The following is a 114594-nucleotide window of genomic DNA, read 5'->3' as shown; positions in this document are numbered from 1 at the left end:
AACTGCGCAGTATCAGCTGGTGGGCTTCGATACTTTTCGGCGTTCTTATTGGCACCACCTTGACCTGGATCCGCACCCAACGCAATTTCTTCTTCATTGGCGCCGCGATTCTGGCCGTCGTCATTGTCACCATTGGCGTGCGGACGATTCGCCGACGGGCACGCTTCCCGGTGATGGCGCAGGCACGCACCTCGTGGGCGTATGTGCTGTGGACCGGTGTCCTGCTGGTCCTGGCCGGACCGATCCAGCTGGTGTACGTAGCTGATGACCTTTCCGAACTGACGATCAAATCGCTGGTCATGTCCGCAGGCTTCTGCCTGGGCATTCACGAGGTCGACCGCGCGCTGGTGAAAGCCAGCAAGAAGCGCTCCGGCGAGGCCTAGCCTCCTGATTTGGGCAAAATAGCCTGAAATGTAGTCAAAACATCCAATACCCTTTGGCGCGATTTTGCATAGTGTGATCCTGATCAACTTTCCAGAAGGGGTTGCCATGTCAGGAAAAACCGCGAAGAACCACACCGCAGAACCAGGCCTCAAGAAGGTCCTCGGCCGCTGGGATGCCTTGGCCATAGGCGTTGGCGCGATGATCGGTTTTGGCTGGGTCGTGCTCACCGGCGACTGGATTACCACCGCCGGTCCGCTGGGAGCCATGCTGGCCATGCTGGTTGGCGGTGGCATCATGGCGGTAGTCGGCCTGACCTATGCCGAACTCGTTGCGGCCATGCCGAAAGCAGGCGGTGAGCACAACTACTTGCTGCGCGCCATGGGCGCCCGCTGGTCTTTTGCCGGTTCGTGGGCCATCGTCGGCGGCTACATTGCGATCGTGGCCTTTGAAGCAGTGGCACTGCCCGAATCCGTGCTCTATCTCTTCCCGGAGCTTTCGCAGATCAGATTATGGGAGATCGCTGGCTCAGAGGTCTACTTGACTTGGGCGCTGGTCGGTGTCGCCGGTGCGATAGCGATCACCTGGATTAACATCCGGGGCATCAAGACCGCCGGTGTAGTGCAGACCTTCGTGGTGCTCTTCCTCTTCGTCATCGGCGCAATGCTGCTTGCTGGCGCATTCACCGGAGGCGAGAGCAGGAATATGGAACCATTCTTCGAAAACGGGGTGGCCGGCTTCTTCGGCGTGATGATCGTGGTGCCGTTCATGTTCGTCGGCTTCGACGTGATCCCGCAGTCCGCCGAGGAATGCGACATCGCCCCGCGAAAAATTGGCAAGTACGTGGTGATTTCGGTGCTGATCGCCACCGCCTGGTATGTGGGGATCATCCTGGCCACCGCCTCGGGAATGGGCGCTTCGGCGCTCGCCGGATCCGAACTTGCCACTGCCGACGCGATGGGGGCACTGTTCAATTCCGAAATCATGTCAAAGGTGCTGATCGCCGGCGGCATTGCCGGTATCCTCACCTCGTGGAATTCGTTGCTGATGGGTGCTTCGCGGCTGATGTACGCGATGGCCAGTTCCGGGATGCTGCCACGCTGGTTTGCCTACCTGCATCCGAAGCACCGCACACCGAGCCATGCACTGCTGTTCATTGGCGGCCTCTCCATTCTGGCTCCATTCTTCGGCACCGCCATGCTCGGATGGTTGGTGGATTCCGGTTCGCCGTCGATCGTGATCGCCTACCTGCTGGTGGGCGTGGCGTTCTTGATTCTGCGCCAGCGCGAACCGCAGATGCAACGCCCGCTGCGCGTGGGCGGTGCGGGAAACGGCGGCAAGGTCATCGGCGTACTGTCGGTGGTCTTCTGCGCCGGCCTGATTTCGCTATATCTTCCGGGAATGCCGGCGGCCATCGGGTGGCAGCCGTGGCTGCTCTTCGCCGCTTGGTGGATCCTGGGCATGGCCTTCTTGCTGCGGGTGCCACGCGGGATTGCGCCGGGCGAATTCGCGGAAGAGGAATTGCTGCAGAAGCTGAGCATCCGCCAGCAAGCCAAGCTCGGTGCCACCGGCCCGGACGCCGCAGCAACGCGACGCGCCAGTGCGCCGCACGATAGCCGGACTCGGCTCAAGGGCTGACGGCTGTACCTAGGGCACGCCGCGGGATCTGGCTATTGCAGAGACTGCGGCGTGCCTATTTCTGTGCCCGGCGCAGGGCCAGCCAGAGCGAGGCGGCGGCATCCGGATCATCGAGATTGGCGCCAAGCAATTCCTGGGCCATTGTGATGCGGTGGCGCAAGGAATTTCGGTGGATGCCCAATTCGCGGGAGGCTTCTTCCCAATGGCCGCGATGGCGCAGGTAGGAGGTGACCGCGGAGAGCAGATCGGCGCGCGCGTACGCTGCGAGGGCCTTGACCCAGGTCTCTGCGCTGGCATCGAAGCCCGGGGCGCCGCAGGCCATGGTCCCGAACGGGACAGCGTCCAGCGTTTGGCGCAGGGCAGGCAAATTGGCAGGGATCTCGGCCAAGTTCAATGGTTGGGAGAGTACGGCGTGGACTTCGGGTGCGGGGGAATCAAATCGCCCGCACGCCATCGGGCCCGTTGCGGTTGCAGCCTGCGGTGCCACTGCCTCGCCATTGCCGGAACTGTCTGCGGGTTCGGGAAGTATCAAATAATGTTCGGCGCCGTCCTCATAGTGAAGCTGGCACTCGCGTACCGCTGCGGCGACATCGGGCAAGGCGGCGGGGCGCGCCAGCGAGGGCAGCGCATGAAGTGCGGTTGCTGCATCGGTATCGGCACCTGCCCGGTACAGCAGGATTCGCACACGAACAGGTATTCTGCCCAATCCGGCTTCTTCCCCGACCAGGCGTGCCGCCTCGGGCTGGCCATGCAGCAACAATTTTGCGGTGGCCGAGCTGAGCGCGTTATTCGTGCTGGCAGCGAATTCCCGTTGCCTGGCGCGCAAGGAGAGCAACGTGCAGGCCGTCATGATGATCTGCCGGTCGGCCTTGGTCGGCCTGCGCCCGGCGGCAACTCCGAGATATCCGTGGATCGTGGTTCCGGACAGGATGGGATAGAGCGCTACTTCGTGGCCCTGGACCTCGAAGGTGGACGCCGAGGGCATGCCATTGCGCCGAAAGCGCATGGACTCGTGGCGGAGTTCGCCCAGGAACGCTTCGGCGGATGCCGGGTAGCAGGCCGCCGGCCGGGAACCGACGGAAAGATAGGCGGCCCAGCCGTTCACTGCCTCAGCCAAGCCCCGCACGACTGCATTGATGGCATCCGGGCGTACGGCGGCACGCGCCAAGGCAGTCTGCGTGCCCAAGGAACCCATCAGGTTCGAAGCCTGATCACGTGAGGCCAGGCGCCAGTATGCCCGTGAAATGTTCTGGAAGGGCACTTGGTCCGGGACGATCCCCAGCTCTATGCCGGCAGCGTCGCAGGCGGCGATGACGTGCTCAGGCACCGTGCGAAGCCATGGACCCAGGCCCAGTCCCAGGGCGCAGACCTTTTTGTCCTGCAGCCGGCGCATGTATGCGCGGGAAGCTTCCTCGCTCGCGGCGAATGGCATGCCGGTGGTCAGCAGCAGCTCGCCGCCATCCAGATAGGTGGTGGGATCTTCCAGCTCAGAGACGTGCACCCCGCTGACCGGCTGGGCACGGAAGGTTCCGGTACTGGCAGGGAAGAACTCGGTGCCCAACTCCGCGCCCAGCTGCAAAAGCGTAATCATTGGGTAAATTATCCAAGAAAGATGCTGGACTTGGATGCAATGACCAATGACGCGTGTCACGGGGATTTCTAGGCTTGAGCCATGACTGAAACCCTTGCTTCCACCGACGCCCCAACCTTGTCCCAGACCAGGCACCTTGCCACCAGCATCCCCGGCCCGCGCTCTGCGGCCCTCCATGAGCAGCGGGTGCAACAGGTCAGTAGCGGTTTTGGCGTCACCTTGCCGGTCTTCGTCAGCCGCGCCGATGGCGGGATTATCGAAGACGTCGACGGAAATCGCCTGATCGACTTCGCCTCGGGGATTGCCGTGACTTCACTGGGTGCCGCGAACCGCCGCGTGGCCGAACGCGTGGCCAAGCAGCTGGCGGACTTCACCCATACCTGCTTCATGGTCACCGAGTACGAATCCTTCACCCAGGTGTGCAGCTGGTTGAACCAGCACACCCCCGGCGAGTTCGAGAAGCGCACAGCGCTGTTCTCCACCGGGGCCGAGGCCGTGGAGAACGCGGTCAAGATCGCCCGTGCTGCCACGGGACGCGCTAACGTGCTGGTCTTCGACGAGGCCTACCACGGCCGTTCGCTGCTGACCATGGGCATGACTGCCAAGATCAATCCGTACAAGATGAATTTCGGCCCGATGCCCGAGCATATCGTGCGCGCCGCCTCGGCCAACCCGTTGCGGCCCTCTGGGGGAGCGGCCACCGTCGAAGCGGTCCTGGCGTCCGTCGAGCAGACCTTGATGGACTACGGCCCCCAGACTTTCGCCGCGATGGTGATCGAGCCGATTCAGGGCGAAGGAGGTTTCGTTGTCCCGATGGCCGGGTTCATCCCGGGACTGCGCAAGCTGGCCGACAAGCACGGTATTGTGCTGGTCATCGACGAGATCCAGGCCGGCATGGGGCGCACCGGAAAGCTATTCGCTTCGGAGCACGAGGGCGTGGCAGGTGACCTGATCCTCACGGCCAAGGCCCTGGCCAACGGAGTTCCGCTGTCCGCGGTGACTGGGCGCGCCGAGCTGATGAATGCCCCGCACGCTGGCGGCCTGGGCGGCACCTACGCTGGCAACCCGCTGGCTTGCGAAGCGGCGCTGGCTGTATTCGAGCAGTTCGAGGATGGGACGCTTCTGGATAATGCCCAGCTCATCGAGCGGGTGTCCCGCGAGGTTCTTGAACCACTGATGCAGCAGAGCCCGGTGGTTGCCGAGGTCCGCGGCCGCGGAGCCATGGTGGCTATCGAGTTCGCCGACCGGGGCAGCTTGGCGCCGCGCGCCGATGCGGCCGCCGCGGTTTCCAAGGCCTGCCATCGAGCCGGGGTGCTGACCCTGACCTGCGGTACGCACGGCAATGTGCTGCGCCTGCTGCCGCCGCTGGTGATCGGCGAAGCGCTGCTGCGCGATGGATTAGAGGTGCTTGCCCAGCAGATTCGCAGCGTCGCCAGCTGAGCGCCCTGCTGCAGTTTCGGCCCATGCCGCAGCCCGTTCGCGGGCTGCGGCATGGGCTATTTCTGCCTGGAGTGCCGGGCTGTGCGATAACTGAATCTTGACGTGACCCAGCAGACAAAATAGCATAATGGAAAACTGAAGTTTCATATTAGACAACTTGGACTTTCGTTCTTGGATGTCTGGGGGAGGAAGTTGCGATGAAGGAAATCCGCATCGAGGAAAACGGGCATCTGGGACCCATTAATGCCGCGGTGATTCCACGCTATGCAGGCGGCGGCACCTATGCCCGGCTGCCGCGACTGGATCAGGTGGAGAAGGCCGACATCAAGATTGTTGGCGTGCCTTTCGACACCGGTGTCTCCTACCGGCCCGGCGCCCGCTTCGGCGCCAACCACGTGCGCGAATCCTCGCGCCTGATCCGCCCCTACAACCCCGCCACCGACACCTCGCCGTTTGCGCAGAGCCAGGTGGCCGACGCGGGGGACATGGCGGTCAACCCGTTCAACATCAACGAGGCTATCGAGACCATCGAGCACAACGCACTGGAACTGACCAGTGACGGCTCCACCCTGGTCACCGTGGGCGGAGACCATACCATCGCGCTGCCGTTGCTGCGTGCCGCCTCGCAACGAGCCGGTGCTCCGGTAGCGATGCTGCACTTCGACGCGCACCTGGACACCTGGGACACCTACTTCGGTGCCGAATACACCCACGGCACCCCGTTCCGCCGTGCGGTCGAGGAGGGAATCCTGGATACCGAGGCGATCTGCCACGTCGGCACCCGCGGTCCGCTCTATGGCAAGAAGGACCTGGAAGACGACCAGCGCTTCGGCTTCGGCATCGTCACCAGCTCGGATGTCTACTACCAGGGCGTCCGCGAAATCGTGCACAAGCTGCGCGACCGCATCGGCAACCGCCCGCTGTACATCTCGGTGGACATCGACGTGCTGGACCCAGCCCACGCCCCGGGTACCGGAACCCCGGAGGCCGGCGGCATCACCAGCCGTGAACTGCTTGAAATCCTGCGCGGTTTGCGCGGGTTGAACATCATCGGCGCGGATATTGTCGAAGTCGCCCCCGCCTACGACCATGCGGAGCTGACCGGCGTGGCCGCCTCGCATGTCACCTATGATTTGATCAGCCTGATCAGCGACTTCCGCGCCAGCAAGGGGATGAATAGCTAATGAACGAGCAACCGCAACGCAACGGCGGCGATCTGGTCATCGAGACCCTCACCGCGCTCGGTGCCAAGACCGTATTCGGGATCCCCGGGCAGCACGCCCTGGGACTCTTCGACGCCCTCTCGCGCTCAAGCTTGGAGTTCATCTCCTCACGCGTGGAGAACAACTCCGCCTTCGCCGCCGATGGCTACTCCCGCGCTACCGGGGAAGTGGGCGTGCTGTTCCTCTCCACCGGCCCGGGCGCGCTGACCTCGCTAGCAGGTCTGCAGGAGGCCTACGCCACCGGCGTGCCCATGGTCGTGGTGGCCAGCCAGATTCCGCTGGACGGCCTGGGAGCCCGCCGCAAGGGCATGCTGCATCAGCTCGATGACCAGAAGGCCTCGGCCGCCAACGTCACCAAGTTCCAGCAGACCGTGCATCATGCATCGGGCATCCCCTCGGCGATCCAGGACGCGTGGGCCCGGGCCATTACCGTGCCGATGGGGCCGGTGTGGGTTGAGGTGCCGCAGGATGTCCTGCTCGCCCCGGTGATGGTGCCACCGGTACAGGATGCCCTGGCCGAAGCCTACGAGCATCCCCCGCGCGAAGAGCTGATTCGCGAAGCCATGCGCTGGCTGGCCGACGCCAAGCGCCCGGCCATCATCGCCGGCGGCGGTGTGCGCCGGGCCGGGGCGCAGGCTGAATTGCTGGCCGTGGCCGAAAAACTGCAGGCCCCGGTGCTGTGCAGCCCCGGCGGCAACGGAGCCTTTGGCTGGAACCATGAGCTGTCCTTGCAGTCGTGGGCGGAAGACCGCTATGTCTCGGACGTCATGGAAGATGCCGACGTGCTGGTGGTGATCGGTTCGGCCCTGGGCGAGGTCACCAGCAACTACTTCACGCTCGAACCCCGCGGCAAGATGATCCAGATTGATGCCGAGCCGCGCGTGCTCGAGTCCAACACCCCGGCCCTGGGTATCCGCGCCGATGCTCGTGAAGCCTTGAAATTCCTGGACGAAGAAATGCGCGAGACAGGCTTCAAGGCCCAGGCATCATGGCACGGAAGCACCCCGCAACAGGTGGTGGCCCAGACCCTGGCAAAGGTGCAGGCGCGCCTGGATGCCCAGGACCTTGGCAAGGAACGGAAGTTCATGGCGGATATCCGCGCCGCAGTCCCGGCAGGCATGCAGACCTTCTGGGATATGACCATCGCTGCCTACTGGGGCTGGAGCTGCTGGGACGCCAAGGATGGCGAATTCCATTCCGCGCAGGGTGCAGGCGGCCTCGGCTTCGGCTTCCCCGCCGCGATCGGTGGCGCCATCGGCTCTAAGCAGCGCGTGCTGGCAGTCAGCGGCGACGGTTCATCGATGTACTCCATTGCCGAACTGGCCACCGCCAAGCAGCATCATGCACCGGTCACCTGGTTGATCGTCGACGACGGGGGATATGGCATCCTGCGCGAGTACATGGAGGGAGCCTTCGGAAAAGCCACCGCCACCGAACTGGCCCGGCCGGACTTCGTGGCCCTTGCGCATTCCTTTGGCATCCCCGCCCAAGCGGTCGATCCCGAGGGCATCGGTTCGGCGCTCGCCGACGCCTTGGAAGCAGATGGCCCCAATGTCATTGTGGTCCGCACCCTGCTGAAGATGTTTGCGCCTACCCACCTGTAAAGCACCCGAACCCACGGACGGCCTCGGACCTGTTGCGCCCACGAGCGATGGATCCGGGGCCGTTGCGATTAGTGGATGAGGAAAAGTGCGGGTCAGTGGGTGAAATGGAACACCACACCGAAAAGCACTGTCGAGATGCCCAAGCTAATGCCGATGAGCAGTGGCTCCCAATCCAGGGATTGAGCTGCCAACATCACTGCGAAGGAAGCGAAAAGCAGAATTGCTCCGATTCCTCCCAGGATCACACCTCCGCCTCCATGGTGCCGCGCGGCGGAGTGCGCGGTCCGTTGAAATCGTGGTTCCATGCCGCCATCGTACGTCCGAAAGCGACCAAAGCCGAGGGGCAGGGCCAACTACTTCGATATTGTCAGATTTGTTGGCTCAGCGGCCCGTGCGCAGCTGATGGATCCGCTCGGCAGCGGTTGCCAGGGAAGGATAATCGGCGCCGGGCCCTTGCGCGATGAAACCGGGGCAGTAGTGGTCGGCGAGTCCTGCCTGTCCGTAGGACAAGCCGCGGAACGTGCCCTGGGCCATGCGCACCACATGCGCTCCGGCAGCCACATCCCACACCTTGGTATCGAACCCGATGGTGGCGTCGCACCAGCCTGCGGCAACATGGGCCAGGGCCAGCGCCGCGCAGACCTTGCGGCGTACCGTGGCGAAGTCCTGGATCCACTGGCCAAAGAGTTCCAAGGACAGATCCCCGTCCTTGAGCATGGATTCTGCTCCCGGGTAATCCGTCATCAGGTTGGCGCGGGACTGCTCGGGACGGGCACCGGGCTCAAGAACCTGCCCGTTGAGGAACGCGGCAGTCGAATTGGCGCTGAATTCGTCACCAGAAACCGGATCGAGGATTGCGGCGGCCACCAGTTCTCCATCGATGGCTGCGGCAATCGAGATGCAGAAGAATGCCACGCCGTGGACGAAGTTGCTGGTGCCGTCAATCGGATCGACAATCCACTGCACCTTCCCGGCGGCCTGCCGTCCTTGATCGCCAGAGACCTGCTCTTCGCCGAGAACCCAGGAATCCGGGTGGGCCGATAGCAGTGAGGCAGTGATGAGCCGCTGGCTCTGCCGGTCGATGTCGGTGACCAGGTCATGGGTGTTGGTTTTATGCTCGGCTACCACGTTGCCGCGGAAGGAAGCGCGCAGCAGCTCGGCGGACTGGCGAGCTGCCTTCAGCGCGGAAAGACGTAGTTCTTCGGCGTATTGCGTGCTGGCTTGGACTCGCTGATCATTCACAACACCAGCTTACCGCCGTGGCAACAGGCAAAAACGTTGACTGGAGCAACGATTCGAACTTACATTGGTGGAAACACAATAGATAGGCAGCCGATAGATCGTGGACAAGTCTCCAGATAGCCCTTCGGATTCTGAACTCAAAATCCTGCTCGACGAGTTGGCCCGCAGTTCCAGGATCCTTCGCGTGTTTTCGCATATGGATCAGACTGACCCCGAGGTATCAAACGCCTCCCATCACGTGCTCAAGACGTTGAAAACCCGTGAACCCACGCATGCTGCCGACCTTGCGCAGTCCTTGGGGATCGGCACCGCGGCGATGAGCCGGCATTTGGCGGAACTGGAGCAAATGGGCCTGGTAGCCAAGCAGCCCAGCAAGATCGACGCCCGTCGCCACGTGCTCTGGGTGACCGAGGCGGGTTGCGAGCGGCTTGAATTCCGCGACCGCTTGCGCCTGGAGCGAATGCGGGATGTCCTTCCGGACTGGGATGCCGAGCGCTTGGCCAGCGTCGCGCACGCGCTGAGCGAATTGAACGCGACGATGATCCGCGGCATCCAATCCCAACGGACCGAGCAGTTCGGCAACGTGGAGAATTCCGACCTTGGATAAGAGCATGCCGGAAAAGGAACGTCCCACTGACCTCACCGAGACAGCGGCAGACCAGCCGCAGATGAATCAACGCGAGGTGCTCAAATCCATCGCTGGCGTCCTGGCATCCTTCTTCGCTGCCATGCTGGCGGCGACCATTGTGTCTATTGCGCTGCCGACCATCATGGATGTCCTGGGCGGCTCGCAAACCGACTTCAACTGGGTTTTGAGCACCACGCTGCTGGCTAATGCCGCCACCACTCCCATCTGGGGGAAAATGGCGGATCTCTTCGACAAGAAGAAGCTGCTGCAAGCCGGAATTCTGGTGTTCGTGCTCGGCTCGTTGCTGGCCGGACTCGCCTGGTCCATACCCGTTCTGCTGTTCGCCCGGGTCATCCAGGGCATCGGCATGGGCGGGCTGACCGCCATGGGCATGGCAGTCATCGGCACGGTCATCCCGCCACGGGAACGTGGACGCTATTCGGGATATTTCGGTGCCGTCATGGCTGTATCTACCGCAGCAGGACCGCTGCTCGGCGGATTCATCGTGGACTCGCCCCTGGGCTGGCGCTGGTGCTTCTTCTTCGGCATCCCGATCAGCCTGCTCTCCATGCTCTTGATCCACCGGACCCTGCACCTGAAGCACCTCAAGCGTCCGGTGCATATCGATTGGGTCGGCGCGGTCCTGTTGACCACCGCCGTCTCGATCCTGCTGATCTGGGTCTCCTATGTAGGCAAAGCCGACTATTTCGGCTGGAATTCGTGGCAGACCTACACGATGGTCTCGATGTTCCTATTGCTGGTTGCCGCGTTGCTGCTTGTTGAATCACGGGTTCGTGAACCGATCATTCCGCTGAAGATCATTTGCACCCGAACAACCTCGCTGGCGATTCTCGCCTCGATCTCGATTGGCGTGGGGATGTTCGGCACCGGCGCATTCATCGGCCAGTACTTCCAGATCGCCCGCGAAGCGACACCGACCATGGCCGGCCTCATGACCTTGCCAATGATCGCGGGCAACTACTTCGGGTCCGTCTTCTCCGGGCAGATGATTACCCGCTTCGGCCGTTGGAAGATCTACCTGCTCATCGGTTCGGTCCTGAACATCGCCGGACTCGGCCTGCTCGGGCTGATGCGCCAGGATACCGAATACTGGCTCTTGGCCTGCGGCATGTTCCTCAACGGCGTGGGCATGGGATTCATGCTGCAGAACTTGGTGCTCTCGGTGCAGAACACGGTGAAAGTTACCGATATCGGGGCGGCAAGTTCTTCGGTGGCGTTTTTCCGTTCTGTAGGCGGCTCAGCAGGTGTGGCGGTGCTCGGCGCGCTGCTTTCGCGCAATGTGGCAGATCTTATTACCGAATCATTAGCGGCCAAGGGGCAGCTGTCCTCAGCCCCGGCCACCGGGGATTCCTTGAATCTTTCCGGGATGCCAGATGCGTTACGGCAGGTGGTGGAATCGGCGTATGGCGAGGCGACAGGGATCGTCTTCATCGTCTCGGCGGCCGTAGCCGTGGTTGCCTTCTTCTGCGTATTGCTCATCAAGGAAGTGCCATTGCGCAAGACGATCTAGTACCTGGCCTTGCCGCCGGGTCGAATCAGGATAAGCTTCAGACCATGAGTAGCATGCAACCGATTAAGCCGAAGGTATCTCTTACCGAGCAGGTGACCACGATGATCCGTGCCGCCATCGTTGCCGGTGAGATGGCTCCGGGGGAGCACTACTCGGCCATTGGCATCTCGGAAAAGCTCGGCGTCTCGCGAACTCCGGTGCGCGAGGCCTTGCAGCTGCTGGAAAAAGAGGGAATCGTTACCGTGGCGAAAAACCGCGGGGTGCGCGTCAACCAGATTTCATTGGAGGACATTGTCGAAGTCTTCCAGCTGCGTTTGGCTATCGAGCCTCCAGCTGCCGCACGTGGCGTGCGGAACGCGACCGAGGCTGATATCAACCAGCTGAAGTCGTTGCACCAGCGAATGCTCGCAATCGGCGAAACCGGTGATGGCCGGGCGACGCTGGAAGCGGACAAGGAGTTCCACCTGTGCCTTCTGGGGCTGGCCGGAAATGCGAAACTCGACAGCGTGGTGGGGGAGCTGCGCAACCTTGTCCTGGCCCACGGGCAGACCACCGTGCCCTTCGCCCGCTCCAGCCAGGACCTGGCCGGGGACCGCGAGGAGATCATGGAGGCGATTCTGGCTAAAGACCCCGACGCCGCCGCGCTGGCCGTTCGGGGCCACGTCATGCGCACCGCGCAGATGCTGATCCGCTCGGTGTGTTCGCGGACCCCGGGACTGGACGCAGAACCGTTCCTGGAGCGGCTGGACGCCTTGATTTCCTAGGGCATTCCGCGCCCCCTGCAGACCCAAGAAGCGAAACATCCTGAAAATCCTTGCCAAGGGTGATCCGGGCAACATAGAGTTGCATGCAACATGTAACTAAGCAAATCTGTGCGGATTGAAGGTGTGGAAGCAAATGAGCCAACCGCTTGAAGGGGTCAAGGTCATCGACCTCTCGCGCATCTTGGCCGGGCCGCTGTGCTCCATGACCCTGGCCGACTTCGGGGCCGAAGTTCTCAAGGTGGAGAACGCTGCTGGAGATGAGACCCGCAGCTGGAAGCCTCCGGTCAATGCCCAAGGCATCAGCACCTACTACTGGTCGGTGAACCGCAACAAGCAGGCAGTAGTCGCCGACTTCGCGGACGCAACCCAGTTGCAGGCCCTGCGCGGATTGATCCGCGACGCTGACGTGCTGGTGGAGAATTTCCGCCCCGGCGTCCTGGCCAAATTCGGGCTGGACTACGAGAGCCTGCGCGAGCTGAACCCGGCACTGGTCTATTGCTCCATCTCGGGCTTCGGCGAAAAGCAGGGGGCAACCTTGCCCGGCTTCGACCTGCTGGTGCAGGCAGTGGGCGGACTGATGAGCATCACTGGAGAACCAGACGGGCCTCCGAGCAAGGCCGGCGTTGCCCTGGTGGACGTATTGGCGGCGCAGAATGCGGTTGCCGGCATCCTGCTGGCCATGCGCGAACGCGATGCCAGCGGTATCGGCCAGCGGGTGACCGTCAACTTGCTCGGCTCGCTGCTGGCCGGACTGACCAACCAGTCCAGCAGCACGCTGGCTACCGGAAAATCCCCGGCACGCATGGGCAACGCGCACCCGAGCATTGCCCCCTATGAAACCTTCGCGGCCAACGACGGCGTGGTGGCCATCGCCGTGGGCAATGACCGCCAGTTCGCTGCCTTGGCCAAGCATCTTGGCCAGCCGGACCTAGCCCAGGATCCGCGCTTCAGCAGCAATAGCGCACGGGTGGCCCACCGCGAAGAACTCAAGGCAATCATCGAAGCGGCCACCGCCTCAGCCACTGCCGCGCACTGGGCGAATGCGCTGATGTCCGCGGGAGTGCCCGCCGGAAAAGTCAACTCCATCGCCGAGGCCATCGACTTCGCCAAGGAACTTGGCCTGGATCCCGTCGCGCTGATCACCGATCCGGACACCGGGGAAGCGACCGAGCAGATCGCCAGCCCCATCGGGCTCTCGCGCACCGGTGCCCAATACCGCACCATCCCGCCGGCCCACGGGGAGCACCAAGCGCTTCTGGGCACCCTGGCAAATAGCTAATCGCAAGAACTTTCAAGGAGACTTAATATGAGCACCGCAGAACGCCTTCTGGATCCGGCCGACCTGATCAATTTCGATTCGCTGCTCTCGGCGGAGGAACTGGCCCTGCGCGATACCGTGCGCGGTTTCGTCAACGAGAACATCAAGCCGAATATCGCCAAGTGGTACAACGACGCAGTCTTCCCGCTGGAGATCGTTCCGGAGATGGCCAAGCTGGGCCTGCTGGGCATGCACCTTGAAGGCTACGGCTGCGCCGGCCGCTCGGCCGTGGAATACGGCATTGCCGGCGCCGAACTGGAAGCCGGCGATTCGGGGCTGCGCACCTTCGTTTCGGTCCAGGGATCGTTGGCCATGAGCGCCATCTACAAGCACGGCTCCGAGGAGCAGAAGCAGCAATGGCTGCCCAAGATGGCCGCCGGCGAAGCCATTGGCTGCTTTGGCCTGACCGAACCAACGGCAGGTTCCGACCCGTCGAGCATGAAGACCTTCGCCCGCCGCGACGGCGATGACTGGGTGATCAACGGTTCCAAGCGCTGGATCGGGCTGGCCAATGTGGCGCAAGTGGCGGTGATCTGGGCACAGACCGATGAGGGCATCCGCGGCTTCGCCGTGCCGACCAGCACCCCGGGCTTCACCGCCACCCCGATCGAGCAGAAGCTGTCCATGCGCGCCTCCATCCAGTGCGAAATCGATCTGGTCGATGTGCGCCTGCCCGGTTCGGCGGTATTGCCGAATGCCAAGGGCCTGAAGGGGCCGTTCTCCTGCCTGAACGAAGCCCGCTACGGCATCCTGTGGGGTTCCATGGGGGCCGCCCGCGATTCATTCGAAGCGGCATTGGCCTACTCGCAGGAGCGCCTGCAGTTCGACAAGCCGCTGGCCGGATACCAGATGACCCAGCAGAAGCTGGTGGACATGGCCCTGGAAATCAACAAGGGCTTCCTGCTGGCCCTGCACATCGGCCGGTTGAAGGATGCCGGGAATTTGGACCTGCACATGATCTCGGCAGGGAAGCTGAACAACTGCCGTGAAGCCATCGCGATCTGCCGCGAAGCACGCACCATCCTGGGAGGCAACGGCATCACGCTGGATTACTCGCCATTGCGCCACGCCAACAACCTGGAATCGGTGCGCACCTACGAGGGCACCGATGAGGTGCACACGCTGATCCTGGGCAACAAGCTCACCGGCGTGCCGGCCTTCCGCTAAGCCGCGAAGCCAAGGAAGACGGGAGAACCAAGCAAATGAACCTTTCCACAACACTTGCCACCCTGGAGCACTGCATCAATGGCGCATGGGTGCCTGGCGAAGGCCGCCGCATCGATTCGAAGGCGGCCGCCGACGAATCCATCGTGCTCGCGGAGGGCACCGCGGCCAGCGTGGACCAGGTGGACGCCGCTTTCGGCGCCGCCCACCGGGCCAAGAAATCCTGGGCGTCCACTCCGATGGCCGCCCGCGGGGCGATTCTGGCCAAGGCCGCCGGATACCTGAAGGAGCATGCGGAGGACTTCGGAGCGGAACTGGCCGCCGAAGAGGGCAAGACCAGAGCCGAGGGAATCGGCGAGGTGCTGCGGGCCGCACAGATCCTGGCCTACTATTCCGGCGAAGCGGAGCGCGCTGCCGGCACCGTCTTCCAATCCCCGCGTGCCGGGGAACAGATTCTGGTTACCCACAAGCCGCTGGGGGTGATCGGGGTGATCACCCCGTTCAACTTCCCGATCGGGATTCCGGCTTGGAAGATCGCCCCGGCGCTGGTTTTCGGCAATACCGTGGTGTTCAAGCCGGCCAGCCTGGTGCCGTTGCTGGCCATGCGCTTTGTGCAGGCCCTGGAGCACGGAGGGCTGCCCGCTGGTGTACTGAACCTGGTCATCGGCCCGGGCGCGCTGGGTGATGCCTTCATCGCCAATGAGCATTTGGACGGGCTGACTTTCACCGGTTCCACCGGAGTCGGGCGCAAACTCTGCGCGGCAGGTGCGGCCCGGGGGATTCCGGTGCAGGCCGAAATGGGCGGCAAGAATGCTTCGGTAGTGCTGGCCGACGCAAACCTGGACCTGGCCAGCGAGCAGGTGCTTTTCGGGGCCTTCCGCTCCACCGGCCAGAAGTGCACGGCCACCAGCCGGCTGATCCTCGACGAGTCCATCGCCGACGCATTCTTGGCCAAGCTCGCCGAAAGGCTGGAGCAGTGGGTGACCGGGGACCCGCTGGACCCGTCAGTGCATATGGGCCCGCTGGTGGATGCCAAAGCGGCGAACTCGGCGGCACAGGGGATCGACCGGTCGCTGGCACAGGGCGCAACACTGCGCTATCGCGGGCTGGCCCCGGAAACCGGCAGCTTCCTGGCACCAACCATTCTGGAACTTCCGGAGGGGGAAGCCGGGCGAGCCAACTGCGCCTGGCAGGAAGAATTCTTCGCGCCCATCGTGTCCGTCCGCCGAGTCAACGGGTGGAAGGAAGCTTTCGAGGCTGCAGAAGACTCGGAATACGGTTTGAGCCTGGCATTGTTCACCTCGAATCTTGCGCTGGCCCTGGAGGCGCAACAAACTCTCGACGTGGGTATTCTGCATGTAAATTCGGAGTCAGCCGGAGCTGACCCGCACGTGCCTTTCGGCGGTGCGAAAGCTTCGGGCTACGGACCGAAGGAACAGGGAGCAGCAGCTCGCGAGTTCTACACGCACACCACGACGACCTACCTGCGCGGCTAAAAGGCGCAGGCCAGGACTCCAGAGAAAGAATGGTCAATGAAGATTGAACGTATTTTGGTGATCGGTGCCGGCACCATGGGCCGCCAGATCGCGATGAGCTGCGCGCTGGGCGGCTACGCCACCGTGCTGCAGGATATCTCTGCCGACGCGTTGGGCGCAGCACGCACCGAGCTGGAGTCCTGGGCTGCCGGCCGCGTGGCCAAAGGCAAACTCGACCAGCCCACGGCAGCTGCGGCGCTGGGGCGCTTGAGCCAGAACACCGACTTGAACCAGGCTGCTTCCACAGCCGACTTGGTGATCGAGGCTGCTGTGGAGCGCCTGGACATCAAGGAGCAGATCTTCGCCCAACTGGGCGAGCATGCACCGGCCCACGCCATCCTGGCGACGAACTCCTCGACGCTGCCCTCCTCGAAGCTGGCCCAGGCCAGCGGCCGTCCAGCGCAGGTGTGCAATATGCACTTCTTCAACCCTGCATTGGTCATGAAGTGCGTTGAAATCGTCCGCCATGGGCAGACCAGCGATGCCACGATTCAGGCTGTTACCGAGGTAGCCAACCAGCTGGGGAAGAACCCGGTGCTGGTGAACAAGGAGATTCCGGGTTTCATTGCCAACCGCATGATGGGTGCGATCAACGCCGAGGCGCTGAACCTGGCTCACCAGGGAATCGCCAGCATCGAGGATATCGATACCACTGCGAAGACCGCTTTGGGCCACCCCATGGGTCCGTTCGAGCTGATGGACATGGTGGGCCTTGATGTTATCGATTTCATCGCCCAGGCGACGTACGCCGAGACCGGTGACGAGGCCGACCAGCCGCACCCGATGATCACCGAAAAGGTGGCTGCGGGCAAGCTCGGACGCAAGAGCGGAGAAGGGTTCTACCCTTATTCCCAGGCATCGGCTTAAAGCTGGAAACGCCGCTGCCCGCCCGATGGCCATTGGGCGGGCGGCGGCGTTTGCCGTGCAGATCGCAGAGAACTATTCAGCTACCTCTGGTTGCTCGCCGAGCTCGAAGTGGCGCCCGGAGACCGAATCAATGTTGACCCGAATCCAGAAATCCTTCTGGGTGGGGATCCAGGGAGTGACGCCGCTTTCGCGGGCCTCCTTGATATCGGCCTCATGCTCCAATACTTCGGCGCTGCCGTGCACGACAACGGACCAAGCTTCATCGGAAAGGATGCCGTCGACCTCGAAAGCGATCTTTTCATTGATCGCCATGGCCGCAAGCTTATTACCGGGCGAGGTGCGCAAGAACAGCTTCCCGTTGTGCACCGCGTAGTTCACCGGAACAATATCGATCAACCCTGCAACCGAAGTTGCTACGCGTCCGTGGGAGCTGTGCGAGAGCAGCTGCCACGATTGGTCCTCATCCAATACCAGGACCGGACTATTGAGCTCGTGTTCGAATTTCATAGCACCAGCTTTCTACTCTTTGTAGAAAAAGGCAAGGGCTCGAGACACAAGTTGTCGTTTTCCCGTGCTTGGCGGTCGACATGAAAGACTGGGGCTATGAGTCATATTTCGGCTGATGGCGATGCCCGGCATGTAGCTTCGCGAATGGAAGACGGAGTGCATCGTTGGCGTGCACGGCGCGCCCTGGCCATCGGCCACCAAGCGGTAATCCTTCCCTATGTGGGATATGGCTCTACCGGACCGAGCGGCGGCTGGATTCGCGTCTTCGCCCGCGTTGTGCTGGCCAAGCCCGGCGCCTTTGAAGACGGGCAGCACCAAGCCCAGGTCATTGCCGATGGCATTCGCGGTTTCCGCAATTTCATTTCCCCGATCCTTCCCGGCGGCAAGGTCAGCATTGACGTTGGCGACCAGCGCTTCGAGGTCCAGGCTGACCGTGGCGGCGTCATTGATGTGAAGCTGGTAGTCGACCTGCCCGCGGGCTGGAATGAGATCCGGCTTCATGCCCACAACGGCGATGCCGCGCAGGCGAAGATTCTCGTTATCGACCAGGCGCAGAAGTTCGGGGTGATCAGCGACGTGGATGACACCGTCGTGGTCACCGCGCTGCCGCGCCCCATGCTGGCGGCGTGGAACTCCTTTGTGCTCTCCGAGCATGCCCGCGTGGCGACCCCCGGGATGGCGGTGATGCTCCAGAAGGTGCTGCTTGAGCATCCGGGAGCTCCGACCATCTACCTTTCCACCGGCGCATGGAATGTCGCGCAGACCCTGCAGCGCTTCATCTCGCGCAACCTGTACCCGAAGGGGCCCTTGCTGCTCACCGACTGGGGGCCAACAGACCGTTCCTGGTTCCGCAGCGGAATGCAGCACAAGGTTGACCAGCTGCGCCGCCTGGCCGAAGAGTTCCCGCACATTTCGTGGGTGCTCATCGGCGATGACGGTCAGCATGATCCGGCCATTTATGCCGAGTTCGCGCGCCGCTATCCCGAATTGGTCCGGGCTATTGTGATCCGCCAGCTGACCCCTTCGGAAGCGGTGCTAGCCGGCGGACGTTCGCATGAGCTGCGCCGAACCACCCCCGGGGTGCGTTGGGTCTACGAGCCGGACGGAGCCCGGATCCTTCGGGAGCTGGCCAAGTTGGGGATCGTGGGCAATGACGGCGCAAACCTGCTGAAGGAAGATTAGCCATGGAAGAAAGCATCCTGCGGGTGCAGGTCCCTATGCGCTGGGGCGACATGGATGCTTACGGCCATGTCAACAATGTCAATCTGATCCGGTTAATGGAGGAAGCGCGAATCGCCGGCTTTGGCGTGCCCGGTGGCACCGGCGCGCCAGGCTCGCAGCCGCAGGCCGATATCTTCTCTGCAGTGCCTGCCGGAACCCAGATCCTCGTTGTCGAGCATCGGGTGCGGTATTCCCGCCCGTTGGAATACCGCAACGTGCCGGTCAATGTCGATCTCTGGGTTGCCAATGTCAAGCCTGCCAGCTTTGATATCTGCTACGAGTTCCGTGACCCGGTGGAGGACTATTTGTGCGTCAAGGCCTCCACTACGTTGGCTTATTTCGACCCGGTGTCCTCGCGGGTGCAGCGTTTGAGCCCCGGAGAACGCGCGGCGCTCAGTGCATATGAAGGTCCTCCGACCTTCCCGAAGTAACCACTTGCGCTCCCGTCAATTAGGATTGATCTATCTACCCTTATTAAGACAGGAAGTGATTTTGTGTCCCAGCCGGCTGGTGATCGCCCGCAAACTGGAGGCCGACCTGCGCGCCCCCAGGTCCTCCTGCAGGTCCTCAAGCGCGAGAATATCGCACCTCATCTGGTGCGGCTCACCCTTGGCGGTCCAGGCATCTGCGATTTCGCAGACAAGCCGGTGACCGACCGCTACGTTAAGTTCCTGTTCGCGAAGCCGGAACTGGGCCTTGAATTGCCTTATGACATGGAAGCGCTGCGTGAGCGGCTGGCTCCCGAGGATCTGCCGGTTCGCCGTACCTATACCGTGCGCCGCAGCGATATGCAGGCGGGAACCATCGAGGTCGATTTCGTGGTCCATGGCGATGAGGGCCTAGCAGGCCCTTGGGCGCGTGACGCGCAGATCGGCTCATCGATCTGCTTCTCGGGCCCGGGCGGAATGTTTGTCCCCAAGGATGAATTCGATTTCCACTTCTTTGCCGGAGATGAAACTGCCATTCCCGCCATTGCGGCCTCCTTGGAGTCCATGGCCCCGCAGATGCGGGGCCTGGTGGTCATCGAAGTTGCCGACGAGGCTGACGAAATGCAATTGCAGGCGCCGGCTGGCGTGGAAATTCGCTGGATTCACCGCGGTGCCGAATTCTCCCCTGAAACCACGATCCTGGAGTCCGTGGTCCGGGGGATTCCATGGCCCGAGGGCCGGGTGCAGGTCTTTGCCCACGGTGAGCGCGAAGTCATGAAGAAGCTGCGCGCATACTTCTATGACGAGCATGGCGTGGACCGCCGCGACATGTCGCTCTCTGCCTACTGGGCCTTTGGCCGTGCAGAAGATGCATTCCAGGCCGAGAAGCGTACGGAAGTTGGCAAGATCTTCGCCGACTAGTCTTTTGGCGCGGACAAAATCGAGCAAGTTAGAGCGACCTAAGGAATAAATTGAAAAATTACGCAAACAGGGCTTGACGTTATTACTGGTTCTTAGGATATGCTTATTCCAGAGCTTCTCCCGTGTGTGGTCGGGAGAAGCGTCAAGCTTGACCGATATTTATCGGCTAGTTCGCTGCTTGCCGGGGCTGCTCACCTCGAAGCAGCGAGCGGCGTAGCCGGCTTGAATAAGGGGAATGGAGAATCGGCTGACTTGCTCAGTCGGCCGATTCGTCGAAAAGGGAGCTTATCAGGATTGCACACCTTGATAAGCTCCCTTTCTCGTTGCTACAGCTTGGCGGCGTCGAAGGACCACAGCAGCAACGTGGCCAGGTAGCCCGCACCCTTCGGTGGAGGCGCCACAGCGACACCGCGATCATGAAGCTTGCTCATGGCTCGGCGAACTACCAGATCCGACTCCAGGAAGATCTCTGGATCCCGCAAACCCCGCAGGGCAAGGTAATTGCGCGTCCATGGCCCCACGCCGCGCAGCCCTTGGAGCTGCTCCAGGAATGCCGGCACGTCTCCGAGCAGGAACTTTCCACTGTGCTCGAACCATTCGGCTACCGCGTGCAGCGCCGTTGCCCGCGGCAACGGGCAGCGAATGATTGCGCGCAATTCCCCAGGCGTGCAGGCGGCCGTTGAGGCCGCTGTGGGGAAAGCCCGAAGGCCCGAGCCATGCTGCTGGCCCAATGCGCCGACGTAGCGCCCGCCGAGGGTCCGTGCCGCCGCCAAGGACACCTGCTGTCCAATGATCGTGGTGGCCAGGGCCTCGAAAGTATCCGGGTAGCTGATGAGCCGCAAGGAGGGGTAAGCCATCGCGAGCGGCTGGTAGCAAGGAAGGGCCTGGAGCGCTTCATAAGCAGCTGTGGTGTCTTGCTGCAGTCCAAGCCAATGGTTGATGATCTCCGTGAGGCGCGCAATGGATTCAGCCGGGGCGTCGTGGGTGAGCGATACGCCTGCAGGATCCAGGCTCAATGAAACTTCAACCAGGTTCCCGTCCAGCTGCAGGACGCGGTGCACCTGGGCCGCAGCGGCATCCAGCCGCTCCTGGGCAGGCAGTGAATGCAATTCCAGGACTGCCAGTGCGTGGCCGACGTCCAGAATTCCCGTTGCCGGTAGGCGCAGTTCCATGACCTCAGGCCCAAATGCCGGAAGTGCCGCGGCGGTGCGATCCGACCAGATGGGTATCGACCATGCCGATGGCTTCCATCAACGCGTACATGGTGGTCGGGCCCACGAACTTAAAACCCCGCTTCTTCAGCGCCTTGGCCAGTTCCTTGGACTCGGGGCTTTGCGTGGGTACTTCAGTGAAATTACGCGGAGCCGGGGTCTGTTCCGGCTTGAAGGACCACACGAAATCCGAGAGGCCGCCCTCTTCGCGCAGCATCAGGGTCGCTTCTGCGTTGGCGATCGTTGCGCGGATCTTGAGCCTATTGCGCACGATCCCGGCGTCTTCCATCAGGCGATTGAAATCGTCCTCGGTAAATAATGCGACCTTCTCGGGATTGAAGTGCTCGAAAGCGCGGCGGAACGACTCACGCTTGGAAAGGATGATGGCCCAGGACAGGCCTGACTGGAAGCACTCAAGGCTCAGCCGCTCGAAAAGTCCCTCTTCGGAGGTGATCGGCATGCCCCATTCGGCGTCGTAGTACGTGCGGAGCATGTCATTCGAGGCGGCCCAGCGAGGGCGCGCCAAACCGTCTTCGCCAACGATGAGATCTTCAGTCATATTTTCATCTTGCCATCCATCGCGATGCGCAGTTGGCCATGCAACGTTCCGTTTCGCGGCAAAGTCACCTATCATCGTTATATGGCGATAATAGAGTCAGATATCGATGCATCGGAAATCCGCAGCGGCAAGCTCCAGTTCGCTGCGCTCTTCCACGCGCTCGCTGACCCGGCGCGGCTGCTGATTCTGGACCATCTGCGCACCGGGGAGCATAAGGTCAGGGAACTGACCGAGCATTTGGGCCTTGCCCAAAGCACGGTCAGCGCGCATCTGTCCTGCCTGAAGGACACCGGCCTGGTGCACGTCCGAAGCCAGGGCCGGGCCAGCATCTACTCGCTGGGCCAGAGCGAAGCACTTGACGCATTGACCGCTGCCGCCTCGGCGCTTCTGCCGCAAGAGGCATCCCATCACCATTGGGAAGAAGCGCACAGCATGGATCCGAAGAAAGGCTGAACTTGGGACACGATCACTCTCACGGGCACTCCCATGATCATTCCGGAGCAAACCGAACCCGCCTGGCCTGGGCCTTCGCCATCACCGCTACAATCCTCGTCGCCGAGGTTGTTGGCGCTATCGTCACCAACTCGCTGGCCTTGCTGGTCGACGCAGCGCATATGCTGACCGATACCCTGGGGCTATTGCTGGCTCTGACCGCTGCCAACCTGATCATGCGCAAGCCAACGACCAAGCGCACCTGGGGATTCCGCCGCGCAGAAGTCCTCTCCGCCACCTTCCAATCGGCGTTGCTGCTGGCTGTGGGCATCTATGCGGCCATCGACGCCGTGCGGCGGCTCTTCACCCCTGCAGAGGTCCAACCGGAGGGACTGCTGGCCTTCGGCATCATCGGCCTATTGGGCAACGTCATCTCCATGTGGATCATTTCCGCCGGACGCAATAGCAACCTCAATATGCGTGCGGCTTTCCTGGAAGTAGTCAACGACGCGCTGGGCTCGGTTGCCGTTATCATCGCCGCGCTGGTTATCACCTACACCGGATGGATGCGCGCCGACTCCGTGGCAGCCCTGGTGATCAGCGCCCTGATCGTTCCCCGGGCCATGAAACTGCTGGGGGAAACCACCCACATCCTGCTCGAATCCACGCCTAGGGGCCTGGACCTGCTCGGGGTCAAAGCGCATTTGGAGGCATTGCCCGGGGTGATTGCGGTGCACGATCTGCACGCCAGCCAGATTGCCTCCAACCTTCCGGTGCTCACCGCCCATGTGGTGGTCGAGGACTCGATGTTCTCCGCTGGGGTAGCCGGTGGGCTGCTGCGGGATTTGCAGCAGTGCGTGGCAGATCATTTCACCGTGAGCGTTGAGCACTCGACCTTCCAGATTGAGCCGGCATCGCACCAGAAAACCGAACGCGAACATGGCTGCTAATCGGTAACCTGCGGGGGCAGAGCGTCCGCGAATTTGCTCATACCTTGGTATGACGCACCCACGGGAAACTAGGTCCTGATGGTGGATGCGGGTTTGGCTAGGCGCTTTGTAGTATTTCTAATATGACTTCTGAGACTCTGCCAAAAACCGAAAATGCGGTCGCTGCCCGCGGCTTGACCAAGACCTACGGGCATGACAGCACCCGGGTTGAGGCCCTTCGCGACGTAAACGTTTCCTTCGAACGATCCCGCTTCACCGCCATCATGGGCCCATCGGGCTCCGGAAAATCCACGCTGATGCACTGCCTGGCTGGACTTGATACCGCCGACTCCGGCGAAATCATCATCGGCGGCAAGAACCTGCTGGAGCTGAGCGATGACCAGCTGACCGAGATGCGCCGCGAGCAGATCGGCTTTGTCTTCCAGTCTTTCAACCTCGTGCCAACCATCACCGCCAAGGACAACATCCTGCTGCCATTGTCGCTGGCCGGCAAGAAGCACGATCGCGACTGGTTCAACACCGTCATCCAGGCGCTCGGCCTGGGCGACCGCCTGAACCACAAACCGCATGAACTTTCCGGCGGCCAGCAGCAACGTGTCGCGGTAGCCCGAGCACTGCTCACCCGGCCGGAAGTGGTCTTCGGCGACGAGCCGACCGGCAACCTCGACTCGCGTACCGGCGCCGAAGTGCTGTCCTTGATGCGCACGTCCACCCGTGAAATGGGCCAGACCATCATCATGGTCACCCACGACCCGGTGGCCGCGTCCTATGCAGACAATGTCTTGCTGATGAAGGACGGCACGATTGTCGGATCCATCCAGGAGCCAACCGTGGCTACCGTAACCGAGGCCCTGGCCTCCTTGGCGGAGTAAGCAATGCTGCACGTAGCACTTTCGAATATCAAGACCTATGCACGGCGATATATCGCCGTCATCCTGGCTGTGGCCATCGGCACCGCCTTTCTTGCCGCAACGCTTTCGGTGAACTCATCCACCCAGGCGACACTGAAGAATTCGCTCGGAGACGCCTACAAGAACGCCGATCTGGTCGCCTACCCCGATTGGGACCTGGTTCCCGGCGCCGAGGAGTTGACCGAGCTGAGCCTCAAGGACATCGCAGATGTCCGGAACCTGCCTGAAGTTTCCACCGCCTATGGCCTGGCCTACGCCGATGGCCTGCTGCGCACGGCGGACAACAGCTACGGCGTGTCCGCACAGCCAGTAAATCCCGACCAGGGGCTGGGCGGCATGGAATTAATTGAGGGCCGGGCGCCCCAAGGTTCCAACGAAATCATCATCGATGCTTCCCATGCCAAGGAAATGGGCGTGTCCATCGGGGACGTCGTGGCTCTGGAAAATGGCGCGATCTCGCCGGCGAACTACAACATCGTGGGCATCCAGCGCTCGACCACCAACCCGCGGACCTCGGCCTACGCCTTGGCCGGCATGAGCGAGAAAGCGTGGCAGCACTTTTCCGGCGGCCAAGCGCTGATCACCGAAATCGTGGTCAATGGCGACGGCTCCGACGAGTCATTGAAGGCAGAGCTGGAGAAGCTGTTTACCGGCAAGAAGATGGCTGACATGGCGGTGGTGACCGCCGATGAGAAGGTCTTGAACGAAGTCGCCCAGTTCACCGGAGGCACCGACCAACTCAGCGTGATCCTGCTGGTCTTCGCACTGATTGCACTGGTGGTCACCGGGCTGGTTGTGGTCAATACCTTTGCCGTAGTCATTGCCCAGCGCACCCGCGAACTGGCACTGCTGCGCATCCTGGGCGCCAAGCGCAAGCAGATTCGAAGCTCGGTGCTCATCGAAGCACTGCTCATTGGCATTCTTGCCTCGATTCTCGGTGTCTTGCTAGCCGTCGCACTGATGGCGGGCCTGATCCAGCTGCTGCACGTGATGGTGCCGGAGATGTCCTATGCGGCGTTGGCCCTGACCCCGCAGGGATTGGCCATCCCAATTCTCGTCGGCGTGCTGATGACTGTGTTCGCAGCGAGCCTGCCGGCTCGACGGGCGATGAAACTCGCACCGCTGGCGGCCTTGCGCCCCTTCGACGCTGCCAGCGTGAAGAACCGTGCCGGCAAAGCCCGGATCATCTTCGGATCGCTGTTCGTCGTGGCCGGCGCCAGCTTGCTGGCCTACGGCGCGATCCAGGGGGATCTGGTAGTCGCCTTCCTGGGCGGCCTGGTTTCCTTCCCGGGGATCCTGATGCTGGCTTCGCTGTTCGTGCCGAGCAGCGTTTCCGGGATCGGCAAGGCCGTGGCTGGCAAATCGACGGCGGGAAAGCTCGCGGCCCTGAACGCCGTGCGCAACCCGGGCCGAACCACCGCGACGGCAACGGCACTGCTGATCGGGGTGACCTTGGTGTCCATGATCATGGTCGGCGGCCAGACCGCCAAGGCCAGCTTGAACAACGCTGTGGCCGCAGAATTCCCGGTCGACATGATGGTCTCCTTCTATGACCGCCAAGTTTCAGGCGCCGAGACCAAGAACATGCTTGAGCAAATCAATGGCGTGGACGGGATTACCGCCAGCTCCAGCTTCACCTCCGGATATGCGGATGTGGACATGGGGACCGATGAAATGTTCAACGCCGAGATCATGTCCGTTGATCCCACGAGCTTCGCTGACGTTGCACTGGACCCGAATATCGTGCCGGCAGATGGCGAAATCGTCTATGTGCTGGGTAGTCCCGAAAATCCGACGATGGAAGTTGGCGGGCAAACGCTGGCAGTGAAGAATTCCGAGGCCATGCTCTCAGGAAATATCGTCACCGAGCAGACTTTCAGCAAGCTGGAAATCGATGAAGCCAATCAGTACTCGGGGATCCTGATCAAGGTGGATTCCGACGTCAACGCAGCGAGCGTCAACGAACTGGTCACCAAGGTTTCTGCCATCACCGGCGTTGAATCATCAATGATCAATGGCGGTGTGGTGATGAAGTCGATGTTCTCCCAGATCATTGACGTGCTGCTGATGATTGTCTCTGCCTTGCTGGCAGTGGCCGTGCTGATCGCCCTGATCGGCGTAGCCAACACGCTCAGCCTCTCGATCCTGGAACGCACCCGGGAGAATTCCCTGCTTCGTGCCCTGGGCCTGAAGAAGAAGCAGCTGCGCGGCATGCTGGCAACCGAAGCGGTACTGATTGGCGGCGTTGCAGCCCTGCTCGGCTTGGTGCTGGGCGTGGCCTATGGCCTGCTTGGAGCCCGCTCGGCACTCGCGTCCATGGGAACGATGACCTACGAGATCCCATGGTGGCAGCTCGCACTGGTCCTGCTGATCAGCATCGTGGCAGCGCTCTTGGCATCGGTGACTCCGGGCCGCCGCGCCGCAAAGTTGTCGCCGGTTGAAGGATTGGCCGTCGAATAGCCGGTAGCCAGCCAAAGACAGTGGTCCTGAAAGCCAAGGCTTTCAGGACCACTGTCTTTTCCGCAGGTGCGGCTCAAGCCCATAGGCTGTAGACATGAAAATTGAACTCACTCGATTCCGAGTTCTGCCAGGCAAATCAGCGCTAGCTGATGAATGGCTGGAATTCCTGAACAGCAATATGCCCGCGGTGCTTGAAACCCTGGAAGGCGAAAAGATATACGTGGAGACGATCTTCAGCGAAACCCTGGATGGCGTCGACTACCTCTACTGGTACAGCATCCAAGGCGAGGGCGGTGCCGCGGTGCAGGACTCTGCACATGAAATCGACAAGGTGCACCTCAGGTATTGGAAGCAGTGCATCGATCCAGGCTTCGCACCCCAAGAGCTGTCCCCGCGGGTGGTCATGATCCCTGAACGCGTGCAGCGCAGCATGGTCTAGAGGCGAAGCACCAAAGCACGAAGTCCAGAACTCGCTATGGCGAATTCTGGACCTCGTGCCTTGTTCTGGATGTTCAGCTGCGCAGGGTAATCGTTGTGGCCATGGCCGGGGAACGGCCGGTGGTCACGAAGCCTGAGATATTGGAGCCAGGGTGCTTGATGATATCCGTGATGGATCCCAGATGGCGGCTCAAATCGATCTTGTCCTCGGGGGCCGCGAGCACCAGATGGAAACCGAACTCCTGCAACGCGCGTATGCCTGCCGCTGCATATTCGGAGTTGGCTTGAATGAACGCCTCGTCGATCATTACCGTGCCGTAGGAAGTGAACCCGGCTGAAGCGAAGCCCAGCTGGTAGGCCAGGGCAGCACCCATGATGAAGGATGTGAAGCGCTGGCCTTCGCCGCCGGAGAGCGTCCCGGGTTCCAAGCCGGTCTCAATCTCCCCATTGGGCTTGTGCTCATTGCAGCTGATCATCACATGCTGGCGGACATCGAGCACGGTCGAACGCCATGAAGCCATCGCCGGGTCGCTGAGTGCGGTAACCAGTGCCTCCAGCGCTTGGTAGGAGCTGGCCAAGGTGGATTCGTCCTTGGTGGTGTAAGCCTCCTGCAATGCGTCCTTCAGGTCCTTGCGGAAGGTACCGGCCTCAACTGGAATCGCATTTACTGCTTCCAAGCGAAGGACCGACCCATGCTCGAAAGTCACCTCTGCCAGAATCTGGTTCAGCGGCTTGATGCGTTCGGAGATCATCCGGCGCTCTTCATCCAGCAACTGCAAGAGGTCGCTGAAGCGTTCATAGGAACGGTTCGCGAAGTATTCGCGGAACTGCGCCTCATGGTGCGGCAGGCCGTCGGCCACGATCTGGTCGTGCAGCTGCGCGTAGTGCTCAGCTGCTTCAGCGGTGGTGCCATGGGTCTGCGCGTGCGAGGTGCCGAATTCTCGGGCAAAACGACGGAAGGTTTCGCTCAGCGCGCCACCGATTTCCTGGCGCTGCGACTGCAAGGAGTTGACCTGGCTGCCCAACTGGAGCTTGACCTCGGCAAAGGCTTCGCTGATTTGTTCACTGGCAGGGCAGTTCCCTGCAATCACTTGCTGGAGAACCGGGCCAAGCAGCTGATGCTGGCGCAGCGCGGACGGGATGCTCTGCTCCCATCCGGTCCCCAAGTCATCGCTGGTGGACAGGATCTGCTGCGCACGCTGCACCTGCAAGCCAAGATCTGCAATGCGTGAACGAACCAGTGCGAGGTCCCCGACCAGGGTTTCTGCCTCGGCCTTCGCCGTTTCGATTTGCTGGCGAACCCGGGAGGAATCCCCGGACAATGCCAAGGCATCGCCGAGCTTCTGCTCGCTGCGGCGCAACGCTTCCAGTGCCTCGGACGCGTCGAACTGGCCAAAAGTCCGCTCATCGGCAATGAGGGCCTGCAAGAGCTGGGTTTTGGCCACGATCTTGTTCTTCGCCGCACTGCGTTCATCGGCAGCCTGGTGGGCCTGGACGATTTTCTCATCCAGCCGTGCCGCCTTGGACTGCAACTCGGCAATCTTCGACTCGTTGGTGAAGCCCAGCAGGTACTCGGAAGCAGGCAACGTGCGGGTATCGCGCTCGAAGCTTCCGGTTCCTGATTTGATGGTGCCGGCCGGGGTTATCGCCTTGGGGTGCACATGCATGGCTGCATCGTTCTCAACACAGGCCAATGGGTAGTCGGCGGTGATCTTCGCCTTCAGCCAGGCCCCGGCTTCGCCGGGCGCGAAGTCCAGCTTGGCCACCAGGTCTGCCGGGCCGGCTTCAGCGGTGCGCGGCGGCTGGGAAATGTCGCTCCACCGCACGCGGCCCAAGCCGTCGAGTTGATCAATGGCGTGGGTGACTTGGGTGAGCAGCTCCCCGGGAACCAGCAGGGTGCGGGCCAAGGAGTGCAAGGCCTTTTCAGCGGCCAAACGCCAGGTACCGGCATCGGCCGAGACATCCATGAGCTCGCCAGCGAACGGAAGCTGTTCTTCCTTGAGCGAGCAGGCCGAAGCGATGGCTCGGCGGGCGGCTATCGAACGGTCATCGATATTGCTGGCCCGGCGCTGGTAGGAGCGGATCTGGTCAGCCAACGTTTCTGCGCGCTTGCGCAGGTTGACCAAGGTGGCCATGGCCTCGTACTCAACGGTCTGGGCATCATGCGTAATCGAGCTGAGCTGCTGCAAGGTACGTGCCGCGTTGGCCCGCAGCTCATCCAGGCCGGTGGCTGAGAATTCGAAGGCCAAGCCAGCATCCGAGGCCTGCTGCTGCAGGGTCCGGATGACGTTCTCCTTCTCGCTCAACGCCTTGCGAGCCACATCGGCCTCGCGCTCCAGCAGCATCAGGGAAGCAGAGCCTGCAGAGTCGTGGGCAGCCTCCAGCGACGCCAGCTGGTCATCGAGCTTTTCCTTGCGCTGCCGCAGCTCGGCCTCTTCGGCCTTGAGCTTGGCTAGCTCCGATTCGTGGGAGTTCAGGTCATTGCGCAGCACCAGCTGGCGGACCTGGGTTTCCAGGGTGTGCACGTCGCTTTCCAGCAATTGCCGGGCGGTGGCGATCTGTCCAGCCAAGGAACGGTAGGCCTGATCCTGCTCCGGCACCTGCGCGAGCACGTCACGCTGGGCGCGGGCGGTATCCAGCTGGCGGTAGATGCCACGCAAATGGGCAAAGTCTTCCACTGCTGCGGACGCGGCCTTCAACGTGGCTGGTTCTTCCAGCACTTCGTGGCGGAAGAACTGGTTGACGCCCTTGGCCAGGCCCTTGCCATTTTGCAAGGTGCGCAACAGGGCAAAGGCCTTATCGCTTTCGACGCCTAAACGGCGGCGCAATCGCTCAATGAACGCCTTGTGGGTATCGAATGCCTCGCTCGGTGCCAGGGCCTTGGACAGCGAGGACACGGTGAAGCGGCGCGGGCCGTGGTTTTCCAGCTCCGCAATATTGACCTTGCCTTCGCACAACAGATAGTGCTTGGAGACCTGTCCTTCCAGGCCGGCATCGGGCAGATCGAAGACCGCGCCGGCTGTAACGGTGTTGCCCATGCCATCGTCGTAGCTGAGCACGATGGCGCTCCACGTCGCGCCGGGGCGCTGGTAGACAGTGCCGGCGCTGGTTTTGAACTTGCGCCCGCGCATGTAGGAGAACGTGGTGCGGCGGTCCTCGCGGGTGGCCGCGTCATTGGCCGATTCGTTCAGGCGGGGCGTTGCGAAGAAGACGTGGCCCATCGCATCGAACAAGGTGGATTTGCCCACGCCCGGATGGCCGGTGACCAAGGTGCCGGCGCGGTCCACGGCCAGATCATGCAAGCCGTGGAAGGTTCCCCAGTTAACTATTTGTACCCGGCTCAGACGATGCTGGCCTGGGTTGAGTGCCCCGCCCAGCGGGAGAGTCATTTCAATGCTCATCGGTTACTCCTGCACCAACTCGGGGGTCTGCTCTGCGAGGTCATCAGCTTCTTCGGCTCCCAGGCTGAAAGCTGGATCATTAGCGTCGATTGCCGCGATGTAGCGTGGTATGTCCTGGATATTGGTGATCGGCAGCGACATCGCCAGGGCCGGGGAAATGCGGAACTCGTTCTCCAGCTCGGTGCCGGTCAGCAGGCGCAGAGCCTGCAGGCGGGTGACCGCAGCATCGCAGGATTCGGCAAAGCGCTTGTCATCGCGGTCTGAGGTCTGGCGGTGCTCGGCCAGGATCTCGTGCATGCCCGCACGCGAAATCACGGCATCGCTGCCGCTGCCCGAATGCTGTTCGAGCAACAGCCGCAGCCGCAGTGCGAGCAGGGTTTCATCACGCTTCAGCGGACGGCGCGGAGCGATAGGGGAAGTGTGGACCTGTTCAATCTGGACGGGGGCAAGCATGGCGATCTTGCGGTCCATGTCCAGCTGCAGTGCCAAGAAGATCTCGGAGAAGTAATCGCTGATGCTCTGCTGCTGGTCCAGCAGCAGCTGCCAAGCCGAGGCATCGATGGACCCATCAAGGTACGGGCCGCGCAACAACCGGACCAGCAGCTGGCGCAGCGGCAGCGGGAACTTCCCGGTATCGCCCTCGAACAAGGGTTCGGTGATCGGTGCGGCGTATGAATCGCTCTTGGTCATAGCGGCTCCTTCGTAAAGCTTAACGCGGGCAGGATTGCGGTTCGCATCGAACCATCGAGTTGCTGGAAATGGATGCTGAGCAGATCGCTCTCGTTCAGCGATTCGCCATTGGTGCGCCCGATTTCCACGAGGGCACGAATGGAATTCAAGTGCCGCTGCTCGGCATCCAAGGATTCGAAGACTTCATCCAACCGAATCGAACCGGAACTGGACTGGCCCAGATGCCGGGTGATCGATGCACGCAGCAATTGCATGTCCGCCTGGGGCGTCGAGGGATTTCGTACAATGTCGGCTTCGCTGAATTCTGGCGCTTGAGCCAGCGGAGGCGGAGCCACATGCTCGGATGGGTCGTAGATTCCAAGACCGGAAAGGGTGACGAACTGCGGAGCGAAGAGCTCCATCGGGGCCAAGCCGCTGCGGGGTTTCAGGCTCGTGGACTTGCTGATCGCCAGTTCAGCTTCGCGGACCGCTTGGCGCAATAGCTCGGCCTGCTTGTAGTCCTCGGACTGCACGAATGCGTGCAGGGATTCAGAGAGCTTGCCATAGGAGGCATGGACTTCAGCTGCCTGGCGGCGCAATTCACGCAACAGGTTAGTGAGGATCTGGCGTTCGGGCGTTTCCAGGTCATCTACGAAGTCGCGGTCCAGGACTTCGGCCAATGCGGCGCGGAAACGCTGCTGCGCTTCCGGGGAGTTCAGGAATTCAGTGAATCCGCTGAAGGTTTCGCCTTCGGCAGTGGAACGCAACTGACGGTCAGCTTCAAGAACCTGGCCCACAGCTACGCCCTTGGCTGTGGAGGCATCCAGAATGCCTTCACGCAATGAATGGAGCATATCCTGGACGCCGTCGCGCATGCGTCGGAAATCTGCTGGCAAACTCGATGCCAGATCGAGTACGGAACGTGTTGCCGACAAGGCGGTCGTGCGAGAAAGCACCGCCGGGTCATCCCCGCTGCGCAGCTGGTCGATTTGGGCTTGGCGCAGCGCGATCTGGGATTCGAGGGCACGGATACGTGCTTCGGGATCCGGATCGGTTTCGTGGGCCAGCGATTCCAGGGAAGAAAGCAACGTGTTCAGGCGAGACGAGTTCAAATGCGAATCGTCGGTGGAAAAATCCGCCAGGTAGCGCAGGGTGCGCAGGGTCTGCGCACTGGGTTCATACACGAAGCGCCCATCAATCAGCGGACGAGCCAGAATTCCCTGTTTGACCCATGTTTCGGCGAAATCCTGGGCCGAATACGAGGCGGGAATCTGGTCATCGCTTTTGCGCGCTTGCTTCAGGAAGGAATCCAAGGAGGCATGGAAAAGTTCCAATGCGATCCGTGAACGGTCTGCGGTGAACTCTGCGCGGATGAAGGCCACAGCCCACGGCTGGGCGGTCAGAAGCCGATACGCTGCCGAGCTTTTGAACTGCTGGGACTGAAGCCACAAACTATTCGCGCGGTGCGAGGGCTGCATGTACTTCCTTGATCTTTGGGACGCCTAACCAATCAATTCTAAATCATTGGACTCCTTCCAAAATGTGAGCTCCCTAAAAGCTGAATGTTAGACATCGCTCAAGTTCGGTAATTCATCCTGAAAGGGTGTTGCCTCCAGCGCTACCTGTGTAGGGTCGAAATAACCAGATGACAACTCGTTTTCTTCCGGCCTGGCGGGCACGGTGGAGGTCACGGAGGTCGCAGCCATTGAAGAACCCACGATTGGTGATTTCGCTCGGGTTGGCGCTGGGCCTTGCCGGGTGCAGTGCTGCACAGGAGCCGCCAACGCCGGCCCCGGATCCTGCTGCCGTTGAAAGGGCTGAGCAGGAAGAAGCACGAGTGGACGGCGTGAGAGCCGAGATCAACCGGCTAGCTGACGGATACGACTATGACGCGGCGATTAAACTTGCCAAGAAAGACAGCGCCGAACAACTGAACCAGATGGCCAGCGGCCTAGAGGAAGAGAAAGGGCAGGTTTCAGCTTGGGAAGAGCCGAACAACATACCTCACCTGTTCTTCCATTCGCTGATTGTCGATCCCGGCAGGGCCTTTGACGAAGGCAGCAGTTCTCAGGGGTACGCCGACTACATGGTGACCCAGAAGGAATTTGCAGCCATCCTCGACGAGCTGTATGCGCGTGATTATGTCCTGGTCAACCCGGAAGATTTCGCCTCGCTCGACGAACAGGGGCAGATGGAGTATCGGGATATCATGCTGCCCCAGGGCAAGAAGCCAGTGGTGCTGTCCATCGATGACCTGAGCTATTACGAATACATGGAAGGTGATGGCTTCGCCAGCAAGCTGGTGCTGGATAAGGACGGCAAGGTCCGCAACGAATACGTCGATGCGGAGGGAAAAACGCAGGTTGGCGCTTTTGACGTGACCACGATGGTCGATGACTTCGTAGCGGCACATCCCGATTTCACGTATCGGGACGCTCGCGGCCTGATCGCAATGACCGGATACAACGGCGCATTCGGCTACCGCACCTCTGCCAGCCAGTATCCCCAGAGCAAGACTTTGGAAGCTGACCAGAAGAAGGCTGCGGAGATCGCAGAAGCGATGAAGAACAGCGGTTGGGTTTTCGCGTCCCATTCGTGGGGGCACATTGCCACTGGGACGGTCAGCATGGATCGGATCAAGCGGGACACCAAACTGTGGAAAGCCGAAGTTGAACCGATCGTGGGAAAAACCGGGCACTACATCTATCCTTTTGGATCGGATATTGCCCGGACCCAGCGCTACGCGGGGGAACGGTACCAGTTCTTCAAGGACCAGGGGTTCGATTACTTCTACGGCGTTGACGGTACGACTCGCACATGGATGCAGCAGGGTGATGAGTACCAGCGGCAGATGCGCATCAATGTGGATGGGTTGCAGTTCGCCAAGGAACTGCGCGGTGACCGGCCAGTCCTGGGAAGTTTCTTCAAAGTCGAGGATGTGATTGACCCGGCGCGCGAATGACCGGGCCAATCCAACATCAAGCTACAAAGCCATGAATGCACCGAGCTGCGAGAGCGCCGATGGGTTGGAAGGCAGATAATCGGTGAGCCTTTCGCTGCGCACGATGATGGCCTTCCATTGGCCGCGGGAAATCGCAACGTTGATGCGATTGCGGTTAAGCAGGAATTCGATGCCACGCGATGCATCGGTGGCGCTGGAACATGCCATGGTCATCAGCACAACTGGTGCTTCCTGTCCCTGGAACTTGTCAACCGTTCCCACCTTGACCGCCGATAGGCCTTCAGCTTCGAGGACATCGCGCACCAGATTTACCTGGGCATTGTAGGCAGCAACTACCAGGATGTCAGCGGCGCCCAATGGACGGGCAGGCATGCCTGCCCCCGGACTCCACATCATCCCCAGATGCTCGCGGACCAATCGGACAATAGCCCCGGCTTCTTCGGCGCTGCTGACCGTGTTGCCTCGATGTTCAACGAACACCGTCTCGACCCCGGCCGGTGTGCCTTCGAGCTGCCGCAACCCGGCGGCGTCTGCCGAGAACAGCTGGTGGTCATAGCTCAATGCCGAAACCTTGGCGCAAAGCGCTGGATGCATTCGCCATGAAGCTGCCAGGAAGTACCCTAATTCGGCTGGCAGCACGGGTTCGCCGCCGGAAAGCCAGCCGAGCGCCGATTCGTCCACCGGCTGCGGATGAGTGCCCTGGGTGACCTGGGGCAACTGCTGGGGATCACCGAGCAGCAGCAAATTGCGGGCTGCTCGTGAAACCGCCAAGGTATTGGCCAGTGAGAACTGCCCGGCCTCATCGATCACCAGCAAATCCAGGCTATCCGCGGGGACTTTCGAACCGGTCAGCGTCCAGGCAGTACCGCCAATGAGCCCGCCGCCCGATGCGTGAAGAACTTCAGTCAAGGAATCCTTGGACGTGCCAGCCCAGGGGACCGGATCATCGTGCTTGACTTCCTTAGCTACTGCCTCGGGATCGACCCCGGCCTCCACCGCTTTTCGCAGGACGTTTTCGACCACTGCATGGGACTGGGCAACCACACCAATCTTCCATCCGTAATCAACGAGTTCACGGATCACATGCGAAGCGACGAAGGTCTTGCCGGTCCCCGGAGGGCCTTGTACCGCAAGATAGGAATTATCAAGATCCTTCAACGTCTCGACCACGGCAGGATAGATCTGCGCCTGTCCATCAACCAGGGCTGGATCCACCGGTGCCGCAAGGGTTTTCAGGCGTGGCGGAATCCGCCGCAGGATGTCGATGCCCGGCCGTTCCGGAAGCACCGGTACGGTGGAGCCCACCCGCTGGGCGATCTCCTTGAGCGCTGCATCGATGCTCATCGTCGCCAACGGCTTATCCGGAGCCAATGCGCATGGATGGGCACCGTAGGCAGGGATCTTGCCGCTGGTTTTCTCCGCAATGGTAATCCAGCCCGGACCGAGCTCGACTACGGTGGCGTTGAATGCGCCGCCGCGCACGGAGTCGTCAACGGCCATGCCTTCAGGCAACGGAGCATCAAACATGGCGAACACTGATGAGCCGGGGGAGAGCAGGGATCCTTCCGCCAAGGTTCCCTGCAATCTCGTCACGCGCGTAGAGGTGCGCGCCCGAGGGGTGGCCTTATGCCAATCCTCGAGTACTTCCGCAGTGTCCACAATGAACACTCCCCGGGCGTCGCTCCAATCATCCATTGGCGCGGACAAGCGGTCGTAGTGTTCCCACCAGAATTGCTTCTTTTCACGACGGTTGTAACCGGTCGCAGCGGCGACCATCGCGATCGCGCGGTCATCGTTGCTCAGCGCGTGGGCGTGGGGAAGCTGCGCAAGGTAGTTTTGCAGCCTAAGCTCTTCGGCGGTGGGCTCGTATTCGTCTGCGGCCGGGCCTGGCTCAGGCATATCCGGCAGGGTGCCAGGCGCCTCATCGCTGAGCGAAAGCAGCCAATCCCGCAAGCGCAAAGTGGAAAGGCAGTCGTACTCGTTGTAATCGGCAATCGACTCGAGGATCGCTTCAGCGGCCCCGTCGTTCTTCGAATCCCGCGCCTGCATGTACTGGGCATAGGCGACCACCGATGCTCCGGCATCGGTGACATCCCCGGAGCGAAGGTGCTCTCCCATGTACAACGGTTCAAGCTTCTTGATGGAGTATGAGCGGGTGGAAACCACCAGGGCGTTACGCACGGTCTCGTAGAGATCGACAAGCAGGTTCTCACGCAGCCACTGGTCGACTTCGTCCTCACCGGCAATATGCACCTGCGAGAGCTTGCGCAGGGCAGTTTTCTCATAGGGCGCATAGTGGTAGACCTTCATGCGCGGGAACCGCTGGCGGCGTTCTTCGACATAGGCAATGAAGTCCAGGAAGGCTTGGCGTTCTTCGGCGCGGCTATGCGCCCAAAAGGGTTTGAACACCGGCACCCCGGTGTCATATTCGATGACGCCGAAGAGGTATTCCAGGCCCCAGGAGCCGTCGGAAGGTTCCTGGTAGAGCGGGTCGCCCTCGAAATCGAAGAAGATGTCGCCTTGATCAGGCCGCGGCAGCGAAGAGATCGGGCCTTCGTTCTTCACCCGGTAGGAGACGCCGTGGACCATGCCATCGCTCTGGGCCAGCCCCAGCTGCATTCTGGCCTGCTCCGCGGCACGGTGCAGCGAGGTGCCTGGTTCAGCTTCTAGCTCGGCGAGCTGGTCAATTGTGGAAATGCCGCGGGCGCGAAGTTTTTCTCGCTGCACCATGGACATGCCAGCGACCAATAGCAGGTCGCGGGTTTCCTGGGCCTGCTCTTCGCAATAATCGCAACGGCCGCATAAGCGCAGTTCATCGGAGTTCCACCGAACTGGCTGGTTGGCCGCACGGTGTTCCTGCACCATCGTCACGAATCGTTCACGCTGGGCCCGGAAGACTGGCAGCACTTCATCAACCCGATGCACCGAATGCGTCCCGTCGCCGAGGACCAGCGTTGCCGAGGTGGACACGGGGAGCCCCTCTGCCAGCATCTGATCCGCGTAGGCTGCGATCTGGAGCAGTGCACTGACCCTCGCATGGCGGGCGAGCTTGGTATCCCATACGGCCCAGGTTCCGTCCTCCTGGCGGACCAGGAAGTCGGCAAAGCCAATGAAAGCCCCATCGAAGAAGGTTGCCTGGAAAATGACATCGGCGCCGTTGCGAAGCACGTGCATGGTCGCCTCGTGGGCTGCCCGAAGACCGGCCGCAGACATCTGCGGGCGATCAGTGAATTGCTTGACGCCTGTTCCCGTCGCCGGGTCGTATTCGCCATAGGCAGCTATCAGGTCTTTGAGGACGTTCTGCTCATGGGCGTCGCCGAGCACCGCTGTTCGTTCCAGCATCTCGTCTCGTGCCTTGCCAGGCTTGGGACGCAGGCCGAGTTTCACGTCCAGCAGGTACAGGGACTGGTAATTGCAGTCAACGGAGACTGACAGGTCACTCGCTGAGAAGATGAACGCATCATCTAGAAAGAACACGGGGCCTGGGCCTTTCGTTGACTTGTTTCCTACCTAGTCAACGTAGCACCAGACCCCGACAGATTCGCTGATGCCGCTTAGGACAGCTCGTCCTTGTTCTTCTTGGAGCCGCCAAGAACGAGCGAGAGAATGGCAACGCCGGCAGTCACCGAGTTCACCGCTGGCCACGCACCGATTTTCTTGGCCAGCGGATGCGAAGCGCCGAAGCCTCCGAGATAGGCGCTGATCAAGGCAATGGCTTTAGCCGTTCCAGCATCTTTCTTCCAAAGCAGGAAGGCGCCGGCACCTGCAGCACCGAGCACAACGGCAGCCAGCGGGCGCTTCTTGGTGGCACGACCGGTAGCGTAACCGCCCACTAAACCGGTGGTGGCCAAGGCGGTTGAAACGATGCGAGACATGAGACTCCTCCAGATATACGGCACAGTGTTCCGCTTTGCAGACTATGCCCGTCACCTGTGATGTTTCCCAGAAAGTCGGGAAATGCACTCGCCGGTCACTTTGTGGCCGGTGGGGCTTGCAAGAATGAGTAATACCGAACGCCGATGAGGAGCAGGAATGAATCTAGATATTGCCCAGGCCTGGGAGCGGCTCTCGCAGCCGGTGAACGTGGCCCTGAACCAGTGGCAGTGGCTGATCGTTGCGTTCTTGATCCTGCTATTGGTGGTCCCTCGTCCGGTCTGGCGGATCACCGGCTTGTACTCCACGCTGATTCATGAGCTCGGCCATATCATCGCGGCCTTATTCACGGGCAGATACGTGGCTGGCTTGCGGCTGGGCTGGGATCATTCCGGAGAAGTGCGGAGCATTGGACGGGGCAAGATTTCTGTCATCATCTCCGGGATTTTCGGGTACCCCGCACCGATATGGGTTTCAGCTTTGATGCTGTGGGGCATATCCACGGACTATTCCGGGCGGGCGCTCGGCATCTACGCGTTGCTGTTCCTGCTGGCGCTGATCTTTGTCCGAAATTGGCCGGCCTTTATTGTGTGCACTATTAGTGCACTCGTGGCATTGGCAGTAGTCTTCTTTGCGCCGGTCGAAGCGTACCTGTACCTGGCTTGGCTTATCGCCGGGTTCTTGCTGCTGGCTGGCCTAAAAGACTTCGTCAAGCTTCTTTCGGTACATGTTTGGAGACGCCACGATATCGCCCAGTCCGATGCGTACCTGATCGCCGAGGCTACCCGGACCTTCGCCTCATTGTGGGTTGTGGTGATTCTTGTTCTGGGTTCCGGCGGCCTGTGGTGGGCACTGCAGAGCTTATCGGGACTATTCTGAGCCCCTGCGCAGATCGCGTTTGGTTTTCATGCGGCTAGCGGTCCAGGCCGCCACGGCAACCAGCCCCATGGGGAGCAGCTTCGTCTTGCGCTTCGGCTTCGTGGATGGATCCCTCTCCATATCTTGCAGCGGGTCGCCACCGTGCTTGATACGGATTTCCTGGGCCTGGACGAGATCCTTGTATGTTGCCAATTCCTGCTTGGCTACCAAAGTGTCATCACGCAGTGGAAGAAGTACGTCATCTATGGCAGGAATGCCCGTGCGAAGCTGGCGGAGGCGGATGAATTCGATGTCCACCAAGGCTCCGAGGAGCAAAGCGATGTTGCTGATCCAGCAAGCAAGAATCAAGATGATCACGCCGCCAATGGTTCCGTAGGTGGCGGAGTAGCTGGCGAACTGCGAAACATAAATACTGAAACCGAATACCGACAGTCCCAGGATCACCAGAGCTGTCAGTGTGCCGGGCGAGAACCAGCGGAATTTCGTTGGCTTGACGTTGGGGGTGAAGTAGTAAAGCAAGGCTAGAACCAGGAGCAGCATAATGAGCATCAATGGCGGCTTGGCGATATTCAGCACGAGTACAAAGCTGTCGCCCATGCCAATAATATTGCCGATTCCGCGGGCGACGGAGCCAGAAGCGAGCAGCAGCACCAGGGTCACGACGGCAACCAGCATGATCAGCACCGTAATCAGGAACATCTGAGGACGGCGCTTCCACTGGGGGCGGCCTTCCGGTGCCCCGTACAGCCGGTTCAACGCGCGGCTGAATGCCGTGACATATCCAGAAGTACTCCACAGTGCGCCGAGTGAACCGGCCAGGATTGCCCAGAACGTTCCGCTAGCTTGGGATGCCAAGCCAGCGAGCAACTGTTCGGCCGTGTCGAGTAATTGCTGGGAGTCGCTACTTGCAGATTGTCCGTTCGGGGCGAGGCTCTGCTCTAGCAGCTCCATGATCCATTTGGTGCCGCTTTCGCTGGCGCCGGCCAAAGACAGGAGCGAGATCAATGCCAGTAATCCGGGGAACATGGCAAGAACCATGAAATAGGACAGGGAAGCTGCAACGTCTAGTCCATCGTTGCGAAAGAATTCCCGCAGGGCTCGGGGGTAGCAGGTCAAGGATTCCATGAATCGGTCTTTGCTTGTGCTGCCTTGTACTGGCATTGAGTTCCCCTGTCTGACTGATGAAATCAAACCTACAGCGCTGGCTTCTTGAAACAAATTACCTCAGGGCAATTCAGCTGTCCTGTCGCTTGAACGTCGCGGTGTGTCCATCGCCCGGGAGGCCTTGCAGGTGGCAGCGAGGAAAAGGCCGTCTGCCGGAGAAATATTGCCCCTTCGGATTGCCCGACGCCTTGGGTTTAGGATGCAGCTATTCCAGCTTTGGCGAAAACGGAATGCAACCTTGAAGGGAGCTGGGCACGACCCAGAAGCGAATTGCAAGCTATATCACAGCGAGCTGGATAATCTCCACTTTTGGAAAGTAACATTTTCGTTGCTTGATATGGGGATCATGGTGATTTTCCGACCCGATTCAAATTTTTTTTCTGACCAATTGACCTGTATTTACGGGGTTTCTGACCGTTTCCTGAGTTGCGAGGGTGGTGGGTTGGTGCGTTATGGTCATTCATAACGTTTCGATAACACTCGCAGTGTTATGGGGAAACAGGTACTGCCGGGACTTCCAAACCACTCACCAGGGCAGTATTTAATCAAAGTCGAAATGCGACGCTGAGTGGTGCACGAGGATGGTCTAGGAAGACCTGAGCGCGGGAAGAGCAACTGGAGAATCATGATCCAGCAGAAGACCAAGAACTTGATCCGCCGCGGTGGAGCCTCGCTGGCCGCCGTTGCAGTTGCCGGCACCGCAATCGTTGCAGCTTCCGCACCAGCTAATGCCGCAGGCACCTGGGACAAGCTGGCTCAGTGCGAGTCCGGTGGCAACTGGTCCATCAACACCGGCAATGGCTACTACGGTGGCCTGCAGTTCTCGCTGTCCACTTGGAAGGCCTTTGGCGGTTCGGGCATGCCTCACCAGGCTTCGAAGGCCGAGCAGATTCGCGTTGCAACCAAGGTCCAGGCATCCCAGGGTTGGGGCGCATGGCCAGCATGTACCGCAAAGCTGGGCATTAGCGGTTCCCCTTCGGGTTCCGCGACTCCGCAGAAGCAGGCTCCTCAGCAGCAGGCAGCACCAAAGCAGCAGGCCGCTCCTAAGCAGCAGGCAGCACCTAAGCAGCAGGCAGCTCCGGTCCAGAAGCAGGCTCCCAAGCAGCAGGCAGCTCCGGTCCAGAAGCAGGCTCCCAAGCAGCAGGCAGCTCCAAAGCACGCTGCTCCAGCTCCAAAGGCACCAGTGTTCAACATTGACGTGACCGATTCGGGCAAGGACTACACCGTCAAGTCCGGCGACACCTTGGCTAAGGTTGCCGACCAGCTTGGCGTCAAGGACTGGCGTGGCCTGTTCGTCTTGAATGACGACCAGTTGAGCAACCCAGACCTGATCATGGTCGGGCAGACCCTGAACGTTCCAGCGAACTAATTCCGCAGAGCTTCAGATAACCCGCGTCGTGTATTTTTACGCGACGCGGGTTTTCCGTTTACCGACTGCCTGGATCGAAGTGGTGATTTTCCGCGTATAGGCTGAGGTTCATGCTGCATTCCGAAGATGAGCGCGTGGCCGAGGGCCATATCCTGGGTTCGGGGTTTACCGCGCACCGATTGCTCGAGACGGCAGGTGATTGCCCTGTTACTGGGCCCGCGGTTTGGTGGACAGGTCTTTTGAACGCGGAGAAGCTCGCAGCTCGATCCGTTGGCTTGGTGTGCTCCGCCCTTGATGATCTTGCCGCTGCCTCACCATGGCTCGCCACGGCGACGCCGGATATCGCAGCGGCCTTCGCGTCCTCTGCCCACTTGCGCATCGCGGGGCAGAAACCACAAGGTTTTGCTCGATATTCGGGATTCTACCGAACGGCCGACGGCTGGATCAGAACCCACGCGAATTACCCTCACCATGAACGCGCGCTCCACTCTGCATTGGGAACATCTTCGGGGATTGACATCGCCGACGCAGTGGCAAGCCTTTGTGCCCACGATGCCCAAGAACGCATCGTCGCCGCTGGTGGAATAGCCGCGCAGGTGCGATCCCGTCAACAGTGGCTCAGCTCGGCAGAGGGCCAAGCGGCCGGCAGCGGGCACTGGGCTCAATTCCGCATGCGCCCAACAGGTTCGGCTCCGGTCTGGAAATTTGACCCGCGTGCAGCAATGCCCCTTCGAGGGTTGAAGGTTCTGGATCTCACACGGGTTATCGCTGGCCCCACCGCAACCAGGACGCTGGCAGCCCTTGGCGCACAGGTCTTGCGCGTGGATGGGCCGCTGCTCCCCGAATTGCCTTGGCAATATGTTGATACCGGATTCGGCAAGCGCAGCACGCTGCTGGATTTGAAAAACGCAGCAGGGCAGGCGCGGATCCACGAACTGCTGCAGGATGCTGATGCCGTCCTCTTGGGCTATCGCCCCGGGGCTTTGGCCAAGGCAGGGCTTGGCGGGGATGAATTAGCCCAGCGGTACCCGCAGCTCGTTGTTGCTGAATTAGGTGCGTGGGGCTTCGAAGGACCCTGGGCCCAACGGCGCGGGTTCGACAGTATCGTGCAAGCTGCCACCGGCATCTCGGAGGCTTACCGTGGTAACGGGCAATCACCGGGCGCATTGCCGGTGCAGGCTTTGGACCACGCCACTGGCTACGGGCTCGCTGCTGCCGTCATCGCTTTGGTTCGGGCGCGCAGTGTCCAAGGGCGTACCGGGTCGGTGCGATTCTCCTTGGCTCGGACCGCTCATGCGCTGTTCGCCTTCGACGCCCCGCAACGCCCCGCTCAATTCGACGGTGGCGTGCGGCTGAAGCGGGTGGAAAGTACTTTCGGCACCCTTGAGTACCACGCTGCCATCCCAATCTCGGTGGCAAGGGACCTACCGTCGGCGTTCCTATTTGCTTCCATTGTCCTGGCGAGGTGGCTCCGAGCTGGACGGGTGCAGTGTGTCTTTATCCTCCTGGACTACCAGGAACCCTTGTTCATCCAGTGGGCTTTTCACTACTTGATCCCTTGTAGCTGCATCTCATGGGAGGAGACATGCCATCACGGTGTTGGCCAGGTGATTTTCCGGCAGTACTTCCCCAGGTGTCCAAAATTTTTTTGTCCAACCCGCAACGGGGGGCTTGCACTCACCGTCTATACAATCCTGATTCTACGCTTGCAGATGGAAATCATTGTCTGACAGAGCACTTATGCAAAGAGAATGTTCTGAAGTGAATCATCTGTACATCTACTGGGTCCTTTGTGGCCGATTATGAAGAGAAGCAGCACAAATCAAAATTTCACACTCTGGTTATTTGCTTCCACCATTTGAAATTTAATGTTGTGATGGTGGAGACCCCTACTAGGGGCATCATCAAACTTCATTCCAGGAGACTCACACTATGGCACTAAAGCTGCCTGCGGGGCATACCCCTAGATACGAAAATTTTGAAATCGCCGGAGTTTCGGATGAAACGATCCGTGAGGGCCTTGAACGAGCCCTCTTCGGCGCAACTGATGAGCGAAAACTACAGCTCGTCGAAGCCTTGTCGGATGCTGGTATCCGCGACATCGACATGGGCTCAGGCATCCAGGAACCAAAGTTCCTGCTGCGCTGCCTAGACGCACAGCAGTACTTTGGCCGCATCCATCCGGACACGAAATTTGTTTTCAACCTGACACTGAAGTCTTGGGAACCAATTTCTCACCTTCTGGCCAAGCTTCCCACGGATTACCTCTCGCAGATCCAAGTTTCATTGGGAATGGTCGAGTTCCACGAAGAAGAAGACCTCCTCACCAAAGTCCACGGCCGCTTGAGCGAAATCGGAGTAGGATCATTCCGATCGAGCATTTTGAACGCCTTCTCGACTCACATCGAAGAAGAACGGTACGAGTTCATCAGCCGCCAAATCCGACGAGTCAGCGAACTCGGTATTGATCTCGTCCGTGTGAATGATTCCATCGGTTCCTTGATTCCCGACGCAACCGCCATTCTGGCAGCAAATCTGACCCGTGATTTCCCTGCCACCAACTTCTACCTTCACTCTCATGATGATCGCGGTCTGGGGCTAGCAAATTCTCTGGCATCAATTTTCAACGGTTTCCAGATTGTCGAAGGCGGTGTCGCAGGCTTCGGTAACCGTGCTGGACTGGCAAACCTCGAAGTTTTGAGCAAGATCTTCGAAGAACGCGGCATCACAGTCAAGGGAACTCCCCTCGATACCCAGAAACTAATTAAGGTCGCTTCCCTGGCAGAAGAAACTTTCTTGGTTGCGCCATCGGTTTACCGCCCTGTGAGCGGCATTTTGACTGAGGAAGAAAACGCGGGAATTGTCAATGTGCCCGACTTCTTGGACATCGAACGCTCGGTTCGTTACTTCCTCAATCCAGTCGGTCTATTCCCCGACACGATCGAACAGATCCTCATTAATGCCGGGTTCCCACAGGAACAACTTACTGATCCTGGATTCGTTCAAGCCATCATTGATCGCCTGAACGATAAACTGCAGAACCACCTCTACCCCCAGAAAGAGGCGCAGTACGCGAAGGTCATGCAGACTATCCATGACCTACATAGCGATGTTGTCCGCCTCGACGAGGTCCAGAGCGTGGCAATGGAACTGCTTCAGGAACGAGTTGAGGTCAAAGCATGAAAATCGGTGTTGTAGGAGCCGGGGGCGTCGGCGCATACTTTGCAGCAGTGCTGACGCGCGCCGGGCATGAGGTACATATTGTCGCCACTGAACGCCACATCGAACCTGTTCGTCTCAAGGGTTTGCAGGTAACGACAGGGGACGGCATTTCGGGGTTTACTGTGCAACCAGCAAGCATCACCACAGACGCTGCTCAGATTGGTGAATGCGATGCTGTGATCATGGCTAGCAAAGCGGGGCAAGTAAAAGATGTCCTGAGCACAGCATCGGCACTTATCGGTCAAGACACTGCTGTATTACCCCTTCAGAATGGTGTGACTGCCTCCCAGCAAATCACGGAGGCAGTAGGTGAAGGTCATGCTTTGGGCGGTGTTTGCATGATCATCTCGTACCTAGTCGAGCCAGGTATCGTGCACCATGTCGGAGGTCAACCAGCGATTACTCTCGGAGAATTGGACGGCAGCGTAACCAACCGAGTGCGCGACCTTGAAATTGCCCTGATCGAAGCACACGTTCAAGCCATAATTTCGACGGATATCGTGACAGACATGTGGCGAAAATTCATGCTGATCACATCATATGGCGGCGTTGGCGCGCTGTCACGTGAACCAGTCGGCCGCACCCGAACCAACGAGCTTAGCCGAAGCCTTGTCCAGGATGCGATGAGGGAGGTCGCCCGGCTTTCAACTGTTGCCGGCGCCACACTTGACGAATCAGATGTAGCCAAGATGATGGATCAGTACGATGCTTTCAAGCCGGATAGCACTGCCTCGATGCAGCGTGACTTGGCCGCGGGCCGACCTTCAGAAATCGAAGAGCAAAGCGGCGCTGTAGTCCGTATCGCAGCTGCGCACGCAGTAGAGGTGCCAATACACAACACCATCTATCGTGCATTGAAACTACTTGATGGAGCTAACGAACTCATCTCATGCTAGTTAATGTTCTTCTCAGTGTTCTGCCGCTGTTCCTTATTATGCTCATTGGCTTCTTCGCTAGTCGTTCAGCAAAGTTCGGGACAGGGGCAGAACCTGCCATCAGCGCCTTTGTTTTCTATATCGCGCTTCCTGCACTACTTTTCAAAGTCGTCGCTGAAGCACCACTGGACGATGGCATCCCACCGGCATTTCCAATAATTGTCATTGTTTCCTGCACGATATTCGCTGTCTTCAACATCTTGATCAGCAGGTTATTACTACGGCAAAACAAGCCCAAAGCGCTTCAGTATGCGCTGAGTTCCGGTTACGGAAACGTCGCCTACCTAGGTGTGCCAGTTGTTATCGGACTCGTGGGATCACAAGCGGGACTGGCCGCCGGAATCGGCCAATTGACCCACAACCTATACTTCATGCTGCTCTACCCGGTGCTGTTCCCACTGCTAGCCGGGCGACAATCCCGCGGATCCAATGGCGCAAAAATAAAAGCAGCAGTCGATAAAGCGATTCTCAAGAATCCTGTGGTTTGGGGAATTGTTGCTGGCCTACTAGTAGCTTTGGCGAAAATCGAACTTCCAGCTCCGGTTGTGCAGACAACTGACTTACTCGCCGGGGCAGCAGCGCCAGGTGCACTCTTTGCCATCGGTCTCACGCTGAGTCGAACTGTTAAATCGTTGAATGAAGGACGAATTTCAGTCCTACCGCTGATCACGGGCACGGCCAGTAAACTGTTAGCACTTCCGCTCATCACGGTCGCTATCGCAGCGCTTCTTCCCCCAATGTCAGGAGATTGGTATCAGGCTCTGATTTTGATGGCCGCCATGCCGACCTCCGCCACCGCCTTCATATTGGCGCAAGCAGAGGATGAGAACTCGGAAGCTACGGCCACGACTATAGTTCTTACTTCAGGATTAGCGATCATTACTATCCCGGTGATTTCAATGCTTTTCTTGGCGTAGTTCGAACGGTAGCTGCTGGTAGATGATGACCACCTATGCAGGCAAGTTTCGGTGTTATGGAAGCACCACAAGTTGTTGTTCAGGCTGTATCAATATGTGGTGTCCGTTATTTGCCGCCTGATGGGGACATACCGTGTGCTGTGCCTGAAGCCGGCCGGTAGCTGCTGCGTGCTGTTTGGGTTTCTGGCGGGATAAGAATCAGGGGTGCGGAAATTGTCACGCGCGTCTATCTGGCCAAGGCTGATAACGGTTGATCTGTTTTTATGTATTTCATGCTCGAGGATTGCTTAGCGTTGAACATACTATGACGTTTACAAGTTCCTTAAATGCGGGCACTGGCAGGCCATAGGCTGGACTCAAGGCACCTTGAACGTACTCTCACGAGCATTAACGAAAGGGGTAATCACCTTGTCAGCCAGTAGCCATCAGATCCTTGTTTCGGTTCATCGCACTGGGTATGCCCCGGACTTCCTGGGAACTAGCGTAGCGTTGCCGCTCTTGGACACTGAGGCTTCACAAGACGCGGTGCTGTGGGACGGGTCAAACGTCATTCCTTATACCCACTTTTCCCTGTCACTGAGCAAGTCCCGCCGGTTGGCGCGCTGGGTTGCCTGGAACATCGACGGTGCTTCAACCAAACGATTGAGCCGTTCGGGCATTGATTTCGCCAAGGGCCCTAGGCTGCCTGAAGGGTTTCAATCAGGCAATGAGCTGTATCAAGGCAATCGGCTGGATCGTGGACATATTGCTCGTCGTGCGGATCTGGTGTGGGGTGAGGTCACGGATGCGCAGCAAGCTAATGAGGATTCCTTTTTCTACACGAACATCGCGCCGCAAATGGATGACTTCAACCAGAGCAGCCAAGAGGGGATTTGGGGTCAGCTAGAAAATGCGCTCTACGAGCAAGTTGATGTTGAAGAGCTCAAGGTGAGTGTCTTTGGCGGGCCGGTCTTCCAGCATGGCGACCAGGTGTATCGCGGCGTTGGTCTGCCTTCGGAGTACTGGAAACTCATTGCTTTCAAGGAGGGCGGCGTGCTGAAAGCACGAGCTTTTCTCTTAACCCAAGATCTTGATCAGTTGCGGGCTGCACTTGCCTTTGATGAGTTCAGGGTCTATCAGGTCTCGGTGGGGGAGTTAGAGCGGCACACACGGTTGGCATTCGCAGAGACGCTGCATCTTACTGATAATCGTGTTGTTGTGCGGGCCGAGGAAATGGTTCCGCTGAACTCGACCGTCGATATTACTTGGTGATGGTAATTCTGAAGTTTGATGAGAGGTTCAGGTTGACCATCTAAATCTACATAGGTAGCACGAGGGTATGGAACGTTTGACGAGGCGCACCCCTGCAACAGCTGCTGTTGTTGGTGCGCTCATGGAATCACCTGAGGCGATCTGGGGTCTTCAGATTGTGAAGATGACCGGGTTGAAGACGGGAACGGTTTACCCGATTCTGGAACGCTTGGAGGATGCTGGCTGGATTACGAGCGAGTGGGATACGGATCTGTCTCGCAAGGGGCCCCGCCGGCGGTACTTTAAGTTGGAAGCGGAGGCTGTTGCGTATGCCCAGGAGTACGTCTCTACCCAGAGGCCGAAGCCCGTTGTGGGTGCTGGTTTTCAATCCAGGAAACTCGCATGAGTCAGACGTTGCTAGTACGAGCGCTTTTTCGACTGTCGCTTTTCGTGACCCCTGCGCATCTGCGGCAGGCGCGTTCTGAGCAATGGAGGGCGGATCTTCGGGATTGCAGCGAGTTGGATATCCCGTCGGCTGACGTCGTCACCGGAGCTCTTGTGGCCGGCACTCGTTTGAGAATTGCGCATGGATTCGCTTCACTGTCCGTCCCCACCCCACTCAAAGAGGAAAAGCAATGAAAATTCTGTTACCGACTGCCCTTGTTGCTGCCGTACTGGTACTCGGAGGAGTTGCGGGAGCTTCAGCAATCTCGAATCACGAGGTTACGCAGATCACTGTCCCCGCCGGAATGATTCAAGAGAATGCTCGAACCACCCCATCTGATCCGATGATTATTGATGGCGTAGAGGTTTTAGGAGGGGGCGAAGTAGCGCCTACGTACCAGGGCGAATAATTGACTTGGCAACAACTTGCCTCACACCTTAAATCTACATAGCATGAGATCGACGTATGTTGTATGCGTTGACCTCTCGCTATTTTCAAAGACCTTTCATGAAACGAGCCACATTAGCTGCGAAGGCCGATCGAGGAGCATTCAAGGGTCAAGCGTACAGCGAACTGGACAAGCTCATGATGCTGATCGGTGCACTGACCCGACGCGCGGTACTCGTCTCCAACGTAGAAATAATGGACTTCAACGGCGACGGAACCGACGCAGTAGCCTACTCAGAGGTTGAAGCGGAACCGCTCACCCTCGAAGGTCGGCTAAACGGCAAGAACCCGTGGCGCGCCAAGGACATTGAGCACTGCGAAGAATCCAGCATCGAAGTGCAGAGCATCGCGGTCTGGTGGTCAGGCGTCGCAATTGCGACACCTGACCGCCAGTGAAGTAAATTTCTGCGCGTTCCATATTGATCATTCAATATCCGAAGAAACAGCTCTACTGTAAACATGCTTGCTCGATGTCTTCGGAAATTTCTGCGAAGACGCATCGACGGTGCGTCATGCTGATCTTCGGGAAGAAACAGCACCCTCAACAAGAACCAAGATGCGTTCGTCAGAGTCGGCCATTTCGATAGCCTCTTCAATGTGAACTGAGAACAACCTCCATCGCCCGTCATCCTCAGAATCAGCTCTTGGATCCCATAGTGGAGGGTGGGCAAAAGCTGAGACGTGTCTAATAATTGCAGACGGACTGTCCGCAAATTCAAAGCTCCGACTGCCATTATCAACTGTGATGAGCACATGTGGCTTGTCTGATCGGTTAGTGCTAGATACAACCGCATAGCCCTCTAGTACCTGAGCCAACCTTTCAAGTACAACTACGAGACTGTCAGTCATCACAATCTCACTTTGTACTCTTAGGGATGACGGTAATTACACGACCATCGCGCGCGTCAGCGGCAATATCTGGATAATTGGTGTAGATAGTTTTGCCATCGTATTTCTTAAGCTGAACGATTCCACGAATATTGATAGTTCCGTTGGAAGGTCTCGGCGAGACACGGTAAGGGTTTTTTACCGTAGTTTCCATGGTGAAATCTACGAAATCTCTCCAGTTCGCTCCTACCATTGCAGCTAGAGGGGCCCATCGCTTCTGCTGATCCGCACCCAGCATGTGTCGGTATCCCCAGCCGCTCGTGCCACATCTCAGGACAACATTGTTCCGAATCGGTGTAGTAGGAACAAACACCCGAACCGTCTTTTGGACGTCTTTAGACCAGTTGGAGTGGCAGGCCGCCCAGGTTTTAGCCTGGTAGCCTCTTGCCGCAGTATTGAACTGATACGGTTCAACCTTCTCACCGTTCACCCAGAGACTCAAAGAGCCTTTTTCGACTTCTTCATGGAGTACTTCGGCTTGTTTGATCGTGAGATCGCCCTCTTTGGAAACCGCTTGAAGAATTTCAGAATTCTTCGAAGTAGCTGAGTCCTCTAACGACGTCACCGCTTGAGCCGGCAACGCCGAAAATAGCAGCACACCGGTGGTGGCAATCGCGATGTTTGCCCGTGTTTTCCAGCTCTTCTTCATTGTCCTCCATCGAAGGTAACCAATCGAGTTTGCCGACGAAAATACGGTATTACATAAATTGATCAAAGACTACCCATTCGAGAAATAAAAATATCTTCTGTCAACTCAAATGAACAAGCCAACTGTCGTTCCATTCCTTCATCTCGGCCAGGCTGGTTCTGCGTGAAAGGACGCGCCACAGGCACGATCCCCTTTGATGACCCACGGGTCGTGGATGGGTTCGGGAAACTCGCCCGCTGCAGCTTCAGATGTTTTTCCACGCGTTTTCCATCTCACCGCAAGCGTAAGCAACGCGGGTTGGGAAACTGACCCCTGTTCAGTTCGAGGCTAGAATGATCGAGCCTGTCGCTCTGGCAGCATAAACCTTGGTGTCAACTAAACCTTCAGCAGACCCCTTCCCTATCGATTCGGTACGCATTCCGGGTGGCTTGAGGCGGCTTTGGATACCGGTGCTGCTGTCGTTGTTCCCGACTGCGGGTAGTACATGGGCCAGCATCCGTCGGTAACCCCATACTGATGGGATGGCGACGACATTGACTAGACGTCGCTGGAAAACGCGGTGAAGGACCAATTAGCGTTGTCCTGCGTACCAGGAATGAACTCAGGGGAGCGCAAGGGACAGCGAATGGCCTTGGCGGAAGCGCATCAGCGAATCTACTCGAATTTGCTAGCGAGATAACAACCTGCTCCCTAGCCCAACGACTACCGTTCTGGTGCCTAATGGGGGTAGATGCTATGTTTTCGGCAAGCAATTCGGTGCTTAACCAGAATTGCTCAAAGGGAGTCCTTGTCGTCGATGCTCCTTCATCCCTCTGCGTCTTTACCGCGGAATCTGGCTCGGGTTTGGGTCTCGGCGCTATTTGGGAAGATCAGAATAAGTCCCTAACGTTCAGGATGTGTTCATACCTGAGCGTGCACTCTCGTGCGCATAGGTATTTTTATGTCAATACAAGTACACTTTCGTGTAATAGTGCAAAAGAGTATTTTATGCCGACGAAGGAGGCCTCTATGCGGTTGCAGAACCCGTTCTCCGCCTTGAGCTCAACGGGAATGGACTCTCAAGTCCTCACGGTCCTGGCTCGGAGCGAGCAATACCTGACGATTCCCGCTATCCATCGATTGCTACCCGAGGAGGGTTCCTCAACAGGGGTGCGCAAGGCCCTCTCCCGATTGGTGGAACAGGGGGTCATTCTCGAGCAGGTGACGGGCAGGACCCACGCATATGCACTGAATCGGGAGCACCTACTGGCAGATGTCATCTTGAAAATCGCCAATTCCAGAAGGGAGCTGACCTCACGAATCCAAGATGCCATCAAGCGTTGGCCGGTCAAACCTGTAACAGCGAAGATCTTCGGTTCGGCAGCCCGAGGAGAGATGCGGTCGGGCAGCGACATCGACATTCTTATTGTGATGCCCGATGAAACACCAGACGGTCTGGATGACGAGTTGGCCGGAACCCTGGCTGGTCAAGTCACACGTTGGACGGGCAATGACGTGCGGCCGTTGCTCTATCGCGCCGCCGAGGTGAAGGCAGCCCCGATATTTGACTCCATTATCAAGGAAGGCGTGGATATTGCGGGGGACCCGGGGTGGCTGCGGCGGGCGGCGCGTAGGCATAAAATTTCTTCATGACTCCTAAGCGCGACAGCATTAAGACAGTGGATGCCGGGAAAGCTGAGAGGCAGGGCCGACTGAACAAGGCTCAGCAATTCCTTCAGTCTGCGGATGACCTACGTGGGTTTTACGAGGACGACTCGGTCGTGGCTGACACCGCAGTGACCTTGTACGTGCATGCGGGGATTGCAAGCCGTCGCCCAAGCCCTGGCAACGCTACAGGTCGCGATCAACGCGACCTGCTGGATGGAAACCCTACCCGAAGCCGAATCAACCGCGACGAAACCAGGGCATCGCGGTTAAGCCTCCTGCCCACCTGTGCACAGCAAAAGCCAAATCGCTGCGCTGCTTTTCCTGCACCCACGTGGACAGCAGGAACCAAACGACCTCCCGCACACAAGCCACAAGCTGCGGTACCTGAGTTCTCCTTCGACGGCGGATCGTGGCCCGTGCATGGCCTCTGATAAGCGAATATCACTTGCCAGGCCACGAGGAACACCTATCATGGGCACATCATCTTAAAGGAGTAAGACCACGTGGAGGTATCAGAGTTAACCCTTGGCGCTGCTGGGGTTCGTATGATGCTAACTGTGAGAAAGCTCTAACAATGACAGTTCGTGGCGAAAAAAGATCCTTGGGTCCATCGCAATCGTAACCTGTCGGAATTCATTATCAGAGATCTTCGCTACCGTAACTAGATTGTTTGCTTGGAGGACTTAGGATTATTCTATGGAGACATTTAAGCGTCAAAGGTATGTTGATTACCTAGTGAACGAACGTGGGTATGAAGCTCGCCTAACTCCGTGGGGAATCTATATCGAATATCCCAATTTTGACGATAATGGCACGGCGGTCGTCAAATGGAGGGTTACGGAAAATGAACTTGCCGGTTTGAACGGGATTAGAATGCCGCGAGGCTTTACCGGCGGCGAACAGTATGCGTTCTCGGAGTTGATAGCAGCTCTTCATACTTTCACTGGTTCACGGGGAACCATGTACGGGGCAAGTATGAGAATAGAAGCAGAAGACTGAGAAGGGCTATGGCGCACATGCGCCATAGCCCTTCTTGTTAGAACTTACCAGCGAAGCTTGATTATTTACCGCAAGCTCGGTTCACACTGTCGGGATGAGATGTGATGAGACGGGAATTTGTGGCTGAAACTGATGCCGTGACGCCGACTTTTTTTATGATCCGCCCACGGGAATCTCGAAGTTCATAAACCCCACCGTACCGAATAGTTTTATTGCCGCTTTGGTATTTCTTTAGGCATGACCATTTTAAGGCTTCGTTTGTTGCCCAATCCGCGAAGTCCCTCCAGTTCGCACCTAAGGATTCCGCCTGGTTGTTCCAGTCGTTCATGTGGCCAGCTTTGATATGCCGATAGCCCCAACCGATATTTTTACCTTTGACGACTTTGTTTGTGCCACAACGTAGATAGGCTGTACGTCCCGAGACCCCTTTAACCGTTTGCCTACTGAAAGTTCTGACGAGCTTTTCGTTCTTATCGAAAACGCCACAGGGTGACCAGTATGCTGCGGGTTGCGCGACCCCTAACTTCTGTTCAATGTTGTCAAAGTAGAACCGTTCTCCACTTTCCCCGACAGCATAGGCTGGGACTGCCTGTGTTTCTACGAAATTTTCTGGCTCCATCTGGGCTGCATTAGCTGGCGCGCTCAGCAACGAGCTACCTAGCAGAAGAGCGCCGAGAGCAATTAAAGTGATTTTTTTCAAAAGTTTCACCCATCGATCTGTTAGTTGCCTTAGTCAATCATATTGATCAGCTTATACTGAGCTTTAACATTTAATCCGTATTTGACGAGGTATTGAGCGCAATTAAAAAATTTTGAACAGTCGATGCTTTGAGTAGTGTAGATGATTCAAAAACGACCGTTTTTGGCGTCCGTTTAAGGCCCCTTCACCGGGCATTTTCTCGGGCGGGGTATATGGGAATCTGAAATCGTTGAAAACTCGGAGTTTCGAAAAATTAACAAGTCAACGGATCGAGTGTCCCGTATGGCGACCGGCTTGCGGGACGTCCCCGTGGAGCTTCCCTCTGCGGAGCGGCAAGGCGTGAGCGCTAGGCTTGTGGGATGGAAGAGGTTCACCTGGCTGGAGGCAACGCCACCGATGGCGTGGTGCGCGTCGGCTCCACGGTACGTAAACCGTGGTCGGCAGCCACTCAGAGTGTGCTCGCATATATGAGGGCTGTGCGCAACGCAGGCGTCGATGTGCCCGCGGTATATGGGCAAGACGCCCAGGGACGACAAGTGACAGAGTTTGTCCCCGGTTGCCTTGCCATGGACTCGGGGCCATTATCGCTCTCAGAGCTTTCCCGGGTAGGTCGCCTGGTGCGCACTATCCATGATGCCAGTGCGGCCTATGAGCCGGACTTCGGATCAACTTGGATCACACACATTCCGGCGCCCGGGGCCGACCTGATCTGCCACAACGATCTGGCCCCGTGGAATCTCCTCATCGGAGACCGATGGGTGTTCATCGATTGGGACGCGGCCGCACCTAGTACACGCCTATGGGATCTCGCATACGCCGCGCAGTCCTTCACGCTAAACGACGCATCGGCCGACCCTCATATGGCCGCACAAGCACTGGCAGCCTTCATTGACGGCTACGACGCCGACGAAGAGCTCCGGGCAGCGCTGCCCTCTACGATGTGGCAACGGACAACAGCTATGCACGAACTGCTCAAAAATTCCCATGCCAGGGGAATCGAACCGTGGGGGACGATGTTCACGACTGGCCACGGTGACCACTGGAACACCGTGACCCAGTTCGTGAGGAACAACGAGTCCCTTTGGCTCGAAGCGATCCGGACTGTTCGATAGACCTTCGTCTTATGGGAATGGAACAGCAGTTCCCGAAGGAAATCTAGTGGGTGGCGCTAAGGTGATCACATGATGACAGTTATTTCAGCCCCCGGTGATCTCGTTGTCGCAACCAATGATGGCGTGGGCGTACGGTTTGCCGGCATCGAGTCGATTGCAGATGTTCCGATCGTTTCCGCCGAATGACTGGGAAGAGAGGGCCTAAGGATCTACTTTCAAGGGATTCGCAGCCATGAGACGTGGCAACGCGACGTTCGCTACGAAGAACAACTGGTGCAATGGGCAGACCTGAGGAATCGTGATGGGGCGGAAGCTGCGGGAGACGCGCCTTCAATGCCCGGCCAGCTCGTTCTTGGACCGGTTGGAGCGGTCATCTCGGACGACGTGGGAACCACATATCGATTGAGTGCCGGACAGGTCGCCGGTAGCGCGACGGGGTGGGAGTCCACCTGGGTATATCTTCCCGAGCCTCCGAAGGCGGCGCAGATCCTCACCCTTGAATTCACCCTCGATGATGAACTAACCGGCAAGACATGCCAAGTACGACTGGACTGACTCCGAAATTGCCCGTTTAGGGTTCCTCAACGGGCGGTTCAGAGTGCGCGATCTCGCCTTGCCGCAGGGCCGAGAGGACAAATAGAAGCGCTTATTTTTGAAGATACTCTCCATCAACATCCGAAGCTCCGATAGGTTTGTGGCATGAATAACCTTTCGATTCGCATAGCCACCCTTGATGATGTTCGGGCTATCCGGTCTATTGGGATTCTTACATGGCCAGCAACATACCTTAGTTTCACGAGCCCGGATTTCGTCATGGATAATCTCAATACATGGTGGTCACACGACTCGGTCAGTGCTTCAATCACTGATGATACGACGTACGTTGCTCTGCAGAATGGCGAAGCCGTTGGCACTCTAACGGTCGGGCAGTTTGAGGGCGAACCTGTTATATGGAAAATTTATGTGTTGCCGGAATCCCATGGCCACGGCATCGGCACCAAACTGATGAACACAGCATTGGATGCTTTCGGCCGCACGCACGATCTAAGGATCGAGTTCGTGAAAGGCAACTCGCCGGCTCAGGCATTCTATGAACGGCGTGGCTTCAGATTCGATTTCGAAGAAAAAATGGCGGAGGGGGTGGCTACAGTCTGGCTTCGGCGACCAACTGGCCGGGTCATCTGAGGACTTGAAACGTTCCCACAGAGGGTTTCTCTTACGAGATCTCTCGCGGGGCATTCGATTTACGTCTATGAATTCACTTTACAAGATGTAAACTGTCTTTATGGCCGATCCAACAAATGCAACTAATTCACTCGACGCAGCCGACAGTGCACAGCAACGCGCCCTTGCCGACGTAAGTTGGTTCCCATGGGCATGTCTTCTCTTGGGGTTGGTAGTTATTCCCGGTGGAATCGTCGTTCCGTGGGGTCTGCCTGCTCGGCTCTACGTCGTCGGTTTTTCTTTGGCCTTGATACTCGGCTTTACTTGGTTTATCGGAAGAATGCGGGCCACGCCACGTGGCGGCAGGAACGCCCTGAACATATCGGTCGGTTGCTGGTTCGTTCTCAATGCGGTTATCGGTGCACTCGGTAGCACCGTTCAAAGCTTCTGGCTAGGCATGGCGCTTTCTGTTGTTGCCTCGACACCATTCTTCATGGCAGCGGCGAAGTTCCGCTCAGGCGCAAAGGCCACCTGATGACCCATGCGAGATTTGAGTTGGATGTTCTCATCCACTCACCCGTTCGTTTTTCTATCATGGGTTATCTGCGGTCCGTCGATGAATGTGAGTTCAACATCCTGCGTGATGCCGTGGATCTCTCCGACTCCAGTCTTTCCCAGAACCTCACACGTCTTGCAGATGCGGGTTTCATAACTATTGACAAACGCCAATCAGGCCGCAGGGTTAAGACTTGGATTGCCAGCACAGACGAAGGCGATCAAGCACTCAAACACAACTTGGAAGTGCTCCGAAACATAGCGGGCGCTGCACACAAGAAACGCACAAACACATAATCCCCGCTACAAAAAGTGGACGTGCCCCAACGTCCACCATCGATTGATGCCCCTGACCCGTTTAGGGTTCCGTATATGAGAGCCAATTGGGTTCGCTACCGTTGTCGATTAAATCCTTCGCTTTCATAGAGAATGAAGTATGAAAGATGGATTCTATTTCGATCTCGTGGATTACTCTGACGTCACAAATGACTCCGCAGGGATATATGCAGTTGTTTGCCACCTGTGGGAGATCACGGACAGCATGCCGGAGGTGAGAGAGCCCAATATTCTCGATGAAGCAACAACACGCGTGCAAGCGTTGGGAATGATACCAACTGTTATCGGTCTCCCAGGGTGGCAGGGAAGATTAGATAATCCAGCAACGTCTCTCGCCTGGTTTTTCAACAGCGGGTTTTACGTATTCGAACTAGATAACGGCGTGATGCAGTCTTGACGGTTGGCCGTTCTTTTTTCCTTGCTGCGATGCAAGTGTCCCAGTCAAGGTTCGTCTTAAGGGACAGGTCGAGAATTCCTGCATGATTACCCTCGAACGGGATAGATTGTGAGCATGAGTGAAGAAAAAATCAAGGCAACTCTCGTGGATCCTCGATACGTCAGTCAGGAAAATACAGATCCCGTGTATCGGGTAGATTTCTGGGACGAAAATTGCGCCAGCTATGAGAACCGCATTGAAAATGCAGAAAGCATCGTCGATGTCCTCGCATGGGCAGAAGCAAACCGCCACGGCCGCTATGCCGTGGTCTGGGTCGAATACATCTATGAAGGTGGAACTGGCATGGTTCGGCTTCACGGGTGGGAACCAACAGGGCCGGGCTCGCCTTCTGCCAGTGACCCTTATTTTCGGCAGTAATCAGGCACGGACTGCAGAATGTGGCGGACAAAACGCATTCCATGCCATTAAGATGGCCGCTAAGCATTCCTCTGCTGGAAGCGCACGTAGCGTTTTTTAGCGCTGCGATCCGAACGTCAATTGTTCATAGCCCTCGCAGGTTTAACCGGCATTGGGGTTGCTTCCAAGGAGACGTACAAGAGATGCTTTTCGCGGAGCACCGAACGGCTTCTCGGGCTCGGAGTCCATTTCTGCGAACAGTTCGAAGGACCGCCCATTTGCGTGTTCCTCCACCCAACCGAGCGCCTCAGATACGTCCTGCACCTCAACCAGTACAAAAGCATCTAAGTTCCAGCCGTACCCAGGACGAGGTTGTTCCCAAAAATTGACTCGATAACGGGGTGAATCATCCGAGTCACGTGGTTCCGCGTGAACTGTTTCTATGGCGCGCATGGGACCAATATACAAGCATGCACCAGTACGCTACTGGGAAATCCTGTCACTCTAGTTGCCTGCCATCGACCATGGATACTTTTCTACAGATAGGGAACCACACAGTGGTTTCTACCTAGTCGCCATTCCAGGCCATCCACATCGATTATGACGAGAGGAATAAGATCCTTTCGAAACATGCGTTTGCGCTGTTCGACGTGAGCTCCTCCTTCAAGATAGACGCGGGTAGCAATGCACAGTCTTCGAAGGTCATCTTCTTTATCCTCTTGCACGTCCCCATAGTCGAACATAGTTGCGCCTACCCTCAACTCGGGAATCCAGACATCCACCCACTCATAAGTGGCCCGGAAAATGGCTGCGCGTTCAGTTCCTAACGTGGACTTCACTTGGATAACGTGCAGATACCCGTCGTCTAGAGAATCCTCGGGTTTTACGATGAAATTCTGGTCAAAGGTTTGAGCAGTAATTCGGTAGAGCATGGTTTCGATGTCAATGGTCACGCTCAAAGCCTCTCACGCAATGCGTAGGATTCCTTACCTTGCAAAAACAGGATTCCATACTTTCCAGAACTGATCGTATTTGGTGTCCCAGTCAAGGTTACTGCTGCGGGCGCTTTCCCTCCGTCTCGTTGGTTCGCCGCCCCCCCCTAGTGGTAGAAGGGCACTTTTTGATTCGGCTCGACACGGACGATGTCAAGACGTGGTTCGGTCAGTAGCGGGTCGATCAGCGCCTTTTCAGCCCCGATGCCAGCCCAATGGGGATCAACGTCTGAGGTGATGCACCAAGACTGGTCCGAAGGCCAGATGAACGCAGGGTGCGGCATGGTGTGACCCGTTTCAGTCTGCCACGAGTCTTCGATCGCACCGGATACGAAGTCCTGCAGCGAGACCCTGCACAGGTAGTACTCACGGTTCGGGACCACCACATGGGACGTGCGCAGTACCCGATCGGGGAACGAGTCACCACCCCAACCGTCCCATATCAGCAGGTATCCCTCGGTGGACGAGCTGGTGGGCTGCAGTAACGTCCCCACCGTGATGCGGAGCTGATCATTGTCTGAGAGGGTGTCATTCCAGCGCGCAGCATCATTTTCGGGCTGACCCTCGTAGGTTGGATCGGGGATGAATCGCAGCCGCGCATACGCCGGGAATCCCGGCGGGCCCAGCGTCACCAGATTCCACCAGTGCTCAACGCCGGTCGTGATCCATTTTGCGGCCTCTTGGTCGCTGCAAGGAAATAACATCACCCCTCCATTCTCCTGCCCGACAGTCTAACGACTAGGGGATGCCCATTCCCGTTAGCCGTTCGGTTACCGGGACTGCTCGTCTCTGGCTTTCTGCCCTTCAGGCAGGATATCGAGCATGATGTACATCAGATTGCACTCGTGGCCTTCCCCGGGAGGCGGATTCTTCAGCTCGTGCTCCAACCGAGTGCGGAGCGCATCACCGGTCTCGGGCCACGGCACAAAACTTGTAGGTCCGGTGTATCTCCCGAGCTGGGCATACCCCTTGGCGCACAGGGCCAAGGCAGATCCTGTGGCCTCTGCAATGGCCTCGTCCTCCGTCAGGACGCTTCCCTTGGCTTCGTTGATGATCCCCATGATGTGGAGGAAAAGGACCCAGTCGTCTTCACCGTTTTCGATGATCTCAAGTTCGATGTCGTTCAGCGGATCAGCCATGGAGCCTCATCGACTCGCGGCTAAATGGAAGGACCCTTCTCATTCGCGTTCCCCTTTGCCTGGTCATTTCGATCACCGCAACCTGCACCGAGCCGTCCTGGATCAGTTGAAGGAGAGTCTACCCATCCCGGAGGACCGTCTTAGAAGAAGATCCTCCGAATCCCGTTCTCGGTGCGGATGGCCGGCCAACGAAATGTCCGGTGAAGGTTCCTCATACGGACGGCACGACGCAGATTGGGGGACTTCGGAAAGGTATGGATGACTCTGGGGGCCGACACCCGTCATTGGTATTTTAGCTAAATTTCTTAAGTTTCCACTCGGGTCCGTAGCTGCTCTTTGGTGAAGTTGATACCGGCACGGGAGAGCAACTGCATGCGTAATCCGTCGATGTTCCAGCTCACCCATCGGGCGAACTTGCGTGATCGGCTCAACGCGAGGGAGAAGTGGGTGTAGTCGATGACGGGAGAGTCGTCGAGCTGCACTAGATCTTCGGCAATCTCGGAGTTGGCGGTGGGGAGGTCAAAGGCCGTGGTGAGGAAGTGCAGGTGAAATCCCGCGGACTCACTGGACAATTCTTTCTACCGACTCATGGATGGCACGTGCGATTTTCTGGATTCGGCATTAAACATGGAAGCATCCTGCAAAGACCGCGGGATGCTTCCATGCGAAAGAGTCTGTTGAGACATGAACAATCATAGCCACTGTCGTTGCAGATGAGGTCTCTCCCTCATGGGGATTCAGCAATCCTGGACGGCTCCGACGATATCAACCATCACCAGCACCGCGACAGAAACCTCAGCCGTGTGATGCAGACGATCAGAATAATCAGGGGTTTGACCTCAGACTTTTCTCTATAGTTCGGTTACTCTCGCTATTTCATCAAACTTGATGGTGACTGACTCCGCTGATCCATCACTTATCATCAGATCGGCTGTCTTCTCAAACGAATTCCAGCGTGCCGTCACTTGGACAGCACCGACAGATTCCAAAGCCACTGTCCCAGACCCGTTGGAAGATGGAATGCTCACTTCATGGCCGTTGACCGTTACTGAAAGGTTCGCAGGAACTTTTACGGTAAAACAATCATTTTTTGCACAAACATCCATGACGGCATCCACAGATAGTGACTGGGATGTATCTGAAGTTGAGCAACCAGCTGCGATCAGAGCAAATGATGCAAGGGCTAATCCCTTTGCCCAGGTGCGTCCTAGCATCGGTAAGACCCGGCTTGGCTTGATTTCTGCCATAGATTTGAGCTCGTATTCCATGAGATTCCGATTGAAGACTTACCTATACTAAAACCGGTCAGCTTTGTAGAGTTCCAAGAATGCCCATATTTCGCAAAAGCTTGAAGGCATTTAGTTGAACTCGTGGTTAGCGTATAGGTCAAAGTTCCTTTATATGTAGGACTGTGTCCGTAAAGCGCGCCGTAGCCCCAATCCTGGAACGCCCAACCCGCACCATATTGATTGTTGGTTTCCAGCCATCCAGTTTTCTCACACTTGTTATAGCTGTTGCACCCCACAAAGGAAACACCCTTGTTGGTGACGGCGCGGTTGAACGTAATTGCTAGCCCGTCGGGTCCACCGATCTGAGATTTGCCGCGTGGACACTCGGAAAAGGGTGCATTCTTCCAATTGTATCGAGCATACGCATAAATCTTTGTCCCAGATTTTACAATCTGGGGGCGAGAAATATTTATGTCACCTGCACTCGACGAAGGCTTGGTAACACGGCACCCGAGCTTGGCCGGTTCAGCTACCCCAAGAAGAAAATCGCTGGGTTTTACTGTCACTGGGATTGTCGCCAGAGTTTCTGCCGGCTCCGAAAGGCCCAGCTCATTCATCTTGGCTGACGTTAGCTGATCGAGAGTTACCAACAATGACACTTCACTGCGGAATGCCTCCTCTTCAGCACTCGTACGGTCGTCTGCACTGAAAGGTACAATCACCCCGTTTGATAAAGTGATCGTCTTCGGTGACGGATTGTCTTTCAGAAGAGACGCAGATTCGGCTGCTGGAATAGGCGAAGCGCTCTTGACATCGCTTAGGTTTAGATCCGTATCTTGTGATGCGTAAGAAGGCATCGCAGCCATGGTCAGCGCCAATGTCAGCCCAGAGACAAGCATCGTCATTAGTCCCTTCAAAGGGTCCTCTTTCAATTAATAGCCAATTCCAAGTAGGGACCACGTCCGCTAGTGCAAGTTCTGACTGCAGGTGGCGCCTCGGAATACGAACGTATTTGAACCGTCCCGGAAATCATGCCGCCGTCTTATGTGCGGCTGCGTCGGGTAACGAGCCTGTCATTTCATCATAGTAGACTCGCTCAAATTCCTCTGGAGTTTGGTGATCCAGCGAGGAATGCAAGCGATCATTGTTGTACCAAAAGACCCAGCCGAAGGCGACCTCAACGACGTCGGATTCGGTCTTCAACGCACCAGTACGGAACGGTGAACCCTTGGCCACGGCCTCGTTCTTGAACAAGCCCATCACCGTCTCCGCTGCGGCATTATCGTAAGCGTCGCCGACACTGCCAATCGACGGAACCAGCCCCTCAATTTCCAAAGTGTCGGTGTACCGGATCGAGGTGTATTGGCTTCCCGCGTCCGAGTGATGCAAAAGCCCCTTGTCAACCGGACTATTGCTGTATTTTCGGCGCCACAGGGCCATTTTCAGGCACTGCTCCACGAAAGCGGTGTCTTTCACAGTAGAGGTTTCCCAGCCGACGATGGCCCGCGAATACAGATCGATCACCAACGCCACGTAGACGAACCCGGAATACACCGGCACGTAGGTGAAGTCCGTGACCCAAATCCGGTTTGGTGCCTCTGCCGTGAAGTCTCGGTTCAGCAGGTCACCGGCCCTGCGTCCGTCCTTGCCAGGGATCGTGGTGCGGGTCTTGCGGCCCCGGATCATGCCGTTCATGCCCTCGTCACGCATGAGCCGGTCAACGGTGTGTTTGGAGACCGCGGGGAAGCCGTTGCGCCGCAGCCAAGCGGTCATCTTTCGCCGGCCATAAAGGATTTCTGGCTTCGGTCTTCCTTTAGCGTCTAACACTTTGAGGCTGCGTAACGTGTCAATGACCTTCGCATCTTCAACTGCTCGCAGGGCCGGAGGCCTTGTTTTCCAGGCCCGGTAGGTTCGTGCGGCAACCTGCACGCCCTGCTCACGCAGGACGGCGCAGATCGACTCGACCGCATGACCTTCGGCCCGCTGCTCATCAACGAATCGGCAGATTAGCGGCGGCGAGGGTCGAGTTCCCTCGCGAAGAAAATTGAGGCAGCTTTCAAGATTTCGTTGGCTTCCTTCAAATCCCGATTCTCCGCCCGCAACGCCTTGAGCTCATCGAGTTCGGTAGTGGTTGGGCCGTCCTTCTCACCGGTGTCGGCCTGGGCCTGGAGCACCCAGCGACGCAATGATTCGGGACCGACATCCAGCTTCGGAGCCAGGGCCTTGCACGCTGCATAAATGGAAGGGTACTCGGAGAGCCGGTCCACAACCATCGCTACGGCGCGTTCACGAACTTCGGCAGGGTATTTCTTGGGCATGGTTGCTATCTTTCTCTCGAAAGACAGCGGCATCAAATCAGGGACGGTTCAACATCGTGACCTGCGGTAATCGCATTGATTGGTACCGCTGGCGTGGCCAGGACGGAAAAAACGTGCTTTGCTTCGCCAACAAGGGAGAAGCCAACATAAGTAAGTACAACAATGTTCGCTACCTCTGCCCTGGCGCAAATCGTGGTCAGACCCGGTACTACTACGGGAATCAGCACTACTGGAGCACCTTGCGCGGACCGGTGTCGAACCACAATACTTGCTACTCATTTGGCGATTATGCTGTTGCGGCCAAGGGTGTAAGAATTAGTTAATTTCTGTGCCGCATTCCTTTTGAAGGGCGGGCTTAATGTACGGGATATGAAATTGGTCCCGAAAATTGGACTAGCTAAATCATGGTCCCGCATTAGGCCGTAAGGGCATGGCATCGATATTCCATCGGCGCCATGCCCTTCAGTCGTTCCTGACGCCGTTTTTGACAAAACTTCCGCTACTCCCGAATGGAAACCCCTAGAAAATCTAGGTAGAAATCTATATAGTTTTTCATATGACTACTTTGAGTATCACCGAAGCATCACGTGCGGGACTCTCTGCGCTTGTCGCCGCCGCCGAAGAGGGCCGGGATACCCCTTTGTCGCGCCATGGCAAGGTCGTGGCCGAAGTCGTTTCCGCGAAGGAAATCGCTCAGCTGCGCCATGACCGGGATACTCTTCGCGATGCTGCGTTGGTGATGGCACGCTTTGCCACTGATAGCGGCGTGCGCACGACGCTCGACCATGCGATGGAATTCTTTAATTTGAACCGCGCAGAGCTTGAGGCGGAAAACGCCGAAGAAGCCCAGTCTGATAATTCGTGAATCAGCCTCAAGACCGCCTGTGCATCGTCCGGCTAACTGAAGACGCAGTATCTGACCTGCATCGTCTTCACAAAAAGGATCCACAGATCGTGCGATCCGTGTTCAAGAAGATGCTGCTACTCGAAAAATCTCCTGAGACTGGCGAGCCCTTGCTCGGTGCGCTAGTCGGTTTCCGCAAGTTGGTCGTTGGCGATCGCGACTGGAGAATCGTATGGCGCATTACCGAAGACGCATCCGGCCGCCCAATTCTTGATTTTTCCGAGGTCTGGGCTGTTGGTGCCCGTTCGGATGGCGAGGTCTACGATGAGCTCACCTCACGGGTCGCACGCATGGGCGATGACCCGAAGATTCAATCGCTCAAAGACGTCATTGTCCAGATGGGAAGGCTCTACGAATCCGTTGAAGCCACACCTGAACCCGCACGGGGATCTGTCTTGCCCGAATGGATGGAAGCTGCGCTCATAGAACAACTTCATCTGTCCACACAAGAGATTTCAGGACTGAGCGAACAGCAAGCCCAGCAAAGACTCATGCATCATTGGTCCCGCAACTCTGACAGCTAACCCGTCCGCCGGCACCGCCGGGCTCAGCGGCAACCGCATGGACCCGAACGGCTGAAGATTTCCGGTGATACTCTCCCACCGGCAATGAAATATCGTTGCCCGCACTACTCGAATTCCAGGCTGCCTCAGCCGCAAGCCCACACTGTTCACTGTGTTGTAGCCTGGAATCTTGGTTAGCTGGAAAGTATCCAGGCATCCTGAATGGGACCAAATGCATCTTGTCAGTCTGACTGCCCGCGAGATCACTGACCTGTGCCATCGTGGTGCAGCAACTATCCACTACCACCTGCAGCGGCGTGAGCACTATGAACCCGGTTTTCGTGGAAAACATGAAGCAGCACTGGCAGTCAGGGGACCGGACCGTCCGACGGTCAGATGGCGCAAGAAACTTGCCGAAGTCCTGGAATTCCAGAAAACCCACGGCCGGCTCCCGCACCACGACGGGGAAGAAGCAGAGTCACGGATGAACCGGTGGGTGCTCGAGCAGCGACGAGCCCACCGCAACAACTCAATGTCTATCCCTAAGAGCGTTTTGTTAGAGGACCTCACAGGCTGGAATATCGATGTGCACCAGCAGGAGCTGGATGAGGCCTGGCGGGCACGGCTGACCTCGCTAATCGAATTCGCGGCTACCTATCATCGGACGCCGAGGTATCAGAACTATTCCTCGGAGGCCGAGCGGATCCTCGGAGTCTGGCTTCATGTCCAGCACCAAAGGCCAGCCGAGGGCACGATGCTGCCGTGGCGTCTGGAGATGATGGATACTGCGTTCCTTCATTGGCAGAGCCGGATGTGACTACAACGTGTGTGATCAAATAAAAGTAGGCCACTTCAGCACAAAAGTAGGATGGTTTGTAAAAAGTAAATAGCCGACGGTAGCGCGATTCGCCGCCAGAAATAGAACTTTCTCTGACCTCTGACCCGTTCCATTCACAGCAAACATCCGACGTACGTAGGCGCGGGGTATTGCAATGGTTAAAAGCCATTACATCGGTTCGCATGTGGCAACTGGCAAGGATTCTCACCCGAAGACTTCGGGTCTTGCGGAAGCTTCGCCATTGTTTTGCAAACGGTATTTACAGGACGACGAGATCCCTCGCATCGTATATTCGACGGATTCGGAAACCACCCCTTACGATTGGGGTGTTTTCGGTCCCGCGAAATGAACCTATCTAACCAAAACGTTCGGCTGGAGCCTTCCAGCCGAACGTTTTGTACGATTTGCTGATAATGCTCAAACACTTATGTCTGTGGGAAGACCCAAAATCTATGAGGGGTTGATTGGTAGCTTTTGGGTATTTCTAGCCTTACACCTTTGCCTTTCGGGATTGTCGTAAGGCTACGACGGCCCAAATTAGTGCTAAAGCAACAAGCGCGACACCTTGCCAAAACGCATTGGTACTAATCTGCCAGATTCCGATGAGAAGAAAGAGCGCAGAAACTACCCAAGCAATAAGGGGTGAAATGGAACTTTTGTTCATTGAATATTCTCCTAGCCGCAACTCCAGAGAGTCACTGAAACTCCTAGTATTGTAATCCCTAGAGGACCGCCGGCAATAGCTCCGAGCCAAGTCACACCTAGCCCTGCAGCGCACTTACGCGCTTGGGACATTTGAGCAGCAGTGGGCTTAAACCCTGTGTATACGTAATTTTTGCCCTTGTAGGTAAAGCAGGCTGTAGATGATGAGCAATAGCCTTTGTATTCCTTATAAATAGCCTTACCACATCCGCTACCAACGGTGCAGATCTTTGATTTTGGGACGGAAACGCACTTTTTAGGAGAGCAGACTCGTGTGAGTTTGTTGCCTCCCACGATTACGCCACGTGCAGTTGATCCCACCTCTACTTCGCTTAATACCCGCATGCTGGTTTCCGGCTTGTCCCTGGAAGATGCCTGGGCGTCCACAGCAGTGAGAAATGACAGCAACAGGAACATTACGGTGAAAGCGGAAAATAGAGATAAAAGTTTTCTTAGCGCACCAGACTGCCTTCCAAAACTAGAATCGCGGATGCGCGGGGAGCGATCTTGACTAATTTATATTTTCCCTCATTCAGTTCGACGAAGATCGAGTTCTCATCTTACCGACTAGAGGTTATGCTCCTTCAGCATGGCAGGCCAGGGGCTGGACTACCCTGGTCCGCCTGCTCCGTATGGAGAAGATGAACCAGTCTGGAACTAGGAAGCCAGAAGCGAGCGTGCGAAGAGCAAGGCCGATTCCTGGAATGCGGTGGACAGTGCCAAGAAACGTTCCCTGCTCTCATCGCCAGGCCAGTGGGCGGGCAGCATGAACTCCGGCAAGCCGGGGTCAAGGTAGGGCAGAGCACGCCATGAATCGACCATCGTGACATACCCCCGATAAGCACTGGGCGGAGCAATGTCGCTGGAATCCAGGGAAGCGGTGCTCTCCAGGAACGCTCGATGCAGCGTGCCCAGGCGCTCAAGATCCCACCACTGCCCGGCAGCCTGCTGCGGTGTTCCGGGGAAGTATGGTTGCTGGGCGGTAAAAAGCGTCGCGTGTTCCCTGGCTCCCAGGGCATTGAGCACCGCCGATACTTCCTCTCGCAGGTACTCGGGGAAAATCCATAATCCGGAGCCGAGCGTGCCGCCGCCAAGCTGCAAGAAATGCTTGCGTACCTGGTGGCGCAAGGAGCGCAAGGTCTCCGGCAGCGAGTAGGCCACCAGGCACCAGGGATCACTGCCTGACATTTGGCGCGGGGTGAATATTCTTCTGGTGCCACGCTCGAACATTTGTTGCGCCGCGCTCGAAACGCGCAAGGTGGAAGATTGCGCTGCTTCCAGCACTTCCCGGTCAATCAGTCGGGAGATGGCGGTTTGCGCCGCAGGGACCGAAACTCCGGCAGCATGTGCCAGTTCCACTATTCGGGTGCGCGCCACCGGAGTTTTCTCATGCCGTATATAGAGGCCGGTAATTGTGCGGATAATCGAGGTGGCGCTTCCGCATCTCGCCTCGAAGTCATCGAGGCTCAGAGCCGTGAGGGAGGTGCTACTTGCCAATTTCGGTACGCACCGCGAACAGCTCTGGGAAAAAGGTCAGGTCCAGGGCGCGTTTGAGGAAGTCAACGCCCGAGGAGCCACCGGTGCCGCGCTTGAATCCGATGGTGCGCTGGACAACGCGCATATGGCGGAAGCGCCATGCCTGGAAGTTGTCCTCGACGTCTACCAGGTCCTCGCAGGCTTGGTAGAAGCCCCAGCGGGTGTCCTCGGACTCGTAGATATTCTTGAATATTGGCACCAGTGCCTCCTGGAATGCCCAAGGCTTGGTGAAGTCCCGTGAAAGCACGTCTTCGGGAATGTCGTAACCGTGGCGGGACAGGGCGGCCAGGAACACATCGTAGAGACCTGGCTCGTGAAGCAGTTTGGACAGTAGCTCGTGGGCCTTTGGATCTGCCTCGTGGACCTTGAGCATGCCTTCATGCTTGTTGCCCAGAATGAACTCCACGGCGCGGTACTGGAAGGACTGGAAACCGGAGGAAGAGCCGAGGAAGTCGCGGAACTGTGCATATTCGCGCGGCGTCAAGGTCGCCAGGACCGACCACTGCTCGGTCAGGGTCTTCTGGATGTGCTTTACACGGGCAAGGCATTTCAGGGCCTTGCCGAAGTCATCGAGGCCCAGCAGGCGGCGAGCCTCGAGGAGTTCATGGAGCATGAGCTTGAGCCACAGTTCGCTGGTCTGGTGCTGGATGATGAAGAGCATTTCATCGTGATGCTCGGGGACGCTGACCGGATGCTGTGCTGACAGGATGCGTTCCAGATCAAGGTAGCTGCCGTAGGACATCGTGTTTTTGAAGTCAGTGCGGACGCCATCTTCAATTGCGCGCTGATTCTCGGTCTGTGGCTTCGGAGTGCTCATATGCAGATATTATCAATAAGATTGCGACCGTCACAATAGTGAAAAACTGAATTGAGCTGACGAGGCGAAAAGAACTGCCGATGCCGGGAATACGTCCGGCGACCCCGCTGTTGATACATGCATACGCATATAAATAGTGAAAGGCAAGAACAGTGAGCAAGTCAGTAGTCGTCATCAGCGGTGGGCTGGGAACCCCATCGAGCTCCTCGCTGCTGGGCCGACAAATCGGAGAGAATATTGCCGCGCAGCTAGCTGCCGCCGGCGTGCAAGCCGACGTGAGCAATATCGAACTGCGTGAGCATGCTGGTGAAATCACTAATAATATGCTGACCGGTTTCGCCGCCCCGGGCCTGCAAAAAGTTATCGACGCAGTGGTGAATGCGGACGTGCTCGTTGCCGTCACCCCGGTCTTCACGGCCTCGGTCTCAGGCCTCTTCAAGTCCTTCCTCGATATCCTGGACCCTAAATCGCTCAACGGAAAACCGGTCGTGCTCGCTGCCACCGCTGGAACCCAGCGTCACCAGCTCGCGGTTGACTACGCCATGCGTCCGATCTTCTCCTACCTCAGGGCGCAGATCATGCCGACAACGGTTTTCGCGTCTTCGGAAGACTTCGGGGGACAGGGGCTGACTGGCACGCTGGCAGATCGCGCTCGCCGGGTTGCGCGAGAAGTCGTCCTGGCGCTGTCCCTGAACGAAGGGGAATTCTCCGCTGATGCGGATTTGGGGGATACCCGTTCCATCGCTCCCTCGGTCAGCGAATTCGCCGACCCCGATGATGAACTCTCCTCACTGCCCTTCGAAGCGTTGCTGGCAAACCTCAAATCCGGATCCTGAGTCGGCCGTTCCGCCAAGTTGGGCCCACGGCCATGCACCCGCACCGGGGCGCATGGCCGTGGGCCAAATCTTTTGCGAAAAGGAGCCCGAAAGGCCACGAAAAGTCGAGCAGAATGTTAGTACGATGTGCCTTCAATCTCGAACCTCGGTACGATCAAGAACCGTGAGCTAAGTCATCTCCTCGAGATGGCGGCAGCCCCAAGAGGTTTGAACAGTAGTGAAAGGTGTAGCCGTCGATGCTATCCGAGGAAACAATCACGGCCATTGCCGATGAGCTGGTCCAGGCCGGCGAGACACGGACTCCCGTGCCGCGTCTGACCGCACGCTATCCAGAAATGACGGTAGAAGATTCCTACCGGGTCCAGAACCTGTGGCGCCAGCGCTCCGAAGCCGCTGGCCGCGTGCTGGTCGGCCGCAAGATCGGGCTGACCTCCCGCGCCATGCAGATGGCTACCGGAATCACCGAGCCTGACTACGGAATCATCTTCGATGACATGGTCTACGACTCCGGCGCGAAGCTGAAGTGGGAAGACTTCACCGGTGCCCGCGTGGAGATGGAGCTGGCCTTCAAGCTCAAGAAGGACATCGAAGGCCCGCGGGCGAACATTTTCGATGTGCTCGAAGCTACCGAATACGTCATCCCCGCTTTGGAAATCCTCGATGCCCGCGTGGAGATGGAAGGCCGCACCATTGTGGATACCATCAGCGACAACGCCGCCATGGGTGCCATGGTGATCGGCGGCAACCCGGTCAAGCCGGAGAACATCGATTTGCGTTGGGTTTCCGGGATCTTGTTCAAGAACCAGACCGTCGAAGAAACCGGTGTCGCAGCCGGTGTGCTGAACCACCCTGCCGCTGGCGTGTACTGGCTGGCCAACAAGATTGCCCCGCACGGCGACAAGCTCAAGGGCGGGGAAATCATCCTGGCCGGATCCTTCACCCGCCCGATGTGGGTCAATGCAGGGGATACCGTCTTTGCCGACTACGGACCGCTAGGAACTGTGACATGTCATTTCGAGTAGAAGCGGATCCGTCGCTGAAGGATGCGCTCAAGGACGCCGACCACTCGTTGGCAGGCATCTGGGTCTGTTCGGCTTCCCCGCTGATCGCTGAAATCTGCGCAGGTGCAGGGTTCGATTGGTTGTTCATCGATGGCGAGCATTCGCCCAACGACCTGCAGAACATCTTGGCCCAGCTGCAGGCCGTGCGCAGCTACCCGGTCGTTCCAGTGGTCCGCCCTGCGGTCAACGATCCGGTGGTGATCAAGCAGTTCCTGGACCTGGGCGTGCAGTCACTGATCATCCCGATGGTCAATGATGCCCAGCAAGCCGCCGCTGCCGTCGCCTCCTGCCAGTACCCGCCCAAGGGCGTACGCGGTGTCGGTTCCGCCCTGGCCCGCTCGGCTCGCTGGAACCGCATCCCCGAGTACCTGACCCGCGCTGATGAGACCATCACCATCATGGTTCAAATCGAAGCGGATGAAGCGGTGCGGAACGTCGAGGAAATCGTTGCCACCGAAGGTGTTGACGGGATTTTCATCGGTCCATCGGACCTGGCCGCCTCCATGGGCGTCATCGGCCAGCAGAGCCACCCGGACGTGGTCGCTGCGGTGATCAAGTCCATCAATGCCGCCAAGGCCGCAGGCAAGTATGCCGGGGTCAACGCCTTCGACCAGAAGAGCGCCCGCGAATACATGGCCGCCGGCGCGGATTACGTCGGCGTGGGTGCCGACGTGGCACTGCTGGCGCGTGCCACCGAAGCACTGGCTGCAAGCTTCAATTCCGAGGCCCGAAGCGCTGCTCCGGACAGCTATTAGCCCAGTGTTCTAGGCAACCCTTCAGGTCATCATTGCGCGTCGATCGAGGCCGGTCGGCGCCAATGATGGCAACATTGAAGATGATGAGCCGCGAAAAGAAACCCATGAAGGCAGTGATGTTGCGCCTGCGCAACGGCTGGCCAATGCCCCTGGCGTTGCAGGGGGTCTTCGAGATACTGCAATCCGTGGTCTTTTGCCTTGCCCTGATCACCCTGCCGCTGGTCGCCGTCTATTTCAGCGGAGGCTTCCTCGAAGACTCGTTTGAGGCCATCTTGCAGTTCGGCGGCCTCATTTGGCTGCTTATCCACGGCGTGCCGGTGGAGATCCTGAATCTCGGCCCCGAAGCTGACCCCAGTTCAGTGACCGGATGGGTCACGCTGATCCCGTTGGGACTATCGCTGTTGCCGTTCTTGTTCTGCTTGCGTGCAGGACGGCGCATCGCTCGCGCTTCCTACACCGACCAGCTCTGGCAAGGGCTGCTCGGCGCCTTCGTGGCCTACGGGGCCATCGGTACCGGTATCGGGTTCCTCGCCAATAACGCGCATGCGCGGGTCAATATCATCGCGGCGACCTTCATTCCGCTGATCATCGCGCTCGTGGGCCTGATCATTGGCGCGCGGCGCGAAGCAGGCTCCTGGGCTCGCCTTTTCGGTGTCGATACGGCCGCCTATATCCAGCGGATCTCACCGCATCGCCGCTGGGCCGGATCCTACGTATGGCATGTGATCGTGGCCGGGTTCCTCGGCTATGTCGCTGCCGTGGGAATCTCCGGATTGCTGCTGGCCATCAACCTGGGCGTGCACTGGACCGACGTCGCCAACGTGTCGCAGGAGCTGCGCCCCGGCCCGATCGGCTCGGCCGCGCTGACCACGGTGCAGCTGTCCTTCATCCCGAACGCAGTGTTCTGGGTCTTGTCCTGGATCAGCGGCGGCGGTTTCAGCATCGGTACCGGCAGCACCCTGTCCACCTTGGAAACCACGGTGGGTCCGCTGCCGTCGATTCCGATGCTGGCTTCACTTCCTTCAGGCGAGATGGCCCATCAATGGCTGTTCCTGCTGATTCCCGTGGCCGCGGGCATCGTGGCCGGCTGGTACTTCTTGCGCGTTGGCGAGAACCACCTCGAAGACTGGTTTGCCCGTCGCATTCCGTTCAATGCCCTGTCGCTGGCGGCATCGACCGCGTCCTTGGCGGTCTTCACCGGCATTGTCTGCGGGCTGCTGAGCCTGATCGGTTCCTGGCTGTCATCCGGCTCCCTGGCCATTGGGCGACTGGTAGAGATCGGCCCGAACATGTGGGCGACCGCAGGTGCCTTGGCACTGCAAATCGGTGTGGGCACCGCGATCGGCTACTTGATTGCCCCGCTGTTCGAGACCGACCCGGTACTCGAAGGCTAGAGGCTTGCCGCTGTTGGCCTAGGTCAGGCTGGCCAGGACCAGCGGATCGCCATCGGGGCGGTTGATGGTGATCGTCCCCAGCGCACTGGCAGTCGACTCCTCCATCACCAGCAGCACCGAATCATTCTCGGCAACTACCTGGATATCCTCGGCTTCAAGTTCGGGATGCTCGGCGCGAAGCTCGGAGATGGAGTTCTCCACCGTCACGTCGCTGATGCCAGCCGGCATCAGGTAGGTGACGGTCTTGAAGCTGTTTTCACCGCCATCGACCTTGAGCGGAATACCGTTCTGGACCACATAATCCATCGTCGGGCAGGTGGTCCCGGCGATCTCGTAATCGCCATCTTCTTCCACGGGCTTGGGAACGGCGATCATGCACAGCTGGCCTTCGCTGCCTACTGCGACGTAGTGCCTGCCGAAGTCCGAGGTGGCCAGCAGGTGGCGGGTTTCCGCGTCGTAGGACTCGGTATCCTCAAAGCCTTCGGGAAGCTTGTCTTCATCATCCTGCGTTTGCACCAGAAGCGGCATGTATTCTTCAGCCGATGGGACTGGAGCAGCGGATTCACCGGTCTGCGGAATCCCGGCAGAACACGCGGTCAAGGACAGCAGCCCGGTGAAAGCCAGTGCAGAAATTTTCCCGAAATATGCCTTGGGCATGACTGCCTGGCTCCTTATGTAGAACTGTTTTCGCGCGTACGCCGAGAAGTCTAGCCAAAGGGCAGTGCACCTGCCATTTGGCCCCTTCGTTTGTGTCGGGCGCGCCTAGCTGGTCTGCGGAGCCAGATCCCACAGATGATGCATGACGTCATGCCAGGCATACTGATTCAGCGTTTCAATGGTAAACGCGGCACCGTTCGAGCGCAGGCCGCGGCGGGAATACTGCGCCGGGTCGATGCTCGACAGCTTCGCGGCGTAGCGGGCGGCGCTTTCGCGCAACAGCTCGGCGACCTGCCCTGCAGGCAGCGAATTGTAGTTTCCCTCGTCGGCGGCCCGGTCCTGGTCCCAGTTGGGGAACGTCGGGTCATCGTGCTCAAGCATCAGGTCCAGGCGCCCGGTCATCACCTGCAGCATTTCGGCGACGTGGGCCACGTACTCCTGGTCGCTCCAGCGGGCAGGGTTCGTGCGGGTCTGGGCATCGGGGCGCGCGAGCACCTCGATGTAGCGGTCCACGCACACCGGAAGCTGGGTCATGGCATCGCCGGGCGAGATGCCGCGCACATCGACGGCGCACTGCGCGCACACCGCGTCCAGGACAACGGTCCAGTCCTTGCCGTCGGGAACTATCTGGCTCATCAACTTCTCCACTTCGAATGGCGCTCTTACGGCCAGTCTAGGGCCGGCGCGGCAACGGTGCCGGGAAAAGGCCTGCGGATCGAAACGCCATGCAACATTGCGTCCGGGATGAAGCGCCGGACCCGGCGAACCGTAGAATTGAATTCATGCGCATTGTGGTTTTGGTTTCAGGTACCGGTTCTAATCTCCAGGCAGTCATCGACGCAGTGGCCGACGGCCAGCTGGACAATGTCGAGATTGCGGCCGTGGGAGCGGATAAGCACGGCACCTACGGCGTGCAGCGTTCGGCTGAAGCCGGAATCGAAACGTTCGTCGTGAACTTCAAGGACTACGCGGATCGCGGCGAATGGAACCATGCGCTCACCGGAAAGTGCTTGTCCTACGCCCCGGACTATGTTGTCTCCTCCGGTTTCATGCGCATCGTCGGCGAGGAATTCATCAACGCCTTCGACGGCACCTACATCAACACCCACCCTGCGCTGCTGCCGTCCTTCCCCGGCGCCCACGGCGTGCGCGATGCGCTGGCCTACGGCGTGAAGGTCACCGGCTGCACCGTGCACATTGCCGATGCCGGGGTTGATACCGGTCCGATCCTGCGCCAGGAAGCCGTGCCGATTGAAGAGCACGACACCGAGGAATCGCTGCATGAGCGCATCAAGCTCGTCGAGCGCCGCCTGCTCATTGCCACGCTCGCCGATCTCGCCAAGGGAAAATAGGGCGCTGCCCACCGCGTAAAATTGGTGGGGAGATGACTGAACCTACGCCGCTGCCCTTGCAGGCACCAGAAACCGAACTGTTTACCGAAGCAGAACTATCCGCCGCTTTGAAGGTCCTGTCGGTGGTGCACCAGTTGGATCCCGAGGATGAACGGCACATTGCCGTGCGCAGGGCCACCAGCAATATGTTCAAGGCGGCCAAGCGCTACCGCAAGTCCCAAAAGCGTGCCGAGATCAGTGCCGCGGACAGGGCAGTGATCGAGCGCACCGCCACCGGCTCGCCGCAACGGCTGGATGACGAAACCCTCGGCCTGGATCTGAGCAGTTCAACCGGAAGCGCAAGCGCCGGGGAATTCCGCAAGCCGCGCGGCTGCTACATCTGCAAGCAGCGCTACACCACCGTGGATGCTTTCCACCATTATCTCTGCCCTGACTGCGCCGCACAGGGACGCGAACGCAGGGATGCGCGCGCGGACCTGAGCGGCAAGCGCGCCTTGCTGACCGGCGGGCGAGCCAAAATCGGCATGCACATCGCGCTGCGGCTGCTGCGCGATGGAGCCCACACCACCATCACCACGCGTTTTCCCAAGGACGCCGCACGGCGCTTCGCGGCACTGGAGGACAGCGCCGAATGGATGCACCGGCTGCGCATTGCCGGCATCGACTTGCGCGACCCGGCACAGGTCATCTCCCTGGCCGACCGCGTGGCTGCCGAAGGTCCGCTCGATATCCTGATCAACAACGCCGCGCAGACCGTGCGGCGCACGGCCAACTCCTACCAGCATCTGGTTGAATCCGAGCAGCAGCCCCTGGCCGCGCAGTTGCTGCCTGGCAACGGGGGACCGGAGCTGTGGGGCGAAGCGAACCCGCCCTCCGAGCATCCCAAGGCCCTGGCCAGTGCCTTCCGCCTGGAAGAATCAGCCCTGCTGGCCCCGGCGGCATCGGAAAGCTACGATGCGCAGCAGCTGGCCGATCTGGCCATGAGGGCCGGCTCCGCATCGCTGGAACGAATCGCAGCGGGAACCGCAATCGATGCCGGGGGCTTGATCCCGGACGTGGTGACGGATAATTCCTGGACGCAGATCCTGGGTGATGTTGATGCCCTGGAAATGCTCGAAGTGCAGTTGTGCAATGTCACCGCCCCGTTCCTGCTCGCTTCGCGGCTGCGCCCGGCCTTGGCCGCCAGCGGGGCCCGGCGCAAGTACATCGTGAACGTCTCGGCGATGGAAGGCCAGTTCTCCCGCCGCTACAAGGGGGCCGGGCACCCGCACACCAATATGGCCAAGGCCTCGCTGAACATGCTCACCCGCACCAGCGCGGAAGAGATGCTGAGGACCGACCGGATCCTCATGAGCGCGGTGGACACCGGGTGGATCACCGATGAGCGCCCGCATGATGCGAAGGTCCGAAAAGTCGCCGACGGGTGGCACGCCCCCTTGGACCTGATTGATGGCGCAGCCCGGGTGTACCAGCCGATCGTTGACGGGGAACGCGGCATTGACCTGTATGGCTGCTTCCTCAAGGACTATGAGCCATCGCCCTGGTAGGGGTCGGCGGAATCCTCCCCGGCTAGGACGCCAAGCCCGGTGATACCAACGGCCAGGGCGTAGGCGGGGTCGGTTATGCGGTTGCTCCGGACGGGAGACTGATCCAGTTATTCCCGCAAGCCAGGACCGTGGATTGCAGCGGGGCTGGCCCTTCGCACGCCATGGCGTGCGAAGGGCCAGCCCCGGAACCCGCGGTTACCTGGCCAGGGCGAAGCGCAGGGTGCGCACTTCGAAAGCGCCCAGCCTCAGCGGCACAGCACCATCGGAAAGCTCGAGGACTTGCCCCGCCAGCTCATCTTCCAGCAGGCTCGCGGTGGCTGCAGACAAGGCCTGCGCGTTGACCAACAGGCTGCCGCTGGCACGGCGCCCCAGGGATTCATAGACCCGCACCACCAAATCGCCGGAGTGGTCCGCAGCCAGCTTCACGCTGGAAATCACCAGGCCTTCGCCGGTGACCGATACCAGCGGGTCCACGCCGTGGGCGCCATGGACGACTCGCTCTGCGCTGTTGAGCAAGGCGCCGGCTTCTGTTGCCATGGCCACGTCCGCGCCGATGACCAAACCGTAGCGGTGGGCCTGCAGGCCTTGGTCGGTTTCAGGATCCGGGAAGCGCGGGGCTCGCAGCAATGACAGGCGCATGGTTGTCGTGACGGCCGCGTCCTTGGCATCGCGGGTGACATCGAATCCGTAGATGGAATCATTGACCAGTGCCGCGCCGAAGCCGGGTTCCTGGGCTAGCACGAAGCGGTGCATGGAAGTTTCGAACTTCGCCGCTTCCCAGCTGGTATTCACGTGGGTAACGCGCTTGTGGTAGCCGAACTGGGTTTCGGCAATTGCATGCTCGGCACGGATATCCAGCGGGAAGGCGACCTTGAGGAATTTCTCTGCCTCATGCCAATCGGTACTCTGCGAGATCTGCACGGTCCGCGAGCCTGGCGCCAGCGACAGTTCCTGGACCAGCGTGGATTTGGAGAAGCTGCGGGCAATCGTGATGACCTGGCTGCCGTCCTCGCGCGAAGACAGCTCCAGGCTATCGAGCTCGCGCAGATCGGTGACCTGGTTGCGGTAGTACTTGTCCACGTCCCAGGCGTCCCACATGTTCGGGAAGTCCTGGTGCAATTGCAGCAGGTTCGCTTCCTGGCCCTCGGCGATAGTTTCACGGCCGGTAGCCAGATCCACCGCGGAGGCAATGAAGCCCTGGGCATTGACCGCCACCCGGATGACCGAGTTATCCAGGATGTAGCCGCCATCGGCTGCGGTCGCCCTGACCGCGGAAACAGGAACGGCTTCCACTTCCCTGGCCTGGCCGAAGGCCAGGTTATTGCGCGTGAACGCCGCACCGTTGAATACAATAGGGATGGACCCTTCGCCAGCCAGCTGCTGCTGGGCGGCGCGGATCAGCGCTTCGGCCTGCTCGATGACCTGGGCGTAGCGTGCCACCACTTCGCGGTGCACCCAGGCGATGGAGGTGCCGGGCAGGATGTCATGGAACTGGTGGAGCAGCACGGTTTCCCACAGTTCGTCGAGCTGCTCGTACGGGTACTCGGCCCCGGTGCGGATGGCTGCGGTAGCCGCCCACAGTTCGGCCTCGACCAGCAGCTGCTCGGTGCGGCGGTTGCCCGACTTGGTCTGGTGCTGGCTGGTCAGCGTGGCGCGGTGCAGCTCCAGGTAGAGCTCTCCCACCCATACCGGAGGGTTGGGCAGCTCGGCCTTGGCCCGGTCGAAGAAGTCGTTCGGGTGTTCCCACCGGACTTTGGCACTGCCTTCCAGGTTGGCCAGGCGCTTGGCTTTGCCGGTCATTTCCCGGGTGGTGCCGCCGCCGCCATCGCCCCAGCCGACCGGTGCGATGGAGTTGTTGGCAAGCCGCGCTTCGCGGAACTGGCGCGAGGCCTTGGCGACTTCCTCCCCGGAGAGCTGCGAGTTGTAGGTGTCCATCGACGGGAAGTGGCTGAACACGCGCGAGCCGTCGATGCCTTCCCAATCGAAGGTGTGGTGCGGGAATTTGTTCTGCTGGTTCCAGGAGATCTTCTGGGTGAAGAACCATTCGAAGCCGGCCCGGCGCATCAGCTGGGGCAGGGCAGGGGAGTACCCGAAGGAATCGGGCAGCCAGACGCCCTTTGAAGCGATGCCGAATTCGTCGCGGAAGAATTTCTGGCCGTAGAGGAACTGGCGGACCAGCGATTCGCCCGAGGGCATCACGGTATCGGACTCGACCCACATGCCGCCCAGAGGCAGGAAGCGACCATCGGCAACGGCCTTCTTCACCCGATCCCAGACCTCGGGGCGATGGGTCTTGAGCCACTTGTACTGCTGGGCGCTGGACATGCCGTAGAGGAATTCTTCCTCGTCGCCCAGCAGCTCCACCATCGAGGAGCAGGTGCGGGAGACCTTGCGGATGGTTTCGCGCAGCGGCCACAGCCAGGCCGAGTCGATATGGGAGTGGCCAATCGCGGAAATCCGGTGCGCACTGTGCTCGGCCGGGGCGGCCAGGACCTCTGCCAGCTCGTCGCGGGCGGCCTGCGCGGTCTCGGCAATCCGCTGCAGGTCGAGCACGTCCAACGCGTTGTCCATGGCCTGCAGGACCTGCATCTTGCGCGGGCCGGCCGGCAGCTGCTCTTGCAGATCCAGCAGCACTTCCAGATCCAGCGACAACTCGTGCACTACGGATTCAAAGACCGCCAGGTCCATGCGGCGGGTGGTGTACAGCCGGCGCGAAGACGAGGTGAGGATATCGCCCTGCTCGGTGGGGAGGAACGGGTGGTAGTCCAGCAGCACCGGGTTGGATGCCGCTTCCAGGTACAAGTCGATGACCTCATTGCCTTCGGCCTGCCCGGCAATGGGCACCCACTGGTTGCGCGGGTTGATCGCCTTGATGGTGATGCCATCGGGCCGGTAAACCAGGCCCTCGCACTGGAAGCCGGTCATGTTGACGTCAAATCCCAGATCAATCACGGCTTCCACCCGGCGTCCGGCCCAATGCGCCGGAACCTGGCCCTGCAGATGGAACCATGTGGTGCCCCAGGCCGCGCCCCACGGGGTACCAACCTCTGTGGGCTGGTAGTCCAGTGCAAGGCCCTGCGCAGGAGCTATCGGCTCTCCCGGCAATTCGTGCCAGGAGAGCGTCAATGGCATGGTTTCCGAATATATCGCGGGAAGGATACGTTCGGTCAGAACGCGGCGGACGCGTCCGGTGGTCAGGGAAATGTCGTCGTGCATGAGGGCCTTCCGTTTGTGCGCTCAGCGGAAAATGAGCTCCCCTGCCAGACTACCGAAAAAATAGATGCTGAGTTGGTGCAACTCGCGATCCCCGGTGGAGCGGGGTACTCAAGGGATACCGTCCTCGCCACCCGTAACGTCCTCGGTGAGAACATCGCGAACGAAGTCGCCACCGAGCGGTTCTGGATTCCACCGTTCCAAGGTCCACGTTCCGCCGATGCCCAATTCCAGCAAGGAGCCACCGGTATTCTCGATATGCAGCTCTGCGGCATCGGCAGGCGCCATCTTCGTAGCCCATGCGCTGAAGACGCGAATGGCGGCGCCATGGCTGAATACCGCGACCGTGCCGGAGTAGTCCTGTGCCCGGGCGATGGTTTCCAAGGCCTTGGAATATCGTTCAATGAAGTCGTAGCCGTTCGGCCCGCCGGGCATCTTCTGCTCCCAGTTGCCATGCATCCACGAATGCAGGCACATGCCGTAGGCATAGCGTGAGGCCTCGTCGGCCTGCATCTCCAAGATACCTGATGAAATCTCCTCGAGGCCGTCAATGACCTGCAGCTTCTGTCCGGTGGATTCGCTCAATGGCTGGGCCGTCAGCTGCGTGCGGTTCAGCGTCGAGGCATAGATGGACTGCAGGTGCCCGCCACTGAATGCCTGCGGCAGGGCACGAGCCTGTCGATGCCCCAGCGGAGTGAGGCTGGCACCCGGGTAAGCGGTATCAAGCTGCCCGGCAACATTCGATGGGGTTTGTCCGTGCCTGATGAGCTGAAAACGCATATCCGAGGATTCCTTGGCCTTGAGGTTCTAGATCCTAGGGATAGCACGGTTTCTGGAAATGCGGAATGGCTGGGCGCGGGCGCGGGGAGCAAACTTTTAGTTCTGGAAAGTTGATTTCCGCTTCGTCAGAGCACTGCCTGTCCGCTATCGTGAAATCGTCAGGTGGCAAGTCGTGCGCCAGAATTTCCTTCAGATCGGATTCCACTCATGCGTTCAGATGCTCTTCGGCGACGTGAGAACATCCTTCGAGCAGCTCGTGAATTATTTGCAGAACACGGCGCCCAGATTGCGATGGAAACTATTGCAGAGGCCAGCGGAGTGGGCATCGGCACACTGTATCGAAACTTTGCTGACCGGAATGCGCTGGTTGAAGAAGTCACCCTCGGCACGCTTGGGGATATCCGAATCGCTTCCCAATCAGCGGTTCAGCGGCTTGAAGACGGCGACACGGACGCTTGGGAAGTTCTGCTTGGCACGCTGGTCCAGCAGAATCTCGGGGCACTGAGCGAAGCGCTCGGGCTGCAACTGCCAAAGAAGATCAGCCCCCGCATTCTGGAGGTCCAGGCAGAGGCCGGCCAGTCCCTGCACTCCGCCTTGGACTTGGCCAAAAACGCGAATTTGGTACGCAAAGACGTAACGGAGATAGAACTGATTGCCACCATCGGGGCCATGACCCGTCCACTGCCGCGGGCCTTCAGCAAGAGCCAGCCTGGTTTGGAGGACCGCATCGTGCAGATCATGCGCGATGGCTTGCGCCCGCAAACTACGCAGGACTAGCAAATGCCAGCACCAGAAGGTGCTGGCATTCGCCGCTGGCCGATGATCCTTAATCCAAACTCATGCCGCGCGTTTCTGGAGCGAATCGCGCCATGAAGACGACGGCTACCAGCACCAGCGCAGTCGCGCCGGCAAAGAGCCAGCCCAGCCCGACCACTGGCCACAGCGCCGCGAAGAGCAGGGGACCGAAGCCGGCGGCAAAGCGGGACATGGTCGAGGCCCAGCCGAAACCGCTGGCGCGCAATTCGGTGGGGTACAGCTCGGAAACATAGGCATACAGCACCGGAATAGCGACCTGGACCACCACGCCGAAGACCAGCACCCAGGCAATCGCGGTCGCTGGGATATGCAGGTTCTGGGCTACGATCACAAGCACGATGCCTGAGATTGGCGCGGAGATCGCCAACAGCCATTTACGGCCAACCCGCTCCACCAGCAATGCTGCCAGAACAACGCCCACCAGCCCCATCAGGGCCATCACCGCGGTAGCGAAGAACGACGCTGACTGGGCCATTCCGGCCTCGGTCAGAATCGATGGCAACCAGGTCAATGCCAGGTAGTAGACCAGCAAAATGGTCATGAACAGCAGCCAGCTGGTGGCGGTGATCTTCCAGGAGTACCGCCACAGCGAGGCGACCTGCTCCCACCAGCGCGGAGCCTTTTCCAATTCCACAGGTGCAATTACGTACTCGCGCTCAGTGGCCCCGGTGCGTTCCACGAGCTGGTCGATGACCGCACGGGCCTCGGCGTCGCGGCCCTTGGCTGCCAAGAACAGCGGGGATTCGGGCATGGAGCGCCGTACCAGGTACACCATGAACGCGGGCAGGATCATGACCGCCAGGATCAGCCGCCAATTATCGGCGGTGGCCATCACCCACCCCGAAACGAAGAAGGACAGTGCCGCGCCCACCGGCCACCAGCCATCCATGGCGGTGAGCACGCGTCCGCGCAGCTTGGCAGGGGTGAACTCGCCGACGAGCGCATAGTCCACCGGGATGCAGCCTCCCAGGCCGACGCCGGCCAGGAAGCGGAAGGCGACGAAGAAGCCGAAATTCGGAGACAGCGCGCCGAGGATGGTGAATAGCGAGAACATCAGAAGCGTCAGGCTGAAGGCGTTCTTGCGTCCATAGCGGTCGGCGATCCCGCCCCAGAGGAAGGCGCCCAGGGCCATGCCCACCAGATTGGAAGTGCCCAGCAAGGCCGCGGTGGGACGGTCAAGCCCCCACTCTTCGGCGACCAATGGAATCAACGCGCCGTTGAGGGTCACGTCCCAGGCATCGAACATGAATCCGAGTCCGCCGATAATGAAAATGGTGCCCTGCACCTTCCATTTGAACGGCAGCTCTTGCACGATCGATGTGCCAGAAGGCAGGGGTGCGGAAGACACAGTGGTGCACCTTTCGGTGTGCGAGCAGAAATGGTTTGTACCGCGTGAAGCATAGCCGAAAACCAGGTTCCAGGTGTAGCTCTCTACGCTTCTTCTCCCGCCACGTCAAGGCCTGTTGTCTGCGCCGGCAAGGGGGTAATCTCTGGACATGGGAGTAGATTGGACCGCTCTCGAAGAGGCTATACGGGTGACTGCCCTTCGACACGCAGCGGAAGTGATAGCTGGACACCCCGACCAGGACTTCTATGCCATTGCCTTGCATGGAGTCAGCACCGAGGAAAGCGAAAGCATCGCCATGCCGTTGCTGGCCTTGAACTCGGTGCAGGCCCTGGAACGAGATCGCCTCACGGAGTCTCGCGAGCAATTGGTGGAACGCGGTGAAGATGCCGATGAGCCTGCCGATTACGAGGACCGCCCCGATGCCGAAGGCGATGGAAGCCTTGAACCTGAAACCGTCACATTGGAAGACGATTCGCTGCTGATCACGGATTCCGATGATGAAGACGAAGACCAACCGGATGACGAGGATTCCGACGGGGAAGATCTCGACGACGTCTTGGCCTCCTTGGAAGCGGATCTGGAAGAAAGCGACGAGGAGAGCTTCTACTCGGATAAGTGGGAACCCAGCGAATGGCACTGGTCATCCATTGATTTATGCGAAGATCCCGCGGCCACGCTATGGTCCGAGGCGATGACCGGACTGGCAGCGCGTGATGGCTGGGAACCTACTATCAAGCGCTACTATCACACGCTGGTTGCGGTAGCCCGGTCGTTGCGCGAAGAGTTGGGCGATCGGACCAAGGCAGATCTCGTGGCCTATGTCGCAGATGAAGAACATGCAGAGAAACTTCTGCAGCTTTGCCTGACTGACAAGCAGCTTTCTTCATATTTCCCGCAGCTTTCCTCATTGCCGGAAGGGGCTTGACACGAACTGAAATTCCGGTGCCTTCCTTGGTTAGAATGAAGGCGGTGGCCTCTGCGCTGCCCGCCCCATTCATTCTCACCGCCGGGAGAAAAATTTCGTGAGTAAGACCGTGCTGGACAAAGTCGCTATCCGTCGCGCACTGATTTCCGTCTATGACAAGACCGGCTTGGAGGAGCTGGCCGCTGGATTGCACGCCGCAGGCGTGCAGCTGGTATCCACCGGCTCCACGGCCAAGAAGATCGCTGCCGCTGGAATTCCCGTGACCGAGGTCGAGCAGGTGACCGGTTCCCCTGAAATGCTCGATGGCCGCGTCAAGACCCTGCACCCGCGCATCCACGGCGGCATCCTTGCGGACCGACGCGTCACCGAGCACATGGATACCCTGTCCTCGATGGATATCGAGCAGATCGACCTGGTAGTGGTGAACTTGTACCCCTTCGTGCAGACCGTCGCCTCGGGTGCCTCGCAGGATGAAGTTGTCGAGCAGATCGATATCGGGGGCCCAGCCATGGTCCGCTCGGCAGCGAAGAACCACGCCGCCGTTTCCATCGTGGTTGATCCAGTTTTCTACCCGCAGGTCATCTCCGCAGCAGCCGAGGGCGGCTTCGATCTGAAGACCCGCCAGCGCCTGGCCGCCAAGGCCTACGCTCACACCGCAGCCTACGACACCGCGGTAGCTTCGTGGACCGCAAGCCAGTTCCTGGATGAGGACGGCGACGGCGTCATCGACTGGCCAGCCTACGCAGGCGTGGCCCTGCAGCGTGCCGATGTGCTGCGCTACGGCGAAAACCCGCACCAGCAGGCAGCGCTCTACGTTGACGAAGCCGCTCCAGCCGGCATCGCCCAGGCTGATCAGCTGCACGGCAAGCCAATGAGCTACAACAACTACGTGGATGCAGATGCTGCACTGCGTGCCGCCTACGACTTCGAGAAGCCGGCTGTGGCTGTGGTCAAGCACGCCAACCCTTGCGGTGTGGCCGTCGCTTCGGATGACGCTGCAGATCCAATCGCTGACGCGCACCGCAAGGCCCACGCTACCGACCCGGTGTCCGCATTCGGCGGCGTCATCGCCGCCAACCGCACGGTCACCAAGGAAATGGCAGAAACCGTCAAGGGCATCTTCACCGAGGTAGTCATTGCCCCGGACTTCGAGGCCGAAGCCGTGCAGATCCTCTCGGCCAAGAAGAACATCCGCCTGCTGGCCCTGCCAGAAGGCTACGGCCGGAACAAGAACGAGTTCCGCCAGGTAAGCGGTGGCATGCTGGTCCAGGCCGGCGACAAGATCGACGCCGAGGGCGACAACCCGGGGAACTGGACCCTTGCTGCCGGCGAAGCAGCTGACGCTGCTACCTTGGCAGACCTGGAATTCGCCTGGAGCGCCGTGCGCGCTGCCAAGTCCAACGCGATTCTGCTGGCCAAGAATGGTGCAGCAACGGGCATCGGCATGGGCCAGGTCAACCGCATCGACTCCTGCAAGCTGGCCGTGGAACGTGCCAACACCCTGGGCGTGAAGGTCGAGTCCGGCGCGGATGCAGCCGGTGGCGCTGAGAACGCTGACGCGGCTGCTTCGGAACAGCGTGCCGTGGGCTCCGTGGCCGCTTCGGATGCTTTCTTCCCCTTCGCCGACGGCCTGCAGATCCTGATCGATGCCGGCGTGAAGGCTGTCGTGCAGCCCGGTGGTTCGGTGCGCGATGAGGAAGTCATCGCGGCAGCGAACGAAGCCGGTATCACGATGTACTTCACCGGTGCACGCCACTTCTTCCACTAAACCCGATTAGTGCCCCGCGGCCGCGGTCCCGGCGAATTATCGCTGTGACCGCGGCCGTGGTGTTTTAAGTGCCGAATCAAGATGGAACCTTCCGGTTGCGCTGACGCGAGCCACTTGATGGAAAGAATTTTCGAGGAGTCCAGTGGGTTGCTGGGCCTCGAGTATATTTTGGGAATTTGCTAGTCAGCGCTCAGCACCAAAACGAATAAATGGTGATTTGCAATGGGATCGGAGGAGGCCTGCAAAGTAAATTGTTCAACAACCTGTTGCCAGAGTTGTTCAACAACCTGTAAAGTCTTGTCCATCACATTGACCTTGTGACGGTTGTCACCACTATCGCATTGGAACGTCATCATGGCACTTCCTGAGTCAACATCCCAAAGCAGCAAGGCGCGGCGCACGGCGCTCCTAGGCGCCATGTTCCTGATGGCCACCAGCGCCATTGGACCGGGCTTCATTACCCAGACCACAGAATTCACGGTCCAAATCGGCGCGGCCTTCGCCTTCGCCATTGTCGTCTCCATCCTTGTGGACATCGCGGTCCAGCTGAACGTCTGGCGCGTGATCGGGGTATCCGGAATGCGTGCCCAGGAACTGGGCAACAGAGTCGTCCCTGGCATCGGTTGGGTACTGGCCGCACTGGTATTCATCGGCGGCATGGTCTTCAACATCGGCAATATCGCCGGCACTGGCCTGGGCCTGAACGCCATGCTGGGTGTTGACGCCAAAATTGGCGGCGCCATCTCCGCGGCCATCGCCATCCTGGTCTTCCTTTCCAAGAAAGCCGGCATGGCATTGGACCGCATTGTGGTGATGCTGGGAGCCGTCATGATCCTGCTGATGTTGTACGTGGCAATTGTCGCCGCCCCACCGGTGGGCGATGCGATCCGCAACGTGGTACTCCCCGAGAAGATCGATTTCTTGATCATCACCACCCTGATCGGCGGCACCGTTGGCGGCTACATCACCTACGCCGGCGCCCACCGCATGATCGATTCGGGCACATCGGGCGTGGAGCATGTCAAGTCGATCTCCAACATCTCGACCCTGGCAATCATCGTCACCGGTGTCATGCGCGTACTGCTCTTCCTGGCGATCCTCGGCGTTGTGGCTGGCGGCGTAGCGCTGACCAGCGACAACAAGGCTGCCGAAGCTTTCGGCCACGCCGCCGGCCCCATCGGCATCCGTGCTTTCGGCATCATCCTCTGGGCTGCCGCGCTGACCAGTGTGATCGGTGCCGCCTACACTTCGGTTTCCTTCATCACCAAGCGCACCACCCCGGAGCGCACCCGCAACCTGATCACCGTGGCTTTCATCGTGGTCTGCGGGATCATCTACCTGTTCCTGGGCAAGGCGCCGGCAACCCTGCTGATCTTCGCCGGAGCCTTCAACGGTCTGATCCTTCCTGTGGGCTTCGCAGTACTGCTCTGGGTCGCATGGCGCCGCCGCGACCTGATGAACGGATACAACTACCCCAAGGCCCTGCTGGTCATCGGTGCCTTGACCTGGCTGCTCAGCGTCTACCTCGGCTGGAACTCGATTTCGGGTCTGGCAGCCCTCTGGAACGGCTAGGAGCCAAGCAATCATGAAGGACCTGAAGAGTCTCGGGCATTCCGAACGTGCGGCGATGGCCCCAAGCGAAGCCCGCGAATTGTTCCGTGCCGGGCAGGTGCTGCCTACCGCCGGGATCAGCGCTGGATATGCGCAGGCGAATCTGATCATCGTTCCCCAGGAGTTGGCCTTCGATGTGCTGCTCTTTGCCCAGCGCAACCCCAAGTCCTGCCCGATCCTCGGTGTCCTGGAGGCGGGGCAAACCAGCAACGGGTTGCTGGCAGGCGGGGACATCCGTACCGACGTGCCGAAGTACACGGTTTACGAAAACGGGGTCAAGGTGGATGAACCCACCGACCTGTCCATGTACTGGCGGGATGATCTGGTGACCTTCATTGTCGGCTGCTCGTTCACCTTCGAGAGCGCACTGATGGAAAGCGGCATTTCCATCGCGCATATCGACCAGGGCGTGAACGTGCCAATGTACAAGACCAATATCCGCTCGCAGTCGGCCGGAGCGATGTCCGGTCCGATGGTGGTCTCCATGCGTCCGATTCCTGCCTCGCAGGTTGCCGACGCGGTACGCATTACCTCGCGCTATCCAGCTGTGCACGGGGCTCCCGTGCATATCGGGAATCCCCAAGAGCTGGGCATAGCAGATCTGGGGTCACCGGACTTCGGAGATGCAGTGCAGATCCCGGAAGGGACGATTCCGGTGTTCTGGGCCTGCGGCGTCACGCCGCAGGCAGCCGTGATGGAGTCCCGCCCGGCCTTGGCCATCGGCCACGCACCGGGGCACATGCTCATCACGGATATCAGGGATTCCCAATACCAGGTTCCCTAGCTCATAGACCGAACGAGGCGGCCTCACCCCAAGGGGGCCGCCAAGTTTCCGCCAGGGCCTTTGGCCCTGGATCGAACGCGGTGGTCTTCCCCCAAGAGGCCGCCGCGTTCCCATGTCTAAAGGCTTTGCCGCTGAACCCAGGCCTGGACTTCGGCAAGCAGTACCTGCTTGGATTCTTCATCCAGGAATGCGGATTCAAAGGAATTCCTTGCCAGCGTAGCCAGCTGCCCGGTGCTGAAGTTGAAGCTTGCCATGAGCGAGGAAAAATTGGCATCCATGTATCCGCCGAAATAGGAAGGATCATCAGAATGCACCGAAACCTTCAAGCCCTTTTCGAGCATCTGCGGCAACGGATGATCGGCCATGGTGTCCACCGCACGCAAGCGGATGTTGGATAGCGGGCAGACAGTCAAAGGCATCTGCTCGTCGACCAAGCGCTGAACCAGCGTCGGGTCGTCCAGGCAACGGATGCCGTGGTCCACGCGCTCAACCTCCAGCAAGTCCAGCGCCTGCCAAATGTAGTCAGCAGGGCCTTCCTCGCCCGCATGGGCAACGACGTGCAGGCCGTAGGCGCGGGCATAGGCAAAGACTTCCTGGAACAGCTCGGGCGGGAAACCCACCTCCGAGGAATCCAGGCCGATGCCATCGATATCGTGCTTCTCGGCGACCAGCACCTTCATCAAGTCCATCGCTTCTTCCGCTGGGGCATGGCGCCAGAAGCACGCGATGAGCTTGTGGGAGATCCCCCAGCGTTCTGCGCCCTCGTCCAGACCGGAACGGATGCCGGCGATGACCTCGCCCATGCCCAGTCCGCGCTGGATGTGAGCCTGCGGATCGAAGAACAATTCTACATGACGCACGCCGGAGTCATGGGCACGTTGCAGGTAGGCCACGGTGATCTCGCGGAAGTCTCCAGCGGTGCGCAGGACCGCCATATTCGCATAGAACAGGTCGAGGAAGGACTGCAGATTGCTGAACTGGTACTTGGCACGCAGCTGGTCAACGGTGGCATAGGGCAGCTCAACACCGTTTTTTGCCGCCAGCGCCATGATCATTTCTGGCTCCAGCGTTCCCTCAAGGTGGATGTGCAATTCGGCTACAGGCAATTTCACGGGTCGTGCGACCTTCCAAGCAGGGGACGAGGGCCTAGGCCGTGATGAAACGGCGGTGGCGCGCAATGGTTTCGTTAAACCATACGTTGGCTATCTATGTGCTTGCTTGGCTTGTCCGTGCGTCGAGGAAACCCGCAGGGAGCTGGGTTTGCGGCTGCCCGCACCGGCAGGCAGGTGGCGGCGATAGCATCAAGGATCCGGAAAAAACCGGTGATCGCCGTGGAAATTCCGCGGGGCAAGCCCGGATTTGGACTCTGGGGCATCCGTGGAAAACAAGAGTGCGCAACCCGATGAGGCATGCGCTGGAAGCTGGCATTTGCCGCAAAGCAGTGAGGAATGCACGGCGCGGATGAGATGGAAATCGCAAGCGGAATGGGCCAAGGCCCTGCTCCATGCCTACTCCGAGCGTTGGGCGATGTGGCTGAGCAATTCAGCTTCAGCGGTGTCGAGATAGCCGCGCAGGGTCTGGGCGGCTTCCAAGCGCTTTCCGGCGCGGAGCATGGCCAGCAGATTCGCATTGCGCTCTACATAGTGCGAATGGAAATCCGGGGCGTCGCTCATGGCGTGGAAGACCAAGCGCATGCGGGCCAGCACGCGGCTCATCAGCTCCTGGAGCAGTTCGCTGTCGGAGGAGGCGACCAGCTGCTTGTGGAAGGCCTGATTGGCATTGGCCATCCGCGGCACGTCGCCGGCAGCCAGACCTGTGCGAGCCTCCTCGATGATCTTGCCCAACCGGTCCAGGTCGATGTCTTGGCCCCACGCCAGGCATGCCGGCTCGACGGTACGGCGCACCGCATAGATTTCCCGCACATCATCCGCATCCGGAGAAGCCACGAAAACACCCCGATTGGGGATCCGGGTGATGATCAGCTCGCTATTGAGCAAGGTGAAGCTCTCGCGCAAGGTATTGCGCGAGAGCCCCAACGATTCAGCCAGGGTCTGTTCGGAAAGCTTGTCACCGGGCAATAGCTCGCCTTCGGCAATGCGGCGGCGCAGCTCATTGGCAGCCCAGAGCCCGCTGTGCGCGTGAGGGGCCTTGGCTGGATGCGAGGTGCTGCTGGTGGCTTTCATGCTTCCAATTTATCCCAACTGGCTTGCGGGTACGGACTTCATGGCCTGGACGCTAGCCGATGGTGCCCAAGGTGTCGCCGCGGCGTACGGCTGACCCTGCGCTCAAGTCCGCTGCACGGAAGATGCCATCACGGTGCGCGGTGATGGTGGATTCCATCTTCATCGCCTCGACGATGGCAATGCTCTGCCCTTCGGCGACTGCACTGCCATCTTCTGCAGCGAAGCGGACGAGGTTCCCGTCCATGGTGCTGCGTACCGCGGCGGCATCGACCTGACCGGCAGCATCATCCTGGGTGGCGGCGGCGGTGCCGGCTCCCTGGGTATTGCGCAACGCGTTGGTCAGTGCAGCGGGAAGACCCAGCTGGACGGCCTTGCCGTCGAGCTCTATGGTGATGGTTTCGCGGCTGGTATCGCGCTGGTCCAGATCCATCTCGTCGCTGGCCTCCACCTCGTTGAGGAACTCGTCCTCGATCCACGTGGTGTAGACGCCCAGGGATTCGCCGTTGAACGCTTCGTGCTCGATGACGGCGCGGTGGAATGGCAGGACCGTGGGAACACCGGCAATGCTGATTTCTTCCAGTGCCAGGCGGGCACGGCGCAACGCCTGGTTCCGGTCGGCCCCGCGCACAATCAGCTTGGCGATCATCGAGTCGTAGAACGGCGGAATGACCGAGCCGCTGCGCACGCCCGAGTCCACGCGCACGCCGGCGCCGGTTGGCGCTTCGAACCGCTCCACGGTGCCGGGCGCAGGCAGGAAGCCGCGAGCCGGGTCCTCGGCATTGATGCGGAATTCGACGGCATGGCCGGTGGGCTGGGGGTCCTCGGTAATGGACAACGGCAGGCCATCGGCAATGCGGAACTGCTCGGCCACCAGATCGACGCCGGAAGTCTCCTCGGTGATCGGATGCTCCACCTGCAAACGGGTATTGACCTCCAAGAAGGAGATCAGACCGTCCTGGGCCACCAGGTATTCCACGGTGCCGGCCCCGACATATCCGGCTTCCTTGCAGATCGCCTTCGCGGACTGATGGATCCGGGTCCGCTGCTCATCGGTCAAGAACGGGGCAGGCGCCTCTTCCACCAGCTTCTGGTGGCGGCGCTGCAAGGAGCAGTCGCGGGTGCCGACGACCACCACATTGCCGCGGGTATCGGCCAGCACCTGGGCCTCGACGTGGCGCGGCTTGGCCAGGAAACGTTCCACGAAGCATTCGCCACGGCCAAAGGCCACGGTGGCTTCGCGGGTGGCGGACTCGAAAGCATCGGAGATCTCATCGAGCGAGTAGGCGATCTTGATGCCGCGGCCACCGCCGCCGAAGGCCGCCTTGATGGCGACCGGCACGCCGTACTCTTCAGCGAAGGCCCGCACCTCGCCGGCGTCCGCCGCCGGACCGTCGGTGCCCGGGGCCAGCGGCGCACCAGCGCGCACCGCGATCTGCCGGGCCGTGACCTTGTTGCCCAGTGCTTCGATGGCCGCGGGGGGCGGGCCAATCCAGCTCATGCCGGCTTCGATGACGGCGGTGGCGAAGTTCGCGTTCTCCGAGAGGAAACCGTAGCCGGGGTGCACCGCATCGGCGCCGCAGCGCTTGGCAATCTCGATGATCTTCTCGATATCCAGGTAGGTGTCCGCGCCGGTGGAACCGTGCAGCGGGTACGCTTCATCTGCGCGGCGCACGTGCAGGGCGTCGGCATCCGGGTCCGAGTAGATGGCTACCGACGAAATGTTTGCGTCGGTGGCCGCCCGGGCAATGCGGACCGCGATTTCGCCTCGGTTGGCGATGAGAACTTTTTTCATGGCAATTCCTTAGGCGTCTGATGCCGCGTGGCCGGCAGCGGGATGGAGTTCGAATCGAATTCTGCTTCCGGGCGGAAGCTGCGCGGCTGCGCTGAGGTCTTCGGCAATGACGGTGGCGATCACCGGATAGCCGCCGGTGACCGGGTGATCTGCGAGGAACAGCACCGGCAGGCCGGAGGGCGGCACCTGCAAGGATCCGCGGGCTACGCCTTCACTGGCCAGTTCCCCGGAGCGGACGCGCTGCAGCGGCTGCTGCCCGGTATCCAGGCGTACACCCACGCGGTTGGATTCGCTGGTGACATCCCAAATCTGGGCGGCGAGCTGGTCCAGGCCCGCCTGGCCAAACCAATCGGCACGCGGACCGGGCATGGCGCGCAGCGTGTACACGCCGTTACCGTCTGGGACCGGCAGGGTGCTCGGTTCGCTGTTGCCAACGATGTGGCCCAGATGCGGGCGGTTCACCGGCAGCATGCCTCCGGCTTGCAGAGGCTGGGGACCGACGCCGGAGAGGGTGTCGGTGGACAGCGAGCCGAGGACCGGTTCCTGCTCGATGGTGCCGCGCACCGCAAGGTAGCTGCGCAGTCCGCGGCCGGCGGGTTCAACCTCCAGGCGCTCGCCGTGCAGCAGCGCGAACGGTGCATTGGCCGCGGCCTGGCGCGGGGTGCGGACCTGGTCGTCTTCGGCCGGGGTGATCCAGAGTTCTGCTTCGGCGCCGGTGAGCGCCAGCACCTGGTCTTGCTCGGCTTCAACGGTGATGCGGCTGCCGAGGTTCTCGATCACGGCCTGGCCTGGTTGGTTGCCCACCAGACGGTTGGCCTGGTGGAAGGCGGCCGGGTCTGCGGCTCCTGCGACGCCAACTCCGAGGTTGCCGTAGCCGATGCGTCCGGCATCCTGGAGCAGGGACTGCAGGCCGGCGTCGATGATTTTCAGGCCACCGGCAAGTGCCTGCACTGATGCTTCGTCTTGTGCGGCGGGTGCTTGGCTCACCGATATTTTCCGGGTGGCTCGGACGAACTGCACGGTATCCTGCGGCCGGATCAATGCAGGATTTTCGCGCTGCAAATCCCACATTTGCAGATCGGTATGCCCAATCAGCTGCCAGCCTCCGGGGGATTGGCGCGGATAGACGGCCGAGTACTCACCGGCGAGCGCCACCGCTCCGGCGGGCACCTTGGTGCGCGGGGAGTCTCTGCGCGGGACATTCAAGTCCTGGCTTTCGCCGAGCAGATAGGCGAAGCCGGGAGCGAATCCGCCAAATACTGCACGCCACCTCTGGCTGGTGTGCGCATTGATCACAGCTTCGGTGCTCAGCCCGGTCAGCCCGGCCACGGCGGCGAGGTCTTCGCCATCGTAATTCACTGGTATTTCAACCAGCTTGCCCGCAGCGTGGAGTGCAGAAGCTACTTCAAGTTCTGGCAGTGCTGCCATGGCCCGTTCGGCGCTCTGCGCGGAATCGAATTTCAGCAGTACCGTTTGCGCGGCGGCCAAGAGGTCGCGCTGTCCGGACAGGGGAGAGGTTTCCAAGGCGGCGTTGAGCGCCAAGACAGCATCGAGCGAGTCCAGGTCGATGAGCAGATCATGGGAACCTGCCCGGTGAATGGCGCGGATGCTCACGCGAAGCTCCGGATCTGCACGCCGGCATGTTCCAGTCCTGCGCGCACGGCGCTGGCCATGGCCACTGCACCGGCAGTATCGCCGTGCAGGCAGATGCTCTCGGCTTCCATCTTGATGGTGCTGCCGTCCACGGCAACAATGGTGCCTTCGGTGGCCAGGCGGACCATGTTCTCGGTGACCTGCGCGGGGTCGTGCAATACGGCGTTGGATTCGCGGCGGGAGACCAGGGTGCCCTCGGGGGTGTAGTTGCGGTCGGCGAAGGCTTCTGCGACGCCGCGCAGGCCAGCGGCTTCGGCCTTTTGCAGGGCGACAGAACCTGGCAGCAGCAGGACCGGCAGGTCGGTGCCGAAGGCCTTGATGGCATCGATGACGGCCTGGGCATGCACCTGGTGGTGCACGATGGTGTTGTACAGGGCGCCGTGCGGCTTGACGTACTTGATTTCGCTGCCTGCGGCGCGTGCCAGGGCTTGCAGGGCTCCAAGCTGGTAGAGGACGTCATCGGCCAATTCGGTGGCCGAGCAGTCCAGGAAGCGTCGGCCGAAACCGGCCAGGTCGCGGTAGCCCACATGGGCTCCGATGGTGACGTTGGCGCTGACCGCATCGCGGCAGGTCTGGGCGATGGTGCTGGGGTCTCCAGCGTGGAACCCGCAAGCTACATTGGCCGAAGACACGGAGGTGAAGATGGCGGCGTCGTCGCCCATCGTCCAGTTGCCGAACGACTCGCCTACGTCTGAATTCAGGTCTATGTATGGCATTGTGATCCCCGTCTCGTGAATACCTCTTGGTAAAAGAATGCCCCACTTTCGGTAATTGTTCAACAATCTTGGCAGGGTTTTTGAGCATCGCTTCCCGGAATTCCGCTGGAGCGGTGCCCCCATCTGTCATCTGATCAGGCGTTTTGCACGTGGAATAGCAAAGCCCGAGGCCAGGAATCCTTGCGGAATCCTGGCCTCGGGCAGGTCTTGTGACTGGAGGTGCGGCTACTGGCCTTCTTCGCCGTCGGAATCTTCATGCCCGAACGGAATGGGCGCGTTCTGTGCCTCATCCGGATCAGGGACAGTAGTGTTCTCGCCCTCTGGGTCCGGAGTTTGAGCTGGACCTGTGGTTTCGTCGTGGTTTTCGGTTCCCATGGTTATTTCCCTTCATCCGTGCCTTGCTTGATTGCCAGCTAGCGGGTGCTGGTTCACATAGCCTAGCCGTGAATCGTGGTGAAATGCGGTGCGATCAGGGAATTACCATGTTCGCCCGCCGTGGAATCCTGGCACGCTGGCGGTACCCGCGGCCTTGCCTGGCCGCTAGGACAGCCCGATGGCGTTGCCGTGCTCGTCGACATCCATGTGCATGGCAGCTGGCACCCTCGGAAGGCCCGGCATCGTGGTGAGCGCCCCGGTGATGGCCACGATGAATCCGGCACCGGTCTTGGGGATCAGCTCGCGGACCTGCACGGTGAATCCGCGGGCGGCGCCTAGCAGCTGCGGGTCATCGGAGAAGGAGTACTGGGTTTTGGCGATGCAGACCGGCAGGTGCGACCAGCCATTGTCGTGGATCTGCTGGAGCATCCTCCGGGCCTTGGGGGAGTACTCGACGCCTTCGCCGCCGTAGACGCCGCGCACCAGGGTCAGGATCTTGTCTTCGACCGGCTGCTGCAGCTCGTACAGCGGGGCAAAATTGCCCGGTTCCCCGATGATCCGCAGCACCATGGCGGCCAGCTCGCCTGCTCCGGAGCCGCCCTGGCCCCAGACATCGGCGATGGCGCAGGCAATGCCCTGCTGTTTTGCCCAGCCGGTGACCGCTTCCAGCTCGGCATCGGTATCCGTGGTGAAGCGGTTGATGGCGATCACTGGCTGGATGCCGAACTTCGAGACGATCGAGGCGTGGCGTTCCAGGTTCGGCAGCCCGGCCCGCACGGCCTCGACGTTTTCTTCCCCCAGCTCCTCCTTGGGCACCGAACCATGCATCTTCAGTGCGCGGACGGTGGCGACAATGACCACCGTGTCCGGCGGGCACCCGGCGTAGCGGGCCTTGATGTCCATGAATTTCTCGGCGCCCAGATCGGTGCCGAAGCCGGCTTCGGTCACCACCACGTCGGCCAGTGCGCGGGCGGTGTTGGTGGCGATGGCCGAGTTGCAGCCGTGGGCGATGTTGGCAAAGGGCCCGCCGTGGATGAGCGCGGGAGTGCCCCCGATGCTCTGCACCAGGTTGGGCTTGATGGCTTCCTTGAGCAGCAGCGCCATCGCACCCGCCGCGCCCAGGTCATCGGCGGTGACCGGGGCCTTGGCGTAGGTGTATCCGACGGTGATCCTGCCCAATCGGGCGCGCAGGTCCGCCAGCCCGGTGGCCAGGCAGAAAACAGCCATGACCTCGGAGGCGGCGGTGATTTCGAAGCCAGTTTCGCGCGGCACCCCGTTGGCGGTACCGCCCAGGCCGATCACCACGTGGCGCAATGCGCGGTCGTTCATGTCCAGCACCCGCTTGAAGGTGATGGATCGCGGGTCGATGCCCAGCTCGTTGCCCTGCTGCAGGTGGTTGTCGAGCATGGCCATGAGAAGGTTGTTCGCACTGGTGATGGCGTGGAAATCCCCGGTGAAATGCAGATTGATCTCGTCCATGGGCAGCACCTGGGATTGGCCTCCGCCCGTGGCTCCGCCCTTCATCCCGAAGCTCGGGCCGACCGAGGGCTCGCGCAGCGCGATGATGGTCTTGGTCCCGGTGGCAGCCAGCGCGTCGCCCAGGCCCACCACCATGGTGGATTTGCCTTCCCCTGCCGGCGTCGGGGACATGCCGCTGACCAGGACGACTTTCCCGGGCCGGCTTCCGTTGGCCGGCAGCAGGGCGGGATCAATTTTGGCCTTGTACTTGCCGTAGGGCTCCAGCGCGTCCTGCGGGATTCCGGCCGCCTCGGCAATCCGGGAGATCGGCCTGAGCACTGCCCGCGAGGCAATGGCCAGATCGCTCATATCGGTTTCCGGCAATGCTGCCATGTTGCGTCCCCTGTCTGGCTGCCCGGTGACCCGGGGATGAGGAAGACCAAGGTTTCTGGTTTTCCCTGATTGGCCTTCAAGCTATCACCTTGCAGACAAGGCGAGAAGGTACACCTGGCAGAATGCACCGGCAGCACGTGGATCGGTACTTTACTGGGAACCAGAAGGGGCGTAAGTGGTGCGATCCCAAAAATAACTAATGGGCCATCACCTATGTCTGCCCCGCCGCTTCAAAAATTTGTGTATAAATCTTGACTTGTCGGATTCATATGGAAGAAATCGCGTTGCCATCGTGAGTGTAACAGGACCGCATCGTCCGATTGTCATCAGCACAAGTCAGACCTTCGAGCTGCGGAGTGATATACGAGTTAAGAATTGTGAAAACCGTAATCTCAAACGGCCGCATAAGCGCCCAATCGAGGCCAGAATCAGGGAGCAGCCCCCGCTGATAAAAGATCGTTGATCTGCTGGCGACATGTCAATTTAAAAGCCATTCAAGTCTTGCACTGCACTAGAGCAGGCTCATTCCCAACCCTGAAGAAGCTCCTGTTCTCAAAGCCTTCCAGGGAGTGAGCGCCACAAAGAGTAGGAACTCGCTGGCTTGGATAAGCTGCTTGACGTTCGTAAAGTCTCTCAGAAGCACCATGGCATCCCAAGGGTCCGCGCCTCTTTACTAAGGTATGTCGATTTTCCAAAAAAGATTGCTATATCTCTATCTTACTAGTAGCTTCTATTCGTGGACAGAATTCATCACTGAAAAATAGAAAGTCTGGATGCGATGTCGTTAGATCGACGGAATGTAGTTTTCAACCTTGCCCCAGTGGTTCTACTAGGGTTACTAGCGCCACAAGCAGCTAAACTAGGGCGCAATGAGCAAGCGGGCGACAAATTAACTTCACTATACGATTGCAATACCTGTGATCCGGATAGCAAAGATTTGCAGAACATCGAAGATTTCGAGCGTGCGTTTGAAGAATTCGGTTCAGTCTCGGATATTGAGATTGCCCAGATGGCTAAGCGTCAGAAGCGATTGAATGATCTGGGTGTAATGCAACCCGCAGGGTTACCGCTCCCTGGCCCAGCTGCTATTGTAAGTTGCGCGTTAACTGCAGCCTGGGTTTTCCGAAAAGGCGTTTCCAAGAACCAAGTAATCATGCAGGTCACGGAAGTGATTGTTGGCTGTGTTGGAATTCCTGCAACGTCTTGGGTTTTGGTCCGTGTCGCACGTTTGGTTTGGAAGTATAGGAAGAAGATTGCCGCAGCACTGGCTGCTGTTGGTCTGACAGCAGCACAACTCGCTCCGATTCGCAATGCTCCATACCCGGGATAGCGTGGGAGCTACTGGTTCAGACAGGAGTTGCCTAATATGAGATGGGCTCGCAAACTCGTAGTTCGTCGGGTCGCTTTGTATCTTACGATATCTATCCTCGGTCTTTCGGTGTTGACTGGTGTTTATTGCGCGCTGGCTAACCGTCATTTCCTTGAAGTGTTAGAGAACCTCTGGATAGCGTTCGCATTTGCACTCGTAACTGCAGCTTTAACCGCAGTTAAAGACCATCGCAATGACAAAGAAGAGTTGTGAGAATCGAGATCAGCTAACCCAACTTTTTCATGACGGTCCGGAAACCCACCTACGACTGGCGTAAGCCACGCACTGGTGGGTTTCCGCATTTGCGGGCACGACGAAGAGCGCCACCCGCTGGCGCATGCACCGGCCACCACCCACCGAAAACTGCATTGCCGTTGAAGGAATCAGGGACCGGACGCCAGCGGCTCAGGCTGCCAAGTGCCCGTCTCGCCACCTGCCAGCCAGCCTGCTGATCCGCTCCTGCAACAACAGCACCAGACCCGCTTCTGGTGCGTCCTGGTTGACCAGTATTCGCGGCCTTCGGCTGCCGGTCACCAGCTTCCCGGCCAGCGACCAGATACGATACCGCCACCGCTTCAAATCCCAACTGACGGCGGCATGCTCGGCCGGCAGCACCGCCAGCTGCAGCCATGTCACCAGGTTCAAAGCGAACATCGCCAGATTCGCCCAGGCCTGGTTCGCGCCGAACGCGAAAAACGGCAACTTGCCCAACCCGGCAGCCTTCAACGACTTGATCCGGTTCTCGCACCGGCCCCGCGCCCGATGCCGCACGTCCAAGAACGCCGGATCAAACCGAGGAGCATTGGTCAAGAATGCGGTCACCCGATTCCCGTCGGTATCGAACAGGTTGGCCTTCGCCCCGGGATGCAAGGGCTCGGCCCGCAAATAGATCCTGGTGCCCGGCGGATAATCCCTCAACCCCAAGATCTTGGTCGCGTCGATCACCCACGCATCCTCACGAATCTTGCCGGTGGCGGTGAGTGCCGGCTCCCAATACTTCTTCTCGTTGATCCATCCGATGAACCGCTCATTGACCACGGGCAGCGCGTACGAGGTGGAGAACTGCAAACCCAGGGCATGCAAGTGGTGCAAAAATTCGCGGGACGCCCCAGCACTATCGGTGCGGACCAGGATCTTCTCACCGATCAGGCACCCATCCTGGTCATAGAAATCATCAGGCAACTGGGCCAACGCCTCGGTGAGGATGCTGATATGGTCCGCCGCGGAATTCGCTCCCTTGTTGCCGGGGCGCATCCTCACCGCCAGCACCTCCCCGGTGCCATGGCCCTGGCCGTAATCGGCCATGGCGATCATCGGAGTGAACCCGTACCCGCGCTTGTAAGTGCCTTTGGCGCCTTCCTTGTCGGAGTGCACATGCACCAATGAGGCATCGATATCCAAGATGAGCGGGTTGGCGCGGGTTGTCCGCACGGCCGGGCTGCGCCGGCCAGCAGCGGCCCAGAGCCGGGAACGGACCTCCCTTTGCATGGTCGCGAAGGCTAGTCGAACGCGCCGGGATGCTCGGCGAGGCGGGTGAAGAAGCGGCTGAACGTTGATTCGGAAGCCACCGACCCGAACACGCCTCGGGCAACGCGTAGCTGGTCGGTGTCGGTGACGTGCTCCCCGCCAGCGGCGAGGGTCAGCACCAGGCCGCTGATCATTTTCCCTGGACGGTGGGTCGCGGTGGCGGGGACGAACTGGCCGAGCCGGTCCTCGGCCAGTTGCCGGAACCCGAGGCTGTTGAGCAGGCCGGTCAGCGTGGACAGCCCAGCATGGGACACCAGATTCTGGGATATGGTCACGGTTGGGAGCTGCGGGTAAAGACCGGTATGATTATTCACTGAAAGAGTGATCCTTGAACTCATGGAATTTTGGCTTAGACACCTTTATTTTCCCAGTTCAAATCACTCTTTCGTCTTTAATGACAGTTAATTACGGCACCCATCATGAAACACCCGGGCTAAGCTGACTGCAGTAACGGCAGCGATTACCTGACTTTAGCAATCACGATCATGAACACAGTCTATTTACGCCTTTGCTACTTCATGATCACAATAGGGGGCTTCTGCTTTCCATGACTCGAGTCGATTTTTAGCTCTTCGCTGATGTTGTGCGTGCGGTCATGCTCCGAGCCTGTTTTCTGTTTCGATGGCGTAGGTCTTATCCTTCGTTCTCGCGTTTTCCGATGAATGAATGCTTAACGGCGCACGACCCGGTTCTACCATTAGTTGCCTCCAATAAATGGTCCGCTCAGGCTGTATTGAACTGCCTAGCTGGCGCATGATTGGAGCACGCTGGGCAATGGTGACCGAGGTCGGGTGGTTATCTGTTTCTAGACATTTCGTCATTCTTGTCGTTTGCCCACTATCTTCCGATGTGTAAGGACGGCCTGCCTTGCGGAGTCGGCTTAGCGCCTCGGCACGTTCCCGGCCGGTAGAAAAGCATTCATAGGACAAATGAAGCCCGAGCGGTGTAATGCCAAAAGGAATTCCACCGCTCGGGCTGATTGCTCTCTTATCTGGGCCATCTGCCGCTGGTCCGGGTGCCAGCGCTCCCGCCCTCCAGGCCTTGAGGGCCAGCAACGCCGAAGTGGCGCCTCAGTGATTCGCGTGCGGCTTCTCGCCCTTGATCATGAAGGCGAAGACGATCCCGATCGTGGCCAGCACGGCGCCGACGATGAACGAGATATGCGCGCCAGAGAACAAGGCCTCGGCCAGCTCGGACCCGGCGTCCAGCTGGACCTTTGACAGCAGCGACATCACGGTCACGAAGACCGTGGTGCCGATGGCGCCGCCCAGCTGCTGCGCGGTATTGAAGATTGCCGAACCGTGGCCGAACAGGCGCGGATCCACCGAAGCCATCGCGGAGGACATCAAGCCGGTCATCAGCAGGGCCAGTCCGATGGAGAAGACGATGTGGCAGAGCATGAACATCCACAATTCGGTCTGCGCGGTGACAGTGGTGTACATCCACTGCCCGGCGGCCAGGAGCACGGCGCCGGGGATCAGCACCGGGCGCGGTCCGCGCTTGTCGTAGATCCGCCCGAAAATCGGCGAGGCGATGGCCTGGGCCAGCCCGCCGGGAAGCAGCATGATGCCGATCTGCAGCGAGTCGATGCCCTGCCCGGATTCCAGCAGGATCGGCACGATCATCAGCGAACCGAGCAGGGTGCCGAAGGCAATCATGATCATCGCGATCGCGAAGCTGAAGCTGCGCGAGGCAAACGGGGTCAGGTTCAGCAGTTCGCGGCCGCTGGCGGCCAGCTTGACCTGGCGGATGATGAACAGTGCCAGGGCCACCAAGCCGATGGCGAAGCTTGCGATCATCATCGTGGCGTTATCCGCGGCATGCTCGATGCTGGAAATGCCGTACACCAGGAACCCGAAGGCCAAGGCGGAAAGTAGCACCGAAGCGGAATCCACCTTGATCTTGCGTGCACTGGAAGGGATCTTGAAGAAGATGGCGCCCAGTACCAGGACCGCCACGGCGATCGGCAGCATCAGGATGAAGATGTAGTGCCAGCCCAATGCGTGCACGATGGCTCCCGAGGCGGTAGGCCCGATAGCCGGGCCGACGCCGATGACGATCGAGTTCAGGCCCATGATGGTGCCGCGCTGGTGGACGGGCACCAGCGTCAAGGTGGTGGTCATCAGCAAGGGCAGGACGATGGCCGTGCCAACGGCCTGGATAACGCGTGCCAGCAGCAAGAAGCCGAAGCTCGGCGCCAGCACCGCGATGACGGTGCCGAGGATGAAGCTGATGACGGCGAAGAAGAACAGCGACCGGTGCGCGAAGCGCTGCAGCAGGAAGCCGGTGGTGGGGATGACGACCGACAGGGTCAGCAGGAATCCGGTGGTGAGCCACTGGCCGGTGGACGCCGAAATGCCCATGTCCTGCATGATGCCGGGCAGCGCTACCGTGAGCACGGTCTCGTTCAGGATCATCATGAAAGCGGCCAGGGCCAGCGAGGCGATGATGCCTATCAGGGTTTTGGTGGAGAGTTGCCCGGCGGGCGCCGCGCTTGGCTTGGCGCTGGTTCTAGGGGGATTTGTAGTCACGAAGTCTTCTTCCTGTGGAGTGTCAACCGCTAAATACTGTCACACTCTGCCACTTTTTCGTAAGCGAATCTGTCAGACTGTGACAGGAAACAAATTTGGTGGACGAGGCCTGCGCAGTACAGGCAGTCCGGAGCATCGGAGAGCGCCATGGGGATTCGCGAGGAACGCAAAGAGGCAACGATCCAGTCCATCCGGGCAGCAACCCTGGAGCTGGTGGAACTCCAGGGCCTGGAGTCGGTGACCGTGGGGCAGATCGCTGCCCGGGCCGGCATTTCCGAGCGGACCTTCTTCCGCTACTGCGAATCCAGGGAAGCGGCCATGGTGCCGGCGCAGCATGAATTGATCCAGGCCGTGACCGAATGCCCCATCGCTGACGGATCCACGAGCGCGCAGATTTTTCGGCTGCTGGCCAACGAATGCCGCCGAATCCTTGTTGCCGAGATCCGCGGCAACGAATACCGGCGCATTTCCCGGTTGATTGCCACGGAGCCGAAGCTGCTATTGGCCATCACTCGGCAAGATCAAGCCTTCTGCGCTGCCACCTCGCAGGAGCTGCGCCGCCGCGGGCTGGTGCCGGCCATGCCCGCCTTGATGATTGGCGAAGCCTTGGCCGCCCTCTGGCGCGTGGCCTGGCAGAGCTTCGGCCAGGCGGAACGCGCCGGGGAGCCTGCAGATCCAGTTGAGCTCTTCGATGAGGCCATGGCGAATCTCGAAGCGCTGGCCAGCGGAAGAGCCGAATAGCGAATAACTCTGTTGAGTTATCGCTGATTAACTTAAATGTGACGAACTGCTTGCAGGCTGTCCAGCCCGGCATTTCGGTGAATAAACGGCGTTGCCGCGCGTATTTCCCGCTGCCGCAAAGTGTGGTGCAGAGCAAAATCAGGTAGATTTGGAACGTTGAGTTCAGGGCGGTAACACCGCTTCCGCACGACGTTCAGGGAGACGCCACACCTATGGCAAAGATTATTTACACCCACACCGACGAAGCCCCTATGCTGGCGACCCACTCGTTCCTGCCAATCGTGGAGGCCTTCGCCTCGACCGCGGGTGTGGAACTTGAGACCCGCGACATCTCGCTGGCTGGTCGCATCATCGCTACCTTCCCGGATTATGTCACCGAAGAGCAGCGCATCGGTGATGCTCTGGCAGAACTTGGCGACCTGGCCAAGACCCCGGATGCAAACATCATCAAGCTGCCGAACATCTCGGCTTCGATTCCGCAGCTGAAGGCTGCCATCGCCGAGCTGCAGGCTGCCGGCTACGCACTGCCTGACTACCCGGATAACCCGACCTCGGATGAAGAGACCGACGTCCGCGCACGCTACGACAAGATCAAGGGTTCGGCTGTGAACCCGGTCCTGCGCGAGGGCAACTCGGACCGCCGTGCACCACTGAGCGTGAAGAACTACGCTCGCAAGTACCCGCACTCCATGGGCGAGTGGGCCGCTGATTCGAAGACCAACGTGGCCACCATGGGCGTTGACGACTTCGCGGCCAACGAGAAGTCCGTAGTCATCGACGCGGACAAGAAGATCTCGATCCGCTTCGTCGGCGAAGACGGCGAAGTCAAGGTCCTGAAGAAGCCTTTCGACGTGCTGGCCGGCGAAGTCATCGACGGCACCGTCATGCACGCCGCGGCCCTGTCCGAGTTCCTGAAGAACTCCGTGGCCCGCGCCAAGGAAGAGGGCGTGCTGTTCTCGGCTCACCTGAAGGCCACCATGATGAAGGTCTCCGACCCGATCATCTTCGGCCACGTGGTGAAGGCCTACTTCTCCGAGCTGTTCGAAACCTACGGCGACGAGCTGGCAGCAGCCGGCCTGAACCCGAACAACGGCCTGGCAGCCATCCTCGGCGGCCTGGACGAGCTGTCCGACGAGGTGCGCGCCGGCGTCGAGAAGCTGATCGCCAAGGGCCTGGAAGAAGGCCCGGCAGTTGCCATGGTCGATTCCGACAAGGGCATCACCAACCTGCACGTTCCATCGGACGTGATTGTCGACGCTTCGATGCCGGCCATGATCCGCCTGGGCGGCAAGATGTGGGATGCCAAGGGCAACACCGCAGACACCCTGGCAGTGCTCCCGGATTCCTCCTACGCAGGCATCTACCAGGTGGCCATCGACGACTGCCGTGCCAACGGCGCGTTCGACCCGACCACCATGGGCACCGTGCCGAACGTCGGCCTGATGGCGCAGAAGGCCGAGGAATACGGCTCGCACGACAAGACCTTCGAAATCGCTGGCAACGGCCACGTGCAGATCGTCGACGAGAACGATGCAGTGCTCATCGAGCACCAGGTCTTCGCTGGCGACATCTGGCGCGCCTGCCAGACCAAGGATGTAGCCATCCGCGACTGGGTGAAGCTGGCAGTGAACCGCGCCCGCGCCTCCCAGACCCCGGCTGTCTTCTGGCTCGATGAGATCCGCGCCCATGACGCAGTGCTGATCACCAAGGTCAACGAGTACCTCAAGGAGCACGACACCGAGGGCCTGACCATCGAGATCCTGTCCCCGGTCGAAGCGACCCAGTACTCGATCGACCGCATCCGCAAGGGCGAGGACACCATCTCGGTGACCGGCAACGTGCTGCGCGACTACCTGACCGACCTGTTCCCGATCCTGGAACTGGGCACTTCGGCCAAGATGCTCTCGATCGTTCCGCTGCTGGCTGGCGGCGGCCTGTTCGAGACCGGTGCCGGCGGCTCGGCTCCGAAGCACGTGCAGCAGCTGGTGAACGAGAACCACCTGCGCTGGGATTCGCTGGGCGAGTTCATGGCCCTGGGTGCTTCCTTCGAGCACCTGGCAGTGACTACCAACAACGCCCGCGCCCAGGTGCTGGCCGATACCCTCGACGCTGCAACCGGCACCTTCCTGTTGGAAGACAAGTCGCCTAAGCGCAAGGTGGGCGAGCTGGATAACCGCGGCAGCCACTTCTACCTGGCCAAGTTCTGGGCTGAAGAGCTGTCAAAGCAGGACAAGGACGCAGAACTGGCCGAGGCCTTCTCCGCAGTTGCCAAGGCACTGGGCGAGAATGAAGAAGCCATCGTTGCCGAGCTGGCCGAGGTGCAGGGCAAGGCTGTCGAGCTGGGTGGCTACTACCGCCCAGACGAAGCCAAGACCGCAGCGGCCATGCGCCCAAGCGCAACCCTGAACAAGGCTCTTGAACTGCTGACCAAGTAGTCCTTGCAGCCAATCAGCTGGCCTCAATCCTCAGTGAGGATTGGGGCCAGCTGCTTCAACCTGTGGAACCGTTTCAACTATTCGACTGCCCGGGTACCTTGAAAATGATAATAATTTCGGGACGCGAGCTTCTTATGGCCTTTTCCAGGATGGAGGCTACCACCCGGAGGTCATGTCCCGGATTCTTGATCATTTTCCCGTTAGGGTGCCGAAACTCGCGGTAGTCGATGATGACCAGCTTTTCCCGTTCTCGGGGATTTGCCCGGCTTTCCGCGCATCATAGATTTTCCGCTGTACTCTGCGTGGCATACCAGTCGAGGTGGTCCTTGAATCGAAGAACGGTACTGGCTCAGTGTGCTGTTTTTCGTGGCATTCAACAACCGGATCATGGTCATCTCAGAGCTCGTCGACCGGCAGCTTCTTCCAGGTTTGGTTTTTCAACGACGGATCACCTAGGAGCCATGGAAGGGACTTCTGGTTCTCGCTGGTGGAGCCAAATGCATGCATAGCTCAAGCAGATGGAGCAGACCTGGATGCCGAGCTTCTATCCTAGTCTGCGTTCTCAGGCGCGTAGGCAGGAGGATGCGGAAAGCGCTGTTCGCTTCCCCAGCCGATTTCCCAACCTTCCGTGTCGTCGAAGTAATCGGCGTACGCTACCGGCAAATCGGTGAGCTGGTTGACCCGAGCTGCCAATTGCGCATACCACTGAACGTATTCGCGATTGCCGGTGTCCTCCATGCTTGAACGCTGTAGCGATGGCATGCCAATGAGGATGGCTTCTGCAACGTTGACATGGCTGACGTCGTGGGGGAACTGGATTTTCTGGTTGAACACATTTTCATCGGCCGTCGAGTAGAGGCAACTTTCCCGGGCCAGGAAAGGCCCGCCGAATCGATCATCGGCGCGCCACTCCGTCACGTTGAAGACGGCAATTCTCCAGGCAGTTCCTGAAGCGTTGATTCCCGGGAGAATTCTCAACCCGCGATAGCCCAGGCTGTGGAGAAGCCGAACAGCTTCGATAATTCTGACAGCCAATTGTGAATCCATGGTCAGGCCTGATGTTCCTCAACAGTAGATGGACGCTTGCAAGTACATGCTCCCACGGGCCACCGACTCATTGGCACGGACTGAAAAGGCTCTTCGCCGATCATGCGCGGAGACCAGTTTGCAGGGCAATTGGGCCCGTGGCCTCCGGTGCGGCTCATGCACCGCTCAACGCCACGCCTTTGGCGCGTAAGCGTTGCCCGGCGTGCAGGAGCACGTCGTCATAATCTGTCACGCTCCGGGCGGGGCGCATGCCGCAGCGACGGTATTTCTGGTCCAAATACGGGCAATGAGAAACGTGGCGTAAAGGGGCGATTTACATTGTGTTAAAGGTTTCTCACAATGCCGAAAATCGCTTTGACTAGGGATATTTTGCGCTAATGTACTAAGTGCCGGAACGGGAATTCCGACCCGGAACGAAACAGCAATCCAACTGATTAGAACGAGGTATTTTGATGTTGAGCGATCTTCTTGCAACCCTGGTGGAACTCATCCGAAGCCTGGGCCTCTAACCCCTGAGCGCAACTTTCGAGTTGGTGACATTGGCCGTTGCTCATGTGGGCGAGCAACGGCCAATGGCTCGTTAATCGGACTAGCGATTTTGCCGCGGGCAGGTGCGCGAGAGGCCGTTGACTAGAGCCCGCGGCCGGCTTCCCAGAGATTGTCCGAGGTGCCGGTTAGCAGCGAATTCAACGAGACGGCTTGGGCATCGGTGAAGGAAGCAATGTAATCGACGATGGCCCGGGCCTGGCCCAGCCGTTGGATCTCTTGCGGGCCGGACTGCGAGAACAGCTCCGGGGTGCTCTCGCGCAATTGGCGGTATTCCTCGGTGGTAGCTTCCACCGAGTCCAGCAACCGTCGCGGTGCGCGCCCTGCATCCTCCGGATCATTGAGCCAGGTGTTGAAGCCTTCTGCCAGGGAACGGATAATTCGCGTTTGCCCACGCTGGTATACCGCCAGGTCTGAACGGTCCAAGACGAAGCGGGCATGGACGAACTTGAGTACTACGACGTCATGCCATGCTTCATCGCTCAAGCGGATATGGCCGCTGCGCACATTAGGCGTGCGTTCAACGGTGATCGATTCCTGCAACCGGTCAATCCATCGCCGAGTGAAGGCGGTAACCGCACGGTCCGCCTGCAGGCCGCCGTCGTAGGGAACTGCGAGCAAGCCATCGACGAGGTCATGGCCGACCCGTTGCACCGAGGCGCGGAATGCGTCTGGATTGGCAATCCAAGGATCCTTCGCCAGGACATGGCGCCACGTAATTTCCAGCGCGTGGCCCGGCTGCCGCTGGTCCAGCTCTGGGGCCTTCAGGGCTTGGAAGCGGACAGACTGATCCAGCCACGCTCGCAGTTCAGCGGAGACGCTGGTGTATTGCAATATGCCAGCGCGATAGAAATCATCGAGGTCATGAACCGCGTAGGCGATATCGTCTGCGATATCCATAACCGAGCTTTCCAGCGTCTGCTGGTATTTTCCGATGCCCGGGAAGACCGACAGGACGTCGTCCATTTCCTCAGCCTCGATATCGTAGGCTGAATACTTCATGGCGCCAGCAGCCGGATTCGCGCCGACGCCACGGGGGAGCAGCTCCGGGGCGACCGGGGCCTGGCTGCGCCATTCATTGCGCGTCCAGGGATATTTGAGTACAGCCGCGCGAACCGCGCGAGTCAGGTTCATGCCGCGCGGTGTGGCATCGCAGCTATCGAGGGCGGTGAGGATCCGGAAGGTCTGTGCATTGCCTTCGAATCCGTCGGGAAGCCCCAAGGTATCGCGGGCGACCCGGTCGAGTTCCTGCTCTCCCAGATGCCCGAAAGGCGGGTGGCCCAGATCGTGGGCGGCTGCCGCTGCTTGGACAACTACCGGGTCGCACCCTCCTAAGTCGGAGATTAGTCGCCTAGTAGGTTCGTCACGCCTTCGGAGGCCGATGGCGATGGAACGGGCCACCGCCGAAACCTTCAGCGAATGGGTCAATCGGTTGTGGACCAGGGTGCCTGAACCCGCCTGGGGAATCACCTGCGTCACCGAGGACAGCCGGGAGAAGTACGGGGAGAAGCGGATGCGCTCAATGTCTACGCGGAACTCATCTTCACCGGTGCGATTCCGTTCGGCGATCGCGCGGTCGCGGCCGCCGGTCTGATGTGTCTGTGCTCTAGTTTCCATCGTATGAACTAGCCTAGGCGATCGAGCAAGAGAAGCCACGCGAATTGGTGCAACTTCGTTTCGGGGCGACGAACGTCCAGTGCCGTGGCAGTTGCGCATGCATGCGCAACTGCCACGGCACTGGAATCCCTGTTCGCTGTCGCCTAGTTGGTGAAGTGCTCGTGAACGCCGACAGCAACCACCAGATCTTGCCAGGACATCCCAGTGCCCTTGAAGATATTAGGCCGATCATCACACCGGGTGAATTGGCCTTGCACCAGCTTGGCGATGGTGGCTAGGTTACCGGCCAGCAAAGTGCCTTCAGCGATGGCTTGAATGACATCGCCAGCTTCACGCAGAGCTGTAGCGATATCTTCTACCACTACCAATGAGCGGCCAACCAATTCACCATCGAGCTCGCGCGACTCGGGCACATGTGAACCCATCGCGATAACGCATGCTCCTGGCTGGACAAGCGATCCGTCGAACAACGGCTCGCTTGCACTTGTCGCGCACACCACGAGTTGAGCGTTGGCAACGTCGCCAGGATCCCCAGCTCTGGCAGCCAGTCCAAAAGCATTGGCCTTCGCCACCAAGGCATCGACTCGTTCGCGATTGCGGGCCGAGATGATGACCTCGGTGATTTCCCTGATTTCCGACATGGCTTCTATATGTCCCCAAGCTTGCGGCCCGGTCCCGAAGACCATGAGCGTGCATGGGCCTGACGGGGCCAAGTGCTTAGCTGCTACGGCCGAAGTTGCTGGTGTGCGCAAAGCCGTGAGCATCGCGCCCTCAAGCAATGCCTGGGTGGACAACGTCTCGGCGTCCATCAGAATGTAGTTCGCCTGGATTCGGGGCAACCCCTTGCCCGGGTTATCTGGGGCAACGGTGGCTACTTTAATGCCCGACCATTCGCCGATGGTCGAGGGCATAAGCAGCATTTCGCCGCTTCCGGCAGCGATGCCTGTGCGATCAGGATCTGTCGCTGGATCGAAGCCGTCCCGCAAGGCGTTTTCTAGAAGTTCGCGCGCGCGGTCAGGACTGACAGCTTCCGCAACTTGCTCGGATGTGTACCAGACAGGTGAAACTTGCTTAGTGAGGTTCATGGATGCTCGTTTCTGTTGTTTTGACAACGTCAGGATTTTGACACAGCTTGTTGCGGTTCGCTCGCAGTGTTCCGCTGAGCTTCTGGATACTCACGCTTTGGTTCTGCGCGAAGCCGAGCGACCAGGTAGCCAAGAAGGCCGCCTGCGAAGGCCGGGATAATCCAACCGCCGCCTTGGGCGAACATCGGGATGAAAGCCAAGGCGTTGTTGAGGCCGTCAACAAAAAGACCTGCGGATTTGATTGCATCGAATAGGCCGATCAGTCCCGCGCCCAAGATCGCGCCGATGTATACGGACTGGTATCCGGAAAAGAACCGGTTGAGCATTACAAGGAGAATCAAGGTAATTGACAGCGGATACAGGAACATCAGCAGCGGAATAGCGGTTTCCAAAACGGTTTCCAGTCCGAAGTTGGTGAATAGCAACCCGGCCAGGCCGAAGATATATACCCAGCGCCGGTAACTAGCCCATGGAGTGATGTTGCTGAAATATTCAGATACGGAAGACAGACAGGCGATGTTCGTGGTGATGCCGGTCAAGAGAACAATGACGCCCATGGCAATGACGCCGCCGGTCCCCAGCAGATAGCGGGAAGACTCGGCCAGTACTGCGCCGCCGTTGTCGAAGCGTCCGATAGCTTCAACGCTGGTTGCGCCGATCCAAGCCATCGAAATATGCAATAAGGACAGGCCGATGACGGTGATCACGCCGGCTTTGATGAAGACCTTGGTGATAGCACGGGGCTCAGTAATCCCGATGGCTTTTATGGATTGGATGAAGACGCCACCGAATACGAGCGCTGCTAGCGCGTCCATGGTGAAGTAGCCTTCGGTGAAACCTTTGAGGAATGTGCTGGAAAGGTACGGTTCAATAGGATCTTGCGGGGCGCCCATCGGCGTGAGGAATGACTTGCCGATAATGATGAGCAGCAGCACGGAGAAAACGGGAGTAATCAATTTTCCCAGACGCGCCACCAGCTTTCCCATGTCGAGGGAGAGGAAGATCGTCAACGCGGTAAATGCGGCCGAGAAGGCAAGCAGCATCCAGCGGGCGCCGTCGTCTGATAAGTCAAGGTGCGGCTTGAGAGCGATCTCGTACACCACGGAACCTGTCCGGGGGATTACGTACAAAGGGCCGAGCGCCAGGAACAAGAGCGCGCAAAAGCCTCTGGAAAACCAGGGATGCACGCGGTCCGAAAGCGGCTCAACTCGACCGCCGGCCTTAGCCAAAACGATGATCGCCAGAAGCACCAGGCCGACACCAGTCAGGAGGAAGGCGCTCATGGGCACCAAGGAAGACTTGCCGGCTTGCTGCCCGACCAACGGGGCGAAGATGATGTTGCCGGCGCCTAGGAACATCGCAAATAGCGTCAGGCCGATAACAAGCATTTGAGGTGCTGAAATCTTTGTTTTCATTCGAGTCCTCGAGATTGTTGGGGATCGGGATATCCGATGTCCAAGACGCAACTGTAGCGTGCATCACTTCTATGTTATATATTACACAAAACGTGATTCGAGTCCAATGGCGGGTTCGGCACTTTCTAAGTAGCTTGAGGTTCGGGGCGGTCGGCCCAAATGCCGCGGCTGTGCGCGAGGTGGCGGGTCATTAGTTCGGCGGACAGATCGCCGTCACCTGTGGCAATGGCTGCCAGGATCTCCAAGTGCTCTTCGGCGGATTCCGTGAGGTCACCATGATCAGCCATTTTCTGCAGGCCCTGCATGCGAGCTTGGTCGCGTAGCTGATCGACGGTCTGCACCAGGCGATGGTTTCCAAGGGTCTCCAAGAGCGCCTTGTGGAACTTGCGGTCGCTGTCCAGGAATCTGCGGACGTCGCCTTCGCGGGCCGCGAGAATGATGTCAGCAGCCAGCGTCTTGAATGGCTCCGGATCGGTGCCATGGAAATTTTCGGCGACTTCGCGCATCGCTGGAACTTCCAGCATGGTGCGGAGCTTGAAAATCTCGTCCAGATCTTGCTCGGTCAGGACCGGTACGCGGAATCCCTTGTTGCGGATGACTTCCACAATTCCCAGGTTTGCCAGATCCATGACAGCTTCGCGGACCGGGGTAATTGACACCCCTAGTTCGGCGGCAACTTTGACAACGCTTTCCACATTTCCCGGTTGGATTTGCCCCATGACAATCGAGGTGCGAATTGCGTTTCGGGCCTGTTCGCGCAGGCTGATCGCCCTCAAGGGAGTGTGATTGCTCGTAGTCATATCTACTTGTTTACCACGTTCGAGCAAACCCTCATGGCAGTGTGCCCGCCTGGCGGGAAATGTGGCTGTATCCGCAGGCAGGATACTCACTAAGGTGTAAGGTATAACACAATACTGATGGGTGCTGGCGTGATGATTTAACCATCTAGCCAGCAAGGAAACGTAGCGCAGGAGCAAGAATGAGCCTAGAACGAGCTGACGTCGCAGTTATTGGTGCCGGAATAATCGGCGCAGGAATTGCCAGCCGGCTGAGCCGAGACGGGCTGGATGTGGTGGTTATTGATCCCGCGCCGGGACGCGGTTCATCCCTGGGCAATGCAGGACTCATCGTCCCGAGCTATTCGACTCCGATGTCCACTCCAGGGAACTTGTGGGAGGGCATTAAAACTTTCGGCAGCCAGCATGCCCCGGTGACGTTTGCGAAGCCATTGGGGTTCGAATCATTGAAGTTCTTGGCCAGCTTTGCAATGAACTGCAGGCCGGGACGTGTCAAAAGGGATACAGCGAAGCTCCATGGCCTGGCGACACTGAGCCAGAAACGATACCAGCAGCTGAGAGAAGACGGATTGGATCTCGGCATGCAAGAGCAAGGCTGGTTGTGGCTATCCACGGATGAGGGCAATGCCGAACGCCTGCATGCGGATGCCGAGCGCATGCGTGCGGCTGGTGCGACCTGCGATGTTGTGAATCGAGAGCAAATCGTTGATCTGCAGGCCGGGGTAGAAGATGGAGTTGCCAGCGGGATCTGGTTCTCCAACGAAGGTTTCCTGGATCCTGAAGAAGCCGCAAGGCGTTGGTTGCAAGATGCCATTGACCATGGAGCCCAGGTCGTAGGTGCGAAGGTCATCGACCACGAAGCTACCGGATCCAACCTGCACACCTTGATCACTGATTCCGGGAGGGTCTCGGCGCGACACGTTGTTTTGGCAACGGGAGCCTCCAGCCGTGAAACCGGCAAGGCCTTGGGAGTCAGTGTGCCAGTTGAGCCTGGATACGGCTGGTCGGTGACTCTGGAAGATCAGGACCGCTTGGTTAGTCGTGCCTTGATGGGGATGGAAGATCATGTGGTTATCAGTCCAATGCCTGGACGTGTGCGAATTACGGGCGGAATGCGTTTTGGCGGCATGAGCAATGCAGTTCCAGCTGATTCGGATATTTCAGCCCTGCGCCAGGGCGCGGAAGCATTGCTGCCAGAGCTTAGGCATTTGCCGGAACTTAGCCGTTGGCAGGGCGCCCGGCCGATGACTGCAAGCGGCGTGCCGATCATCGGGCAACGCAAATACGAGAACCTGACAGTAGCCGCGGGGCATGGACCCCTCGGCGTTACCCTGGCTCCGGTTACCGTCGACAAGGTTCATGAAATTGTCGAGCATTCCTTGGCAGCAAGCAGGGCCTAGCCAAGGTTGCGGCGAACAATGTTGTGCGGTGCCGAACCGGTGGATAGCAGCTGAACTTGCTGCGTCGCCAAATCCGACACCAACCGCATGAATTCCGAGGTATCACCAGCCATATGCGGCGTAATGATGCAGTTCGGCGCGGTCCACAACGGATGGCCCGTGGGCAACGGCTCGGGATCGGTCACATCCAGAGCCGCGCGCAGGCGTCCCGAGCGCAGCTCGTCGAGCAGATCTGTGGTGTTCACAATAGGGCCGCGGCCGACATTCACCAGCAGTGCGCCGTCGCGCATGCGCTGGAGGAATCCTGCATCAATAAGGCCTTGGGTCTGGGGTGTATGCGGCAGAGTGCAGATGACGACATCGGCTTCAGGCAGGAGCTCAGCTGCATCGCGCAGGGCGACGACATTGGTGCCATCATCCAGGATTCGCGGGGAACTGGCGACTCCGGTGATTCTGGCTGGTTTGAAGGCTTTGAGCCGTTCAATAGTGGCTGTGCCAACACCGCCCACTCCGAGCACCACGACATTGGAGCCGAAAAGCGAGGAAGTCCACAAGCGAGGCCACTCCTGCTCTTTCTGCGAGGCCATGGCCGCAGGGAGCTCGCGCAATGCGGCCAGTACGAGGGCGAGGCAGTGCTCAGCGGTGGAGTCTTCCACTGCGCCGCGGGAATTCGACAAGACTGCTTCGCCGGGGAGATGCTCCAGCACCCACTCGTAGCCGAGGGATAGCAGATGCACGTGCTTGAGCCCCGGGATTCTGCTGACTCGCGAGCGATGCGCAGGATCCAGCGGCCGCTCGGTAACGAGCACATCAGCTGCTGGAGGCTCGCCATCATTGATATTCCACAAGACGGTTTCGACCCCGGGAATCTGCATGCTGTCGACCAAGCTTTGCCACGGAACTAATACACGCAAACCATGAATCCAATCGTGAGATGAGATATTGCCGGGGTTGCCCGGGCATTGAATTCCACGGTACCAAGGCCCCCGCGAAAATGATCAGTTCCCGAAACCATTTTCCCCAGAGCTCAGTCCTGCGTCTAAACTGGCGATATGACTCAGAGCGTGAAGAAAACCCGGCAGGCCGGACTAGGAATGACTACAGGAGCAATGTTCATTGCCTGGACCTTGGGCCTTGTCGGAGTAGTCATGCTGATTCTTGGAGGGGCCACTGCGGCCGCGCTAGTCATTCTTGCGGCAGCCATTTTGCAAGCAGGCGCCATGATCGCCGAAGCGATATACCGCTCCAGAAGCTAGCGCTCAGTGGCATCGTCCGCGTAGTACTGTACCGGACCAAGGATCAGGCTTCTGGACCCTGCTCAAGTTCTGCAACGAATCGGGCCAAGCGGGCAGTCCTCGTTTTCTCCGTTCGGGCAATCATCAGCTGATGCAGGATGTGATAGCGCGGTTGGGATTTCAAGGCCGCAAAATTCGTGGCCGCCACGGTCGAACGATCCAGCGCTTCTTGCAGATCCGGAGGAACCTGGGCGGTGGCCTGGCCTTGGTAGGCACGCTCCCACCGTCCATCTTCCTTGGCCTTCTGGATTTCCGCGAAGCCTCGTGGCCGCATGCGTCCTTGATCAATTAATTCCTGGGCGAATTCAGTGTTCTTCTGGGACCAGACAGAGTTCTTCCGGCGGGGAGTGTAGCGCTGGAGGAAGGTCGTCTCGTCGCGTTTGCGGCGGATGGCATCGATCCATCCGCTGCAGAGCGCCTCGGGCAATGCTTGTGCGACAGCGAGCGAGGTGGGGGAAGTCGTTCCCTTCTTTGCCACTACCAGCCAAACGCCATCGCTGGTTTCTTCGTGTTCGTCGAGCCAAGCGCGCCAAGCGGTGACATCAGGAAGAATCAATGCATCTTGTGGATCCATGGAACCTATCCTGCACCTCGTTGCCCATAGTTGCTAGAGCTTGGACTCGCCGTCGGGATGATGCCTGCCATTGCTTGCCCGATGGACGGCGGGACGTGTCCGGAGCCCGTGGAGCAATTTCCTGCTCCGGTACATCATGAAATGACACGCCACGGATCATGGCGAAGGGCACGGTCAGCCGTCGGCGGGCCAAAGCGATGAGGGCTCGACTGCTGCATTTTTCCAGCACCAGTTTGTCCCCGCAGTCCTGGTCATCGCCAAGCTCAGCGTCAATGCCGCGCATCTACACGCAGGCCGACGTAGAGCGGTATGCGAAGGCGTGGTGGGCGCGCATCCAGTCCCACAGTGCGTTGACTGCGGCGGTGACTCCGGCACGCGACGAGTACGTTGCCCGGTGGGCTGATGCATCGGAAAGCGATGACGGCCAGGCCCTCGACGAGCTGCGCACATTCAAGTAGGACTGCGGCCCGTTCGTGCGCTTGTACGACTTCATGTCCCAG

At 59.4% G+C, this 114594-nt stretch carries 103 protein-coding genes and 2 pseudogenes (1 of these 105 only partly in view); 59 read left to right on the top strand and 46 right to left on the bottom strand.

What is annotated here, in order from left to right; translation table 11 throughout:
* On the top strand, nucleotides 1-383 hold the 3' portion of the coding sequence (locus ACIP6G_RS17130) for a hypothetical protein (protein WP_133833221.1). 34 nt of this gene lie to the left of the window's left edge; the window shows 383 of its 417 coding nt (coding positions 35-417); the start codon falls outside the window, past its left edge; its stop codon occupies nucleotides 381-383.
* 106 nt (nucleotides 384-489) lie between these two features.
* Complete coding sequence (locus tag ACIP6G_RS17125; RefSeq protein ID WP_400291476.1) at nucleotides 490-2019, top strand: APC family permease; 1530 nt, start codon at nucleotides 490-492, stop codon at nucleotides 2017-2019.
* 55 nt (nucleotides 2020-2074) lie between these two features.
* Here ACIP6G_RS17125 and ACIP6G_RS17120 read toward each other — a convergent pair whose 3' ends face one another.
* Nucleotides 2075-3610 carry a PucR family transcriptional regulator gene (locus ACIP6G_RS17120; protein WP_400291475.1) on the bottom strand — a complete coding sequence of 512 codons (1536 nt, stop codon included), beginning with the start codon at nucleotides 3608-3610 and terminating at the stop codon, nucleotides 2075-2077.
* Between the two features lie 81 nt (nucleotides 3611-3691).
* Here ACIP6G_RS17120 and ACIP6G_RS17115 point away from each other — a divergent pair, with 81 nt between their 5' ends.
* The 3 genes from ACIP6G_RS17115 (at nucleotide 3692) to ACIP6G_RS17105 (ending at nucleotide 7877) form a co-directional block, all read left to right on the top strand.
* The gene (locus ACIP6G_RS17115; RefSeq protein WP_332498320.1) at nucleotides 3692-5050 is read left to right on the top strand and encodes an aminotransferase class III-fold pyridoxal phosphate-dependent enzyme; all 1359 of its coding nucleotides are present in this window, start codon (nucleotides 3692-3694) and stop codon (nucleotides 5048-5050) included.
* 197 nt (nucleotides 5051-5247) lie between these two features.
* Nucleotides 5248-6234 carry an agmatinase gene (speB, locus tag ACIP6G_RS17110; protein ID WP_332487687.1) on the top strand — a complete coding sequence of 329 codons (987 nt, stop codon included), beginning with the start codon at nucleotides 5248-5250 and terminating at the stop codon, nucleotides 6232-6234.
* On the top strand, nucleotides 6234-7877 hold the full coding sequence (locus ACIP6G_RS17105; RefSeq protein WP_400291472.1) for a thiamine pyrophosphate-binding protein: 1644 nt from the start codon (nucleotides 6234-6236) through the stop codon (nucleotides 7875-7877). The genes speB and ACIP6G_RS17105 overlap by 1 nt, the downstream gene beginning before the upstream one ends.
* A 92-nt stretch (nucleotides 7878-7969) precedes the next feature.
* On the opposite strand, the gene ACIP6G_RS17100 is transcribed toward ACIP6G_RS17105, so the two are convergent.
* Both ACIP6G_RS17100 and ACIP6G_RS17095 read right to left on the bottom strand, forming a co-directional pair.
* On the bottom strand, nucleotides 7970-8182 hold the full coding sequence (locus ACIP6G_RS17100) for a hypothetical protein (protein ID WP_133833215.1): 213 nt from the start codon (nucleotides 8180-8182) through the stop codon (nucleotides 7970-7972).
* 76 nt (nucleotides 8183-8258) lie between these two features.
* Entirely contained in the window at nucleotides 8259-9119 is an 861-nt protein-coding gene (locus tag ACIP6G_RS17095; protein WP_400291470.1) for an inositol monophosphatase family protein, read from the bottom strand.
* Nucleotides 9120-9303: 184 nt separating this feature from the next.
* Here ACIP6G_RS17095 and ACIP6G_RS17090 point away from each other — a divergent pair, with 184 nt between their 5' ends.
* The 7 genes from ACIP6G_RS17090 to ACIP6G_RS17060 all read left to right on the top strand — a co-directional run bounded on the left by ACIP6G_RS17090 (nucleotide 9304) and on the right by ACIP6G_RS17060 (nucleotide 16926).
* Nucleotides 9304-9726 (top strand): MarR family winged helix-turn-helix transcriptional regulator, encoded by a 423-nt coding sequence (locus tag ACIP6G_RS17090; RefSeq protein ID WP_400291469.1) that lies wholly within the window; start codon nucleotides 9304-9306, stop codon nucleotides 9724-9726.
* The gene (locus ACIP6G_RS17085; protein ID WP_133833213.1) at nucleotides 9719-11278 is read left to right on the top strand and encodes an MFS transporter; all 1560 of its coding nucleotides are present in this window, start codon (nucleotides 9719-9721) and stop codon (nucleotides 11276-11278) included. Before ACIP6G_RS17090 ends, ACIP6G_RS17085 begins: the two co-directional genes overlap by 8 nt.
* Nucleotides 11279-11322: 44 nt before the next feature.
* On the top strand, nucleotides 11323-12042 hold the full coding sequence (locus ACIP6G_RS17080) for a GntR family transcriptional regulator (protein WP_105657328.1): 720 nt from the start codon (nucleotides 11323-11325) through the stop codon (nucleotides 12040-12042).
* 133 nt (nucleotides 12043-12175) lie between these two features.
* Nucleotides 12176-13321 carry a CoA transferase gene (locus tag ACIP6G_RS17075; RefSeq protein ID WP_332594651.1) on the top strand — a complete coding sequence of 382 codons (1146 nt, stop codon included), beginning with the start codon at nucleotides 12176-12178 and terminating at the stop codon, nucleotides 13319-13321.
* 27 nt (nucleotides 13322-13348) lie between these two features.
* Entirely contained in the window at nucleotides 13349-14527 is a 1179-nt protein-coding gene (locus ACIP6G_RS17070) for an acyl-CoA dehydrogenase family protein (RefSeq protein WP_400291466.1), read from the top strand.
* A 35-nt stretch (nucleotides 14528-14562) separates the two neighbouring features.
* Nucleotides 14563-16020 (top strand): aldehyde dehydrogenase family protein, encoded by a 1458-nt coding sequence (locus tag ACIP6G_RS17065; RefSeq protein ID WP_400291464.1) that lies wholly within the window; start codon nucleotides 14563-14565, stop codon nucleotides 16018-16020.
* A gap of 36 nt (nucleotides 16021-16056) precedes the next feature.
* Nucleotides 16057-16926, top strand: a complete 870-nt coding sequence (locus ACIP6G_RS17060) for a 3-hydroxyacyl-CoA dehydrogenase family protein (RefSeq protein ID WP_332498313.1) — start codon at nucleotides 16057-16059, stop codon at nucleotides 16924-16926.
* A gap of 72 nt (nucleotides 16927-16998) precedes the next feature.
* On the opposite strand, the gene ACIP6G_RS17055 is transcribed toward ACIP6G_RS17060, so the two are convergent.
* Nucleotides 16999-17433, bottom strand: coding sequence for a pyridoxamine 5'-phosphate oxidase family protein (locus ACIP6G_RS17055; protein ID WP_105657333.1), 435 nt, complete (start codon nucleotides 17431-17433; stop codon nucleotides 16999-17001).
* Nucleotides 17434-17529: 96 nt separating this feature from the next.
* Here ACIP6G_RS17055 and ACIP6G_RS17050 point away from each other — a divergent pair, with 96 nt between their 5' ends.
* The 3 genes from ACIP6G_RS17050 (at nucleotide 17530) to ACIP6G_RS17040 (ending at nucleotide 20003) form a co-directional block, all read left to right on the top strand.
* The gene (locus tag ACIP6G_RS17050) at nucleotides 17530-18615 is read left to right on the top strand and encodes an App1 family protein (protein WP_400291463.1); all 1086 of its coding nucleotides are present in this window, start codon (nucleotides 17530-17532) and stop codon (nucleotides 18613-18615) included.
* A 2-nt stretch (nucleotides 18616-18617) separates the two neighbouring features.
* On the top strand, nucleotides 18618-19085 hold the full coding sequence (locus ACIP6G_RS17045; RefSeq protein WP_105661618.1) for a thioesterase family protein: 468 nt from the start codon (nucleotides 18618-18620) through the stop codon (nucleotides 19083-19085).
* A gap of 63 nt (nucleotides 19086-19148) precedes the next feature.
* Nucleotides 19149-20003 carry a siderophore-interacting protein gene (locus tag ACIP6G_RS17040; protein WP_105657336.1) on the top strand — a complete coding sequence of 285 codons (855 nt, stop codon included), beginning with the start codon at nucleotides 19149-19151 and terminating at the stop codon, nucleotides 20001-20003.
* A 326-nt stretch (nucleotides 20004-20329) separates the two neighbouring features.
* On the opposite strand, the gene ACIP6G_RS17035 is transcribed toward ACIP6G_RS17040, so the two are convergent.
* Nucleotides 20330-21175, bottom strand: a complete 846-nt coding sequence (locus ACIP6G_RS17035) for a DNA-3-methyladenine glycosylase family protein (RefSeq protein WP_400291461.1) — start codon at nucleotides 21173-21175, stop codon at nucleotides 20330-20332.
* Nucleotides 21176-21179: 4 nt separating this feature from the next.
* Nucleotides 21180-21773, bottom strand: coding sequence for a DNA-3-methyladenine glycosylase I (locus tag ACIP6G_RS17030; RefSeq protein ID WP_105657338.1), 594 nt, complete (start codon nucleotides 21771-21773; stop codon nucleotides 21180-21182).
* A gap of 81 nt (nucleotides 21774-21854) precedes the next feature.
* Here ACIP6G_RS17030 and ACIP6G_RS17025 point away from each other — a divergent pair, with 81 nt between their 5' ends.
* The 5 genes from ACIP6G_RS17025 (at nucleotide 21855) to ACIP6G_RS17005 (ending at nucleotide 26965) form a co-directional block, all read left to right on the top strand.
* Nucleotides 21855-22226, top strand: coding sequence for a metalloregulator ArsR/SmtB family transcription factor (locus ACIP6G_RS17025; RefSeq protein WP_332487663.1), 372 nt, complete (start codon nucleotides 21855-21857; stop codon nucleotides 22224-22226).
* 2 nt (nucleotides 22227-22228) lie between these two features.
* Nucleotides 22229-23155: a cation diffusion facilitator family transporter gene (locus ACIP6G_RS17020; RefSeq protein ID WP_332730885.1), complete on the top strand. Its 927-nt coding sequence runs from the start codon at nucleotides 22229-22231 to the stop codon at nucleotides 23153-23155.
* Between the two features lie 122 nt (nucleotides 23156-23277).
* Nucleotides 23278-24027, top strand: coding sequence for an ABC transporter ATP-binding protein (locus tag ACIP6G_RS17015; protein WP_105657341.1), 750 nt, complete (start codon nucleotides 23278-23280; stop codon nucleotides 24025-24027).
* A 3-nt stretch (nucleotides 24028-24030) separates the two neighbouring features.
* A complete protein-coding gene (locus ACIP6G_RS17010) occupies nucleotides 24031-26526 on the top strand; it encodes an ABC transporter permease (protein WP_400291458.1) in 2496 nt (831 codons plus the stop codon).
* Nucleotides 26527-26620: 94 nt separating this feature from the next.
* Complete coding sequence (locus tag ACIP6G_RS17005) at nucleotides 26621-26965, top strand: DUF6176 family protein (protein ID WP_400291457.1); 345 nt, start codon at nucleotides 26621-26623, stop codon at nucleotides 26963-26965.
* A gap of 73 nt (nucleotides 26966-27038) precedes the next feature.
* Here ACIP6G_RS17005 and ACIP6G_RS17000 read toward each other — a convergent pair whose 3' ends face one another.
* The 3 genes from ACIP6G_RS17000 to ACIP6G_RS16990 are packed head-to-tail and all read right to left on the bottom strand — an operon-like array spanning nucleotide 27039 to nucleotide 32512.
* A complete protein-coding gene (locus ACIP6G_RS17000; RefSeq protein ID WP_400291455.1) occupies nucleotides 27039-30365 on the bottom strand; it encodes an ATP-binding protein in 3327 nt (1108 codons plus the stop codon).
* A gap of 3 nt (nucleotides 30366-30368) precedes the next feature.
* The gene (locus ACIP6G_RS16995; protein WP_332487651.1) at nucleotides 30369-31055 is read right to left on the bottom strand and encodes a DUF4194 domain-containing protein; all 687 of its coding nucleotides are present in this window, start codon (nucleotides 31053-31055) and stop codon (nucleotides 30369-30371) included.
* Nucleotides 31052-32512: a DUF3375 domain-containing protein gene (locus ACIP6G_RS16990; RefSeq protein WP_400291453.1), complete on the bottom strand. Its 1461-nt coding sequence runs from the start codon at nucleotides 32510-32512 to the stop codon at nucleotides 31052-31054. Before ACIP6G_RS16990 ends, ACIP6G_RS16995 begins: the two co-directional genes overlap by 4 nt.
* A 227-nt stretch (nucleotides 32513-32739) precedes the next feature.
* Here ACIP6G_RS16990 and ACIP6G_RS16985 point away from each other — a divergent pair, with 227 nt between their 5' ends.
* A complete protein-coding gene (locus ACIP6G_RS16985) occupies nucleotides 32740-33996 on the top strand; it encodes a polysaccharide deacetylase family protein (RefSeq protein ID WP_400291451.1) in 1257 nt (418 codons plus the stop codon).
* A gap of 21 nt (nucleotides 33997-34017) precedes the next feature.
* Here the strand turns inward: ACIP6G_RS16985 and ACIP6G_RS16980 are convergent, their stop codons facing one another.
* Together ACIP6G_RS16980 and ACIP6G_RS16975 are read right to left on the bottom strand one after the other, a co-directional pair.
* Nucleotides 34018-37473, bottom strand: a complete 3456-nt coding sequence (locus tag ACIP6G_RS16980; RefSeq protein WP_400291449.1) for a TM0106 family RecB-like putative nuclease — start codon at nucleotides 37471-37473, stop codon at nucleotides 34018-34020.
* A gap of 77 nt (nucleotides 37474-37550) precedes the next feature.
* Nucleotides 37551-37871 (bottom strand): hypothetical protein, encoded by a 321-nt coding sequence (locus ACIP6G_RS16975; RefSeq protein WP_400291447.1) that lies wholly within the window; start codon nucleotides 37869-37871, stop codon nucleotides 37551-37553.
* Nucleotides 37872-38028: 157 nt separating this feature from the next.
* Between ACIP6G_RS16975 and ACIP6G_RS16970 the strand changes: the two genes are divergently transcribed.
* Entirely contained in the window at nucleotides 38029-38748 is a 720-nt protein-coding gene (locus ACIP6G_RS16970) for a M50 family metallopeptidase (protein WP_400291445.1), read from the top strand.
* Here ACIP6G_RS16970 and ACIP6G_RS16965 read toward each other — a convergent pair.
* A complete protein-coding gene (locus ACIP6G_RS16965) occupies nucleotides 38740-39966 on the bottom strand; it encodes a YihY/virulence factor BrkB family protein (protein WP_400291444.1) in 1227 nt (408 codons plus the stop codon). The two genes, ACIP6G_RS16970 and ACIP6G_RS16965, sit on opposite strands and share 9 nt — an antisense overlap.
* Before the next feature lie 571 nt (nucleotides 39967-40537).
* On the opposite strand from ACIP6G_RS16965, the gene ACIP6G_RS16960 reads away from it, so the two are divergent.
* From ACIP6G_RS16960 to ACIP6G_RS16925, 8 genes are all read left to right on the top strand, one after another.
* Nucleotides 40538-41281, top strand: a complete 744-nt coding sequence (locus ACIP6G_RS16960; protein WP_400291442.1) for a transglycosylase family protein — start codon at nucleotides 40538-40540, stop codon at nucleotides 41279-41281.
* Between the two features lie 371 nt (nucleotides 41282-41652).
* Nucleotides 41653-43011, top strand: coding sequence for a CoA transferase (locus tag ACIP6G_RS16955; protein ID WP_400291440.1), 1359 nt, complete (start codon nucleotides 41653-41655; stop codon nucleotides 43009-43011).
* 202 nt (nucleotides 43012-43213) lie between these two features.
* Complete coding sequence (locus ACIP6G_RS16950; RefSeq protein ID WP_400291439.1) at nucleotides 43214-44464, top strand: hypothetical protein; 1251 nt, start codon at nucleotides 43214-43216, stop codon at nucleotides 44462-44464.
* Nucleotides 44461-45399 (top strand): ketopantoate reductase family protein, encoded by a 939-nt coding sequence (locus ACIP6G_RS16945; protein WP_400291438.1) that lies wholly within the window; start codon nucleotides 44461-44463, stop codon nucleotides 45397-45399. Before ACIP6G_RS16950 ends, ACIP6G_RS16945 begins: the two co-directional genes overlap by 4 nt.
* A complete protein-coding gene (locus tag ACIP6G_RS16940; protein WP_400291436.1) occupies nucleotides 45393-46355 on the top strand; it encodes an AEC family transporter in 963 nt (320 codons plus the stop codon). The genes ACIP6G_RS16945 and ACIP6G_RS16940 overlap by 7 nt, the downstream gene beginning before the upstream one ends.
* Nucleotides 46356-46853: 498 nt before the next feature.
* Nucleotides 46854-47606: a DNA/RNA non-specific endonuclease gene (locus ACIP6G_RS16935; protein WP_400291434.1), complete on the top strand. Its 753-nt coding sequence runs from the start codon at nucleotides 46854-46856 to the stop codon at nucleotides 47604-47606.
* Between the two features lie 67 nt (nucleotides 47607-47673).
* Nucleotides 47674-47991, top strand: a complete 318-nt coding sequence (locus tag ACIP6G_RS16930; protein WP_400291433.1) for a PadR family transcriptional regulator — start codon at nucleotides 47674-47676, stop codon at nucleotides 47989-47991.
* A 546-nt stretch (nucleotides 47992-48537) separates the two neighbouring features.
* On the top strand, nucleotides 48538-48873 hold the full coding sequence (locus tag ACIP6G_RS16925) for a hypothetical protein (RefSeq protein ID WP_400291432.1): 336 nt from the start codon (nucleotides 48538-48540) through the stop codon (nucleotides 48871-48873).
* 460 nt (nucleotides 48874-49333) lie between these two features.
* Here the strand turns inward: ACIP6G_RS16925 and ACIP6G_RS16920 are convergent, their stop codons facing one another.
* Complete coding sequence (locus tag ACIP6G_RS16920; protein ID WP_400291431.1) at nucleotides 49334-50014, bottom strand: hypothetical protein; 681 nt, start codon at nucleotides 50012-50014, stop codon at nucleotides 49334-49336.
* Between the two features lie 1008 nt (nucleotides 50015-51022).
* Between ACIP6G_RS16920 and ACIP6G_RS16915 the strand changes: the two genes are divergently transcribed.
* Nucleotides 51023-51646 (top strand): nucleotidyltransferase domain-containing protein, encoded by a 624-nt coding sequence (locus ACIP6G_RS16915; protein ID WP_400291429.1) that lies wholly within the window; start codon nucleotides 51023-51025, stop codon nucleotides 51644-51646.
* 711 nt (nucleotides 51647-52357) lie between these two features.
* Nucleotides 52358-52660, top strand: coding sequence for a hypothetical protein (locus ACIP6G_RS16910; protein WP_013350251.1), 303 nt, complete (start codon nucleotides 52358-52360; stop codon nucleotides 52658-52660).
* A 61-nt stretch (nucleotides 52661-52721) separates the two neighbouring features.
* On the opposite strand, the gene ACIP6G_RS16905 is transcribed toward ACIP6G_RS16910, so the two are convergent.
* Nucleotides 52722-53369 (bottom strand): hypothetical protein, encoded by a 648-nt coding sequence (locus ACIP6G_RS16905; RefSeq protein ID WP_400291427.1) that lies wholly within the window; start codon nucleotides 53367-53369, stop codon nucleotides 52722-52724.
* A 350-nt stretch (nucleotides 53370-53719) separates the two neighbouring features.
* Between ACIP6G_RS16905 and ACIP6G_RS16900 the strand changes: the two genes are divergently transcribed.
* The 7 genes from ACIP6G_RS16900 to ACIP6G_RS16870 all read left to right on the top strand — a co-directional run bounded on the left by ACIP6G_RS16900 (nucleotide 53720) and on the right by ACIP6G_RS16870 (nucleotide 57341).
* Complete coding sequence (locus ACIP6G_RS16900) at nucleotides 53720-54472, top strand: phosphotransferase (protein ID WP_400291425.1); 753 nt, start codon at nucleotides 53720-53722, stop codon at nucleotides 54470-54472.
* Nucleotides 54473-54805: 333 nt separating this feature from the next.
* Nucleotides 54806-55027 carry a hypothetical protein gene (locus ACIP6G_RS16895; RefSeq protein WP_400291423.1) on the top strand — a complete coding sequence of 74 codons (222 nt, stop codon included), beginning with the start codon at nucleotides 54806-54808 and terminating at the stop codon, nucleotides 55025-55027.
* Between the two features lie 258 nt (nucleotides 55028-55285).
* Nucleotides 55286-55657: a GNAT family N-acetyltransferase gene (locus tag ACIP6G_RS16890; protein WP_400291421.1), complete on the top strand. Its 372-nt coding sequence runs from the start codon at nucleotides 55286-55288 to the stop codon at nucleotides 55655-55657.
* Between the two features lie 100 nt (nucleotides 55658-55757).
* On the top strand, nucleotides 55758-56171 hold the full coding sequence (locus ACIP6G_RS16885; protein ID WP_400291419.1) for a hypothetical protein: 414 nt from the start codon (nucleotides 55758-55760) through the stop codon (nucleotides 56169-56171).
* Entirely contained in the window at nucleotides 56171-56488 is a 318-nt protein-coding gene (locus ACIP6G_RS16880; RefSeq protein WP_400291417.1) for a transcriptional regulator, read from the top strand. The genes ACIP6G_RS16885 and ACIP6G_RS16880 overlap by 1 nt, the downstream gene beginning before the upstream one ends.
* A gap of 139 nt (nucleotides 56489-56627) precedes the next feature.
* Nucleotides 56628-56924 carry a hypothetical protein gene (locus ACIP6G_RS16875; protein ID WP_400291415.1) on the top strand — a complete coding sequence of 99 codons (297 nt, stop codon included), beginning with the start codon at nucleotides 56628-56630 and terminating at the stop codon, nucleotides 56922-56924.
* A gap of 114 nt (nucleotides 56925-57038) precedes the next feature.
* Complete coding sequence (locus ACIP6G_RS16870) at nucleotides 57039-57341, top strand: hypothetical protein (RefSeq protein ID WP_400291413.1); 303 nt, start codon at nucleotides 57039-57041, stop codon at nucleotides 57339-57341.
* A 515-nt stretch (nucleotides 57342-57856) separates the two neighbouring features.
* Here the strand turns inward: ACIP6G_RS16870 and ACIP6G_RS16865 are convergent.
* The 8 genes and pseudogenes from ACIP6G_RS16865 to ACIP6G_RS16830 all read right to left on the bottom strand — a co-directional run.
* On the bottom strand, nucleotides 57857-58273 hold the full coding sequence (locus tag ACIP6G_RS16865; protein WP_400291412.1) for a hypothetical protein: 417 nt from the start codon (nucleotides 58271-58273) through the stop codon (nucleotides 57857-57859).
* 146 nt (nucleotides 58274-58419) lie between these two features.
* Entirely contained in the window at nucleotides 58420-59016 is a 597-nt protein-coding gene (locus ACIP6G_RS16860) for a hypothetical protein (protein WP_400291411.1), read from the bottom strand.
* Between the two features lie 66 nt (nucleotides 59017-59082).
* On the bottom strand, nucleotides 59083-59451 hold the full coding sequence (locus ACIP6G_RS16855) for a hypothetical protein (protein WP_133833155.1): 369 nt from the start codon (nucleotides 59449-59451) through the stop codon (nucleotides 59083-59085).
* Nucleotides 59452-59756: 305 nt separating this feature from the next.
* Nucleotides 59757-60023: a hypothetical protein gene (locus ACIP6G_RS16850; protein WP_400291409.1), complete on the bottom strand. Its 267-nt coding sequence runs from the start codon at nucleotides 60021-60023 to the stop codon at nucleotides 59757-59759.
* Nucleotides 60024-60302: 279 nt separating this feature from the next.
* Nucleotides 60303-60698, bottom strand: coding sequence for a hypothetical protein (locus tag ACIP6G_RS16845; RefSeq protein ID WP_013350275.1), 396 nt, complete (start codon nucleotides 60696-60698; stop codon nucleotides 60303-60305).
* Nucleotides 60659-61585, bottom strand: coding sequence for a hypothetical protein (locus ACIP6G_RS16840; RefSeq protein ID WP_400291407.1), 927 nt, complete (start codon nucleotides 61583-61585; stop codon nucleotides 60659-60661). Before ACIP6G_RS16840 ends, ACIP6G_RS16845 begins: the two co-directional genes overlap by 40 nt.
* Nucleotides 61586-61709: 124 nt before the next feature.
* A protein-coding gene (locus tag ACIP6G_RS16835) for an IS3 family transposase (RefSeq protein WP_400291521.1) occupies nucleotides 61710-62998 on the bottom strand; the annotation gives its coding sequence in 2 pieces (ribosomal slippage) (nucleotides 61710-62725 and nucleotides 62725-62998; 1290 coding nt in all).
* Nucleotides 62999-63413: 415 nt separating this feature from the next.
* Nucleotides 63414-63485, bottom strand: a pseudogene (locus tag ACIP6G_RS16830) (IS3 family transposase); the annotation flags it as partial.
* A 69-nt stretch (nucleotides 63486-63554) separates the two neighbouring features.
* On the opposite strand from ACIP6G_RS16830, the gene ACIP6G_RS16825 reads away from it, so the two are divergent.
* The 3 genes from ACIP6G_RS16825 to ACIP6G_RS16815 all read left to right on the top strand — a co-directional run bounded on the left by ACIP6G_RS16825 (nucleotide 63555) and on the right by ACIP6G_RS16815 (nucleotide 65222).
* A complete protein-coding gene (locus tag ACIP6G_RS16825; RefSeq protein ID WP_400291405.1) occupies nucleotides 63555-63863 on the top strand; it encodes a type II toxin-antitoxin system Phd/YefM family antitoxin in 309 nt (102 codons plus the stop codon).
* On the top strand, nucleotides 63860-64426 hold the full coding sequence (locus tag ACIP6G_RS16820) for a type II toxin-antitoxin system RelE/ParE family toxin (RefSeq protein WP_400291404.1): 567 nt from the start codon (nucleotides 63860-63862) through the stop codon (nucleotides 64424-64426). The genes ACIP6G_RS16825 and ACIP6G_RS16820 overlap by 4 nt, the downstream gene beginning before the upstream one ends.
* A 169-nt stretch (nucleotides 64427-64595) precedes the next feature.
* Complete coding sequence (locus tag ACIP6G_RS16815; RefSeq protein WP_400291402.1) at nucleotides 64596-65222, top strand: Helicase associated domain protein; 627 nt, start codon at nucleotides 64596-64598, stop codon at nucleotides 65220-65222.
* A gap of 1380 nt (nucleotides 65223-66602) precedes the next feature.
* Here ACIP6G_RS16815 and ACIP6G_RS16810 read toward each other — a convergent pair.
* The gene (locus ACIP6G_RS16810; protein ID WP_332489148.1) at nucleotides 66603-67322 is read right to left on the bottom strand and encodes a PaaX family transcriptional regulator C-terminal domain-containing protein; all 720 of its coding nucleotides are present in this window, start codon (nucleotides 67320-67322) and stop codon (nucleotides 66603-66605) included.
* A gap of 109 nt (nucleotides 67323-67431) precedes the next feature.
* A complete protein-coding gene (gene kynA / locus ACIP6G_RS16805) occupies nucleotides 67432-68298 on the bottom strand; it encodes a tryptophan 2,3-dioxygenase (protein WP_400291400.1) in 867 nt (288 codons plus the stop codon).
* 152 nt (nucleotides 68299-68450) lie between these two features.
* Between kynA and ACIP6G_RS16800 the strand changes: the two genes are divergently transcribed.
* The 4 genes from ACIP6G_RS16800 to ACIP6G_RS16785 all read left to right on the top strand — a co-directional run bounded on the left by ACIP6G_RS16800 (nucleotide 68451) and on the right by ACIP6G_RS16785 (nucleotide 72344).
* Nucleotides 68451-69134 carry a CE1759 family FMN reductase gene (locus ACIP6G_RS16800; protein ID WP_332489150.1) on the top strand — a complete coding sequence of 228 codons (684 nt, stop codon included), beginning with the start codon at nucleotides 68451-68453 and terminating at the stop codon, nucleotides 69132-69134.
* Between the two features lie 236 nt (nucleotides 69135-69370).
* Nucleotides 69371-70156 (top strand): 2-oxo-hept-4-ene-1,7-dioate hydratase, encoded by a 786-nt coding sequence (hpaH, locus tag ACIP6G_RS16795; protein WP_400291398.1) that lies wholly within the window; start codon nucleotides 69371-69373, stop codon nucleotides 70154-70156.
* On the top strand, nucleotides 70141-70950 hold the full coding sequence (locus ACIP6G_RS16790) for an aldolase/citrate lyase family protein (protein WP_400291396.1): 810 nt from the start codon (nucleotides 70141-70143) through the stop codon (nucleotides 70948-70950). Before hpaH ends, ACIP6G_RS16790 begins: the two co-directional genes overlap by 16 nt.
* 62 nt (nucleotides 70951-71012) lie before the next feature.
* Complete coding sequence (locus ACIP6G_RS16785; RefSeq protein WP_286172070.1) at nucleotides 71013-72344, top strand: DUF6350 family protein; 1332 nt, start codon at nucleotides 71013-71015, stop codon at nucleotides 72342-72344.
* Nucleotides 72345-72362: 18 nt separating this feature from the next.
* On the opposite strand, the gene ACIP6G_RS16780 is transcribed toward ACIP6G_RS16785, so the two are convergent.
* The gene (locus ACIP6G_RS16780) at nucleotides 72363-73001 is read right to left on the bottom strand and encodes a hypothetical protein (protein ID WP_400291394.1); all 639 of its coding nucleotides are present in this window, start codon (nucleotides 72999-73001) and stop codon (nucleotides 72363-72365) included.
* 105 nt (nucleotides 73002-73106) lie between these two features.
* Nucleotides 73107-73637, bottom strand: a complete 531-nt coding sequence (locus tag ACIP6G_RS16775; RefSeq protein ID WP_332498943.1) for a DinB family protein — start codon at nucleotides 73635-73637, stop codon at nucleotides 73107-73109.
* Between the two features lie 146 nt (nucleotides 73638-73783).
* Between ACIP6G_RS16775 and purN the strand changes: the two genes are divergently transcribed.
* On the top strand, nucleotides 73784-74353 hold the full coding sequence (purN, locus tag ACIP6G_RS16770) for a phosphoribosylglycinamide formyltransferase (RefSeq protein ID WP_133833195.1): 570 nt from the start codon (nucleotides 73784-73786) through the stop codon (nucleotides 74351-74353).
* A 32-nt stretch (nucleotides 74354-74385) separates the two neighbouring features.
* Nucleotides 74386-75900 carry an SDR family NAD(P)-dependent oxidoreductase gene (locus ACIP6G_RS16765; RefSeq protein WP_400291392.1) on the top strand — a complete coding sequence of 505 codons (1515 nt, stop codon included), beginning with the start codon at nucleotides 74386-74388 and terminating at the stop codon, nucleotides 75898-75900.
* A 195-nt stretch (nucleotides 75901-76095) separates the two neighbouring features.
* Here ACIP6G_RS16765 and ACIP6G_RS16760 read toward each other — a convergent pair whose 3' ends face one another.
* Together ACIP6G_RS16760 and ACIP6G_RS16755 are read right to left on the bottom strand one after the other, a co-directional pair.
* On the bottom strand, nucleotides 76096-79116 hold the full coding sequence (locus ACIP6G_RS16760; protein ID WP_400291390.1) for an alpha-mannosidase: 3021 nt from the start codon (nucleotides 79114-79116) through the stop codon (nucleotides 76096-76098).
* Between the two features lie 108 nt (nucleotides 79117-79224).
* Nucleotides 79225-79893, bottom strand: a complete 669-nt coding sequence (locus ACIP6G_RS16755; protein WP_365945760.1) for a histidine phosphatase family protein — start codon at nucleotides 79891-79893, stop codon at nucleotides 79225-79227.
* Nucleotides 79894-80100: 207 nt separating this feature from the next.
* On the opposite strand from ACIP6G_RS16755, the gene ACIP6G_RS16750 reads away from it, so the two are divergent.
* Nucleotides 80101-80670: a helix-turn-helix domain-containing protein gene (locus tag ACIP6G_RS16750; RefSeq protein ID WP_332489157.1), complete on the top strand. Its 570-nt coding sequence runs from the start codon at nucleotides 80101-80103 to the stop codon at nucleotides 80668-80670.
* Between the two features lie 49 nt (nucleotides 80671-80719).
* Here the strand turns inward: ACIP6G_RS16750 and ACIP6G_RS16745 are convergent, their stop codons facing one another.
* Entirely contained in the window at nucleotides 80720-82057 is a 1338-nt protein-coding gene (locus ACIP6G_RS16745) for an MFS transporter (protein ID WP_133833190.1), read from the bottom strand.
* A gap of 187 nt (nucleotides 82058-82244) precedes the next feature.
* Here ACIP6G_RS16745 and ACIP6G_RS16740 point away from each other — a divergent pair, with 187 nt between their 5' ends.
* Both ACIP6G_RS16740 and purH read left to right on the top strand, forming a co-directional pair.
* Nucleotides 82245-82982, top strand: coding sequence for a hypothetical protein (locus ACIP6G_RS16740; protein WP_332489158.1), 738 nt, complete (start codon nucleotides 82245-82247; stop codon nucleotides 82980-82982).
* A gap of 97 nt (nucleotides 82983-83079) precedes the next feature.
* Nucleotides 83080-84750: a bifunctional phosphoribosylaminoimidazolecarboxamide formyltransferase/IMP cyclohydrolase gene (gene purH, locus ACIP6G_RS16735; protein ID WP_332595201.1), complete on the top strand. Its 1671-nt coding sequence runs from the start codon at nucleotides 83080-83082 to the stop codon at nucleotides 84748-84750.
* Between the two features lie 179 nt (nucleotides 84751-84929).
* Here the strand turns inward: purH and ACIP6G_RS16730 are convergent, their stop codons facing one another.
* Nucleotides 84930-85106, bottom strand: coding sequence for a hypothetical protein (locus tag ACIP6G_RS16730; RefSeq protein WP_166650681.1), 177 nt, complete (start codon nucleotides 85104-85106; stop codon nucleotides 84930-84932).
* Between ACIP6G_RS16730 and ACIP6G_RS16725 the strand changes: the two genes are divergently transcribed.
* Complete coding sequence (locus ACIP6G_RS16725) at nucleotides 85105-86322, top strand: NRAMP family divalent metal transporter (RefSeq protein ID WP_400291386.1); 1218 nt, start codon at nucleotides 85105-85107, stop codon at nucleotides 86320-86322. The two genes, ACIP6G_RS16730 and ACIP6G_RS16725, sit on opposite strands and share 2 nt — an antisense overlap.
* A gap of 13 nt (nucleotides 86323-86335) precedes the next feature.
* Nucleotides 86336-87145, top strand: a complete 810-nt coding sequence (locus tag ACIP6G_RS16720) for a putative hydro-lyase (RefSeq protein ID WP_365945763.1) — start codon at nucleotides 86336-86338, stop codon at nucleotides 87143-87145.
* Between the two features lie 116 nt (nucleotides 87146-87261).
* Here ACIP6G_RS16720 and ACIP6G_RS16715 read toward each other — a convergent pair whose 3' ends face one another.
* The 7 genes from ACIP6G_RS16715 to ACIP6G_RS16685 all read right to left on the bottom strand — a co-directional run bounded on the left by ACIP6G_RS16715 (nucleotide 87262) and on the right by ACIP6G_RS16685 (nucleotide 95715).
* Complete coding sequence (locus ACIP6G_RS16715) at nucleotides 87262-88257, bottom strand: adenosine deaminase (protein ID WP_365945764.1); 996 nt, start codon at nucleotides 88255-88257, stop codon at nucleotides 87262-87264.
* A gap of 396 nt (nucleotides 88258-88653) precedes the next feature.
* The gene (locus tag ACIP6G_RS16710; protein WP_365945765.1) at nucleotides 88654-89328 is read right to left on the bottom strand and encodes a GntR family transcriptional regulator; all 675 of its coding nucleotides are present in this window, start codon (nucleotides 89326-89328) and stop codon (nucleotides 88654-88656) included.
* 52 nt (nucleotides 89329-89380) lie between these two features.
* Nucleotides 89381-91120 (bottom strand): biotin carboxylase N-terminal domain-containing protein, encoded by a 1740-nt coding sequence (locus ACIP6G_RS16705; RefSeq protein WP_365945766.1) that lies wholly within the window; start codon nucleotides 91118-91120, stop codon nucleotides 89381-89383.
* A 9-nt stretch (nucleotides 91121-91129) separates the two neighbouring features.
* Entirely contained in the window at nucleotides 91130-92734 is a 1605-nt protein-coding gene (locus ACIP6G_RS16700; RefSeq protein WP_365945767.1) for a carboxyltransferase domain-containing protein, read from the bottom strand.
* On the bottom strand, nucleotides 92731-93489 hold the full coding sequence (locus tag ACIP6G_RS16695) for a 5-oxoprolinase subunit PxpA (RefSeq protein WP_365945768.1): 759 nt from the start codon (nucleotides 93487-93489) through the stop codon (nucleotides 92731-92733). Before ACIP6G_RS16695 ends, ACIP6G_RS16700 begins: the two co-directional genes overlap by 4 nt.
* 225 nt (nucleotides 93490-93714) lie before the next feature.
* Nucleotides 93715-93864, bottom strand: coding sequence for a hypothetical protein (locus tag ACIP6G_RS16690; protein ID WP_365945769.1), 150 nt, complete (start codon nucleotides 93862-93864; stop codon nucleotides 93715-93717).
* A gap of 165 nt (nucleotides 93865-94029) precedes the next feature.
* Nucleotides 94030-95715 carry a formate--tetrahydrofolate ligase gene (locus ACIP6G_RS16685; protein ID WP_400291383.1) on the bottom strand — a complete coding sequence of 562 codons (1686 nt, stop codon included), beginning with the start codon at nucleotides 95713-95715 and terminating at the stop codon, nucleotides 94030-94032.
* A 778-nt stretch (nucleotides 95716-96493) separates the two neighbouring features.
* Here ACIP6G_RS16685 and ACIP6G_RS16680 point away from each other — a divergent pair.
* Complete coding sequence (locus ACIP6G_RS16680) at nucleotides 96494-97045, top strand: hypothetical protein (RefSeq protein WP_400291381.1); 552 nt, start codon at nucleotides 96494-96496, stop codon at nucleotides 97043-97045.
* Nucleotides 97046-97489: 444 nt separating this feature from the next.
* Here the strand turns inward: ACIP6G_RS16680 and ACIP6G_RS16675 are convergent.
* Together ACIP6G_RS16675 and ACIP6G_RS16670 are read right to left on the bottom strand one after the other, a co-directional pair.
* A pseudogene (locus ACIP6G_RS16675) lies at nucleotides 97490-98925 on the bottom strand (IS1380 family transposase).
* A 756-nt stretch (nucleotides 98926-99681) separates the two neighbouring features.
* Nucleotides 99682-101142, bottom strand: coding sequence for an MDR family MFS transporter (locus tag ACIP6G_RS16670; RefSeq protein ID WP_365945772.1), 1461 nt, complete (start codon nucleotides 101140-101142; stop codon nucleotides 99682-99684).
* A 147-nt stretch (nucleotides 101143-101289) separates the two neighbouring features.
* On the opposite strand from ACIP6G_RS16670, the gene ACIP6G_RS16665 reads away from it, so the two are divergent.
* On the top strand, nucleotides 101290-101883 hold the full coding sequence (locus ACIP6G_RS16665; RefSeq protein ID WP_365945773.1) for a TetR family transcriptional regulator: 594 nt from the start codon (nucleotides 101290-101292) through the stop codon (nucleotides 101881-101883).
* A 212-nt stretch (nucleotides 101884-102095) separates the two neighbouring features.
* On the top strand, nucleotides 102096-104318 hold the full coding sequence (locus ACIP6G_RS16660) for an NADP-dependent isocitrate dehydrogenase (protein ID WP_365945774.1): 2223 nt from the start codon (nucleotides 102096-102098) through the stop codon (nucleotides 104316-104318).
* Nucleotides 104319-104867: 549 nt separating this feature from the next.
* Here ACIP6G_RS16660 and ACIP6G_RS16655 read toward each other — a convergent pair.
* The 5 genes from ACIP6G_RS16655 to ACIP6G_RS16635 all read right to left on the bottom strand — a co-directional run bounded on the left by ACIP6G_RS16655 (nucleotide 104868) and on the right by ACIP6G_RS16635 (nucleotide 110828).
* Complete coding sequence (locus ACIP6G_RS16655; protein ID WP_365945775.1) at nucleotides 104868-105365, bottom strand: hypothetical protein; 498 nt, start codon at nucleotides 105363-105365, stop codon at nucleotides 104868-104870.
* A 630-nt stretch (nucleotides 105366-105995) separates the two neighbouring features.
* On the bottom strand, nucleotides 105996-107528 hold the full coding sequence (locus tag ACIP6G_RS16650) for a dGTP triphosphohydrolase (RefSeq protein ID WP_365945776.1): 1533 nt from the start codon (nucleotides 107526-107528) through the stop codon (nucleotides 105996-105998).
* A 143-nt stretch (nucleotides 107529-107671) separates the two neighbouring features.
* Complete coding sequence (locus ACIP6G_RS16645; protein WP_400291378.1) at nucleotides 107672-108613, bottom strand: ornithine cyclodeaminase family protein; 942 nt, start codon at nucleotides 108611-108613, stop codon at nucleotides 107672-107674.
* Between the two features lie 29 nt (nucleotides 108614-108642).
* Nucleotides 108643-110028, bottom strand: a complete 1386-nt coding sequence (gene brnQ, locus ACIP6G_RS16640; RefSeq protein WP_400291376.1) for a branched-chain amino acid transport system II carrier protein — start codon at nucleotides 110026-110028, stop codon at nucleotides 108643-108645.
* A 125-nt stretch (nucleotides 110029-110153) separates the two neighbouring features.
* A complete protein-coding gene (locus ACIP6G_RS16635) occupies nucleotides 110154-110828 on the bottom strand; it encodes a GntR family transcriptional regulator (protein ID WP_400291374.1) in 675 nt (224 codons plus the stop codon).
* 179 nt (nucleotides 110829-111007) lie between these two features.
* Between ACIP6G_RS16635 and ACIP6G_RS16630 the strand changes: the two genes are divergently transcribed.
* Nucleotides 111008-112225, top strand: a complete 1218-nt coding sequence (locus ACIP6G_RS16630) for an FAD-dependent oxidoreductase (RefSeq protein WP_332731549.1) — start codon at nucleotides 111008-111010, stop codon at nucleotides 112223-112225.
* Here ACIP6G_RS16630 and ACIP6G_RS16625 read toward each other — a convergent pair.
* Nucleotides 112222-113100, bottom strand: a complete 879-nt coding sequence (locus ACIP6G_RS16625; RefSeq protein WP_400291372.1) for an NAD(P)-dependent oxidoreductase — start codon at nucleotides 113098-113100, stop codon at nucleotides 112222-112224. The genes ACIP6G_RS16630 and ACIP6G_RS16625 overlap by 4 nt on opposite strands.
* Nucleotides 113101-113277: 177 nt before the next feature.
* Here ACIP6G_RS16625 and ACIP6G_RS16620 point away from each other — a divergent pair, with 177 nt between their 5' ends.
* Nucleotides 113278-113481, top strand: coding sequence for a hypothetical protein (locus ACIP6G_RS16620; RefSeq protein WP_332489410.1), 204 nt, complete (start codon nucleotides 113278-113280; stop codon nucleotides 113479-113481).
* 43 nt (nucleotides 113482-113524) lie between these two features.
* On the opposite strand, the gene ACIP6G_RS16615 is transcribed toward ACIP6G_RS16620, so the two are convergent.
* Complete coding sequence (locus tag ACIP6G_RS16615; protein ID WP_332595448.1) at nucleotides 113525-114094, bottom strand: YdeI/OmpD-associated family protein; 570 nt, start codon at nucleotides 114092-114094, stop codon at nucleotides 113525-113527.
* 272 nt (nucleotides 114095-114366) lie between these two features.
* Between ACIP6G_RS16615 and ACIP6G_RS16610 the strand changes: the two genes are divergently transcribed.
* On the top strand, nucleotides 114367-114552 hold the full coding sequence (locus ACIP6G_RS16610) for a hypothetical protein (RefSeq protein WP_400291370.1): 186 nt from the start codon (nucleotides 114367-114369) through the stop codon (nucleotides 114550-114552).
* Nucleotides 114553-114594: the final 42 nt, after the last annotated feature.

The sequence above is a fragment of the Glutamicibacter sp. NPDC088483 genome, from assembly GCF_044753145.1.
GTDB lineage: Bacteria > Actinomycetota > Actinomycetes > Actinomycetales > Micrococcaceae > Glutamicibacter.
This window is presented reverse-complemented; position numbering and strand designations above follow the sequence as displayed.

Excerpts from the sequence above, each read along its gene's own strand:
- ACIP6G_RS16625 (WP_400291372.1), bottom strand. The coding sequence starts at position 113,100 with ATGCAGATTCCCGGGGTCGAAACCGTCTTGTGGAATATCAATGATGGC.
- ACIP6G_RS16615 (WP_332595448.1), bottom strand. The coding sequence starts at position 114,094 with ATGGATCCACAAGATGCATTGATTCTTCCTGATGTCACCGCTTGGCGC.
- ACIP6G_RS16925 (WP_400291432.1), top strand. The coding sequence starts at position 48,538 with ATGAAACGAGCCACATTAGCTGCGAAGGCCGATCGAGGAGCATTCAAG.
- ACIP6G_RS16650 (WP_365945776.1), bottom strand. The coding sequence starts at position 107,528 with ATGGAAACTAGAGCACAGACACATCAGACCGGCGGCCGCGACCGCGCG.
- ACIP6G_RS16725 (WP_400291386.1), top strand. The coding sequence starts at position 85,105 with ATGGCACTTCCTGAGTCAACATCCCAAAGCAGCAAGGCGCGGCGCACG.
- ACIP6G_RS16645 (WP_400291378.1), bottom strand. The coding sequence starts at position 108,613 with ATGAACCTCACTAAGCAAGTTTCACCTGTCTGGTACACATCCGAGCAA.
- ACIP6G_RS16995 (WP_332487651.1), bottom strand. The coding sequence starts at position 31,055 with ATGACCAAGAGCGATTCATACGCCGCACCGATCACCGAACCCTTGTTC.
- ACIP6G_RS16760 (WP_400291390.1), bottom strand. The coding sequence starts at position 79,116 with ATGCACGACGACATTTCCCTGACCACCGGACGCGTCCGCCGCGTTCTG.
- ACIP6G_RS16750 (WP_332489157.1), top strand. The coding sequence starts at position 80,101 with ATGCGTTCAGATGCTCTTCGGCGACGTGAGAACATCCTTCGAGCAGCT.
- ACIP6G_RS16875 (WP_400291415.1), top strand. The coding sequence starts at position 56,628 with ATGAAAGATGGATTCTATTTCGATCTCGTGGATTACTCTGACGTCACA.
- ACIP6G_RS17120 (WP_400291475.1), bottom strand. The coding sequence starts at position 3,610 with ATGATTACGCTTTTGCAGCTGGGCGCGGAGTTGGGCACCGAGTTCTTC.
- ACIP6G_RS16975 (WP_400291447.1), bottom strand. The coding sequence starts at position 37,871 with ATGTCTCGCATCGTTTCAACCGCCTTGGCCACCACCGGTTTAGTGGGC.
- ACIP6G_RS16885 (WP_400291419.1), top strand. The coding sequence starts at position 55,758 with ATGGCCGATCCAACAAATGCAACTAATTCACTCGACGCAGCCGACAGT.
- ACIP6G_RS16990 (WP_400291453.1), bottom strand. The coding sequence starts at position 32,512 with ATGCAGCCCTCGCACCGCGCGAATAGTTTGTGGCTTCAGTCCCAGCAG.
- ACIP6G_RS16790 (WP_400291396.1), top strand. The coding sequence starts at position 70,141 with ATGTCATTTCGAGTAGAAGCGGATCCGTCGCTGAAGGATGCGCTCAAG.
- ACIP6G_RS16685 (WP_400291383.1), bottom strand. The coding sequence starts at position 95,715 with ATGGCAGCATTGCCGGAAACCGATATGAGCGATCTGGCCATTGCCTCG.
- ACIP6G_RS16970 (WP_400291445.1), top strand. The coding sequence starts at position 38,029 with ATGAATCTAGATATTGCCCAGGCCTGGGAGCGGCTCTCGCAGCCGGTG.
- ACIP6G_RS16930 (WP_400291433.1), top strand. The coding sequence starts at position 47,674 with ATGGAACGTTTGACGAGGCGCACCCCTGCAACAGCTGCTGTTGTTGGT.
- ACIP6G_RS17080 (WP_105657328.1), top strand. The coding sequence starts at position 11,323 with ATGAGTAGCATGCAACCGATTAAGCCGAAGGTATCTCTTACCGAGCAG.
- ACIP6G_RS16945 (WP_400291438.1), top strand. The coding sequence starts at position 44,461 with ATGAAAATCGGTGTTGTAGGAGCCGGGGGCGTCGGCGCATACTTTGCA.
- ACIP6G_RS16860 (WP_400291411.1), bottom strand. The coding sequence starts at position 59,016 with ATGTTATTTCCTTGCAGCGACCAAGAGGCCGCAAAATGGATCACGACC.
- ACIP6G_RS17075 (WP_332594651.1), top strand. The coding sequence starts at position 12,176 with ATGAGCCAACCGCTTGAAGGGGTCAAGGTCATCGACCTCTCGCGCATC.
- ACIP6G_RS17045 (WP_105661618.1), top strand. The coding sequence starts at position 18,618 with ATGGAAGAAAGCATCCTGCGGGTGCAGGTCCCTATGCGCTGGGGCGAC.
- ACIP6G_RS16960 (WP_400291442.1), top strand. The coding sequence starts at position 40,538 with ATGATCCAGCAGAAGACCAAGAACTTGATCCGCCGCGGTGGAGCCTCG.
- ACIP6G_RS16900 (WP_400291425.1), top strand. The coding sequence starts at position 53,720 with ATGGAAGAGGTTCACCTGGCTGGAGGCAACGCCACCGATGGCGTGGTG.
- ACIP6G_RS16765 (WP_400291392.1), top strand. The coding sequence starts at position 74,386 with ATGACTGAACCTACGCCGCTGCCCTTGCAGGCACCAGAAACCGAACTG.
- ACIP6G_RS17025 (WP_332487663.1), top strand. The coding sequence starts at position 21,855 with ATGGCGATAATAGAGTCAGATATCGATGCATCGGAAATCCGCAGCGGC.
- ACIP6G_RS16845 (WP_013350275.1), bottom strand. The coding sequence starts at position 60,698 with ATGGCAGAAATCAAGCCAAGCCGGGTCTTACCGATGCTAGGACGCACC.
- ACIP6G_RS16950 (WP_400291439.1), top strand. The coding sequence starts at position 43,214 with ATGGCACTAAAGCTGCCTGCGGGGCATACCCCTAGATACGAAAATTTT.
- ACIP6G_RS16720 (WP_365945763.1), top strand. The coding sequence starts at position 86,336 with ATGAAGGACCTGAAGAGTCTCGGGCATTCCGAACGTGCGGCGATGGCC.
- ACIP6G_RS16630 (WP_332731549.1), top strand. The coding sequence starts at position 111,008 with ATGAGCCTAGAACGAGCTGACGTCGCAGTTATTGGTGCCGGAATAATC.
- ACIP6G_RS16855 (WP_133833155.1), bottom strand. The coding sequence starts at position 59,451 with ATGGCTGATCCGCTGAACGACATCGAACTTGAGATCATCGAAAACGGT.
- ACIP6G_RS17100 (WP_133833215.1), bottom strand. The coding sequence starts at position 8,182 with ATGGAACCACGATTTCAACGGACCGCGCACTCCGCCGCGCGGCACCAT.
- ACIP6G_RS16920 (WP_400291431.1), bottom strand. The coding sequence starts at position 50,014 with ATGAAGAAGAGCTGGAAAACACGGGCAAACATCGCGATTGCCACCACC.
- ACIP6G_RS17060 (WP_332498313.1), top strand. The coding sequence starts at position 16,057 with ATGAAGATTGAACGTATTTTGGTGATCGGTGCCGGCACCATGGGCCGC.
- ACIP6G_RS16890 (WP_400291421.1), top strand. The coding sequence starts at position 55,286 with ATGGATAATCTCAATACATGGTGGTCACACGACTCGGTCAGTGCTTCA.
- ACIP6G_RS16785 (WP_286172070.1), top strand. The coding sequence starts at position 71,013 with ATGATGGCAACATTGAAGATGATGAGCCGCGAAAAGAAACCCATGAAG.
- ACIP6G_RS16695 (WP_365945768.1), bottom strand. The coding sequence starts at position 93,489 with ATGCCATACATAGACCTGAATTCAGACGTAGGCGAGTCGTTCGGCAAC.
- ACIP6G_RS16690 (WP_365945769.1), bottom strand. The coding sequence starts at position 93,864 with ATGGGAACCGAAAACCACGACGAAACCACAGGTCCAGCTCAAACTCCG.
- ACIP6G_RS16655 (WP_365945775.1), bottom strand. The coding sequence starts at position 105,365 with ATGGATTCACAATTGGCTGTCAGAATTATCGAAGCTGTTCGGCTTCTC.
- ACIP6G_RS17115 (WP_332498320.1), top strand. The coding sequence starts at position 3,692 with ATGACTGAAACCCTTGCTTCCACCGACGCCCCAACCTTGTCCCAGACC.
- ACIP6G_RS17055 (WP_105657333.1), bottom strand. The coding sequence starts at position 17,433 with ATGAAATTCGAACACGAGCTCAATAGTCCGGTCCTGGTATTGGATGAG.
- ACIP6G_RS16705 (WP_365945766.1), bottom strand. The coding sequence starts at position 91,120 with ATGAAAAAAGTTCTCATCGCCAACCGAGGCGAAATCGCGGTCCGCATT.
- ACIP6G_RS16620 (WP_332489410.1), top strand. The coding sequence starts at position 113,278 with ATGACTCAGAGCGTGAAGAAAACCCGGCAGGCCGGACTAGGAATGACT.
- ACIP6G_RS16730 (WP_166650681.1), bottom strand. The coding sequence starts at position 85,106 with ATGATGACGTTCCAATGCGATAGTGGTGACAACCGTCACAAGGTCAAT.
- ACIP6G_RS16660 (WP_365945774.1), top strand. The coding sequence starts at position 102,096 with ATGGCAAAGATTATTTACACCCACACCGACGAAGCCCCTATGCTGGCG.
- hpaH (WP_400291398.1), top strand. The coding sequence starts at position 69,371 with ATGCTATCCGAGGAAACAATCACGGCCATTGCCGATGAGCTGGTCCAG.
- ACIP6G_RS16610 (WP_400291370.1), top strand. The coding sequence starts at position 114,367 with ATGCCGCGCATCTACACGCAGGCCGACGTAGAGCGGTATGCGAAGGCG.
- ACIP6G_RS17050 (WP_400291463.1), top strand. The coding sequence starts at position 17,530 with ATGAGTCATATTTCGGCTGATGGCGATGCCCGGCATGTAGCTTCGCGA.
- ACIP6G_RS16680 (WP_400291381.1), top strand. The coding sequence starts at position 96,494 with ATGTCGTTAGATCGACGGAATGTAGTTTTCAACCTTGCCCCAGTGGTT.
- ACIP6G_RS16915 (WP_400291429.1), top strand. The coding sequence starts at position 51,023 with ATGCGGTTGCAGAACCCGTTCTCCGCCTTGAGCTCAACGGGAATGGAC.
- ACIP6G_RS16780 (WP_400291394.1), bottom strand. The coding sequence starts at position 73,001 with ATGCCCAAGGCATATTTCGGGAAAATTTCTGCACTGGCTTTCACCGGG.
- ACIP6G_RS16870 (WP_400291413.1), top strand. The coding sequence starts at position 57,039 with ATGAGTGAAGAAAAAATCAAGGCAACTCTCGTGGATCCTCGATACGTC.
- brnQ (WP_400291376.1), bottom strand. The coding sequence starts at position 110,028 with ATGAAAACAAAGATTTCAGCACCTCAAATGCTTGTTATCGGCCTGACG.
- ACIP6G_RS16940 (WP_400291436.1), top strand. The coding sequence starts at position 45,393 with ATGCTAGTTAATGTTCTTCTCAGTGTTCTGCCGCTGTTCCTTATTATG.
- ACIP6G_RS17105 (WP_400291472.1), top strand. The coding sequence starts at position 6,234 with ATGAACGAGCAACCGCAACGCAACGGCGGCGATCTGGTCATCGAGACC.
- ACIP6G_RS16755 (WP_365945760.1), bottom strand. The coding sequence starts at position 79,893 with ATGCGTTTTCAGCTCATCAGGCACGGACAAACCCCATCGAATGTTGCC.
- ACIP6G_RS17125 (WP_400291476.1), top strand. The coding sequence starts at position 490 with ATGTCAGGAAAAACCGCGAAGAACCACACCGCAGAACCAGGCCTCAAG.
- speB (WP_332487687.1), top strand. The coding sequence starts at position 5,248 with ATGAAGGAAATCCGCATCGAGGAAAACGGGCATCTGGGACCCATTAAT.
- ACIP6G_RS17010 (WP_400291458.1), top strand. The coding sequence starts at position 24,031 with ATGCTGCACGTAGCACTTTCGAATATCAAGACCTATGCACGGCGATAT.
- ACIP6G_RS17065 (WP_400291464.1), top strand. The coding sequence starts at position 14,563 with ATGAACCTTTCCACAACACTTGCCACCCTGGAGCACTGCATCAATGGC.
- ACIP6G_RS17030 (WP_105657338.1), bottom strand. The coding sequence starts at position 21,773 with ATGACTGAAGATCTCATCGTTGGCGAAGACGGTTTGGCGCGCCCTCGC.
- ACIP6G_RS16895 (WP_400291423.1), top strand. The coding sequence starts at position 54,806 with ATGCCCGGCCAGCTCGTTCTTGGACCGGTTGGAGCGGTCATCTCGGAC.
- ACIP6G_RS16825 (WP_400291405.1), top strand. The coding sequence starts at position 63,555 with ATGACTACTTTGAGTATCACCGAAGCATCACGTGCGGGACTCTCTGCG.
- ACIP6G_RS16880 (WP_400291417.1), top strand. The coding sequence starts at position 56,171 with ATGACCCATGCGAGATTTGAGTTGGATGTTCTCATCCACTCACCCGTT.
- kynA (WP_400291400.1), bottom strand. The coding sequence starts at position 68,298 with ATGAGCACTCCGAAGCCACAGACCGAGAATCAGCGCGCAATTGAAGAT.
- purN (WP_133833195.1), top strand. The coding sequence starts at position 73,784 with ATGCGCATTGTGGTTTTGGTTTCAGGTACCGGTTCTAATCTCCAGGCA.
- ACIP6G_RS16775 (WP_332498943.1), bottom strand. The coding sequence starts at position 73,637 with ATGAGCCAGATAGTTCCCGACGGCAAGGACTGGACCGTTGTCCTGGAC.
- ACIP6G_RS17070 (WP_400291466.1), top strand. The coding sequence starts at position 13,349 with ATGAGCACCGCAGAACGCCTTCTGGATCCGGCCGACCTGATCAATTTC.
- ACIP6G_RS17035 (WP_400291461.1), bottom strand. The coding sequence starts at position 21,175 with ATGGAACTGCGCCTACCGGCAACGGGAATTCTGGACGTCGGCCACGCA.
- ACIP6G_RS17005 (WP_400291457.1), top strand. The coding sequence starts at position 26,621 with ATGAAAATTGAACTCACTCGATTCCGAGTTCTGCCAGGCAAATCAGCG.
- ACIP6G_RS17015 (WP_105657341.1), top strand. The coding sequence starts at position 23,278 with ATGACTTCTGAGACTCTGCCAAAAACCGAAAATGCGGTCGCTGCCCGC.
- ACIP6G_RS16635 (WP_400291374.1), bottom strand. The coding sequence starts at position 110,828 with ATGACTACGAGCAATCACACTCCCTTGAGGGCGATCAGCCTGCGCGAA.
- ACIP6G_RS16665 (WP_365945773.1), top strand. The coding sequence starts at position 101,290 with ATGGGGATTCGCGAGGAACGCAAAGAGGCAACGATCCAGTCCATCCGG.
- ACIP6G_RS17000 (WP_400291455.1), bottom strand. The coding sequence starts at position 30,365 with ATGAGCATTGAAATGACTCTCCCGCTGGGCGGGGCACTCAACCCAGGC.
- ACIP6G_RS16910 (WP_013350251.1), top strand. The coding sequence starts at position 52,358 with ATGGAGACATTTAAGCGTCAAAGGTATGTTGATTACCTAGTGAACGAA.
- ACIP6G_RS16840 (WP_400291407.1), bottom strand. The coding sequence starts at position 61,585 with ATGACGATGCTTGTCTCTGGGCTGACATTGGCGCTGACCATGGCTGCG.
- ACIP6G_RS16710 (WP_365945765.1), bottom strand. The coding sequence starts at position 89,328 with ATGAAAGCCACCAGCAGCACCTCGCATCCAGCCAAGGCCCCTCACGCG.